The sequence below is a fragment of the Actinoplanes sp. NPDC023801 genome, from assembly GCF_040639655.1.
Classification (GTDB): Bacteria; Actinomycetota; Actinomycetes; order Mycobacteriales; family Micromonosporaceae; genus Actinoplanes.
On sequence record NZ_JBFAAI010000004.1, the window covers coordinates 219116 to 329128 of the forward strand.

Annotated in this window: 120 protein-coding genes, 2 pseudogenes and 1 riboswitch (2 of these 123 only partly in view); of the genes and pseudogenes, 64 read left to right on the top strand and 58 right to left on the bottom strand. The window is 71.3% G+C overall.

The genetic code is table 11. The features are described from left to right. The 3 genes from AB0G04_RS10890 to AB0G04_RS10900 form a co-directional block, all read right to left on the bottom strand. Window positions 1-421, bottom strand: the start of a protein-coding gene (locus AB0G04_RS10890) for a hypothetical protein (RefSeq protein ID WP_360980084.1). 722 nt of this gene lie to the left of the window's left edge; only the first 421 of its 1143 coding nucleotides appear in the window; the start codon lies at window positions 419-421; its stop codon lies beyond the left edge, outside the window. A gap of 119 nt (window positions 422-540) precedes the next feature. After that, on the bottom strand, window positions 541-1257 hold the full coding sequence (locus AB0G04_RS10895) for an NADPH-dependent F420 reductase (protein ID WP_360980087.1): 717 nt from the start codon (window positions 1255-1257) through the stop codon (window positions 541-543). A 154-nt stretch (window positions 1258-1411) separates the two neighbouring features. Next, window positions 1412-1939 (bottom strand): helix-turn-helix domain-containing protein, encoded by a 528-nt coding sequence (locus tag AB0G04_RS10900; protein ID WP_360980090.1) that lies wholly within the window; start codon window positions 1937-1939, stop codon window positions 1412-1414. Window positions 1940-2185: 246 nt separating this feature from the next. Between AB0G04_RS10900 and AB0G04_RS10905 the strand changes: the two genes are divergently transcribed. From AB0G04_RS10905 to AB0G04_RS10915, 3 genes are read left to right on the top strand one after another with little or no spacing between them, the layout of a single operon-like run. Continuing rightward, a complete protein-coding gene (locus AB0G04_RS10905; RefSeq protein WP_360980094.1) occupies window positions 2186-2398 on the top strand; it encodes a hypothetical protein in 213 nt (70 codons plus the stop codon). A gap of 14 nt (window positions 2399-2412) precedes the next feature. Beyond that, window positions 2413-3354, top strand: coding sequence for an MFS transporter (locus AB0G04_RS10910; RefSeq protein WP_360980097.1), 942 nt, complete (start codon window positions 2413-2415; stop codon window positions 3352-3354). Further along, window positions 3309-3980: an MFS transporter gene (locus tag AB0G04_RS10915; protein WP_360980100.1), complete on the top strand. Its 672-nt coding sequence runs from the start codon at window positions 3309-3311 to the stop codon at window positions 3978-3980. The genes AB0G04_RS10910 and AB0G04_RS10915 overlap by 46 nt, the downstream gene beginning before the upstream one ends. A 104-nt stretch (window positions 3981-4084) precedes the next feature. Here AB0G04_RS10915 and AB0G04_RS10920 read toward each other — a convergent pair whose 3' ends face one another. The 3 genes from AB0G04_RS10920 to AB0G04_RS10930 form a co-directional block, all read right to left on the bottom strand. Beyond that, window positions 4085-4939, bottom strand: coding sequence for a hypothetical protein (locus tag AB0G04_RS10920; RefSeq protein ID WP_360980103.1), 855 nt, complete (start codon window positions 4937-4939; stop codon window positions 4085-4087). A gap of 13 nt (window positions 4940-4952) precedes the next feature. Beyond that, complete coding sequence (locus AB0G04_RS10925) at window positions 4953-5441, bottom strand: YfbM family protein (RefSeq protein WP_360980106.1); 489 nt, start codon at window positions 5439-5441, stop codon at window positions 4953-4955. Window positions 5442-5567: 126 nt separating this feature from the next. Next, on the bottom strand, window positions 5568-6107 hold the full coding sequence (locus tag AB0G04_RS10930; protein ID WP_360980109.1) for an RICIN domain-containing protein: 540 nt from the start codon (window positions 6105-6107) through the stop codon (window positions 5568-5570). Window positions 6108-6621: 514 nt separating this feature from the next. Between AB0G04_RS10930 and AB0G04_RS10935 the strand changes: the two genes are divergently transcribed. Continuing rightward, window positions 6622-7722 (top strand): DUF808 domain-containing protein, encoded by a 1101-nt coding sequence (locus tag AB0G04_RS10935; protein WP_360980112.1) that lies wholly within the window; start codon window positions 6622-6624, stop codon window positions 7720-7722. A gap of 161 nt (window positions 7723-7883) precedes the next feature. Further along, window positions 7884-8618 carry a hypothetical protein gene (locus AB0G04_RS10940; protein ID WP_360980115.1) on the top strand — a complete coding sequence of 245 codons (735 nt, stop codon included), beginning with the start codon at window positions 7884-7886 and terminating at the stop codon, window positions 8616-8618. Between the two features lie 60 nt (window positions 8619-8678). Here the strand turns inward: AB0G04_RS10940 and AB0G04_RS10945 are convergent, their stop codons facing one another. The 4 genes from AB0G04_RS10945 to AB0G04_RS10960 form a co-directional block, all read right to left on the bottom strand. Then, entirely contained in the window at window positions 8679-9092 is a 414-nt protein-coding gene (locus tag AB0G04_RS10945; protein WP_360980118.1) for a hypothetical protein, read from the bottom strand. Then, entirely contained in the window at window positions 9089-9268 is a 180-nt protein-coding gene (locus AB0G04_RS10950) for a hypothetical protein (protein ID WP_360980121.1), read from the bottom strand. The genes AB0G04_RS10945 and AB0G04_RS10950 overlap by 4 nt, the downstream gene beginning before the upstream one ends. A gap of 142 nt (window positions 9269-9410) precedes the next feature. Beyond that, entirely contained in the window at window positions 9411-9875 is a 465-nt protein-coding gene (locus AB0G04_RS10955; protein ID WP_360980124.1) for a hypothetical protein, read from the bottom strand. Further along, window positions 9842-10438, bottom strand: coding sequence for a hypothetical protein (locus AB0G04_RS10960; protein ID WP_360980127.1), 597 nt, complete (start codon window positions 10436-10438; stop codon window positions 9842-9844). Before AB0G04_RS10960 ends, AB0G04_RS10955 begins: the two co-directional genes overlap by 34 nt. A gap of 82 nt (window positions 10439-10520) precedes the next feature. On the opposite strand from AB0G04_RS10960, the gene AB0G04_RS10965 reads away from it, so the two are divergent. Further along, window positions 10521-11663, top strand: coding sequence for a hypothetical protein (locus AB0G04_RS10965; RefSeq protein ID WP_360980130.1), 1143 nt, complete (start codon window positions 10521-10523; stop codon window positions 11661-11663). 27 nt (window positions 11664-11690) lie between these two features. Here AB0G04_RS10965 and AB0G04_RS10970 read toward each other — a convergent pair whose 3' ends face one another. After that, entirely contained in the window at window positions 11691-12539 is an 849-nt protein-coding gene (locus AB0G04_RS10970) for an RDD family protein (RefSeq protein WP_360980133.1), read from the bottom strand. A gap of 23 nt (window positions 12540-12562) precedes the next feature. Between AB0G04_RS10970 and AB0G04_RS10975 the strand changes: the two genes are divergently transcribed. Then, on the top strand, window positions 12563-13522 hold the full coding sequence (locus tag AB0G04_RS10975; protein ID WP_360980136.1) for a stage II sporulation protein M: 960 nt from the start codon (window positions 12563-12565) through the stop codon (window positions 13520-13522). Between the two features lie 24 nt (window positions 13523-13546). Continuing rightward, window positions 13547-16525: a hypothetical protein gene (locus AB0G04_RS10980; protein ID WP_360980139.1), complete on the top strand. Its 2979-nt coding sequence runs from the start codon at window positions 13547-13549 to the stop codon at window positions 16523-16525. Window position 16526: 1 nt separating this feature from the next. Here the strand turns inward: AB0G04_RS10980 and AB0G04_RS10985 are convergent, their stop codons facing one another. Genes AB0G04_RS10985 through AB0G04_RS11005 form a run of 5 tightly spaced genes read right to left on the bottom strand, consistent with a single transcriptional unit; the run spans window position 16527 to window position 21553 of the window. Continuing rightward, the gene (locus AB0G04_RS10985) at window positions 16527-17843 is read right to left on the bottom strand and encodes a DUF58 domain-containing protein (RefSeq protein WP_360980142.1); all 1317 of its coding nucleotides are present in this window, start codon (window positions 17841-17843) and stop codon (window positions 16527-16529) included. Next, window positions 17840-18802: a MoxR family ATPase gene (locus AB0G04_RS10990; RefSeq protein ID WP_360980145.1), complete on the bottom strand. Its 963-nt coding sequence runs from the start codon at window positions 18800-18802 to the stop codon at window positions 17840-17842. Before AB0G04_RS10990 ends, AB0G04_RS10985 begins: the two co-directional genes overlap by 4 nt. Beyond that, window positions 18799-20124, bottom strand: coding sequence for a DUF4350 domain-containing protein (locus AB0G04_RS10995; RefSeq protein WP_360980148.1), 1326 nt, complete (start codon window positions 20122-20124; stop codon window positions 18799-18801). Before AB0G04_RS10995 ends, AB0G04_RS10990 begins: the two co-directional genes overlap by 4 nt. After that, window positions 20121-20705, bottom strand: coding sequence for a DUF4129 domain-containing protein (locus tag AB0G04_RS11000; protein WP_360980151.1), 585 nt, complete (start codon window positions 20703-20705; stop codon window positions 20121-20123). Before AB0G04_RS11000 ends, AB0G04_RS10995 begins: the two co-directional genes overlap by 4 nt. Then, window positions 20705-21553, bottom strand: a complete 849-nt coding sequence (locus AB0G04_RS11005; protein ID WP_360980154.1) for a hypothetical protein — start codon at window positions 21551-21553, stop codon at window positions 20705-20707. The genes AB0G04_RS11000 and AB0G04_RS11005 overlap by 1 nt, the downstream gene beginning before the upstream one ends. Window positions 21554-21614: 61 nt before the next feature. On the opposite strand from AB0G04_RS11005, the gene AB0G04_RS11010 reads away from it, so the two are divergent. After that, complete coding sequence (locus AB0G04_RS11010) at window positions 21615-22496, top strand: TIGR03560 family F420-dependent LLM class oxidoreductase (protein ID WP_360980157.1); 882 nt, start codon at window positions 21615-21617, stop codon at window positions 22494-22496. Window positions 22497-22617: 121 nt separating this feature from the next. Here the strand turns inward: AB0G04_RS11010 and AB0G04_RS11015 are convergent, their stop codons facing one another. The 3 genes from AB0G04_RS11015 to AB0G04_RS11025 all read right to left on the bottom strand — a co-directional run bounded on the left by AB0G04_RS11015 (window position 22618) and on the right by AB0G04_RS11025 (window position 27088). Continuing rightward, window positions 22618-23127 (bottom strand): N-acetyltransferase, encoded by a 510-nt coding sequence (locus AB0G04_RS11015; protein ID WP_360980160.1) that lies wholly within the window; start codon window positions 23125-23127, stop codon window positions 22618-22620. A gap of 58 nt (window positions 23128-23185) precedes the next feature. After that, on the bottom strand, window positions 23186-25333 hold the full coding sequence (locus AB0G04_RS11020) for a LuxR C-terminal-related transcriptional regulator (protein ID WP_360980163.1): 2148 nt from the start codon (window positions 25331-25333) through the stop codon (window positions 23186-23188). Between the two features lie 162 nt (window positions 25334-25495). Then, window positions 25496-27088 carry a methyl-accepting chemotaxis protein gene (locus tag AB0G04_RS11025; protein WP_360980166.1) on the bottom strand — a complete coding sequence of 531 codons (1593 nt, stop codon included), beginning with the start codon at window positions 27086-27088 and terminating at the stop codon, window positions 25496-25498. 89 nt (window positions 27089-27177) lie between these two features. Between AB0G04_RS11025 and AB0G04_RS11030 the strand changes: the two genes are divergently transcribed. The 6 genes from AB0G04_RS11030 (at window position 27178) to AB0G04_RS11055 (ending at window position 31378) form a co-directional block, all read left to right on the top strand. Then, on the top strand, window positions 27178-27546 hold the full coding sequence (locus AB0G04_RS11030; protein ID WP_360980169.1) for a GntR family transcriptional regulator: 369 nt from the start codon (window positions 27178-27180) through the stop codon (window positions 27544-27546). Then, the gene (locus tag AB0G04_RS11035; RefSeq protein ID WP_360980172.1) at window positions 27543-28409 is read left to right on the top strand and encodes an ABC transporter ATP-binding protein; all 867 of its coding nucleotides are present in this window, start codon (window positions 27543-27545) and stop codon (window positions 28407-28409) included. The genes AB0G04_RS11030 and AB0G04_RS11035 overlap by 4 nt, the downstream gene beginning before the upstream one ends. Further along, window positions 28406-29101, top strand: a complete 696-nt coding sequence (locus AB0G04_RS11040; protein ID WP_360980175.1) for a hypothetical protein — start codon at window positions 28406-28408, stop codon at window positions 29099-29101. Before AB0G04_RS11035 ends, AB0G04_RS11040 begins: the two co-directional genes overlap by 4 nt. A 23-nt stretch (window positions 29102-29124) precedes the next feature. Next, window positions 29125-29952, top strand: coding sequence for a sugar nucleotide-binding protein (locus AB0G04_RS11045; RefSeq protein WP_360980178.1), 828 nt, complete (start codon window positions 29125-29127; stop codon window positions 29950-29952). Window positions 29953-29968: 16 nt separating this feature from the next. Next, window positions 29969-30322 (top strand): DUF6204 family protein, encoded by a 354-nt coding sequence (locus AB0G04_RS11050; protein WP_360980181.1) that lies wholly within the window; start codon window positions 29969-29971, stop codon window positions 30320-30322. Window positions 30323-30520: 198 nt separating this feature from the next. Continuing rightward, window positions 30521-31378, top strand: coding sequence for a sigma-70 family RNA polymerase sigma factor (locus AB0G04_RS11055; RefSeq protein ID WP_360980184.1), 858 nt, complete (start codon window positions 30521-30523; stop codon window positions 31376-31378). A 103-nt stretch (window positions 31379-31481) separates the two neighbouring features. Here AB0G04_RS11055 and AB0G04_RS11060 read toward each other — a convergent pair whose 3' ends face one another. Then, the gene (locus AB0G04_RS11060) at window positions 31482-31985 is read right to left on the bottom strand and encodes a GNAT family N-acetyltransferase (RefSeq protein WP_360980187.1); all 504 of its coding nucleotides are present in this window, start codon (window positions 31983-31985) and stop codon (window positions 31482-31484) included. 78 nt (window positions 31986-32063) lie between these two features. On the opposite strand from AB0G04_RS11060, the gene AB0G04_RS11065 reads away from it, so the two are divergent. Both AB0G04_RS11065 and AB0G04_RS11070 read left to right on the top strand, forming a co-directional pair. After that, the gene (locus AB0G04_RS11065) at window positions 32064-32492 is read left to right on the top strand and encodes a MarR family transcriptional regulator (protein WP_360980190.1); all 429 of its coding nucleotides are present in this window, start codon (window positions 32064-32066) and stop codon (window positions 32490-32492) included. Then, on the top strand, window positions 32489-32908 hold the full coding sequence (locus AB0G04_RS11070; protein ID WP_360980193.1) for an organic hydroperoxide resistance protein: 420 nt from the start codon (window positions 32489-32491) through the stop codon (window positions 32906-32908). The genes AB0G04_RS11065 and AB0G04_RS11070 overlap by 4 nt, the downstream gene beginning before the upstream one ends. A 118-nt stretch (window positions 32909-33026) precedes the next feature. Here AB0G04_RS11070 and AB0G04_RS11075 read toward each other — a convergent pair whose 3' ends face one another. The 6 genes from AB0G04_RS11075 to AB0G04_RS11100 all read right to left on the bottom strand — a co-directional run bounded on the left by AB0G04_RS11075 (window position 33027) and on the right by AB0G04_RS11100 (window position 38733). Beyond that, window positions 33027-33824: an AAC(3) family N-acetyltransferase gene (locus AB0G04_RS11075; protein ID WP_360980196.1), complete on the bottom strand. Its 798-nt coding sequence runs from the start codon at window positions 33822-33824 to the stop codon at window positions 33027-33029. Between the two features lie 55 nt (window positions 33825-33879). Further along, a complete protein-coding gene (locus AB0G04_RS11080; RefSeq protein WP_360980199.1) occupies window positions 33880-34875 on the bottom strand; it encodes a hypothetical protein in 996 nt (331 codons plus the stop codon). A 135-nt stretch (window positions 34876-35010) separates the two neighbouring features. After that, on the bottom strand, window positions 35011-35166 hold the full coding sequence (locus tag AB0G04_RS11085; RefSeq protein ID WP_360980202.1) for a hypothetical protein: 156 nt from the start codon (window positions 35164-35166) through the stop codon (window positions 35011-35013). Between the two features lie 24 nt (window positions 35167-35190). Continuing rightward, the gene (locus tag AB0G04_RS11090; RefSeq protein WP_360980205.1) at window positions 35191-36138 is read right to left on the bottom strand and encodes a tyrosine-type recombinase/integrase; all 948 of its coding nucleotides are present in this window, start codon (window positions 36136-36138) and stop codon (window positions 35191-35193) included. 1443 nt (window positions 36139-37581) lie between these two features. After that, window positions 37582-38145, bottom strand: coding sequence for a hypothetical protein (locus AB0G04_RS11095; RefSeq protein WP_360980208.1), 564 nt, complete (start codon window positions 38143-38145; stop codon window positions 37582-37584). 141 nt (window positions 38146-38286) lie between these two features. Next, the gene (locus AB0G04_RS11100; RefSeq protein WP_360980211.1) at window positions 38287-38733 is read right to left on the bottom strand and encodes a hypothetical protein; all 447 of its coding nucleotides are present in this window, start codon (window positions 38731-38733) and stop codon (window positions 38287-38289) included. A 250-nt stretch (window positions 38734-38983) separates the two neighbouring features. Between AB0G04_RS11100 and AB0G04_RS11105 the strand changes: the two genes are divergently transcribed. From AB0G04_RS11105 to AB0G04_RS11145, 9 genes are all read left to right on the top strand, one after another. Then, on the top strand, window positions 38984-40507 hold the full coding sequence (locus AB0G04_RS11105) for an MFS transporter (protein ID WP_360980214.1): 1524 nt from the start codon (window positions 38984-38986) through the stop codon (window positions 40505-40507). Window positions 40508-40635: 128 nt separating this feature from the next. Further along, window positions 40636-40818 (top strand): NUDIX domain-containing protein, encoded by a 183-nt coding sequence (locus tag AB0G04_RS11110; protein ID WP_360980217.1) that lies wholly within the window; start codon window positions 40636-40638, stop codon window positions 40816-40818. 9 nt (window positions 40819-40827) lie between these two features. Next, entirely contained in the window at window positions 40828-41400 is a 573-nt protein-coding gene (locus AB0G04_RS11115) for a GrpB family protein (RefSeq protein WP_360980220.1), read from the top strand. Then, entirely contained in the window at window positions 41400-42155 is a 756-nt protein-coding gene (locus tag AB0G04_RS11120) for a metallophosphoesterase (protein WP_360980223.1), read from the top strand. The genes AB0G04_RS11115 and AB0G04_RS11120 overlap by 1 nt, the downstream gene beginning before the upstream one ends. A 120-nt stretch (window positions 42156-42275) precedes the next feature. Continuing rightward, on the top strand, window positions 42276-42899 hold the full coding sequence (locus AB0G04_RS11125; RefSeq protein WP_360980226.1) for a DUF998 domain-containing protein: 624 nt from the start codon (window positions 42276-42278) through the stop codon (window positions 42897-42899). A 54-nt stretch (window positions 42900-42953) separates the two neighbouring features. Next, a complete protein-coding gene (locus tag AB0G04_RS11130; RefSeq protein WP_360980229.1) occupies window positions 42954-43529 on the top strand; it encodes an HD domain-containing protein in 576 nt (191 codons plus the stop codon). 12 nt (window positions 43530-43541) lie between these two features. Next, on the top strand, window positions 43542-44282 hold the full coding sequence (locus AB0G04_RS11135; RefSeq protein ID WP_360980232.1) for a metallophosphoesterase family protein: 741 nt from the start codon (window positions 43542-43544) through the stop codon (window positions 44280-44282). Continuing rightward, a complete protein-coding gene (locus AB0G04_RS11140) occupies window positions 44282-45004 on the top strand; it encodes a VOC family protein (RefSeq protein WP_360980235.1) in 723 nt (240 codons plus the stop codon). The genes AB0G04_RS11135 and AB0G04_RS11140 overlap by 1 nt, the downstream gene beginning before the upstream one ends. Before the next feature lie 87 nt (window positions 45005-45091). Continuing rightward, on the top strand, window positions 45092-45805 hold the full coding sequence (locus AB0G04_RS11145; RefSeq protein ID WP_360980238.1) for a hypothetical protein: 714 nt from the start codon (window positions 45092-45094) through the stop codon (window positions 45803-45805). A gap of 19 nt (window positions 45806-45824) precedes the next feature. Here AB0G04_RS11145 and AB0G04_RS11150 read toward each other — a convergent pair whose 3' ends face one another. Continuing rightward, window positions 45825-46139 (bottom strand): SMR family transporter, encoded by a 315-nt coding sequence (locus tag AB0G04_RS11150; protein ID WP_360980241.1) that lies wholly within the window; start codon window positions 46137-46139, stop codon window positions 45825-45827. Window positions 46140-46152: 13 nt separating this feature from the next. Beyond that, window positions 46153-46221: riboswitch (guanidine-III (ykkC-III) riboswitch) on the bottom strand. 51 nt (window positions 46222-46272) lie between these two features. On the opposite strand from AB0G04_RS11150, the gene AB0G04_RS11155 reads away from it, so the two are divergent. Beyond that, window positions 46273-47019 carry a DinB family protein gene (locus tag AB0G04_RS11155; RefSeq protein WP_360980244.1) on the top strand — a complete coding sequence of 249 codons (747 nt, stop codon included), beginning with the start codon at window positions 46273-46275 and terminating at the stop codon, window positions 47017-47019. Here the strand turns inward: AB0G04_RS11155 and AB0G04_RS11160 are convergent. Next, window positions 47006-47644 carry a hypothetical protein gene (locus AB0G04_RS11160; protein ID WP_360980247.1) on the bottom strand — a complete coding sequence of 213 codons (639 nt, stop codon included), beginning with the start codon at window positions 47642-47644 and terminating at the stop codon, window positions 47006-47008. The genes AB0G04_RS11155 and AB0G04_RS11160 overlap by 14 nt on opposite strands. Window positions 47645-47743: 99 nt before the next feature. Here AB0G04_RS11160 and AB0G04_RS11165 point away from each other — a divergent pair, with 99 nt between their 5' ends. Further along, a complete protein-coding gene (locus AB0G04_RS11165) occupies window positions 47744-48325 on the top strand; it encodes a cadmium resistance transporter (RefSeq protein WP_360980250.1) in 582 nt (193 codons plus the stop codon). A gap of 40 nt (window positions 48326-48365) precedes the next feature. Here AB0G04_RS11165 and AB0G04_RS11170 read toward each other — a convergent pair whose 3' ends face one another. Next, window positions 48366-48992, bottom strand: a complete 627-nt coding sequence (locus AB0G04_RS11170) for a phosphotransferase (protein WP_360980253.1) — start codon at window positions 48990-48992, stop codon at window positions 48366-48368. 40 nt (window positions 48993-49032) lie between these two features. Between AB0G04_RS11170 and AB0G04_RS11175 the strand changes: the two genes are divergently transcribed. Next, a complete protein-coding gene (locus tag AB0G04_RS11175; protein ID WP_360980256.1) occupies window positions 49033-49980 on the top strand; it encodes a GNAT family N-acetyltransferase in 948 nt (315 codons plus the stop codon). Here AB0G04_RS11175 and AB0G04_RS11180 read toward each other — a convergent pair. Continuing rightward, entirely contained in the window at window positions 49874-50644 is a 771-nt protein-coding gene (locus AB0G04_RS11180; RefSeq protein ID WP_360980259.1) for a lysophospholipid acyltransferase family protein, read from the bottom strand. The genes AB0G04_RS11175 and AB0G04_RS11180 overlap by 107 nt on opposite strands. 308 nt (window positions 50645-50952) lie before the next feature. Between AB0G04_RS11180 and AB0G04_RS11185 the strand changes: the two genes are divergently transcribed. Then, window positions 50953-52179 (top strand): MFS transporter, encoded by a 1227-nt coding sequence (locus tag AB0G04_RS11185; RefSeq protein ID WP_360980262.1) that lies wholly within the window; start codon window positions 50953-50955, stop codon window positions 52177-52179. Window positions 52180-52197: 18 nt separating this feature from the next. Here the strand turns inward: AB0G04_RS11185 and AB0G04_RS11190 are convergent, their stop codons facing one another. The 5 genes from AB0G04_RS11190 to AB0G04_RS11210 all read right to left on the bottom strand — a co-directional run bounded on the left by AB0G04_RS11190 (window position 52198) and on the right by AB0G04_RS11210 (window position 57607). Next, window positions 52198-52773: an AAA family ATPase gene (locus AB0G04_RS11190; RefSeq protein WP_360980265.1), complete on the bottom strand. Its 576-nt coding sequence runs from the start codon at window positions 52771-52773 to the stop codon at window positions 52198-52200. 19 nt (window positions 52774-52792) lie between these two features. Beyond that, the gene (locus tag AB0G04_RS11195) at window positions 52793-53476 is read right to left on the bottom strand and encodes a DUF998 domain-containing protein (protein ID WP_360980268.1); all 684 of its coding nucleotides are present in this window, start codon (window positions 53474-53476) and stop codon (window positions 52793-52795) included. Between the two features lie 233 nt (window positions 53477-53709). Then, window positions 53710-54393 carry a HEAT repeat domain-containing protein gene (locus AB0G04_RS11200; protein ID WP_360980271.1) on the bottom strand — a complete coding sequence of 228 codons (684 nt, stop codon included), beginning with the start codon at window positions 54391-54393 and terminating at the stop codon, window positions 53710-53712. 194 nt (window positions 54394-54587) lie between these two features. Further along, window positions 54588-55124: a LuxR family transcriptional regulator gene (locus AB0G04_RS11205; protein WP_360980274.1), complete on the bottom strand. Its 537-nt coding sequence runs from the start codon at window positions 55122-55124 to the stop codon at window positions 54588-54590. Beyond that, complete coding sequence (locus AB0G04_RS11210; protein ID WP_360980277.1) at window positions 55121-57607, bottom strand: LuxR C-terminal-related transcriptional regulator; 2487 nt, start codon at window positions 57605-57607, stop codon at window positions 55121-55123. The genes AB0G04_RS11205 and AB0G04_RS11210 overlap by 4 nt, the downstream gene beginning before the upstream one ends. 284 nt (window positions 57608-57891) lie before the next feature. Between AB0G04_RS11210 and AB0G04_RS11215 the strand changes: the two genes are divergently transcribed. The 7 genes from AB0G04_RS11215 (at window position 57892) to AB0G04_RS11245 (ending at window position 64613) form a co-directional block, all read left to right on the top strand. Continuing rightward, on the top strand, window positions 57892-59244 hold the full coding sequence (locus AB0G04_RS11215; RefSeq protein WP_360980280.1) for a dynamin family protein: 1353 nt from the start codon (window positions 57892-57894) through the stop codon (window positions 59242-59244). Then, window positions 59232-61016: a dynamin family protein gene (locus AB0G04_RS11220; protein ID WP_360980285.1), complete on the top strand. Its 1785-nt coding sequence runs from the start codon at window positions 59232-59234 to the stop codon at window positions 61014-61016. Before AB0G04_RS11215 ends, AB0G04_RS11220 begins: the two co-directional genes overlap by 13 nt. Next, window positions 61013-61453: a hypothetical protein gene (locus AB0G04_RS11225; RefSeq protein ID WP_360980288.1), complete on the top strand. Its 441-nt coding sequence runs from the start codon at window positions 61013-61015 to the stop codon at window positions 61451-61453. Before AB0G04_RS11220 ends, AB0G04_RS11225 begins: the two co-directional genes overlap by 4 nt. 72 nt (window positions 61454-61525) lie before the next feature. Then, window positions 61526-62905, top strand: coding sequence for an MFS transporter (locus tag AB0G04_RS11230; protein ID WP_360980291.1), 1380 nt, complete (start codon window positions 61526-61528; stop codon window positions 62903-62905). Beyond that, window positions 62905-63264 (top strand): GntR family transcriptional regulator, encoded by a 360-nt coding sequence (locus tag AB0G04_RS11235; RefSeq protein ID WP_360980294.1) that lies wholly within the window; start codon window positions 62905-62907, stop codon window positions 63262-63264. The genes AB0G04_RS11230 and AB0G04_RS11235 overlap by 1 nt, the downstream gene beginning before the upstream one ends. Before the next feature lie 182 nt (window positions 63265-63446). Further along, entirely contained in the window at window positions 63447-64028 is a 582-nt protein-coding gene (locus tag AB0G04_RS11240; RefSeq protein WP_360980297.1) for a hypothetical protein, read from the top strand. Window positions 64029-64127: 99 nt separating this feature from the next. Further along, window positions 64128-64613, top strand: coding sequence for a hypothetical protein (locus AB0G04_RS11245; protein ID WP_360980300.1), 486 nt, complete (start codon window positions 64128-64130; stop codon window positions 64611-64613). Between the two features lie 187 nt (window positions 64614-64800). On the opposite strand, the pseudogene AB0G04_RS11250 reads toward AB0G04_RS11245, so the two are convergent. Further along, window positions 64801-65370 (bottom strand): annotated as a pseudogene (locus AB0G04_RS11250) (SGNH/GDSL hydrolase family protein); the annotation flags it as partial. Between the two features lie 58 nt (window positions 65371-65428). After that, complete coding sequence (locus tag AB0G04_RS11255; protein WP_360980303.1) at window positions 65429-66145, bottom strand: methyltransferase domain-containing protein; 717 nt, start codon at window positions 66143-66145, stop codon at window positions 65429-65431. Window positions 66146-66211: 66 nt separating this feature from the next. On the opposite strand from AB0G04_RS11255, the gene AB0G04_RS11260 reads away from it, so the two are divergent. Beyond that, on the top strand, window positions 66212-66709 hold the full coding sequence (locus AB0G04_RS11260; RefSeq protein WP_360980306.1) for an alpha/beta hydrolase: 498 nt from the start codon (window positions 66212-66214) through the stop codon (window positions 66707-66709). Between the two features lie 2 nt (window positions 66710-66711). On the opposite strand, the gene AB0G04_RS11265 is transcribed toward AB0G04_RS11260, so the two are convergent. From AB0G04_RS11265 to AB0G04_RS11280, 4 genes are all read right to left on the bottom strand, one after another. Continuing rightward, a complete protein-coding gene (locus AB0G04_RS11265) occupies window positions 66712-67557 on the bottom strand; it encodes an undecaprenyl-diphosphate phosphatase (protein WP_360980310.1) in 846 nt (281 codons plus the stop codon). Between the two features lie 83 nt (window positions 67558-67640). Further along, window positions 67641-69173 (bottom strand): ABC-F family ATP-binding cassette domain-containing protein, encoded by a 1533-nt coding sequence (locus AB0G04_RS11270; protein ID WP_360980313.1) that lies wholly within the window; start codon window positions 69171-69173, stop codon window positions 67641-67643. 391 nt (window positions 69174-69564) lie between these two features. Then, window positions 69565-70002: a chemotaxis protein CheW gene (locus AB0G04_RS11275; RefSeq protein WP_360980316.1), complete on the bottom strand. Its 438-nt coding sequence runs from the start codon at window positions 70000-70002 to the stop codon at window positions 69565-69567. Between the two features lie 215 nt (window positions 70003-70217). Next, window positions 70218-71447: an MFS transporter gene (locus AB0G04_RS11280; protein ID WP_360980319.1), complete on the bottom strand. Its 1230-nt coding sequence runs from the start codon at window positions 71445-71447 to the stop codon at window positions 70218-70220. 454 nt (window positions 71448-71901) lie between these two features. Between AB0G04_RS11280 and AB0G04_RS11285 the strand changes: the two genes are divergently transcribed. Next, window positions 71902-73167 (top strand): SpoIIE family protein phosphatase, encoded by a 1266-nt coding sequence (locus AB0G04_RS11285; RefSeq protein ID WP_360980323.1) that lies wholly within the window; start codon window positions 71902-71904, stop codon window positions 73165-73167. Continuing rightward, complete coding sequence (locus tag AB0G04_RS11290) at window positions 73164-73550, top strand: STAS domain-containing protein (RefSeq protein ID WP_360980326.1); 387 nt, start codon at window positions 73164-73166, stop codon at window positions 73548-73550. Before AB0G04_RS11285 ends, AB0G04_RS11290 begins: the two co-directional genes overlap by 4 nt. 72 nt (window positions 73551-73622) lie before the next feature. On the opposite strand, the gene AB0G04_RS11295 is transcribed toward AB0G04_RS11290, so the two are convergent. Further along, window positions 73623-74504, bottom strand: coding sequence for a dihydrodipicolinate synthase family protein (locus tag AB0G04_RS11295; protein ID WP_360980329.1), 882 nt, complete (start codon window positions 74502-74504; stop codon window positions 73623-73625). Between the two features lie 25 nt (window positions 74505-74529). After that, a complete protein-coding gene (locus AB0G04_RS11300; RefSeq protein ID WP_360980332.1) occupies window positions 74530-75303 on the bottom strand; it encodes an endonuclease/exonuclease/phosphatase family protein in 774 nt (257 codons plus the stop codon). A gap of 148 nt (window positions 75304-75451) precedes the next feature. Between AB0G04_RS11300 and AB0G04_RS11305 the strand changes: the two genes are divergently transcribed. From AB0G04_RS11305 to AB0G04_RS11315, 3 genes are all read left to right on the top strand, one after another. Then, the gene (locus AB0G04_RS11305) at window positions 75452-76213 is read left to right on the top strand and encodes a TSUP family transporter (protein WP_360980335.1); all 762 of its coding nucleotides are present in this window, start codon (window positions 75452-75454) and stop codon (window positions 76211-76213) included. A gap of 52 nt (window positions 76214-76265) precedes the next feature. Next, complete coding sequence (locus AB0G04_RS11310; protein ID WP_360980338.1) at window positions 76266-76745, top strand: heme-degrading domain-containing protein; 480 nt, start codon at window positions 76266-76268, stop codon at window positions 76743-76745. 74 nt (window positions 76746-76819) lie between these two features. Next, on the top strand, window positions 76820-77800 hold the full coding sequence (locus AB0G04_RS11315) for an NAD-dependent epimerase/dehydratase family protein (RefSeq protein WP_360980341.1): 981 nt from the start codon (window positions 76820-76822) through the stop codon (window positions 77798-77800). Here AB0G04_RS11315 and AB0G04_RS11320 read toward each other — a convergent pair. Beyond that, window positions 77797-79467 carry an FAD-binding dehydrogenase gene (locus AB0G04_RS11320; RefSeq protein WP_360980344.1) on the bottom strand — a complete coding sequence of 557 codons (1671 nt, stop codon included), beginning with the start codon at window positions 79465-79467 and terminating at the stop codon, window positions 77797-77799. The genes AB0G04_RS11315 and AB0G04_RS11320 overlap by 4 nt on opposite strands. Window positions 79468-79643: 176 nt before the next feature. Here AB0G04_RS11320 and AB0G04_RS11325 point away from each other — a divergent pair, with 176 nt between their 5' ends. From AB0G04_RS11325 to AB0G04_RS11335, 3 genes are read left to right on the top strand one after another with little or no spacing between them, the layout of a single operon-like run. Beyond that, complete coding sequence (locus AB0G04_RS11325) at window positions 79644-81098, top strand: IucA/IucC family protein (protein WP_360980347.1); 1455 nt, start codon at window positions 79644-79646, stop codon at window positions 81096-81098. A gap of 22 nt (window positions 81099-81120) precedes the next feature. Next, the gene (locus AB0G04_RS11330) at window positions 81121-82695 is read left to right on the top strand and encodes an IucA/IucC family protein (RefSeq protein WP_360980350.1); all 1575 of its coding nucleotides are present in this window, start codon (window positions 81121-81123) and stop codon (window positions 82693-82695) included. Continuing rightward, window positions 82688-83815 carry an alanine racemase gene (locus AB0G04_RS11335; protein WP_360980353.1) on the top strand — a complete coding sequence of 376 codons (1128 nt, stop codon included), beginning with the start codon at window positions 82688-82690 and terminating at the stop codon, window positions 83813-83815. The genes AB0G04_RS11330 and AB0G04_RS11335 overlap by 8 nt, the downstream gene beginning before the upstream one ends. A gap of 273 nt (window positions 83816-84088) precedes the next feature. On the opposite strand, the gene AB0G04_RS11340 is transcribed toward AB0G04_RS11335, so the two are convergent. After that, entirely contained in the window at window positions 84089-84388 is a 300-nt protein-coding gene (locus AB0G04_RS11340; protein WP_360980356.1) for a hypothetical protein, read from the bottom strand. A 222-nt stretch (window positions 84389-84610) separates the two neighbouring features. After that, window positions 84611-85129 carry a hypothetical protein gene (locus AB0G04_RS11345; RefSeq protein WP_360980359.1) on the bottom strand — a complete coding sequence of 173 codons (519 nt, stop codon included), beginning with the start codon at window positions 85127-85129 and terminating at the stop codon, window positions 84611-84613. 120 nt (window positions 85130-85249) lie between these two features. On the opposite strand from AB0G04_RS11345, the gene AB0G04_RS11350 reads away from it, so the two are divergent. The 3 genes from AB0G04_RS11350 to AB0G04_RS11360 all read left to right on the top strand — a co-directional run bounded on the left by AB0G04_RS11350 (window position 85250) and on the right by AB0G04_RS11360 (window position 87120). Further along, a complete protein-coding gene (locus tag AB0G04_RS11350; RefSeq protein WP_360980362.1) occupies window positions 85250-85924 on the top strand; it encodes a TetR/AcrR family transcriptional regulator C-terminal domain-containing protein in 675 nt (224 codons plus the stop codon). 160 nt (window positions 85925-86084) lie between these two features. Further along, window positions 86085-86597, top strand: a complete 513-nt coding sequence (locus tag AB0G04_RS11355; protein WP_360980365.1) for a hypothetical protein — start codon at window positions 86085-86087, stop codon at window positions 86595-86597. 49 nt (window positions 86598-86646) lie between these two features. Beyond that, entirely contained in the window at window positions 86647-87120 is a 474-nt protein-coding gene (locus AB0G04_RS11360) for a hypothetical protein (RefSeq protein ID WP_360980368.1), read from the top strand. Between the two features lie 141 nt (window positions 87121-87261). On the opposite strand, the gene AB0G04_RS11365 is transcribed toward AB0G04_RS11360, so the two are convergent. After that, window positions 87262-88203 (bottom strand): phosphotransferase, encoded by a 942-nt coding sequence (locus tag AB0G04_RS11365; protein WP_360980371.1) that lies wholly within the window; start codon window positions 88201-88203, stop codon window positions 87262-87264. 233 nt (window positions 88204-88436) lie between these two features. Between AB0G04_RS11365 and AB0G04_RS11370 the strand changes: the two genes are divergently transcribed. Further along, entirely contained in the window at window positions 88437-89765 is a 1329-nt protein-coding gene (locus AB0G04_RS11370; RefSeq protein WP_360980375.1) for an MFS transporter, read from the top strand. Between the two features lie 72 nt (window positions 89766-89837). Here the strand turns inward: AB0G04_RS11370 and AB0G04_RS11375 are convergent, their stop codons facing one another. Continuing rightward, a complete protein-coding gene (locus AB0G04_RS11375; protein WP_360980378.1) occupies window positions 89838-90320 on the bottom strand; it encodes a GNAT family N-acetyltransferase in 483 nt (160 codons plus the stop codon). Between the two features lie 204 nt (window positions 90321-90524). On the opposite strand from AB0G04_RS11375, the gene AB0G04_RS11380 reads away from it, so the two are divergent. Then, a complete protein-coding gene (locus AB0G04_RS11380) occupies window positions 90525-91025 on the top strand; it encodes a hypothetical protein (protein ID WP_360980381.1) in 501 nt (166 codons plus the stop codon). 26 nt (window positions 91026-91051) lie between these two features. Here AB0G04_RS11380 and AB0G04_RS11385 read toward each other — a convergent pair whose 3' ends face one another. After that, a complete protein-coding gene (locus AB0G04_RS11385; RefSeq protein ID WP_360980769.1) occupies window positions 91052-91318 on the bottom strand; it encodes a NucA/NucB deoxyribonuclease domain-containing protein in 267 nt (88 codons plus the stop codon). Window positions 91319-91782: 464 nt separating this feature from the next. Here AB0G04_RS11385 and AB0G04_RS11390 point away from each other — a divergent pair, with 464 nt between their 5' ends. Both AB0G04_RS11390 and AB0G04_RS11395 read left to right on the top strand, forming a co-directional pair. Then, a complete protein-coding gene (locus AB0G04_RS11390; RefSeq protein ID WP_360980384.1) occupies window positions 91783-92793 on the top strand; it encodes a lytic polysaccharide monooxygenase in 1011 nt (336 codons plus the stop codon). Window positions 92794-93150: 357 nt separating this feature from the next. Continuing rightward, window positions 93151-93624, top strand: a complete 474-nt coding sequence (locus AB0G04_RS11395; RefSeq protein WP_360980387.1) for a hypothetical protein — start codon at window positions 93151-93153, stop codon at window positions 93622-93624. Window positions 93625-93779: 155 nt separating this feature from the next. Here AB0G04_RS11395 and AB0G04_RS11400 read toward each other — a convergent pair whose 3' ends face one another. Beyond that, complete coding sequence (locus AB0G04_RS11400) at window positions 93780-94160, bottom strand: hypothetical protein (protein ID WP_360980390.1); 381 nt, start codon at window positions 94158-94160, stop codon at window positions 93780-93782. A 291-nt stretch (window positions 94161-94451) separates the two neighbouring features. Here AB0G04_RS11400 and AB0G04_RS11405 point away from each other — a divergent pair, with 291 nt between their 5' ends. Further along, a complete protein-coding gene (locus AB0G04_RS11405; RefSeq protein ID WP_360980393.1) occupies window positions 94452-95195 on the top strand; it encodes a hypothetical protein in 744 nt (247 codons plus the stop codon). Beyond that, complete coding sequence (locus AB0G04_RS11410) at window positions 95192-95557, top strand: GntR family transcriptional regulator (RefSeq protein ID WP_360980396.1); 366 nt, start codon at window positions 95192-95194, stop codon at window positions 95555-95557. Before AB0G04_RS11405 ends, AB0G04_RS11410 begins: the two co-directional genes overlap by 4 nt. A gap of 447 nt (window positions 95558-96004) precedes the next feature. Here AB0G04_RS11410 and AB0G04_RS11415 read toward each other — a convergent pair whose 3' ends face one another. Continuing rightward, window positions 96005-96622, bottom strand: a complete 618-nt coding sequence (locus AB0G04_RS11415) for a hypothetical protein (protein ID WP_360980399.1) — start codon at window positions 96620-96622, stop codon at window positions 96005-96007. A 420-nt stretch (window positions 96623-97042) separates the two neighbouring features. Here AB0G04_RS11415 and AB0G04_RS11420 point away from each other — a divergent pair, with 420 nt between their 5' ends. Together AB0G04_RS11420 and AB0G04_RS11425 are read left to right on the top strand one after the other, a co-directional pair. Next, a complete protein-coding gene (locus tag AB0G04_RS11420; protein WP_360980402.1) occupies window positions 97043-97933 on the top strand; it encodes a competence protein CoiA family protein in 891 nt (296 codons plus the stop codon). Window positions 97934-98425: 492 nt separating this feature from the next. Beyond that, entirely contained in the window at window positions 98426-99478 is a 1053-nt protein-coding gene (locus AB0G04_RS11425) for a DUF6461 domain-containing protein (RefSeq protein WP_360980405.1), read from the top strand. Window positions 99479-100326: 848 nt separating this feature from the next. On the opposite strand, the gene AB0G04_RS11430 is transcribed toward AB0G04_RS11425, so the two are convergent. Further along, window positions 100327-101913, bottom strand: a complete 1587-nt coding sequence (locus AB0G04_RS11430) for a hypothetical protein (RefSeq protein WP_360980408.1) — start codon at window positions 101911-101913, stop codon at window positions 100327-100329. Window positions 101914-102154: 241 nt separating this feature from the next. Here AB0G04_RS11430 and AB0G04_RS11435 point away from each other — a divergent pair, with 241 nt between their 5' ends. From AB0G04_RS11435 to AB0G04_RS11450, 4 genes and pseudogenes are all read left to right on the top strand, one after another. Next, on the top strand, window positions 102155-102316 hold the full coding sequence (locus AB0G04_RS11435; RefSeq protein ID WP_360980411.1) for a GntR family transcriptional regulator: 162 nt from the start codon (window positions 102155-102157) through the stop codon (window positions 102314-102316). Window positions 102317-102526: 210 nt separating this feature from the next. Then, window positions 102527-102571 (top strand): annotated as a pseudogene (locus tag AB0G04_RS11440) (hypothetical protein); the annotation flags it as partial. 85 nt (window positions 102572-102656) lie between these two features. Then, complete coding sequence (locus AB0G04_RS11445; RefSeq protein ID WP_360980414.1) at window positions 102657-102815, top strand: hypothetical protein; 159 nt, start codon at window positions 102657-102659, stop codon at window positions 102813-102815. A gap of 68 nt (window positions 102816-102883) precedes the next feature. Continuing rightward, a complete protein-coding gene (locus AB0G04_RS11450; protein ID WP_360980417.1) occupies window positions 102884-103621 on the top strand; it encodes a hypothetical protein in 738 nt (245 codons plus the stop codon). Between the two features lie 56 nt (window positions 103622-103677). Here the strand turns inward: AB0G04_RS11450 and AB0G04_RS11455 are convergent, their stop codons facing one another. Then, a complete protein-coding gene (locus AB0G04_RS11455) occupies window positions 103678-104403 on the bottom strand; it encodes an SDR family oxidoreductase (RefSeq protein ID WP_360980420.1) in 726 nt (241 codons plus the stop codon). Between the two features lie 101 nt (window positions 104404-104504). On the opposite strand from AB0G04_RS11455, the gene AB0G04_RS11460 reads away from it, so the two are divergent. Then, on the top strand, window positions 104505-105344 hold the full coding sequence (locus AB0G04_RS11460) for a LysR family transcriptional regulator (protein WP_360980423.1): 840 nt from the start codon (window positions 104505-104507) through the stop codon (window positions 105342-105344). A gap of 91 nt (window positions 105345-105435) precedes the next feature. On the opposite strand, the gene AB0G04_RS11465 is transcribed toward AB0G04_RS11460, so the two are convergent. After that, window positions 105436-105954 carry a helix-turn-helix domain-containing protein gene (locus tag AB0G04_RS11465; protein ID WP_360980426.1) on the bottom strand — a complete coding sequence of 173 codons (519 nt, stop codon included), beginning with the start codon at window positions 105952-105954 and terminating at the stop codon, window positions 105436-105438. A 93-nt stretch (window positions 105955-106047) separates the two neighbouring features. On the opposite strand from AB0G04_RS11465, the gene AB0G04_RS11470 reads away from it, so the two are divergent. Together AB0G04_RS11470 and AB0G04_RS11475 are read left to right on the top strand one after the other, a co-directional pair. After that, on the top strand, window positions 106048-106971 hold the full coding sequence (locus tag AB0G04_RS11470) for a TIGR03564 family F420-dependent LLM class oxidoreductase (protein ID WP_360980429.1): 924 nt from the start codon (window positions 106048-106050) through the stop codon (window positions 106969-106971). A gap of 9 nt (window positions 106972-106980) precedes the next feature. Next, window positions 106981-107607, top strand: coding sequence for an MBL fold metallo-hydrolase (locus AB0G04_RS11475; protein ID WP_360980432.1), 627 nt, complete (start codon window positions 106981-106983; stop codon window positions 107605-107607). 14 nt (window positions 107608-107621) lie between these two features. On the opposite strand, the gene AB0G04_RS11480 is transcribed toward AB0G04_RS11475, so the two are convergent. The 4 genes from AB0G04_RS11480 to AB0G04_RS11495 all read right to left on the bottom strand — a co-directional run. Further along, a complete protein-coding gene (locus tag AB0G04_RS11480) occupies window positions 107622-108344 on the bottom strand; it encodes a class I SAM-dependent methyltransferase (protein ID WP_360980435.1) in 723 nt (240 codons plus the stop codon). Next, window positions 108341-108829, bottom strand: a complete 489-nt coding sequence (locus tag AB0G04_RS11485) for a peptide deformylase (RefSeq protein WP_360980438.1) — start codon at window positions 108827-108829, stop codon at window positions 108341-108343. Before AB0G04_RS11485 ends, AB0G04_RS11480 begins: the two co-directional genes overlap by 4 nt. A 50-nt stretch (window positions 108830-108879) precedes the next feature. Beyond that, window positions 108880-109428, bottom strand: a complete 549-nt coding sequence (locus tag AB0G04_RS11490) for a sigma-70 family RNA polymerase sigma factor (RefSeq protein ID WP_360980441.1) — start codon at window positions 109426-109428, stop codon at window positions 108880-108882. Between the two features lie 177 nt (window positions 109429-109605). Next, a protein-coding gene (locus AB0G04_RS11495; protein WP_360980445.1) for a chorismate-binding protein crosses the window boundary here: on the bottom strand, window positions 109606-110013 show its 3' end. The gene runs 807 nt beyond the window's last position; 408 of the gene's 1215 nt are visible here — the last part of the coding sequence; its start codon lies beyond the right edge, outside the window — the gene reads right to left on this strand; it ends in the stop codon at window positions 109606-109608.

The following is a 110013-nucleotide window of genomic DNA, read 5'->3' on the forward strand; positions in this document are numbered from 1 at the left end:
TTTCGGTGGCCAGGCCTTCCGGGTCGGCGTGACTGCCGTACGGCACCGCTCTGATCGTGGTGCCGAGCAGGTCGGTGAGCCGGTCGTCGTTCATCTCCATCCGCCAGTTGGTGGCGGTCGGCCCGGCGGGGCTGTCGCCGGCGTCGGCCACCCACAGACCGCGCACCACGGCGGTCAGGGTGGTCCGCAGGTCGCGGTGCACCGTCACCCGGATGTCGCCGACGGCGATCAGCCGTTCGTCACCGGTTTTCAGGATCGAGAGCAGCGGTACGGCCCGGACCGCCGCCCCCTCGGGGACGGGCACGTCGAACGAGGCCGGATGAGTGCTCGCCTGCTCCGGTGCGACGATGTCGACCGTCACACTGAACGGGGCGGCCGGCCGCCGGCGGGTATTGATCGTCATCGCGCCGAAGAGTGCCATGACGGCAGGGTAGAGCCCCGTGTCAGCTATGCCGCGCCCGGATTCGTCGTTGCGGGCGGTGTCGTCCTGCGGCGTGTTCTGTTCCGGCGGCCGAGGAGCCGGGCCGTGGTCCGCCGGGGTCAGAAGGCGCGGTCGGCGACGTGGACCCGTTCGGCTGTTTCGAGCGCGCGGCGCAGTTCGGCGGCGGGAACAGGCCTGGCGGGGGCTTGCATCATCTGTTCGCCGGGCGTGGCGGGGTCGGCGAGGTAGAGCCGGGTGTAGGCCGTGGTCTCCGGTTCGATGCGCCAGCTCTGTGCCAGCGTGCCGGCGTCGACGGTGTCGTAGCCGAGCTGGTGGATCAGTGTTGACGCGGCGGTCTTCGCGTCGGCGTCGTCTCCGGCGATCGGCAGAGCGGTGCGGTCGGGGGCACCGGCCGGGCGGGCCAGCTGGGGGATGTGGTGGGCCAGGATGTTGTTGAACGCCTTCACCAGTCGCGCTTGCGGGAAGTGGCGGTGGACCAGCTCACTGGTGGTGATCTTGTCCTGGTCCAGTTCGGCGATCCGGCCGTCGCGGTACGGGTAGTAGTTGCTGGTGTCGAGCACGACCTTGCCGTTGAGCAGGCCGGCGGGGATGGCGGTGTGCGCCGTCAGGGGTACGGACAGCAGGATGAGGTCACCGGCCCGGGCTGCCTGCTCGACGGTGCCCGCGGTGGCCGGCGGACCGAGTTCGGCGATGAGGCCGGTGAGGCTCTGCGGCCCTCGGGAGTTGGCCACCACCACCGGGATGCCGGCCGCTACCGCGAGGCGCGCGACGGCTGCGCCGATGTTTCCGCTTCCGATGATGCCAAGGGCGGACATGTTTGTTCCTGCTCTCGTATCGATGGTGGCGTCCGCTTCGTGAGGCGGTGCGACGTGAATCGTCGGGGGCGGGCCGCCGGTGACGCTCCTCAACGGCATGAGGATGCTGCCTCCGCTTTTCCTTTCGAAGGATACGGAGGCAGTCTCCGCATTGTCAATGCGAAGTGGCCCAGCCGGTACGCATCAAGGCACTCAGCGCCTGGGGTGACGACTCGTCGGCCATGGCGGCGCCGCGTACCCAGCTCATGGCGAGCACGCTCAGGAACAGGTCGCGGCCGCGTATCCCGGGGCGTGCGCCGCCGTCGCGCTGGGCGGCGTGGAGGAACTCGTCGGTCGTGGTGATGTAGCCCTGGCAGGTGAGGGCCAGCGGTGAGCTGTCCTCGGTAGCTGCTGCTCGCAGCGGTTCGGGAAGGCCGTCGAAGGCGGTGGCCCACTCGCTGAGGGCGTCCAGCCAGAGGGCAAGTGCGGCGGTGGTGTCGCGCTCCTGCTGCCGGATGGCGTCGCGACGGACCACCAGGTCGTCCGCGCGCGCTTGCAGCAGGGCGGCGATCAGCGCCTCCCGGCTGGGGAAGTGCCGGTAGAAGGTGCCCGCCCCGACGCCGGCGCGTTTGGCGATGGCCTCCAGTGAGCTGGCGACGCCGTGCTCCGAGAAGTGCTGCTCGGCGACCTGCAGCAGATGCATCCGGTTGCGCTGCTTGTCCGTGCGCGGTCGGCGTCCGCTTGCCTCTGTGCTCCCGGTCACGTCTCCACGTCCTTCTCTTGGAAAACGGAGCCACCCTCCGTATGTTGGTGCAGACTAAACGGAGCCTACCTCCTCATTGCCGCGATGACGAGTTCCGCCCGCCGCGCAAGCAGCCTCCGGACCCGCACCCCGTCGAAGGACATGTCGTGACCACACCGCAGATGCTTCTGGCTGTTCGCCGGCTTCATGCCCACCGTCGCCCCCACCAAGCGAGCCGCCCTCGACTGGCGGCGCCGGCTGGACGAATCCATCGACCTGCACCAGCGGGTGAGTTACCTCGGAGCCATGTTCGGCCTGCGACTCGGTCCCGGCCAGCTCGACGAACCGCTCACCGCCCAGCAGCCGGAACGACGGCCACAGCCGGCTGACGGCTGCCGCCCACAACGATTCGGCCCTTGAACAGGAAGACGCACATGACAACCCCGAATACGACGGCACCAGGCGTCGCGGCCCCAGCATCCGAGACCGAGCGCAGCGACCGGCTCGCTCCGGGCAACGGCCTGGTCATCGGACTGCTGATGATCTCGTCGTTCGTCGTTCTGCTCAACGAGATGATGCTGGGGGTGGCGCTGCCCACCCTGATCGCCGACTTCGATATCACCCCGAGCACCGGGCAGTGGGTCACTACCGGCTACCTGCTGACCCTGGCGGTGCTGATCCCGGCCACGGGCTTCATCATGCGCCGCTACCACCTGCGCACCATTTTTCTGGGCGCGCTGTCGCTGTTCACCGTCGGCACCGCGATCGCCGCCCTCGCACCCGGTATCGAGATCCTGCTCGCCGGCCGCATCATCCAGGCCGCCGGCACCGCCGTCTTCGTCCCCCTGTTGATGACCACCACCATGCGCCTGGCCCCCGCCGCCCGCCGCGGCCAGCTGATGGCGCTGGCCACCGCTGTGCCCGCCGTCGCGCCGGCGGTCGGCCCCGCCCTGTCCGGGGTGGTGCTGTCCGGGATGAGCTGGCGCTGGCTGTTCATCATGATGCTGCCCATCGCCGCAGCCGCCCTCGCGCTGGGAGCGGTGAAACTGCGCAACATCACCACACCGGAGCCGGTGGCCCTCGACGTACCGTCGCTGCTGCTGTCCGCTGCCGGGTTCGGCGCCCTGGTCTACGGCCTGGCCTCGATCGGCGAGGCGGCAGCCGGTCACGCCCCGGTCCCGCCCTATCTGCCGATCGCGATCGGGCTGGCCGGCGTCGCGGCGTTCGTCTGGCGCCAGATCGTGCTGCAGCGCTGCGCGGGCGCGCTCCTCGAGCGGCGTTCGTCTGGCGCCAGATCGTGCTGCAGCGCTGCGCGGGCGCGCTCCTCGACATGCGGATCTTCCGCACCAGGGGGTTCACGGCGCCCCTGCTGGTGATGCTCGTCATCGCGCTCAACGGGTTCGGCACACTCATCGTCCTGCCCCTGGTGCTGACCGACGTGACCGGTCTGAGCACCTTCACGCTCGGCCTGTTCCTGGTGCCCGGCGGGGCGGTCATCTCGATCGTCTCCGCCCTCGGCGGCCGGGTCTACGACCGTTTCGGGCCACGGCCCCTGGTGATCCCGGGCGCGATCATCTGGACGGCGACCTTCTGGCTGCTCGCCCAGGCGGACGAGGGCACCAGCGGGTGGACCATCCTGGCGATCTACCTTGTCATGACCGGTGCGCAGGCACTGATGTGGGGACCCATGACCACCGCCGCCCTGGCGGCGCTGCCCGACCACCTCCACCCGCACGGCAGCGCCGCCTTCGGCACCGTCCAGCAACTGGCCGGCGCCGCCGGCGGAGCGGTCCTCATCTCGGCCTACACGATCGGGGCGAACGCGCCGGACGCCGGTGCGCTCAACGTCGCCGCATCCGTCTCCGCGTCGCAGACCGCCTTCGCCACCGCCGGAGTCCTCGCTATCGGCGCCATCCTCGGCACCCTCTTCGTCGGCAAGGCACCCGCCCCTCACCGAGCATCCCCGTCGCCCATGCCGGGCACCGACAGCATCCAGCCGTGACGACAACTGCACCAGCCGCCATCCCTGACGCGCAGAGGAGTGACATGGCGGCCCGGCCGAAGCGAGCGAGGTGGCTGAAAGGTCCGGACGGGCCGGACGGCTGGTCAGGGCCGCGTTGCGAGGTACTGTTCCGCGCGCCGGCGGGTGGTGTCGTCATCGGACTCGCGGGCCACGGCCAGCAGCCGGGCCCGCACCTCGGCCGGTAGCCGGGCGATGTCGCGGGTGAGGTGGGTGCGGCTGCGCCAGCCGCACAGGTGCCGCACCGCGCCGGCGGCGACCCGGACGTCGCCGGGGAAGCGCTGCAGTGCGTCGATGAGGTCGGCGATCGGGGTCGCGGCGAGCGCCGGTGCCGGCAGCGACTCGTGCACCGGGAAGCCGGAGTAGCGGCCGGTTCCCGAGCCGTACCAGGTCAGCAGGGCGGCAGCACGTTCGGCCCGGTCCGGGACGGCCTCGGCGAGGCGGGTGGCGACCAGGGCCGGCACGCTGGGCGGAAGGACGCCGGTGGTGTGCGCGGCGGCGATCGCCAGATCGAGGAGATCTCGTACGGCAGCGGGAGCCGCGGCCTTCCAGTGCTCCTCGGCGAGTCGTTCCCGCTGTCGTACGGCCTGCCGTTGCCCTTCCTGCGCCAGTGGCCCGTCGACGCCGTGCCGGGCCAGCCAGCGCAGCACCCGGCCGCCGTCGAGTAGCGGGGCGTCACCGTCGCAGCCCGGCCAGCGCAGCGCCACCCCGTGGTGGAACCCGACGTCGACGATCCGCCGGTCGCCGCCGTCGAGGAACGTGAACGTGAGGTCGCCGAGGCACATGCAGTAGCCGCCGGTCGCCCGTCCGACCGCCAGGGCCTCGCGCAGCAGCTCCAGTTCCGCCGGATCGGTGAGGTCCAGCAGGTCGTCGCCGGGTGCGCCGACCGTGGTCACGCGGACCCGGGCTGCGCCGGAAAGCATCTCGTCGAGCGTCCTCACCGGTTCCTCGTCCCTACATGGCGGTGAAGAGCACGGACCGCCCGGCGGTGGCGGCCCGCCGGTAGAAGTCGCGAACATCGGCGAAGTTGTCCCACGTGTAGTCGAAATCATCGTCGTCACCGGCACCGTCGTAGTCGGGATCGTCGATGGCGTCGAAACGGTGGCGCAGCCATGTCCGGTCGACGGCCTGCAGGGCGTCGGACACCGCGCGGGTCTCGGCGGCGCTGACGTGGACGACGTAGTACTCGTCGTGCAGGTGCCGCCCGCCGACCACGGCATGCGAGAGGGGGAACTCGCCACCGTCGGGGTCGAGCGTGCCGTCGGTGAGGCAGCGGTGGATGGCGTCCCAGGCCTTGTCGGTGTCGGCTTTCAGTTCGCCGGCGTCCCACGACTCCTCGATCTCGTCCAGGATCGCGGCGACCGTGTCGCTGTCACCGTCGTCGTCGGCGGCCAGCAGTCTGCGTTCCTGCTCCGGCGTGATCGCGAAGTACACCCCCAGCACGGAAGTGATCCTACGGGCGGGGGTGCTGCTTCGTCCGTACCCGATCAAGGTTTTGACCGAGGGGCGCCCGGCCACCGGGACCGCCGCCCGGGTGGAGTCCGGTGCCGGACGGTGGGGCCTCGATGTTCAGGAGGACGCGATGAACCGGAACCGCTGCTCCCCGCCGGGCGCCTGCTGACGGAAGTCCACCCCGTTGGCTGAGCCCACGGTCACCGTCAGGCGCAGGCCGCTGTTGCGGTTGATGAGGATCACGTCGCCGCTGCTCTCCTTGGAGAGCCTCCACTCCTGGCTGGCTGTGCCGTCGAAGGGCCTCGTGAGGATGGCGGCACCCGGGAGGGTCGAATCCCCGGAGACGTCCAGCGCCATCGAACGCCCGCCCTGAGCGACGGAGTTGTTGATGAACACATAACCCTGCGCGGCGCGCGTGGGGTCGAAGACGGGGTTGACGCCCCATTCCTTGAGGCCGCTGTTCTGGGTGGCCGGCTGCAGGGCGACCACCGCGAACGCTCCCTGCGCGAACATCGCCTGCGCCGGGCGGGCCGACGGCTGGATCACCGTCAGCCCGGGGGCTGCGGACGCGGCTGTCGGAACGGCCAGAGCCGCCCCGACGGCGGACAGCGTGGCGATCGAGACACCGAAGCCTCGTAGAACTGATGTGACAGACATGTGATCTCCCTGTGGCGGCCGGGCTCTCGCCCGTCCGGATGAGCTGACACCGAGCAGTACGCACCTGGCCGCCGCTCCGGTTCTCGCCTGTTTTCCGCTCGCTCGGGAGGACCGCCGGTCCGCACGGCCAGCCGGCGGCGCTGGCCCGCGACGGGTGGGACCGGGACGCGCGGTGGGTGCCGGTCGATGGGCTGGGCCGGGGCGCTGTGGGGTGCGATACAGGACACCGGGGGCCGGTTTCGGATATCGGCCCGGCCGGGCACTGGTCCGGTGGCGGCCGTGGGGCGGCCGTGACCGGATGGTGCCGTTGCTGGACGCGGGGGCAGGACATGGTGGTCGCGTTGATAGTCATGGCGGGCGGCTGGGTACTGGCCACCACGGTGATCGCCGGAGCGGGCGGACCCGGGCCGGGGCGGTCAGCGAGTGTGATCACCGGGGTGGGTCGTGCGACGCGGGCCCCACTGGACGAGAATGAGCCTGCACGAATGGTTATCGACTTGAAGGGACCTGTTCCTTGAGCGCTGGACTCGCAGCCTTGCTGGATGACGTGGCGGTTCTGGCGCGTGCGGCGGCCGCGTCCGTCGATGACGTGGGGGTGGCCGCCGCGAAGGCCGGCGCCAAGGCCGCCGGCGTGGTCATCGATGATGCCGCCGTCACCCCGCAGTACGTGCGGGGCCTCGCCGCCGAGCGGGAGATCCCGATCGTCAAGCGCATCGCCCTCGGGTCGCTGCGCAACAAGTTCCTGATCATCCTGCCGGTGATCCTGCTGCTCAGCGAGTTCCTGCCGATGCTGCTGACGCCGTTGCTGATGATCGGTGGCGCCTACCTGTGCTACGAGGGCGCCGAGAAGATCTGGGAGCGGATAGCCCACCACGGCGAGCACGGCGGCGCCGAGCAGCAGCCCGACGAGAAGACGCTGGTCGCGGGTGCGATCCGGACCGACCTGATCCTGTCGGCCGAGATCATGGTGATCTCGCTGAACGAGGTCGCGAGCGAGACGTTCTGGGCACGGCTGGCCATCCTGTCGGTCGTGGCGGTGATCATGACGGTGCTGGTGTACGGCGCGGTCGGCCTGATCGTGAAGATGGACGACGTCGGCCTGCGGCTGGCCGAGAAGGACAGCAAGGGTGCGGCCAAGTTCGGCCGCGGCCTGGTCAAGGCGATGCCGAAGGTGCTGACCGCGCTCAGTGTGATCGGCACGGCCGCGATGCTGTGGGTCGGCGGTCACATCCTGCTGGTCGGGGCCAACGATCTGGGCTGGCATTTCCCGTACTCGGTGGTGCACCACGCCGAGGAGGCCGCGCACCACGCGACCGGCGCGCTCGGCGGTGTGGTCGGCTGGACCGTGAACACGATCCTCAGCGCGATCGTCGGCCTGATCATCGGCGGCCTGATCGTGGCGTTCATGGCGGTGACCTTCCACCGCAAGAAGTCCCACGGTGAGACCAAGTCGCATGGTGAGACCGGGAAGCCGCAGCACGGGGAGGCCGGCGCGCCCCTCGGTGGAGCCGAGAAGCCGCACGGTGAGACGGGGACCACGGCCGCCGCGCCGCCGGCCGGTGAGGTTGCCGCGCCTGCCACGGGGACCGCGGAGCCGGAGGCCCCGCAGAAGTAGCGATCCGCTTGCACGGCTGCCCGGGTTCCACGACGGTGGAACCCGGGCAGCCGTGTCTGTGGCCAGCTCACCGGGGCCGGCGTCAGGTGCCGGGCGAAGAAGCGGACCGAGCTGTCGAGCTCGGAGTCCGGCAGTCCGTCGCTGTGCAGGCCCGCGTTGGCGTGCAGGGCCTTCTCCGCCGAGCCGAACGCCTCGTACAGGGCGAGACTGTCGGCGCGGGGAACACGTTTGTCGTCCCAGGCGATGACGAACTCGATCGGAATCGTGATGCCGGCGGCGATCCCGGCCGACGCCGTGCCGCCGCCGAGCCCCAGCACGGCGGCGCGGACCCGTGGCTCGGCGGCCACGAACGGGACGCCGAGGCCACAGCCCAGCGAGACACCCCAGTAGCCGACCGGGCCGCGACCGACGTGCTCGAGCTGCTCGACGGCGTCCATGACCGCCTGCCATTCGGGCACGGTGTACTCGGCGGCCAGCAGCTGGAAAGCAGCGAGCAGCGGTGCCACGTCGGCGCCGGCATCGACGCGGGCCTGGTTCTCGCTGGCGATCCGGTTCAGTACGGGATGGAGTGGCCGGTCCCCGTGGCTCGGGACGTCCACGCACACGACCGCGGCACCCAGGCCGGTGACGAACCGGTGAGCGCCGTGCAGGACGGCGGGTGCCTTCTTGTGCTGGCCGCCGCCGTGACCGATGACGATCAGCGGGCGGGTGCCGGCGGCGCCGGCCGGGGTCCACAGGACACCGGGAACCTCACCGAGGGTGAAAAGCTGCTCGCGGACGCCGTCAGACGAGCTGGTGGAGTGAATGTGCACAGGAGAGCGAGCCCTTTCGGAATGCCTGGACGGGCACTCCCCGGGCCATGCGAGGCAGGGAGTCCCGATCGGTTGCAGCGTTGATGGGTCTCACCTCCTCGGGTCGTCGTTCGCGCACGGCGCCGCAGAACTCAGCACAGCCGGTCAGATGTCGTAGATGGCGACCTCGTGCCCGCCGTACGCCTCCGGGACGCGGGTGACGATCGCGGCGCTCACGGTCGTGGCCTCGTAGAGGACCTGGGCGATCATCAGCGGGCCGATCAGGGCCGTGTGCACCGGATGGTTACGTACCCGCGGTGCGGCGAGGCGCCCGACCTCGACGGCGACGTGCTGGCTCAGGTCCAGGGTCCGGATGCCGGGGAACGCCAGAATGTGGTCCCACAGGGACGCGGCGACCCCGAGCACGGCCTGTGCCTCGGCGATCGCCAGCGTCGGCACGATCAGCAGGACGTCGCCTGCCGCGGCGGTGTCGAGCAGGGCCATCATCTCGGGATGTCCGGAGAAGATCTCGACCAGCGCGGATGCGTCCAGCACCCGCGGGCGGCTCAGTGCCGTCACGCGGCCCGGCGCTTACGGCGGGCGATGATCGCGGCGACCTCGTCGTCGGTGCGCCGCATCTTCTCCCGGAAGGCGCGTTCCTGCTCCTCGGTCAACGGCGCCGGCTCGGGCAGGCCGAGGATCGCGGCCAGCCGCTGGCTCGGAAGCAGCTCGGAATCATCAGGCCGGGCGGTCATGGGGCAAGCCTAGCGAGATCCGCGTCGCCGCGACACGCCGGAACCACCCGGCCGGGTGACAGCCCGGGCGATGATCGACTCGGCTCGGGCGTCACTGCCACGGCGGTCGCTCCAGCGTTTCCGGTCACGGCAGACCGGCCTCTCACGGCAGATCGGCCTCGCACAACGCGCAGCTGAAGTCGCCGTCCTTGATCAGGCTGAGGTTCCCGCAGCCGGGACAATGCCGGAACGTGAACGCGCTGGTGAACCGGCCCGGATGCGTGATTCCGGCGGCGTCGAGGGCGGCGGCCGCGTCGGGCCAGCACGACGGGTCGGGGCCGTACCCGGTCGACTGGTTGGTGATGTCGGTGACGTGACCGCCCGTACCGAAGGTGATCTCCCCGGCGGCCAGGACGTCACCACCACCCGCGCAGGCGACGTGTTCGCTGCGTCGCGGTGCCAGGCGCAGCACACCGTCGGCGGTCACCACGTAGGTGAACGGTTCGTTTCGGTCCCTCGGGTCGCTGCCGGCCAGAAAGGCGTGCAGTTCGGCGGCCGACCGGACCGGCCGGCCGGGCTGCGCGTCGCGGGCCGCTATGCCGGGCGGGCCGAGGTACCGGTATCGCATGGGAGCTCCAGGGGCGCGGTCATCGCGAAGCTGCTGTCCAGAACGGCTGTGAGCGCGTCGCCGTGGGCGGCGGCCCAGCGGCTGGTGAGCGCCAGGAACGCGGTCAGGTCGTGGCGTACGTGCTCCAGCAGTCCCGGCAGGACGGCCGGCGCGACGTCGACGAACGGTCCTCGACGCTGTTCGTCCTGCCACAGTCGTACGAGGTCGCCGCGGTGTTCGACGGTGGGGGTCGGGTCGTGGCCGAGCCACCGGCCGGTGCCGCCGGTGCACAGGTCCTGCCAGGTACGCCAGTCCTCCAGGCCGCAGCAGCAGCCGGGAGAGACGGTCGCGCCGGTGACCGTGTCGTGGATCTGCAGGCCACCCACGACGATCCGGTCCCCGTCCGACGCGAGCAGTTCGTCGAGCGTGTCACTGGCGGCGACGGCCGCGACGAAGAAGGCGACCTCACCCTCGGTGCGGGCGCCGTCCAGCGGCAGCCAGGACCAGGCCGGCAGGTCGGCGACGGGCCACGGCGCGGTGCCGGGGAACGCTGTCACTTCGATGACCGGCCGGATCTGCAGCATGGGCGTATTGAAGCCGCCGTGGCCGGCGTGGGGAACCGATTATCGGCGCCTACGCTGTCGGGGCATGGGCGGGGAGAGCACGATGTCGATGTTCGCGGGGCTGATCGACAGCTCGGTGCAGCGGATCCGGGAGATCGCCGCCGATCCGCGGCGCTTCGATCGGCAGGAGGTCGTGCGGTCTGCGGACGTCTGGGACAACAACGCCAAGCATTTCTTCGGGATCCTTCAGGTACGCCCGGATCTGCTGCGGGAGCGTCTGGCGTGGCAGGGGCTGCGGTGGATGGCGGGGCTCGGTGCGGCGCGGCGGGCCTGGATGGCCGAGCACGGCGGTCCGGCGGTCACCCGGTTGCTCGGCCCGGCCGCGCCGGAGACGCTGTTCTACCGCGACAGCTACGGGCACGTCCGTGCCGGCCGGTTGCCGGCCGCGGCCGCCGGGCTCGACGCTGACTACGACCTGCCGCGGGGCCGGGCTGCCGGGTTTCGTATCGAGCGGGCCGGGACGGGTTTCCGGGCTGCGGTGACCGTGCGCGCGCCGCAGCGGTTCGGGGATCGGGAGGGCGACATCCTTGTGCACCTCACGGGGGTACGCCTGGCGCGTTTCGACAGTGCGGACACGGTGGGTGCGGTCGTCTCCGACGGTGGTGAGCTGCGGGTCGGTGCCGGTGGGGTGGTGCTGGCCGACGAGGTGGCGGTGCAGGTCGACGACCCGTTCTGGTATCGGTCGCGGACGGCGCGGGCCGTGGACCCGGACACGCCGCCGTGGCGGGAACCGGGTGATCGGCGGCCGCTGACCCTGCCGTGGGCGGCCGCGTGGGAGCCGGGGCACCGGTTCCGGGAGGCGATGGGGCGGATCCGGCAGGTGCGGTCACCGACCGGGGTGTCGTGGGTGCCGCTGCTCGAGCTGGCTGATCTGCTGGCCGGAGCTGGTAGCCGGGCGCTGGCCGCCGGGAACCGGCACGGGCGGGCCCGGCGTGCCGCCCTGCACGAACTGGCCGTGCGGTGGGGAGCGGAGCTGCCGGACGCCGGCGGCCCGGCGCAGCGGGTGCCGCACGCGGCGGTGCTGACCATGGCAGCCTGGAACGGGCAGCCGGCGGAGATGCTGGCGAACTTCGCGCAGCCGTCCCCGGGTGTCATCGGCTGGTCGCTGGGCGCGGCGCGGATCTCCCGCCCGGCCGGGGTGCGGCTCACCTGCGAGGCCGGCACCCTGTCCGCGGCGGTGTGGTGACCCCTGCCCGGAGCACCGCAAGCGGGGTCAGCGGCGGGTGCCGGCCGGGATCACGCCGAAGCCGGGCAGAACACGCTGGGTGACGGCGCGGGTGGCGGCCAGCTGGACGCCCGCGCGGCGTCGGCGTTCGGCGAGGACGGCGACCAGGAACAGCCAGGGTGGGGTGCCGGGCGGTGGTGCCGGGGAGACCTTGGCGGTGACCTCGGCGTGCAGGCTCTGGCCGAGGATCGAGCGGTACGGTTCGGCGAAGTGGAACGAGCGGGCCGCGAACTGGCGGATCGCCTCGGCGAGTTCGTCGTCGACGGCGGACAGGTCGGCCTCGGCGGCCCACGGGGCGAGACCGGCGGGCATGCCGGGTACCAGGTTCCACGGCACCGGCCGGCGTTCGTGCACCACGAGGGTGCCGGCGGCCAGGTCGCCGAGGCGCCGGCCGCGGCGGGAGGCGAGCATGGTGGTGAGGCTGCCGGCCCAGGTCACCATGGGCAGCAGCATGCCGGGCCATTCGACGGCGAGGCCGATGAGGGCGCGGGTGAAGGCGTGCCGGGCGCGGATCGGGCCGCCGTCCTCACGGATGACGCGCAGCCCCATGACGATCTTGCCGAAGCTGCGGCCGTTGCTGACGGTCTCGACGATCGTCGGGTAGCCGACCGCGACCAGGGCCAGACCGATCAGGTAGGCGGTGTCGGGGCGCAGCAGGTCGCCGTACGGTTCGGGCAGCAGATCGGTGATGATCAGGTACGTGCCGGACAGGAAGCCGAGGACGACCAGCTGCATCAGGATGTCGAACCCCAGGGCGATGGCGCGTGAACCCAGCCGGGCGGGGCGTACATCGATCTCGACGGCTTCGGCGGTGGTGAGCACCCGCACAGTCAACACGATGGGCCCTCTACGCTGCGAGGGTGGATCTCGACGCGTACGTGGCCGAGCACGGCGGTGAGTGGCGCCGGCTCGAGGCGCTGGTCACCCGGCGCCGGCTGAAACCGGTGGAAGTGGACGAAATGGTCCTGCTGTATCAGCGGGCGGCCACCCATCTGTCGATCGTGCGCAGCCGTACCCCGGACGCCGTGGTCCTGGCCGACCTGTCGCGGCTGGTGCTGGCCGGCCGGGCGGCCATCAACCGCAGCGAGCGTGTCTCGTGGCGCCCGGCCGCCGACTTCGTGATGTTCAAGCTGCCGGCGGCGCTGTACCGGACCCGCTGGTGGTGGCTGACGGTGACGGTGCTGATGGTTGCCGCGGCCTGGGGCCTGATCGACTATGTGCTGGGCCATCCGACGGTGCTGCAGGAGTGGTTCGGGGCGCACCCGGACGAGGCTCAGCTGGTCGACGACTTCGTCAACTACTACAGCGAGTACCGGGCGGAGACGTTCTTCAGCGCGGTGTGGGTCAACAACGCGATGCTTGCCGCCCAGTGCCTGGCGTCCGGGGTGCTGATCCTGCCGGTGTTCTACCTGCTCGGCACCAACCTGATCAACATCGGGATGATGGGTGCGGCGATGTTCGACGCCGGTGCCGGTGACGTCTACCTGACCTACATCGCCCCGCACGGCTTCCTGGAACTGACGGCCCTGTTCATCGGTGCCGGGGTGGGCTTGCGCATCGGCTGGTCGTGGATCGCGCCGGGCCCGCTGATGACCCGCCGGCAGTCGCTGGTGCACTGGGCCAAGCAGGGCATGGTCGTCGCGGTCGGCCTGGTGTTCGTGCTGCTGGTCTCCGGCATCCTGGAGGCCTACGTCACCCCGTCGCCGCTGCCCGCGCCGGTGCGCATCGGTATCGGCGGCGTGCTGTGGGTGTTGTTCCTGGCGTACGCCCTGGTGTGGGGCCGCGAGGCGCAACGCAGGGTGCGCGAACCTCTCGACTGATCCGGCGGCGGCTACGTTGGACGGATGGCCCGATCGCTGTTCACCCTCGAAACGGCGCGCGAGATCCTGCTCGGGGAGCGCCCGGGGCTGGTCACCTCCCTCGACCGGCTGCTCGGGCTGGGCATCCTCGCCGCCGGGCCGGTCGGTCTGGCGACCGGACAGCCGTGGCTGCTGGCCGTGTGGGGCTGGGTCGACCAGAAGAACGAGCTGATGGCGCGGCTGGCCGAGGCCGTGACGGCGGGCCGCCGGCGGCTGGGTGCCGAGTCCGGCCGGCGGCAGCGACACGAGGTTCTCGCCGCCACGCACACGGTGCTGGTGGTTGCCGCGTTCCTCGACGCGCTGCAGCGCATCGGCGGCGAGGCGTACCGGTCGGTCGAGTTCCCCGAGTCGGAGCTGGACGCACTGGTCATGACCCAGATGTCGACCGATGCCCAGTCCATGGTGGAGTGCGTCGCCCGGATGGACGTCCCGATGCCCTGGGACGGCGGCGGCTTCCAGGCGAACCTCGACAGCGGTATCCGGGCCTACTACCAGGTGCTGGCCCAGCAGATCCTGGCAGTGTTCGACAACTTCGCCCCCTGGGTGGAGAAGTTCGGCTCCTACACCGGTCCGCGACCGCTCAACGGGCAGATCGTCGAGCTGGCCCTCGACCGGTACCGGGCCGAGTATGTGGCGTTGGTGGCCGAGGTGCCGGAGTTCGCCATCTGGAGCTCGCTCGGTGAGCACCATGCCACCCACCGGGCCCTGTCCCGGCTGGAGGCGCTGGTGGCTTCTCTCGCACCGGCCCCGCAGGCCGATGTGGCCCGCGAACGGCTCGCCCGGCTCAATCGCGACGTCCTGAACCGGCCGATCCTGGATCTTCAGGAGATCACCCGGGTCAGCGAGGTGCGCGCGCCGACGGTCGCCGAGGGATATCTGGAGCCCCGGTTCCGGTGGGCCGTCATGACCCGCGCCTCGCGTCCCGCCCACGAGGGATGGTGGTCTCATCAGCAGGCCGGAACCGATCTGGCCGGTTTCCTGGCGACCCACTTCACCTCGCCGCAGGCAGCGGTGTCACCGCTGATCGTGCTGGGCCATCCGGGGGCCGGCAAGAGCCTGTTCACCAAGGTGTGCGCGGCACGGCTGTCGGCGACCGCGGCGTTCATGGCGGTGCGGATCGCGCTGCGCGACGCGCCCGAGCCCTCGGCCGGGGTGTACCAGCACATCGAGGACGTGCTGCGGGAGTCCACCCACGGCAGGATCGCCTGGCGCGAGCTCGGCGAATCCGGCGACGACGTCATCCGTGTCGTGCTCATCGACGGGCTCGACGAACTGATGCAGGCGACCGGGGCGACCGAGTCCCGCTATCTGCGGGCCGTTACGGACTTCCAGCGCACCGAGTTGGCCACGGGCGGTCCGGTGGCGGTCGTGGTGACCTCCCGTACGGTCGTCGCCGACCTCGCGGCCATCCCGGACGGGTGCATGGTCGTCAAGCTGGAGGAGTTCGACGACGACCAGATCGGCACGTGGGCTGAGCGCTGGAACGACGCGAACGCGGGCCGGGTCCAGGCGGGTTCGCTGCTCAGCATCGACGCGGTACGTCTGCGTGAGTACGGGCCCCTGGCCCGCCAGCCCCTGCTTCTCGCGCTGCTGGCGATCATCCTGACCGAACGGGACCTGCCGTCGCACGAACGTTCCGCCGACCTGTACCGCACGCTGCTGGACGATTTCATCCGCCGCGAGCTGGACCGGCCGGACCGGTTCTCCGACCGGCTGTCCGACGACGAGCGTTACGAGGTGGAGCTGTGGAAACTCGGCATCGTCGCCTTCGGCATGCTCAACCGCAGCCAGCAGTACCTGCACGAGGACAGCCTGACCGAGGATCTGCGCGCGCTGCCGGCCCGGCACGAACCAGCCGCCGCGCCGCAGCGCCGGGAGATCAGCCGCCAGATGGATCCGGCGTCCCGGCTGATCGGCCGGTTCTTCTTCGTGCACACCGACGAGGCCGCCGCGGGCGCGGGCGGCCGTAGTTACGAGTTCCTGCACGCCACCTTCGCCGACTATCTGGTCGCCTTCCACACCCGCCAGCTGCTGCGGGAGGCCGCCGGTGCCCGCAAGTACCGGTCGTCGTCGCAGCCGTGGGACGACGACCTGCTGTTCGCCCTCATCTCGCACATCGCCATCGGTGCCAGCGGCTCCCTGACTTTGGAGTTCTTCGCCCAGCTGGCCACCGCCGACAGCGACGTGGCGTCGGTCCTGGAGCATCTGGCGGTCGTCGCGCACCACCGCTGGGGCCCCGGCCGTCACCACGACTACGACCCGTCCGGGCGTACTCCGGTCCAGCGCGTCGCCGCGTACTCGGCGAACATCGTGGTGCTGCGCCTGGCCATCGCGCAGGAGCCGGTGCCGATCGCACGTCTGTGCCCGCCCGGCGCCGACGTGCAGTCGTGGTGGCCGTCCCAGGTCCGGCTCTGGGACGCCGTCCTGACCCGGCCGGAGATGATGTCGCTGCTGACCTCGACGTGCATCGTGGACGACGCCGGGCCGGCACTGATCCGCGGGCGGCACGACACCGCCTTCTACGAGGATCTGCGGGAGTACCTGGCGCTGGACCGGGAGGCGGCGTTCCGCGTCGCGGCGGGCCGTGCGCTGCAGTGGGATCCCCGCGACACCGGCGACTACCACCTGCGCATCGAGCCGGCGTACGCGGCGGCGGTGCACTCGCTGACTCGTGCCCTGCGCACCGGGGTGGGTGGCGAGGAGGCGCTGCGCCGGTTCCGGGAGGTCGACGATCCCACCGCGTCGCTGCACCTGCTGCGGATCGCGGTGATGGCGCAGTGCGTGGCGGAGCTGGACTATCCGTTCGTCGCGGCGGTTCTCGACGACGCGATCCGCGCCCGTGTTCCCGTGCCGCAGACCGACCTCGGCCTGATCTACGGCATCCATCCGCAGGTCAGGGAGTACTTCGGAAAGGTCAACCGGGACTTGTCGGAGCCGCCTGCGCAGCCGGACACCCGGCGCTGAGTCACAGCCGGCCGGAGGCCTTGAGCAGCAGGTAGACGTCGGCGACCCGGGCGGCGAACGTGTCGGCGTCGGCGTCGACGACGGTCGCCCCGGAGTGGGCCAGCACGTCGCGGACCCGGTCGCGTTCGGCGAGCACCCGCTGCGCGGCCGCGGCGCGGTGCACGTCGGCGGCGGAGGCGCCGTCGGGCAGGTCGGCGAGGCGGCTGACCAGCGGGTCGCGGACGCCGGCGACGATCACCTTGTGCCGGGCGGTCAGTTTCGGCAGCAGCGGCAGCAGCCCCGCGATCATCGGTGCGGTGTCCAGTGCGGTGAAGACGACCAGCAGCGCCCGTTTGCGGTCGCGGCGCAGCATCTCCTGGCCGAGCAGGGTGAAGTCGGTCTCGGCGAGTTCCGGGTGCAGTGAGGCCATGGCGTCGATGAGCCGGCCGAGTTTGGCGCGCTGGCCGCCGCCTTCGACGCGGGTACGTACCTTCGCGTCCATGGCGAGCAGGTCGACGCGGTCGTCGGCGCGGGTGGCCAGCACCGACAGCAGCAGGGCGGCGTCGATGGACGCGTCCAGGCGGGGTGCGTCGCCGACGCGTACGGCCGAGGTCCGCCCGGTGTCGATGATGCAGAAGACCCGCCGGTCGCGTTCCGGGCGCCAGGTGCGCACGACCACGTCGTGGGCGCGGGCGCTGGCCCGCCAGTCGATCGACCGGACGTCGTCGCCGATCACATACTCGCGCAGCGCGTCGAACTCGGTGCCCTGGCCGCGGCCGCGGGTGACGACGGTGCCGTCGACGATGCGCAGGCGGGCCAGTTTCTCCGGCAGGATGCGCCGGGACGGGAACCGGGGCAGTACCCGCAGCGACCAGGGCGGGGTGTTCTGCTCGTTCCAGGCCTGCCGGCGCTGGCGGTAGGCCAGTCCGAGGGGCCCGGCCGAACGCAGCGTGACGCGTACGGCGGGCCGGTCGCCGTGCCGGGTGGGGGTGAGGGTGGTGGTGAACGACTGCTGATCGCCGTCGGCCAGCACCGCGGTGTGGAACAGCGGCCCGGCGCCGGCCGACGGCACCCAGCTGTCGCGCAGGTGCAGCCGGACGGTGCGCCGGCCGGTGTTGGCGACGGTGAGCACGACCCGGGCGGTGTTGCCGAGCCAGACGGTACGGTCGCCGTCGCGGTGCAGGCGCAGCCCGGTCAGCGGCCCGGCGATCGCCAGGTCGAGGCCGGCCAGCAGCACGGCCGCGCCGACCACCATCGCCAGTGCCGGCCAGGGTGCCGGCCCGAGCACGACGATCGGCAGGCCGAGGGCGAGCAGCAGCGCGAAACGCCGCGTGATCATCGCGGCGCCGGTACGGCGGCCAGGACGGTGGCGAGCACGCCTTCGACGGTGGCGCCGTCGAGTTCGGCGTCGGCGCGCAGCCGCACCCGGTGCCGCAGGGTGGGCACGGTGAACGCTTTCACGTCGTCGGGGACGACGTAGTCGCGGCCGTGCAGCCAGGCATTGGCCTTGGAGACGGCGAGCAGGGCGGTGGCACCGCGGGGGGAGGCGCCCAGTTCGAGGGCGGGTGCGGTGCGGGTGGCCCGGCACAGGTCGACGATGTAGGCGAGCACGGTGTCGGCGACGGCGACGTGCTGGACCGCGTACCGGCCGGCGAGCAGGTCGGCGGGCCCGGCGACGGGCTGCACGCCGGCGGCTTTGAGGTCGCGCGGGTCGAAGCCGCGGTGGTGGGCGCGCAGGATGTTGAGTTCCTCGTCGCGCTGCGGCAGCGGCACCGACAGTTTCAGCAGGAACCGGTCGAGCTGGGCCTCGGGCAGCGGGTAGGTGCCCTCGTACTCGATCGGGTTCTGGGTGGCGGCGACCAGGAACGGCTGCGGCAGCGGGCGGGGGATGCCGTCGATGGTGACCTGGCGTTCCTCCATGGCTTCCAGCAGGGCGGCCTGGGTCTTCGGCGGGGTCCGGTTGATCTCGTCGGCGAGCAGCAGGTTGGTGAAGACCGGCCCGGCCCGGAAGTTGAACGCGGCGCTGTGCGCGTCGTAGATCAGCGAGCCGGTGACGTCGCCGGGCATCAGGTCGGGGGTGAACTGGACGCGTTTGGTGTCCAGGTCCAGCGCGGTCGACAGGGCCCGGACCAGCAGGGTCTTGGCGACGCCGGGGACACCTTCGAGCAGTACGTGGCCGCCGCAGAGCAGCGCGACCAGCACCCCGCCGACGACTGCGTCCTGACCGACGACGGCTTTGCCGACCTCGGTGCGCAGCCGGCCCAGCGCTTCCCGGGCCTGGTGGGAATCGGTTGTCACGACTGCTCTCCTTCATGCGGTGGCGGTGGTGTGCTGGTGACGTCGCGGACCAGGCGTTGCAGCAGGGTGGCGGCCTCGACGAGGTCGCTGTCGCTGTCCGGCTGGTCCCGGTCGAGGATGTCGCGGACGTAGCGGACCGGCAGGCCGGCCTGCTGGGCGATCTGTTCGCTGTCGGCGTGCGGCGCCAGCCCGAGGTGGGTGGTGAGTGTGCGGCGGGCGGCGGTGCGCAGGATGTCCAGCGACGCGTCGCGGGCGCGGGCCCGCTGGTAGAGGCGGGCGTGGCCGAGCATCGTCTCGTTGGCCGGCACTCGTGACGGCAGCGGTTCGGCGACCGGGGCGCCGAGCCGTCGGGCCGCGGCGATCGCCAGGGCCAGCAGGATCAGCACCAGCAGGATCAGTGAGGTGATCAGCGCGGGCGGCAGGTCCTTGATCAGCGGGTCGGGCTGGAAGCCACCGCCGGCCTCGCTGTCGCCCTCTCCCTCGGCCTCGCCGTCCCCGTCGCCGGGACGGCCGTCGCCCGGTATGCCGTCCTCGTCGTAGTAGCCGTCGTACGGGTAGCTGCCGTCGGGTGCGGGTGTCCACCGTTCGGTGCCGTCGGGGTCGTAGGTGGGCCGGGTCGTCGGCGGTGTGGTGGGCGGGGTCGTCGGGACGGCCCGGTCACGTTCGTGCACGTCGAGCCAGAGCACCCGGTTGTGCTGGGCGAGCAGGCCGACGGCCAGGGCGGCGTTGCCGTGCTCGCCGATGCGGTCGTCGCGGAACGGGTCGGGTGAGCCGACGAGGGTGACGTTGTACCAGCTGTGCTTGAAGGTGGCCAGGGCGCCGTTGTAGCAGACGGTGCCGCGCTCGGTGCGGTACTCGGTCTTGCGGACGGCGGCCGGCCCGGCCGCGCCGGCGATCCGGTCGCCGCAGGCGGGGCTGGCGACCGTGGTGTTCCAGTAGGTGCGCCCGACCGTGGCGGGCCAGCCGCTGCGGCGCAGTGCGGACGCCGACGGATTCACCGCGACGATCATGCTGCCGGTCGGGAGGCGGTAGATGCTCTCCAGGTCGGCCAGGTCGGGGGTGGTCAGGAACAGGGTGACGGCTTCGGTGCCGGAGTTGGCGGCCCGGACGGCCTGTTCGGTGGTGGTGAACCGGTCGACGGTGATGCCGCGTTCGCGCAGCCGTTCGGCGAGTGTGCCGCCGCTGATCTGCTGCACCTGCTGCGGGGTCAGGTATTCCGGGTCGTCGTCGTCGGGTTGTTCGACGGCGTGCACGATGAGGGTGCCGGTGATCAGGGCGGTCAGGGCGGCGAACGGGATCGCGGCCCGTAGCCAGCGCTTCATCGGGTGGCTCCGTCGTCGAGGGCGGCGCGGACCTCGGCGGTCAGGTCGCGCATCCGGTCGTCCTCGGGCTGTCCGGCGGGGCGGTGGCCGTACCACACCTCGGAGAACAGTCCGGTGGCGCCGGTCAGGGCGGGGGCCACGACCGGGCGGCCGGTGCCGGCCGCGGTGGCCAGTTCATGGGCGGTGGTGCCGGGTTCGGGGGTGACGACGCCGGCGCGGGTGAGGGCGGTGACGGTGTCGCGCAGCCGTTCGCGGATCGCCTCGGCGTAGCGGCCCTCGGCGGCGAGCCGGTCGGCCAGCGACAGTGCCGTACCCGCCGGGGTCTTGCTGCCGGGTTTGGCGCTGCCGGTGCCGGCCGGGGTGGCGCGCTGCTTGCTGTGCCGGGTCTTGCGCTGCCGGCGCCGGAACCGGGGCAGTCGCAGGCGGGGCAGTCGCAGGCGGGGCCAGCTGCGCGGCACCCAGGCCGGCCACCAGTACCAGAGGGCGGCGGTCAGCGCGGTGATCGCGAGCAGGATCAGCAGCAGCACCCCGGGCGAGACGATCTCGAAGATCCGCCCGACGAACTCGTCGTAGCCTCTCATCAGCGCACCACCAGCGCGGCGGCGGTGTCGAGGCCGAGGCTGCGGGCCCGGTTCACCGAGATGTCCAGGCCCTCGGTGCGGATCCGGATCTCCAGCAGCAGCACCGCGTCGAGGCAGCCCAGTGCCGCGTAGGCGACGGTGTTGGCCAGGGTCCAGGCGATCGGCACGGCCCAGGCCAGCCACCAGTCCCAGCCGGCGACCGAGGTGAACATGCCGGCCGCGAGGATCCAGCCGCTGCCGAGGGCGAGCCGGATGGCCAGCCACACCAGGTAGCCGAGGATCCGCAGGAAGACCCCGCGCATGCCGCCGCGGGTGGAACGCGCGACGGCCCGGGCGATCGCGGTGAACGGGTTGGCGGTGCGGTCGACGGTCAGCACGGCGGTGGCCATCCCGGCCAGCCCGTAGACGAGGATCACACCGATGAATCCGGCCATCGCGGCACCGAAGGTGAGTACCGCGAGCAGGCCGGCGATCAGCAGGGCGGGCAGTGGCCGGGCCCGCCGGAACAGGTCGCGCCGGCGTATCCGGCTGCCGAGCAGGGCCGGTCCGGCGGCGGCGCCGGCGACCGCGCCGAGCACGGCGATGATGAACGCCTCGGTGGCCAGGCCGGTCGCCACGACCGGCACCCAGTCGATGCCTTCGCTGACGCGCCAGTAGTAGAGCGGCGGGGTCAGGGCGGCGGTCTCGCGCAGGCCCGACAGCAGGATCTGTTCGGTGGTGGCCAGCAGCAGCGACAGCGACAGCAGGGGCAGGGCTCGTTGCCGCAGCAGCGCCACCGCCGCGTCCAGGATCTCGCCCGCGGTCATCGCCCGCAGGGGGATGATCCCCGCCTCCCCGTCCACCCGCATGGCGGGGATCCTAGGTCACCGGGGGATCGGCCGGTGCGCCTGGTCTGGCAGGCTGGGGCGTATGCGACTCTCGATCTGGCCCAGTGCCGCCCAGCCGTACGCCGGCATGCTCGAAGTGGCCCGGCACGCGGCCGAAACGGGGTGGGACGGTGTGTGGGTGGCCGACCATTTCATGCCGAACCTGCCGGCCGGGGTGCGGCCGGAGAAGCCGATGTTGGAGGCCGGTTCGCTGGTGGCGGCGCTGGGTGCGGCGGTGCCGCGGGTGGCGGTGGGCACACTGGTGTACGGCAACACCTACCGGCATCCGGCGGTGGTGGCCAACATGGCCGCGACCGTCGATCACATCACCGGTGGCCGCTTCGTGCTCGGTGTCGGTGCGGGCTGGCAGGTCAACGAGCATCATCAGTACGGCATCGAGCTGCCGCCGGTGAAGCAGCTGCTGGACCGGTTCGTCGAGGCGCTGCAGGTGCTGCACGGGTTGCTGCGGACCCCGGAGACCACGTTCCACGGCGAGTACTACCGGCTCACCGACGCGGTGTGCGAGCCGAAGCCGGTACAGGACCCGCTGCCGATCATGATCGGGGCCAAGGGTGAGAAGCGGATGCTGCGGGTGGTGGCCGAGTATGCGGATCTGTGGAACACGTGGGGCCTGCCGGAGCTGATCGCGCACAAGTCGCGGGTGCTCGACGAGCACTGCGCGGCGGTCGGCCGTGATCCGCGGGCGATCGGCCGGACGGCGCAGGCGCTGGTCGTGGTGGACGGTCCGCTGCCGGGTGATCTGCCGGTCCCGGTCTACGGCGGCACGCCGGCGTCGGTGGCCGCGACGATCGAGGCGTACCGGGAGCTGGGTCTCGACGAGCTGATCATCCCGGACGGGCTGCTGGGTACCGGCGCGGCCCGCCTGAACAGCATGGACACCATCCTCAAGATCACCAAAGGCTAGATGTCGTACGGGCTGCGCGTACCGTCCGTGGCGGCCGCGCGGGCGCTGCGGTGCGGTGCGGCCGCGCCGCACGGGCTGAGGGCGGCCCGTCACCGCCCACCCCACCGGCCCGGGTGGGGTTTCAGACGCCGAAGGCGGTGGCGTAGCGGATCTGTCCGGCCGGGACCGGCTGGGCCGGGTCGAGTGCCAGCGCCATCAGCGCCTCGCCGGGCACGTCGAACGGTGCGGTGACGCCGAAGCCGGAGGCGCGGGTGAACCCGAACCGCGGGTAGTAGCCGGCGTGCCCGAGCACGACGACCAGGTTCTCACCACGGGCGCGGGCCGCGTCGAGCACCGCGACGATGGCCGCCGACCCGGCGCCGGTGCGCTGCACGGCCGGCAGTACCGCGCAGGGGGCCAGCGCCAGAGCCGGTGTGCCGCCGACGTGGCAGCGGGTGAGCAGGGCGTGCCCGGCCGGGGTGCCGGTGGCGTCGATCGCGAGCATGGACAGCCCGTCGATCCAGGCCTGCGGGTCGCTGCGCAGGGCGTCGACGAGGTCGGCCTCGGCCTCGGTGGGGAACGCGGCGGCGACGATGGCGTGCACGGTGGTGATGTCGGCGGGCGTCTCGGGTCGGGTGCTCCAGCTACTCATCGGCGCTGACGTTAACAGGCCGCCCTCAGCCCGTGCGTCACGGACGGTACGCGGGAAGTCACCGCTGCCGGATGGCCCAGGCGGCGATGGCGGCGCGGTTGGGCAGGCCGAGTTTGCCGCCGATGTTGCGGATGTGGGTGTCGGCGGTGCGGGCGCTGATGCGCAGCCGGGTCGCGATCTGAGGGCTGGTGAGGCCGTCGGCGACGAGCCCGGCGATCTCTCGTTCCCGGGTGGTGAGGCCGCCGCCGGGTGCGGAGACGCGGCGTGGGGTGGGTTCGTCGAGGGCGATGCGCAGGGCGTGGGTGTGGCCGTGCCGGCCGGCGGTGAACTCGTCGGCGGTGGCGCCGGCGCCCAGCAGGCTGTCCAGGTGGGTGCGGGCCTGGGTGTGGCCGTCGGCGAGCAGGCGCATGCCGTGCAGGTCGACGCCGAGGTGCTGCTGGCGGGCGTGGGCGGCGCCGAGCAGCCAGGCGGCGCGGCGGGCGGCCCGCTCGTCGGTGCCGTCGCAGGTGCCGGCGAGGATCCAGGCGCTCAGTTCGATGCTCCAGAGCTGGCCCCACTGGTCGTCCATGGGACGTTGCAGGCGCAGGCAGCGGCTGATCAGTTCGGTGGCGCGGGTGGGGTCGCCGGCGCGGTGGGCGGCCAGGGCGCAGGTCCACAGGGCCCAGGACACGGCCCAGGGCGCGCCGGCGGTCTCGGCTTCGGCCAGGTAGAGCGCCGGGGCGGTGGTGTCACCGGTGGAGGCGGCGCCGATGGCCCACATCATGGTGGCCATGTGCCGGTCGGCGCCGGTGAGCCGGTCGCGGAGCCGGGCGAGCTGGTCGACGGCGGTGACGTCGGCGTCGAGCAGCAGCCGCCCGGCGGCGGTGGCGAACAGCACCGGCGGCAGGGGGCTGTCGCGGATCGGGTCGAGCAGTTCCCGGGCGGGACCGGACCGGCCCTGGGTGGCGGCTATCCAGCCGGCGGCCGCAGCGGTGGCGGCGTGGTCGCCGGGGTTGCCGTCGCCGGGCAGGGCGCGCATCAGTTGCGTACGGGCCAGGTCGAGGAAGCCCCAGAAGTAGGGGGCGCGGGTGCGGGCCAGGTCGCGGCAGAGGGCGCGGGCCTCGGCGAGGGCGCCGGTGGCGAGGCTGTGGTCGACGGCGGTGACGATGTCCGGCAGTTCGTGGCGTACGTCGTTCATGACCTGCAGTTCGGCGGGGCCGAACCAGGCGCCGGCGGCGTGGTCGAGGTAGTCGCGGTAGTGGTCGCGGTGCCGGTCGCGGGCCTTGCTCTCGTCGGGCAGCCGCCGCAGCCCGTACTCGCGCAGGGTGTCGAGCATGCTGAAGCGGGCCGGGTGGGTGTCGGTGGCGGCGGTGAGCACGGATTTGTCGACGAGGCCCTCGATGGCGGCGGCGACGTCCCCGGGCCCGGCGACGGCGGCTGCCGAGGCCATGGTGAACGCGCCGGCGAAGACCGAGGTGGCCGCCCACAGTGCCTGTTCGTCGGGAGTGCAGCGGTCGTAGCTGAGGTCGACGACGCGTTCCAGGGCGCTGAGCAGGCCGAACCGGTCGCCGATGCGGTCGATCAGTTCGGGCAGGCTCATGGTGCGGGCGCGGCCGGCGGCGAGCTTGACGGCCAGGGGCAGGCCGTCGAGGTGGCGGCAGAGCCGGTCGACGGCGTGCCGGTTGCTCAGGGCGGCCGGCAGTACACCGCCGGCTTCGGCCAGGGCGGTGAACAGCCGGGCGGTGTCGGTGCGGGTCAGCGGCGGCACGGACAGGGTGTGTTCGCCGTCGACGCCGAGGCGCTGGCGGGAGGTGGCCAGGATCCGCAGCCGGGGTGCGTCGCGCAGCAGGCGGGTGGCCACGGCGGCGGCCTGCGGGACGAGCCGGTCGCAGGCGTCGAGGATCAGCACGGTGGGCCGGTCGGCGAGGTGGGCGAGCACGACGTCGGGCCCGGCGGTGCCGTGGTGGTGGATGCCGAGGGCGAGGGCCAGGTGGGCCCAGAGGTGGTGCGGGCCGGGGTCGTGCAGGGCGGCAAGATCGGCCAGGCAGGTGTGGTCGAGGCCGGCGGCCACGCGCAGCGCGAGGCGGGTCTTGCCGACGCCGCCGGTTCCGGTGAGAGTGAGCAGCCGGGTCCGGCGGATCAGGCCGGCGGCGGTGCCGAGCAGGTCGTCGCGGCCGACGAACGGGCCGAGGTCCAGCGGCAGGTTGCCGATCCGGTCCGTGATCATCGGCGCACGATACCGTCATCTGCGTAGACGTGGTGACGGCCCCTACGTCATTGCTCAGACGCGACAGTCGGCGCGTTCAGGCAACAATGCGGACGCGTTCGCGGCCGGTGCCGCCTGGCTGCCCCCCAGAGCTGGGCCAGGCGGCACCGGCCGCGGCGTCGTTCAGTACCGGAACCGGGAGACCAGGCTCTTGAGTTCCCCGGTGACCTGGCCGAGTTCGCCGACGGCCTGTTCGGACTGGTGGACCAGTTCGGTGGTGTCGCGGGCGACCTCGGCGACGGTGCCGATGTTGGCGGCGATGGTGCTGGAGCCGCCGGCCGCCTCGGAGACGCTGCGGTTGATCTCGCCGGTGGTCACGTTCTGCTCCTCCACGGCCGAGGCGATGGTCGTCTGGTACGCGTTGATCTGTTCGATGACCTCGGCGACCTCGCTGATGGCCTGGACCGCGCCGGCGGTGTCGGCCTGGATGGTCTGGACCCGCCGGGCGATGTCCTCGGTGGCGCGGGCGGTCTCCTGGGCCAGGTCCTTGACCTCGCCGGCCACGACGGCGAAGCCCTTGCCCATCTCGCCGGCGCGGGCGGCCTCGATGGTGGCGTTGAGCGCCAGCAGGTTGGTCTGCTCGGCGATGCTGGTGATCGTCTTGACGACGGCGCCGATCTCGCGGCTGGAGTCGCCGAGCCGCGACACGCTGCCGGTGGTCGTCTGGACCGCGGTGACGGCGCGTGACGCGACGGTGGCGGCCTCGTTGGCGCTGGTGGCGATCGCGCGGATGGAGGCACCCATCTCGGCGCTGCCGGCCGCGACGGTGTGCACGTTGCGCGACACCTCGTCGGCGGAGGCGGCGACCACGTCGGCCTGTGCCGAGGACCGCCGGGCGCCGTCGGCGAGCCGGGCGGTCAGCCGGCCCATGTGTTCGCTGGCTTCGGCGAGGGTGCCGGCGCCGGTGGCGATGCCGCGCATGGCGGTGCCGATCGATTCCAGGGCCGCGTTCATCGAGCGGCTCATCCGGCCGACCTCGTCGTCCTGGTGCACGTCGAGGCGCCGGGTGAGGTCACCGCCCTCGACGGCGGCGAGCACCTCGACGGCCTGACCGAGCGGGCGGGTGATGCTGCGGGTGACCCACCAGGCGACGACTGCGGCGATCGCGACGGCGGCGGCCAGCAGCAGGATCATCAGCAGCCGGAAGTTGTCGGCGATGTCGCGGGTGGTGGCGGTCTCGGCCTGGTTCATCGATTCTTCGAGGTCGATGAAGACGTTGATGACCCGCAGCCATTCGATGAAGGCCGGTTTGGCCTCTTCGTTGAGCAGCGTGACGGCCTGGTTCGTGCGGCCGGCCTCGCGCAGCGCGGTGACCTCCTCGACGAGCGGGTTGGTCTTGGCCTGGATCTCGTTGATGCCGTCGAGGGCGTCTTTCTCCGCGTCGCTGACGAGGCTGTCGTCGGCGAAGATGTCGTTCATCTTCGTCTCGGACTCGGCGTACTTGTCGGCGAGCTTCTCTATCAGTGCCTTCTCGGTGGCCACGTCGGCGCCGGTGGTGGCGTGGACCAGGTCGCGCAGGGCGATGGCCCGGTCGTGGACGCTGCCGCGGAAGTTGATGGCGTAGCGCTGTTTGACGGCGTTCTGGTCGTTGATGACGGTGAGCTTGTCGTTGATCCGATTGACCTGGACGACACCGGTCACCACCAGCGCGACCATGGCGAGCACGACGACGAGGAACCCGGCCCCGAGCCGCTTCCCGATGGTCAGTTTGTTCATACCCCTCCATCGGCGGCGGCCGGTACGACTTTACGGTTGCGCCATGCTCTATGGTTAGTTGGTGAAGTAACGAACCAAGGGAGTGGCGGATGTTCGACGACCGCAGCCCGATCTACCGGCAGATCGCCGACCAGATCAAGGACGACGTGCTGCGCGGTGTGCTGGACGCCGACGAGCAGGTGATGTCGACGAATCAGTACGCCGCCTACTACCGCATCAACCCGGCCACCGCCGCCAAGGCCTTCCAGCAGCTTGTCGACGAGGGCGTCATCTACAAGCGGCGCGGGGTCGGCATGTTCGTCGCCGCCGGCGCCCAGGCCCGGTTGCGTGCTCAGCGGCGCGAGCGGTTCTTCGCCGAGGTGCTCGAGCCGATGGCGGCCGAGGCGCGGGCCCTGGGCATCCCGGCCGCCGACATCGTGGCCCGTATTCATCAGCTCATCCCGGGAGACAGCCGATGATCACCACAAGTGCCCTGCAGGTCCGGTTCGACGGCACGCCGGCCCTGCATCCCCTCGACCTGGAGTTGCCGGCCGGCCGGATCTACGGCCTGCTGGGCCGCAACGGCGCCGGCAAGACCACCCTGCTGTCGGCGCTGGCCGGCTTCCGCAAGCCCAGCGCCGGCACCGTGCTGCTCGACGGTGAGCCGGTCTTCGAGAACCTGCGCAACACCACCCGGATCTGCCTGATCCGCGACGACGGCATGGTCGGTGACGGCACCGACAACCTGCGCGACATCCTGGCGATGGCCGCCATGCTGCGGCCGACCTTCGACGCCGGATACGCCGCCGAACTGCTGGACCGGTTCGGCCTGTCACGCCGGCAGCGCCTCGGCGCACTGTCGCGCGGCCAGCGCTCGGCGTTCGCGATCGTGGTCGGCCTGGCCTCACGGGCGCCGCTGACCATGTTCGACGAGGCACACCTGGGCATGGACGCCGCCAACCGGCAGCTGTTCCACGACGAGCTGCTGCGCGACTACCTGGCCCATCCGCGCACGTTCGTGCTGTCCACCCATCTGATCGAGGAGCAGAGCCCGCTGTTCGAGCAGGTGCTGATCCTGCACGAGGGCCGGCTGCTGCTGCACTGCGACATCGACGACCTGCGCGAACGCGGGGTGTCAGTGACCGGCCCCGCGCAGATCGTGGACGACTTCGTGTACGGGCTGACCGTGCTGTCGCAGCGCACGCTCGGCCCGACCAAACAGGTCACCGTGTTCGGCGGCCTCGACGACGAGCGCCGCGCCCTGGCCGGCACCTACCACCTGGAGCTGGGCCCGGTGACCGTGCAGGACCTGTTCATCCACCTGACCGGAGGTGTGCCGTGAGACGTTTCCCGATCGCCCGGTTCCTGCTCTCCACCCATCTGCCGTTCCTGGCCATCGTGCTGCCCGCGATGTACCTGCTGGTCGGCGTGATCGTCGCGGTGGCCGTGCTGATGCGCGGCCCGGCCACGGTCAGCGGCGTCGACCTGTCCGGTCAGGTGCTGCACTGGCTGGCCGTCGGGTACGGCTACAGCGCCCCCGGACTGCTGGGCACCATGCTGGTGCACGGCCGGACCCGCCGGGAGTTCGCCACGCAGCATCCGGCGTTCCAGCTGGTCACCGCCGTGGTGCTGGCCGCTCTGATCACCGGCGTGTACGCCGTCGAGGCGGTGCTCTACCGGGCGGCCGGCTGGACGCAGGCGATGCAACCGGACCGGCCGTTCGAGGCCGGCGACTATCCGATGATCTTCGTGGCGAACCTGAGCATGCTGGCCATCGCCCTGCTGACCGGCGCGTTCGTGGGCGTCGCGCTCTATCGCCGCACTGCCACCGGCGCCCTGGCACTGCTGCCGGCCGCGGCACTGCTGACCTACGGCGGCGCGGCGCACGGGTACTTCAGCCTGCCGTTCGCTCAGGGGGCCATGCAGAGCGGGCCGGCGCTGCTGGCGGTGACGGCCGCGGCGGTGGTGATCGGCTGGGCGCTGCTGTGGGCGTACGCCCGGGACGTGCCCCTGGGTAATAAAGTGCCCGCGTGAAACTCCGACAAGAGAGTTCCCGCGTGAACCGGCGTCTGCTCGTCACCGGGGGCAACGGCAGTCTGGGCCGCCGCGTCATGCTGCGCGCGGCGGCCCAGGGCTGGGACGCGACCGGCACCTACGTGTCGGCTCCCGCCCCGACCGCGACCGTGCACCTGGACATCCGCGACCCGGCGCAGGTCCGCCGGGTGGTGGCCGGGCTGCGCCCGGACGCGATCGTGCACACCGCCGCCGGCCGCGACCGCAACGACTGGCCGGCGACCGCCGACGGGGCCGCGCACGTGGTACTGGCGGCGGCCGGGATCCGCCTGGTGCACGTGTCCAGTGACGCGATCTTCTCCGGCCGGCTGGGGGAGTACGACGAGGACGCGCTGCCCGATCCGGTGTACGCCTACGGGGCGGCGAAGGCCGCCGCCGAGACCGCGGTCCGCGCGATCGACCCGGGCGCGGCCGTCGTGCGGACCTCCCTGATCATGGGTGACGGGCGGGGCGCGCACGAGATCCTCACCCACGACCTGATCGCGGGCCGGGTGAAGGGGGCCCTGTTCACCGACGAGATCCGCAAGCCGGTGCACGTCGACGACCTGGCCGACGCGCTGCTCGAACTCGCCGCCGGCGATCATGCCGGGGTGCTCAACGTGGCCGGCGCGGACGCGGTCAGCCGGTACGAGCTGGGGGTGCTGGTGGCCCGCCGCGACGGTCTGGACCCGGCGGCGATCCCGGCGGCGTCGCTGGCCGCGCTGGGGCTGCACCGGCCGGCGGACCTGCGGCTGGTCACCGCCCGGGCACAACGACTGCTGCGGGTACGGCTGCGCGGGGCCACGGAATTCGTTGGAAGCGTCCCGGCGTAGTCACGATACTGACGCGATGAGCACCAGCCGCACCATCCGCGTCACCGTCCGCGGGTCCTTCGACAATCTGTCCGACGCCCAGAAGGCGCAGCTGACCGCCGCCGGGGACCGGCACGCCGACATCCTCGCCGTCGAGTACACCGCCGACGGTCACCTCACCTACGACCTCGCGGCCCGGCCGTTCTTCGCGTTCCGGTTCGCCGAGCAGGTCGACGACGAGCGGGACATCCCGAAGGTGACGGCCCGGGCGGAGGCCAAGGCGGCCGCCTGGATGACCGAGCGGGGCTACGGCTTCAAGCGCATCACCTCGCAGACGGTGGACCTGTCGGAGGTTCCGCTGGGCAAACGGGGCCGCAAACTGCAGGCATGACCAGGTGACGTGACCCCGGGCTGACCGGTCGCCGGCCCGGGGTTTCTGCTGCTCCCACGGCCGGCGCAAGGCTTGATCCGTACTTGAGGAGAAATTCTCGGTGCAACCAAGCGGCAACCAAGAGTGCCCATAGGTTGCACCCGTAGCCGCGAAAAGTTCCCCCTGTCAGCCGGTCAGCCGACACAGGGGGAATCGAAAATGACCGCATCCGTCCAGCTCAAGTCCGTCACCCGCGTTCAGGAAGATCTCATCCGCGAAAACATGGCGCTGGTCGGTCACATGGTCCGCGAGATGCTGTTCAAGGTGCCGCCGCACGTGCACCGCGACGATCTCGCCTCGGCCGGCTACGCCGCGCTGGTGACCGCCGCGCAGGCCTACGACGCCGAGCGCGGCATCCCGTTCGGCCGGTTCGCGGCCGTCCGGGTACGCGGCGCCCTGCTCGACGAGCTGCGCAGCATGGACTGGGCGAGCCGTTCGGTGCGGGCCCGGGCCCGGCGCGCCGACGTGGCTCGCGAGGAACTGACCCGCCAGCTCGGGCGTACCCCGACCGGTGAGGAACTGGCCGAGCTGCTCGGTGTCGCGGTCGGCGAACTGTCCAGCGTCAACGACGACGTGCAGCGCGCCGCGGTGCTGTCACTGCAGGGGTTCGCGGCCGGCACGGCCGAGGACATGGTCACCGACTCCTCGATGAATCCCGAGGAGATGCTGCTGCACCGGGAGCGGCTCGGTTACCTGCACGACGCGGTCAACGTGCTGCCCGAGCGGCTGCGTTACGTCGTGGAGGCCTCGTTCCTGCAGGAGCGTCCGCTGTCGGAGGTCGCCACCGAGCTGGGTGTTACCGAGTCACGGGTGTCGCAGCTGCGTACCGAGGCACTGGCCCTGCTGCGCGACGGCCTCAACACCCACATGGAGCAGAAGCGGTCGCCGGCGGCCAAGGACGGTTGCGTGGCCCGGCGCCGGGCCGCCTACGCCGCGCAGATCGCGGCCCGCTCCACGATGAGCACCCGGCTGTCGGCCACCGACGTGCACGGTCAAAGCCTGGCCGCCGCCGCCTGATGCGCGGCCGGTCCTGGTCCCCGGCGGGGCTGCCGCGCCTTGTGCGCTGCGGCCCCGCCTGCTTTTGCTTCCGCCGCGGTACGGGCTTCCGCTGTGGTACGGGTCAGACAGCCCCGCGCAGGTAGACGTCCTCCAGGCCGTCCTCCGGGTCCCACTGCTCGCCGATCTTGCGGAAGCCGAAGCCCGCGATCACCTTCTTCGAGCCGATGTTGTCCGGCCGGATGCTCGCGCGTACCGCCGTGACCCGCGCATCGGCGTCGGCGCGTTCCAGCAGCAGCGCCAGCATCGCCCGGGCGTAGCCGCGCCGCCGGTACTCCGGTGCGACCGTGTAGGCGACCTCGACCACCCCACCGGCATCGGGCGGCCCGTGGAAGCCGCCATGGCCCACGATCACGCCTTCGGGTTCGGCTATCACCGCACGCGCGATCCACTCCGCGGCCTCCGGATCACGTCGGATGTCGTCGAGGCGGATCTCCCACAGCCAGTTCTCCTCGACCAGGAACGGTGTCAGCGGATGGCCGGCCGCCCTGCTCGCGGCGTCGAGGTCACCGGCGACGAGCGCGGCCAGGACGGTGGGGGAGAGCTTGAGGAAGCGGATGGACGCCATGGCCGCATGATCACACACGGTGGTGACCTCCGGCACCGATCGGTTGTGCACAACTAAATTGGGCACTACTGTTTCGGCATGCGAGAGAGCACCGCCCTCGACCGGATGATCTGCTTCCAGCTCTACGCGGCCAGCCGGGCGATGACCGCGCTCTACCGGCCCCACCTCGAACCCCACGGCCTCACCTACCCCCAATACCTCGTCATGCGCGTCCTCTGGCACGACGGACCCACCACGATCCGTGACCTCGGCCGCACCCTCAAACTCGACAGCGGCACCCTCAGCCCCCTGCTCAAACGCCTCGAAACCCAGGGCCACCTACGCCGCGAACGCGCCACCCACGACGAACGCACCGTCTGGATCCACCCCACCGACACCGGCACCCGGCTCCAGACCGACATCGGCGACCTCACCCAGACCCTCGCCTGCGCCACCGGCCTCACCACCGACGAACTCACCCAACTGCACACCCTGCTGCACCGCGCCCTGCGAAAGGACCCCTCATGAGCACCCTCTACACCGCATCCGCCACCGCCACCGGCGACGGCCGCAGCGGCCACGTCCGCTCCAGCGACGGCGTCCTCGACCTCGACCTCGCCGTCCCCAAGGACCTCGGCGGCCCCGGCGGCGCCCTCACCAACCCCGAACAACTCTTCGCCGCCGGCTACGCCGCCTGCTTCCACAGCGCCGTCAAGCGCGTCGCCGCCCACCAGAAGATCACCCTCACCGACACCGCCATCACCGTCGACATCGGCATCGGCCCCCTGCCCACCGGCGGCTTCGGCCTCTCCGCCACCATCGAAGCCGAACTCCCCGGCCTCGACCAGACCACCGCCAAAGCCGTCCTCGACGCCGCCCACCAGCTCTGCCCCTACAGCAACGCCACCCGCGGCAACATCGACGTCAAGCTCCACCTCGCCTGACCCGCACACCACGAATGGCCGGGCCCCGCGCACCCACGCGGCGACCCGGCCATTCGCACACCCACCGGCCCCGGCTACGACCGCGGCGAACGCCGCCCGGCAATCCCACCGGCCCCGGCTACAGCCGCGGCGAACGCCGCTCGGCAATCCACGCCGTACCGAAATCAACAAGAGCCCGCTGCGACATCAACCGCGACTCCGCATCACCGACCCGGCCCACCACCACCGGCCCGGCCGCCTCGAACGCCGCACCCACCTCATCGAAATCGCAGATGTCGGTCTCCGGCGCCGACCACGTCACCCACCGCACCGAACCATCCGCGTCCCGCACCGCCGCCGCACTGTCACACATCGACGGCTGATCCTGCCGCACCTCCGCCAGATGCAACGACGTGTTGTTCGCATGCCCGCACCCGATCAGCAACACCTTGCCGTCCAACCGGTACACCGCACCCAGCGGCGACCCGTCACCCAGCTCGTCAGCCAGCGGATGCTCCGCCACGATCTCCGCCGCCCGCGCACCCACCGCCGCCACCGACACCTGCGGATGCCCACTACGCACCGCCCCCGGCCACGTCCGCACCGACTCCGCCAGAGCACCCATCCACCGGCTCGGCGACAACACCCGGTCGTACCCCGGATTCTCAGCCCTGATCACCGGCCACCACGACTCCGGCACCGGCGGATTACGCCACCCCGCCGGATCCGAGTTGTACGACGTGTGCGCCGGCACCACCAACGTCCCCTCCGGCCCCAGCACCTCCAGCAGCGCATGAACCACCGCCTGCACATGACCGGCCACGAACCCGATCGACCGCAAGGACGAATGCACCATCACGACGTCCCCGACCACCAACCCCAGCGTCCGCAGATCAGCAGCCAGCGACGTGACCGTGTGCGGCGATTCCTGATTCACCGCGCCAGTATCCCGACACCCCCGCCCACTGTCGCCGCAATAATCGACCGGCCCATCACCCAACGCCACCAGCAGCGACCGACGGCGACAACCGGCCGGCCCCCAGCCGCCGGTACGCCAGAACCAGCACCGACACCACGACCAGCGCACCGATCACATCACTGACCAGCATCAGCCACCCCGGCGCCGCCTCATACGGCGGAGCCAGGAACGCCGCACCCGCCGCCGACACCAGACACGCACCCCACACCGCCAGCACATGCCGCTCCGACACCGACCACCGCACCACCAGCACGACAACCGCGACCAGCACCGCCACCCGCAGACCCGTACCCCACCAATCCGTACCGAAAAACCACGTCGCCAACTGAACCCCCAGCACCCCGGCACCCAGAACCAACGGACCCGGACCACCCTCCCGCCGCCGCCGCGCACCACCACGCCACCACAGCGCCGCCCCCACCAGCACCACCACCGCCGACACCACAAAACCCACCTGCACCGCCGACGGGTCATAACCGGTGTCCGACCGGATCAGCAGACTCGCCACCACATACAGCACCGCCAGCCCCGCCACCCCCCACCGGCCGAGCCACGGCTCACGACGCCGCCGCGGACTCGAACACGCCTCCACCACCGCGATCGGCGCACAAATGCTCAACCACACGTGATTGCCGACGAAATCGAACAACTGCTCCGCACTGAACCCCAGCACCGGAACCAGCGTCCGCGCCGCCGACTCGTTCCACCCGGCGAACTGCGTACCGGCCAGCGCCCCACGGTCGAACAACGACACATCGACCAGCCCCGCCTGCACCAGCCCGAACGCCGCCGCCAGCAACGCCATCGACGGCCACCCACCACCACGGCGCCGCACCACCTCACGGATCAGCACCGCCGCACTGCCGTACAACGGACCCAGGAACAGCAGCACCACCGGATAGTCGACGACCGTGAACCCACCCCACACGCACTCGGCACACCACGTCGCCAGCACCCACAACGCCAATACCCGCATGCCGACCACCGTGCCGCCACCCGGCCGCCACATCCAGTCACCGAAAGTCGACGATCTCCGTCATCGGTATCGACCCGCCGACAGACGAAAGTCAGCCACAACGACAACCGCCGCACCCCGGACAGGGGAGCGGCGGCCATCAGCAACGGGCATCACACCCGTACCAGCTCAATCGTCGTCGTCCTCACCGCCACCATCGTCATCGTCGTCGTCACCCTGATCGCCACCCGGGCAACCGGTCAGCGTCAGCAACGTCGCCGCACCACCGGCCACCAGCAGCACCCGCCCGAACAGCGACCGCCGGTTGAACTTCTCCTCGCTCATGCCCGGGATTCTGACAGACCGATGTCAACCCAACTCGCTCAACACCCGATTCGTCCGATTCGCCTGAACCGCCGCACGCTGCTGCTCCGCCGTCACCTCGATGTACGACTGCGACGTCGCCAACGACGCATGCCCCAGCAACCGCATGATCTCCGACGCGTTCGCCCCGTCCTCCGCCAGCCGCGTCGCGAACGTATGCCGCAACGCATGCAACTGCGCACCCCGCGGCACCCGGTCACCGATCCCCGCCCGCCGGTAACACGAACGCACCAGATACTGCAGACCACCCCGCTGCAACGCCACCCCACGCCGATCCACCAGCAGGGGAGCGGTCGCCCCCACCCGCCCGAACCGCACCCGCCGGCTCTCCAGATACCGCACCACCGCGGCATCCAGCCCGTCCTCGATCGGCACCGTCCGCGGACGCCCGCCCTTACCGGCCACCTCCACCCGCCGCTCACCGGCACGCCCGCTCACCGAACCCACCCGCAGCGCCAGCATCTCCGACAGCCGCAGACCGGCACACAACGCCAACGCCAGCACCACCACATCCCGCTCCGGCCACGGATCACGCTGCGTATCGTCCTTACGGCTCACCGCCCGCAACAGCACCTCCGGCGTGTCCTCACCCCGCAACGGCTTCGGAATCAGTGCCGTCTGCCTCGGCTTGTCCACCGCCGACATCGGGTTCCCCGGGATCACCTGCTCCGTGACCAGAAACGAGAAGAACGCATTCCACGACGACCAGGCCCGCGATACCGACGCGGGGGAGCGGGTCGCCGCGAACCGGGCGAACGCCCCCCGGAGCACGCGAGGGGAGAGGTCACTCACCGTGAGCGGGGCAGGCTCCGCCAGCCGGACCACCGAACCCAGATCCCTGCGGTACGCGTCCAGCGTGTGCACGGAAGGCTTACGCGTGGCCCGCGCCGCCAGGAACTCGCCGATCAACTCAGTGATTGACATCTGCTGCATAAGGGATATTATGCAGCATTTTCTACAGTTCGTGCACTTCAAGGCCAAGACCAAACCTGCTCGCGCAGTAAGTCACGTTGCACGCAGTTCGCCCGTTTTGCTCTCTGAAGGCAGCCGTGCTGGCACGTCAAACCCCGCGCAAGGCCAGGCCTGGCCGGCTGGGGAGCGGAGGATCAACCCGCGCACCAGCCCTGGAGATATGCCTTCTCCTGCACCGCGACGAGCCGGTTCGCGCATTTCACAAAGTAGAGCCGTCGCCCTTGGCAAGCTTCTGGGCCGTTCCGGCGGCCTGCACGAGGCCCGTGCATTCCCAAGCTCCTTGGCGAGCGGGTCCAGCCATCGGCAGTGGCAGACGGTTCGCGACTGCAATCGCCGACGGCGCCTGGCGGCGATCCACGGCGGTGCTTCGGGGTGCCGGTCATATCCGCAAAGCCCCAGGTGCGCTGCGATCGCGTGCTGTGCCCGGCTGAACGATGGGGCTTCGTGTGTTCAGCACCGTGTGGCGTCTTCAGTGGCGCTGGGGAGGGTGCGGTGCCACCCCTTCCGGCGCTTGGTTGACATAATATTGATTATCGACCTGAGAAATATCGTGGTACCGACCCCACCTGGACGCCCTGCTGGGTTGGGCGCCTTCCGCGCCGAAAGGCGACCTGACAGGGCTCGTTCTCCGCATCTGATGACCATCGAGTGTTCTCGTGTGCCGAGGGGCCTGACGAGACCTTGACGATCGATTCGGCGGTTGCACACCTCCACAACCGCTCGGCACCGACAAGCTCACCGGACACCGTGAAGTCTGCGGTCGGCGCGCACCAGCCCTGGAGATGCGCCGCCTCCTGCGTCGCGACGCGATGTCCGCGTGTTTTGCCTTCCCCGCTCACGCGTCTCCCTTCCGCGCACCGCCGCCGCATGGCGCGCGGTTCACCCGGCGGAGGTGTCCACCTCTCCCCCGGCTCGCAAGTAACGACGACGCTGGAGTGTCACTTTGGGTAATCGCCGTGCGGTGCAGTGCTGGCCGCTGCGGCGCCTTGATCATCGGAATACAGGACCGGTCCGGATGGTGACGTCTCCTGCGATTTACACCGGGATCTGCGCAGGAGGCCTGGTAGTTGCGCTTGCGAACGGGTCGTCTACTCGCGGTGGGCGACACCGCGACGGAGGCGCGACGCTCCAGACGTCGACTTTACTCAGGGTGACTTCATCGTGTCGTAGCCCGGTGCGATGTTGCCGAGTGCGCCCGGTGGCCGAAGCGTGGCGGCGGTCGTTCGACCCACACGGCTTCGGGTCAGTCCGCCACCTGCAACCCGAAGCCGATCGGGTTCTCATCCCGCCGGCGCTCGGCGATCAGATCCCGGTCGAAGTCGTTCAGGAAGTACAGCCCGTCCAGCTCTGTAGGCGTCAGCCCGGCGAGGAACCGGCCGCCTGCTCATCAACCGCGCCGTGGCCTCATCCAGCGGGGTAGACCTCGAACGTGATACCGAACCGCTCGCCGAACGCGTGCAGAGCGGCCGGTTCGCCGAAGACGTACCGCCCGGGCAGGGGCTCGCCGTCGATGTCGATCAGAGCCCACCGCTTCGGTACGGCCGGTGCAGTGAACGCGTCCATGTTCTCGAAGAAGGGCATCTGGTCGAGGTAGTCGCCGCCGCGGTGCTCGACCGTCCACTCGACCAGCTCGCCGTTGAGGCGGAACCGCAGCACGTCGTAACCCTTCGCGGCCTCGACGATTTCGACGTCGGCGACCGTGACCAGGCCGTCGGTGCACGCGGTCAGTTCCTCGAACGCCCCCTTGTAGCCGGAGACCAGGTCGTCGACGTCGTCACTGTGCACCTCGAAGCCGACCTGCAGGCCGATCAGCACACCGACCGCCACCTCGGCCTCGGTGTCACCGCCGCCGTACTCCGACAGCGGACGATCCGACCAGTCCGACAGGACCGCGGCCTTCTCGGCGGTCACCAGCCGCAGTGTGATCGCGCTGTCGACGACATCGCGCACGGTAGGTTCGGTGGCCACGGCACCTCCGGGTCGGGCCGGCAAGACGATCACCGCACCCTACAACCGCAGGCCGTACGCCGCTGTCCCGCCGGACGGCGCGTCCTGCGGGTCGACGCCCTCGTATGCGATGGTGCGCGTTCGCCGGACGGCGCCGGTGGGTCAGGCGTATCCGTAGGAATAGACGCCGCCGTTCGCTTCGGTGGCTGTCCGGCACAGGCGGTGCAGGTCGGTGGCGAAGGTGCGGAGGCGGTCCGGGTTGCGCTCGGCGAAGTACGGGAACTGCGCCCAGGCCGGGACCAGGCTGTGCAGGTGCTCGATGTCGGTGTCTGCGATGGCCCGGACCAGGATCGGCGGCACCCGGAGAATGACCCTCCGCTCGTCCGGGGTGGCGTCGATGCGATGCTCCCAGTCTTCGAGGTCGATGTCGGTGTCGCTACCCAGGATGAGACGGGCGTAGTAGCCGAGCTCCTGGGAGAACCCCACCCCGTCGTCGACCAGCTCGGAGAGTAGGCCGGCGTCCGCCGGCGACTGACCCGGATTCCCGGGCCGGTCCAGGATCGCCATGGCGGCCGCGTCGGAAGGGGCGGCGAAGTAGTCGTAGTTCATGGCGCACAAGGTAGCGGTCGCCGCGTGCCGACGGGGCGGTCGAGTACGTGGCCGGTCGGGTCGGAGTGGTTGATCCTCGGTGGCGAAGGAGCATCTGGGGCGGGAGAGGACCCGGTTCGAACATCAGCGGGAGTTTGTCCGGGCCAGGAAGCGACCTCACGGAAATATCCGCACTGGCTGGCCTGTTGCCACGACTATACCCCCAGGGGGTATATGCCGAGGACCGCCGATCGAACAAGAGGACGCAGCCATGTCACGTACCGCACCGGCAACCGCTCCAGAGGCCGGCGCACGAGCCGGTGGCCGCCTGGGCCGGGCCCTGCTCGTGATTGCGACGGCGCAGCTGATGATGGTGCTGGACGACACCGTCGCCAACGTGGCGCTGCCGAGCATCCAGGCGCAGTTCGACATGTCGGAGTCGGCGCTGCCGTGGGTGATCAACGCCTACGTCCTGGCGTTCGGCGGTCTGCTGCTGTTCGGCGGGCGGGCCGGTGACCTCTACGGCCGGCTGCGGGTGCTGCGCCTCGGCCTGATCGTCTTCACCGCCGCGTCGCTGGCCGGCGGGCTCGCGCCCACCGGTGAGCTGCTGATCGCCGCCCGCGGCATCCAGGGCGTCGGCGCTGCGCTGGTCGCCCCGAACGCGCTCGCCCTGATCGCCACCACGTTCCCGGCGGGCACACCACGCAACAAGGCCATGGCCGTCTACGGCGCGATGTCCGCCCTCGGCATCACCGGCGGCGTCCTGCTCGGCGGGCTGCTGACCGGTGCGCTGAGCTGGCGGTGGGTCCTGCTGATCAACATCCCGATCGGCATTGCCGTCCTCGCCGGCACCCGCATCCTCGTCGCCGGCGAGCGGCACACCGGCCGTCTCGACACCCTCGGCGCCGTTACGGGTACCGCCGGGTTCACCGCCCTGGCCTACGGCTTCACCCGCGCCGGCGAGTACGGCTGTACCGACCCGATCACGCTGACGGTCTTCACCTTCGCCCTCGCTGCCCTGGTCCTGTTCGTGGCGCGGCAGGCACGCAGCCGCAACCCGCTGCTGCCGCTACGGCTGCTGGCCGACCGCAACCGTTCCGGCGCCTACCTCACCGTGCTGTTCATCGGCGCCGGCCTGATGGGCACCTTCTATCTCGCCACCCTGTTCATGCAACAGGTCCTGCAGTTCGGCCCGCTGCAGGCCGGGGCCGCCGCGCTGCCGTTCGGCGCCGGCATCATCCTGGCCTCCGGCGTGGCATCCAAGCTCGTCGAAAAGCTGCCGACGCGGGCGATCACCATCCCCGGCCTGCTGATCGCGGCCGCCGGCATGTTCTGGCTGTCCGCGCTGCAGGCGAACGCCGGCTACTGGACCGACCTGATGGCGCCGCTGTTCCTCACGTCCGCCGGCTTGGGCCTGGCGTTCGTACCGATGACCCTCACCGTCGTGCACGATGTCGACCCGCGGGAGACCGGCGTGGCCTCCGCGCTGATGAACACCGCCCAGCAGATCGGCGCGGCCATCGGCTTGGCCGTCCTGACCACCGTCTCGGCCACGGCCGCCGCCACCCGGCTGCCCGACGCCGCCACAGCACTGCACACCGGACTCGCCGACGGCGACGCAGACCTGGTCGCCCACGCGGAGCAGGCGTTGAGCCACGGCTACGCCACCGCCTACCTCGCTGCCGCCGTCCTGCTGGTCGCCGCCGCCGTGCTCGTGGCCGTCACCGTCACCACCGGCACCGGCACCGGCACCCAGCAGAGATCCCCGGCCGCAGCCGATACCCACGCCGGGTGAACACCCCTTGTTGAATCACGACCGGGTAGGCGACGGGCAGGCTGAATAGCTACTCGCCGTGCTCGCACGAGTAGCGCGACGCTCAAACCCTCAGACCAAGATCACCGCTAGCGCCAGCTGCCGTTCCCATGTTTCTCGAGCGCCGGATCAGTGCCTGGCTTGTCGGCGAGTGGGAGGGGACGCCGGCGAATGTCGCTCCCGATGAGCATGACGAGATCCGCTGGTTCCGGTCCGAGGAGGTGCCGCCGCTCGCTCATGAGCTGGTGGGTTCGATGGTGGTGGAGGCGATACGTCGGCCGGTGGGTGGTTAGGGTCGGCGGATGACTGGGGCTTTCGTCGTTGAGCATGACCGGCGCTGGTTGGAGCAGGGCGCGGGGCTCGCGGGGCGGTTGCGGGAGGTGCTGGGGCCGGCTGCGGTGCGGGTGGAGCACATCGGGAGTACGTCGGTGCCGGGTATGGCGGCCAAGCCGGTGTTCGATCTGCAGGTGAGTGTGGCTGACCTGGAGGTGGCGGTCGCGGCGTTCGATGCTCCGCTGGCGGAGCTCGGGTTCCGGCGGTTGCCGTACGAGCGTGATCATGTGCCGGCGGGTTGTGGTGACGTGCCGGAGCGGTGGGTGAAGCGGTTCTGGGCTCGGCGTGCGGGTTCCGGTGTGGTGCCGGTGAATGTGCATTGCCGGGTGGTGGGGTCGCCGAACGAGCGGCTGGCGTTGTTGTTCCGGGATTGGTTCCGGGCGCATCCGGAGGCGGTTCCGGCGTATGCGGCGTTCAAGGTGGTGCTGGCGGCGGCGGTGGGTGAGGATTTGGAGCTTTACACGGATGTGAAGGATCCGGTGGTGGATCTGGTGGTGACGGTGGCTGAGGAGTGGGCGGCGGCGTCGGGGTGGGTGCCGTAGTGGGTGCGGTGGTGATTGTCGGGGATGTCGGTGGTTGTGCGCGGCAGCTGGCCGAGGCGTTGGAGCCGTGGGTGGGTGTGCCGGATGCGGTGGTGATCCAGGTGGGTGATCTGGTGGATCGTGGTCCGGACAGTGCGGGTGTGTTGCGTCTGGTCGAGGAGCGGCTGGGTGGTTCGGCGCCGCGGTGGGTGCAGTTGGTCGGCAATCATGAGTCGCCGTATCTGGGTGCGGAGCCGTTCTGGCCGGTGCCGTTGGCTGATGGGGATGCCGGTGTGTTGCGGCGGTGGTGGCTGACGGAGCGGATGCGGGTGGCGGCGGCGGTGCGGGCGGCCGATGGCGAGGAGTTTCTGTTGACCCATGCCGGGTTGTCGGTGGCGGCGTGGCGGGAGTTGGGTGGGCCGGTGACGGCGTCGACGGCGGCGGAGTTGTTGAACACGCGGCCGGAGGCGTTGTTGTGCAGTGACGGCGGGCCGTTGTGGGCGGAGGCTCCTGCGGTGTACGGGTCGTGGCTCGATGAGCGGTTGCCGTTGCCGTTCTCGCAGGTGCATGGGCATTCGGCAATTGTGGATTATGGGCGGCGGGTGTGGTTGTGCCCGGAGCGGGTGCGGCAGCGGTCGGTGGTGGACTGGGAGGCGCGGCGGACGGTGACGCGGTTGACCGGTGGCGGGTTCGTGGCAGTGGATCCGAAGCATGGCCGTTCGGGTGCGGATCGGTGGGCTCCGCTGGTGTTGCCGGGGGCGCGGCTGCTGGTGTGAGGGGTATGGCTACCTGTACCCCGGGTTGGGGCGCTGGTCGTAGTGTCTGCGGGCGCCGGCGCCGGTGTACTCGGTGGCATGAGATTCGGGTGGGGTGTTCTGGTCGCGGCGGTGTGCTGGGTGCTGGCGGCGCCGGTGCTGGTGGTGGCCGAGGTGGTGGTGGGGCTGAGCTGGGCTGCGCCGGGTTACAGCTGGGCGGGCGGCAACATCAGTGATCTGGGCAATGTGGGTTGCGGGATGTGGGATTCGTCGCGGCCGCGGTATGTGTGTTCGCCCTGGCATGCGGTGATGAATGTGGCTCTGGTCGTGGCGGCGGCTCTGGTGGCGGCAGGTCTGGTGCTGACGAGCCGGTTGTGCATGGTCGGCCGGGTGGCACGGTGGTTGATGGGTTGCGGTGCGGCGGGTCTGGGCCTGGCCGGCTGGTATCCGGCGGATGTGAACGAGAACGTGCATGTTCTCGGGGCGTTTCTGGTGTTCGTGTGCGGCAATGCGGGCCTGGTGCTGGCGGGTCGGCGGGTGGGCGGCCGGTGGGGTGCGGTCACGGTGGTGCTGGGTGCGGCCGGTCTGGTGGCGACGGTTTTGTTCGTGGCGCGGCCGGGGCTGGGTGTGGGTCCGGGTGTGATGGAGCGGCTGGCGGTCTATCCGTTGTGGGTGTGGGCCTGTGTCGCGGGTGTGCGGCTGCTGGTGCTGGGTGCGCAGTCATCGGGTGCGGTGCCGCGGGATGTTGTCGCGGCGGGCCGGTGATCGCCGGCGGGTACAGGCGCCGGCTCGTACAGTTGCCGGCCGGAGGTGGTCGGGGTGTCGTTGCGGCGGGCGGTGTGCGGGCCGGGTGGGCCGGATCGGGTGTTGCCGCCGGAGGTGGTGGATCTGCTGGTGGCGGTGCAGGCGCCGGCGCGGCTGGGGGCGCATCTGCGGTTGGTGTACGACGTGGCCTGTGAGGTGACGGGCTGGTTGTCGTCGGCGCATCCGGAGCTGGTCGTGGATGTGGGGGCGGTGTTGTTCGGGGCGGCGACTCACGACGTCGGCAAGGTGGTGTTCCGGCAGGAGTTGTCGGTGCCGGGTTCGCGGCATGAGGCGGCCGGTCGGCAGTTGTTGCTGGCGAGGGGTTTCCCGGAGCGGCTGGCGCGGTTCGCCGGGTCGCACGGTTCCTGGCGTGCCGACGGTGTCGGGGTGGAGGATCTGCTGGTCAGCGTGGCCGACAAGGTGTGGAAGGGTGCGCGGGTCGAAGATCTGGAGCAGTTGCTGGTGGAGCGGATCGCGGCGGCGTCGGGGGTGCCGGTGTGGGAGGCGTTCGTGTCGCTGGACGACTGCCTGCAGGGTTTGGCGGAGGCCGCGGATCGGCGATTGGCATTTCAGAACGGGTTCGCGGTCTAGCAGGATGGCCGGATGCGTATCGCGGTGATCTCCGACGTGCACGGCAATCTGCCGGCATTGGATGCTGTTGTGGCGGCGATCGGATCGGCGGGGGTGGACCTGGTCGTCAATTGCGGGGACCTGCTGTCGGGTTATGTGGATCCGGTGGGTACGGCGGACCGGTTGATGGCGCTGGGGTTCGCGACGGTGGCGGGCAATCATGAGCGGCAGGTGCTGACGTTCGGGCCGGAACGGATCGGGATGGCGGATCGGCTGACCCGGCAGGCTCTCTCGGAAGATCATCTGCAGTGGTTGCGATCGCTGCCGGCGGTCCTCTCCCCCGCTGCGGGGGTGCTGGCCTTTCACGGCGCGCCCGGCGACGACCTGCGGTATCTGTTGCACACGGTGGAGCCGTCGGGGGTGCGTGACGCCGGCGTCGACGAGGTGGTGGAACGTCTCGGTGACGTGGACGGCTACGGGTTGCTGTTGTGCGGGCACACGCATCTGCGGGGGTCGTTGCGTCTGCCGGGTGGGGCGCTGGTGGTGAATCCGGGCAGTGTGGGGTGGCCGGCGTATGAGGATGACGCGCCGTTCCCGCATCGGATGGAGTCGGGGTCGCCGCATGCGTGGTTCGCGATCGCCGATGACGTGTCGGGGCGGTGGGAGGCGTCGTTCCATGCGGTGCCGTACGACTGGGAGTCGGCGGCGGTGCTGGCGGAGGGTTTCGGGCGTCCGGATGTCGCCGGGGCGTTGCGGACGGGCCGGGTGGCGTGATGGCGGTGCGGTGGGTGACCGGCTTTCTGGACACGCCGTCGCGGGTCGCGGAGCCGTTCTGGGCGGCGGTGACGGGCTGGTCGTTGTCGCCGCGGCGTGGTGGCGGGGCGTTCGCGACGCTGGTGCCGGGGTCGGGGGACGCGTGCCTGCGGGTACAGGTGGTCGGCGGCGGGCGGGCGGGGGCGCATGTGGACCTGCATGTCGACGACGTCGGCGAGGCGGCGGCCGGGGCGGTGGCGGCGGGGGCGGTGGTGACGTTCGCCGAGCCGGGTCTGGTGGTGCTGCGCTCCCCTGCCGGGATCGGGTTCTGTCTGGTGTCGTGGCGTGGCGAGAGTGTGCGGCCGGTGCCGGTGCGGTGGCCGGGCGGGCAGTGCAGCGTCGTCGATCAGGTGTGCCTGGACGTGCCGGACGCGGCGTACGAACGGGAGGCACGGTTCTGGGCGGCGGTCACCGGGTGGCAGTTGCGGGCGTCGGACCTGCCGGAGTTCTCGTATCTGCAGCGGCCGGCGGGGATGGCGGTGCGGTTGCTGTTGCAGCGTGTCGGGGCCGGTCCGGCGGGGGCGCATGTGGATCTGGCGTGTGATGACGTGGAGGCCGAGGTGGCGCGGCACGTGGGGTGCGGTGCTGTGGTGGTGCGGCGGGTGCCGGGTGATTGGACGACGCTTGCCGATCCGGTGGGGCGCGAGTATTGCGTGACGGGGCGGTCGCCGTTCCCTGCATGATCACTTCGGTGTGGCGGGGGCGTTGTTGTCGGTGGGTGCTGGTAGAAAGAAGCCGCTCTCATACAAACGTACGAAGGTGGTGGGGTGATGACGGCGGCAGGCGTGGATACCGGTGGGCTGTCCGAGCAGGAGCTGCAGCAGTTCCGGGAGGCGCTGGCGGCCGGGCGTAAGCCGCGGGTGCAGTTCACCGAGTCGGCGGGGCAGATCTCCGGGCAGATCGGTCAGGTGATCGGCTTCGAGGATCCGGCGGTGTCGGACGAGTGGGTGGTGGTCAAGTTCGGGCGTGACGAGCTGCCGTTCTCCCCCGGTGATCTGCGGGTCGCGCCGAAGGGTCCGGTGCCCAAGAAGGTGGTGGCGCCCGCGCCGGAGCCGGTCGAGCCGGTGCTGTCCGGGCCGGAGTTCCTGATCGACAAGCCGTTGCCGCCGAAACCGCCCGCCCCGCGCAGGAGTGAGGAAGCTGTGGTGAAGGAGAAGGAGGGCGGCGAGGTGGCGGCTCCGCGTAAGGCGGCCCGGCCGGTGAAGGCGAAACCGTCGCCGGGTCTGACGGTGACGCTGGCCTACGGTGAGGGTGAGTGGACGGTGGCGGCCAACCAGGGTGCCAAGGCGCTGGCGCGGCCCTACGTGATCCGTCCGGCCGAGGCGTTGCGGATGGTGTCGCTGATCGACGTGCCCGGGGTGCAGGAGGCGGTCGAGCAGATCGTGGCCTCCGAGCGGGCCGAGGCCGAGCAGCAGGCGCAGCGGCTGCGGGAGCAGTTGGCCGAGGTGGAGGCCCGCCTGGCCGAGTTGGGCGAGGCGGGCTGATCGACGTGTCGCCGGGTTCTCAGTGGAAGTATTTGAGCCCGGCGACGCCGCAGAGCACCAGCAGCAGGCAGACGATGCGCGGCAGGCTGGCCGGCTCGTTGAGGGCGATCATGCCGACCAGGGCGGTGCCGACCGCGCCGATGCCGACCCACACGGCGTAACCGGTGCCGACGGGGATGGTCCGCAGCGCGTATCCGAGTCCGGCCATGCTCAGGACCAGGGCGGTGCCGAACACGACGGTCGGTGCGGGGCGGGTGAAGCCGGCGCTGCGGTCCAGGGCGATCGCCCAGACGGTCTCCAGCAGGCCGGAGATGATGAGAACGAGCCAGGCCACGACAGATCACCTCGTCGCGGTCGTCTTGTCAGGGCCGGGTACGACACGCACTCGTCCGGGGCGACCCCGGTGCGGGTGCCGTCTTCGACGGTAGCCACTCGACGGCGGCGGCGGGGGCGGGCAGGCTGTCGTGGTGACCGAACACACTTTCGAAAATCAGGATCTCAGTGGTGCGCAGTTGCGGATGGTGTCGCTGCGCGGGGCGCGGATGCATGCCGTCGACCTGTCCGGCGTGAAGATCACCGACGCGTGGGCGGTCGATGTCGACATCAGCGGTGAGCTGCGTGACGTGCGGCTCAACGGCGTCGACGTGATGCCGCTGGTGGAGGCCGAGCTCGACCGGATCCATCCGCAGCGGCCGAAGATGCGCCCGGTCGACGCGGCCGGCTATCGCGAGGCGTGGCGGATCCTGGAGGAGCTGTGGGCGGCCACGATCACGCGGGCGTCGGCGCTGGACGAGGAGTTGCTGCACGAGCGGGTCGACGGTGAGTGGTCGTTCATCGAGACGTTGCGGCACCTGAACTTCGGTACCGCCGCGTGGGCGTTGCGGGCGGTGCTGGGTGAGCCCGCGCCGTGGCATCGCACCGATCTGCCGCACGACGAGATGCCGGAGCTGCCGGGTCTGCCGCGTGACCGGTCGATGCGGCCGTCGCTGGCGGAGGTTCTGGCGGTGCGGGCCGGGCGGGTGGCCCGGTTCCGGGAGCTGCTCGCCGGGCTCACCGACGAGCAGCTGCAGTCCACGACGACGCCGGTGACCGAGCCGGGTTATCCGGAGCCGGACAGCTACGCGGTGACCCGCTGTCTGGGTGCGGTGATCAACGAGCATTGGGGGCACCGGCTGTACGCCGAACGTGACCTGGATGTGCTCACGGGCAGATGATCTGCGGGTTCTCCGACGCCAGCTGCCCGGCCGGGTTCGTCAGGTAGAGCCACACGTGCAGGTCGTAGTGCATCGGCATGGGCGGTGCGCCGGGCGGCGTCTGGTGCCCGGCCATCGGCCCGTCGAACGGGTTGCCGAACAGGGTGGGCCGGTCGGGGTCGGTCTTGGCGTCCTGGTCGGCGTCGGCTTTGAAGTATTCGACGCCGACCAGGCGTGGTCTGCCGTCGCGGCCGGGGACGTACAGCAGCACCTCCGGCCATACCGGGTCGATCGTGCTGTCGGCGGACAGGCCGGGGTGCGCGTAGTGCCAGCCCATGCCGGGCACGCACTGGTCGGTCGGCAGGTAGCCGGCGGCCAGGGCCTCGTCGGCGTCGCGGAACCGGCGGGTGGCGTCGGTGAGGACCTTGCGCTGGGCGGCGCTGAGTTTCGCCGGCGGCCGAGCCTGCGCGATGGCGTGCGCGGTGGCGTGCATGGTGGCGTGCACGGTTGTGGTGCCGGCCTGGCGGGCCGGTGGTGGCGGCTGCGGGGCGGCGTGCGCGGCGGTCGCGCTGCCGGTGATCAGGCAGGTCACGGCCATCGTGCAGTGGCGCAGGAACCGGGCTGCGGGAACGTGCGGGTTCGTCATGGGGTCAGCGTCGGGCACGGGCCTGGCCGATGGGGCGGGTTTCGGGCCCGGTACACCCTTCGGACCGCGGCTGATCACGGCGTGGCAGGCTGCTGACCCATGAGCGTGGGTGTCGCCGGGCAGGCGATCGTGCTGTTCGCGGTCACGAACATCGACGACATCATGATTCTGGCGCTGTTCTTCGCTCACGGTGCGGGACGGCGGCACCACACCCGTACCATCGCCGCCGGGCAGTATCTGGGGTTCGCCGGCATTCTCGTCGTCGCCGTGGCGGCCGCGTCCGGGGCGGCGCTGCTGCCGGAGAGGATGTTGCCCTACCTGGGGCTGCTCCCCCTGGCGCTGGGCGTCAAGGCCGGTGTCCAGGCGTGGCGCAGCCGCGGTCGGGCCGGTGAGGACGAACAGGCCCGGCCCGCGACCGGGATCCTGGACGTGGCGGCGGTGACGTTCGCCAACGGCGGCGACAACATCGGCGTGTACGTGCCGGTGTTCGCGACCGCCGGCGCGGCCGCCGTGACCGTGTACGTGCTGGTGTTCCTGGTGCTGGTCGGGGTGTGGGTCGCGGCGGGCCGGTTCTTCGCCGGTCGCGCGCCGGTCGCGCGGACGCTGAGCCGCTGGGGGCATGTGGTGCTCCCGGTCGTGCTGATCGCGCTGGGCCTGCTGATCCTCTCCGGGGCGTGGTAGCCCGGCCCCGCCGGGTGGCGGGGGCGTGCCGTCCGTACGGTCAAGGGGTCCAGGAGGTGGTCAGGGTGATGGTGCGCTGCCAGTGCGCCGCGTCGCCGGGGTCGTTGCCGGGCCGGTCACGCATCCGGCGGCAGATGGCGAGCATCGCGGCCTTCCGTGCCGACCAGGCGGGTTCGCTGCCGTAGGCGTCGAACAGCTGTGCCAGGGCGCCGACGTCGCCGGGGTGGTGGCGCCGGACGATCCATTCGGTCCAGGCGAGGTCCTCGATCGCCTCGCCGGGGTGGGCCCATTCCCAGTCGCAGATCGCGGTGACCTCGAACGTGTCCGGGTCCAGCAGCAGGTTGTTGGGGCCGAAATCGCCGTGCACGAGGGTCCCGCCGGGCCAGTCGACGGCCTGCACCCGGCGCAGCATCGTCGCGCACGACCGCAACACCTCAACGGCATGTCCGTTCTCCATCAGTTCTTGGCCGTGCACGCCGGGCACGTGCACGGTCTGCAGGACACCGTCGCCGGCCGACACGATCTGCGGCACCGGCAGCAGCCCGGCCAGCGCCTCCAAGGCGGACACCTCGGTGGTGAAGCGTTGCGCGGCCTGCGGGCCGGTGAACCGCTTGCGGACCACCGCCCCGTCGGTGCGGGTCTCGTGGCTGTAACCGCGCAAGTGCATATGTCTGACTCCGATCGGGGCTGGAATCTAGCATCGGCTGGTGGAGGTCGAGCAGATCGAACGGGTTCGTGACTTCAACCGGTACTACACGCAGCGCCTGGGCATGCTCACCGACCGGTTCCTCGGCCAGGACCGGCCGTTCGGGCAGGCGCGGCTGCTGTTCGAGATCGGTGACGGCAGCAGCGTCGAGGCGCTGCGGGCTCGGCTGGGCCTCGACGAGGATTATCTGCGCGGACAGCTCGACGCGCTCGCCGGGCACGGTCTGGTACGCCGCGACGGGCCGGCCGTGACACTGACCGAAGCGGGCCGCATCGAACGCACCGATCTGGAGGCACGCTCGCATGCCGGGATCGCCGCGCTGCTCGGCGAGCTGACCGGCGGGCAGCGTGACCGGCTGATCGCCGCGCAGGAGGAGATCCGGCGGGTGCTGCGGGCCGCCGCGGTCGTGGTGGAGGCGGTGCCGCCGGACTCGCCGGCGGCGCGGGAATGCCTGGCCCGGTACGCCGCCGAACTCGACGCCACGTTCCCGGAGGGGTTCGCGGCGTCGACGCTGACCCGGCCCGAGGACGTCACCGGCACCCAGCTGCTGGCCGTCGAGGACGGTGCGCCGGTCGGCTGCGGCCTGTGGATCCGGCTCGGCCCGGGTGTCGCCGAGATCCGGCACCTGTGGGTGGCGCCGGAGGCCCGCGGGCTGGGGCTGGGCCGTAAACTTCTGAGCCGGCTGGAGGTGGATGCCGCCAATCACGGCATCACCACGGTACGGCTGGGCACGCACCCGCTGCTGATCGAGGCGCTCGCGTTGTACCGGGGCAGCGGCTACGACGACATCGGCGGGTACAGCGACGTCCCGTACAACCAGCTGGCTTTTGAGAAAGGGCTGGTCAGCGCCGAGGCCGGACCCGGGACAGGTCGTGCGGCCGGGTCGAGTCGATCACTTTCGGCGTCTGCATTTCGTCGCGGCGCAACGGCGTCAGGGTCTCGTCGATAGCGTCCATGATCAGCCGGGTGGCCTGCATCGTCTGCGCGCCGGGCGTGCCGATCTGCGCCGACGACAGGTCGACCGGCCGGTCACCGAAGCGGACCTGCACCACCGGGCGGGTGAACAGCGCTTTGAGCAGGGCCCGGCCGAGGTGACGCGGGGCCGCGTACGGCACGACGGCGTGCGTGCCCCACTGCGCGACCGGCAGCACCGGCGAACCGGACAGCTGCGCCATCCGCGCGGTGCCGGTCTTGCCGCGTTCCGGCCACATCCACGGGTCCAGCCCGATGCGCCCTTCCGGGTAGACCAGCACCGCCGAGTTCTCGGCGAGGGCTTTCGCGGCGGCCGGCAACGCGTCGGCGACGTGCGCGGTGTTGCGGTCGACCCGGATGTGCCCGCAGTGGCGCATGACCGCCCCGACCAGCGGCGCCCGGAACACCCCGCCGGTGGCCATGAACCGCGGGGCGATGCCTGCCCGGTGACAGGCGGCCATCATCACCACCGGGTCGAACGGGCTCACATGGTTGGTCGCCAGGATCACCGGGCCGCCGCGCAACTCGGCGGGCAGGCTGCCCGACACCCGGAGCCGGGCCAGCGGGAACACCACGATGCGGGCGGCGACGAGCAGCCACAGCCACAGCCGCGGCGCCCGCCAGACAGGTGAGGTCTCCATGAGGATTCGAATGATCGCACGCCCCGCGCCTCGTTCTTCAACCCCCGGTCAGCCTCGCGCCGGCCGGGCGACATCCGCACCTCACCGTCCGTTTCCCTTTCCGGTACGCGGGGCGCGTGACGATCCGCGCCGGCTCACGATCCGCACCGGGTGACGGGTGCCGCGGAGCTCCGGTACCGTCGCAGGTCCGTCCCCCGTCACGGAAAGGTGGGACATGCCCGGTCGCCCCGGCACGCCCTGAGCGTGCCGCCTTCGAACTGTGCGGCACCACGAGCTTCGTCGTGTCCGCAACTGTTCGAGGAGTCCGTGTGCCGGGTTGGTCGCGCCGTACCGATTTTCGTCTTCGCCGTACCGATTTTCGTCTTCTCCGGGCCGGTCAGACCGTCTCGCAACTGGGTGAGCAGACCACGCTGGTGATGCTGCCGCTGCTGGCGGTGCTGACCCTGGACGCCGGCGCCGATCAGCTGGGGCTGCTGCGCGCGGCCGGGCAGGCGCCGCAGCTGCTGCTCGCCCTGTTCGCCGGGGTGTGGGTGGACCGGTGGCGGACCCGTACCGTCATGGTCTGCTCCGATCTGGGCCGGGCCGTGGCCCTGACGGTGACCGCCGTCGCCGCCGTGTCCGGCACGCTGACCCTGCCGGCGCTGCTGGCCGTCACCGTCGTGGTGGGCGCGTCGTCGGTGTTGTTCGACATCGCCTATCAGGCGTCGCTGAGCCGGCTGGTCGACCGTGACCTGCTGCTGCCGGCCGGCAGCGCGATCGAGGCGAGCCGGTCGGCGGCCCAGATCGCCGGTCCGGCCGCCGGCGGGGTGGCAGCGTCGTGGCCGTTCGCGCCGGCCGGTGTGGCGGTCCTGTTCGTGGCGTCGCTGCTGTCGATGGCCGCGATCCGCGAACCCGCGCCGCCGGTGCCGGCGCACCCGCCGCGGATCGGGGCGGGGCTACGGTTCGTGGCCGGCGACGCCACGCTGCGGGCGGTGTGCCTGGCGTCCGCGGCGTTCCAGTTCTTCCTGGCCGCGACGATGACCGGCTACCTGCTGTTCCTGCCGCGCGAGCTGGGCCTGTCCGCGACGGCGATCGGGGTGACCCTGGCCGCGGTGGGTCCGGGCGCGCTGGCCGGTTCCCTGCTGGCGGCCCGGCTGCCGGGACGTCTCGGGCACGGCCCGGTGCTGGTCGGTGCGGCGGTCCTCGGCAACGGTGCGCTGCTGGCGGTGCCCGCCCTGTCCGGGGCGTCGGCGGGCACGCTGGCCGCCCTGGTGGTGGTGAATCTAGTGTTCGGCACGTTCGGGCAGCTGGTCAACGTGACGGTCACCGCGGTGCGTCAGGCGCTGACGCCGCCGGGGATGCAGGGCCGGGTCGCCGCCACGATAACGTTCGCCGGGATGGGCCTGACCCCGTTCGGTTCCCTGCTCGGCGGCCAGCTCGCCGACCAGTGGACGGTACGGGCGGCGCTGCTGGTCACCGCCGCCGGCATGATGCTCTCCCCCGCGATCATGCTGGTGTCCCCGCTGGCGCGGCTGGGCCGGACCCTTCCCGGCTGAGACGCGGCGCGGCGCGTCTCAGGCCGCCGCGCCGAAATGGGCGAGGACCCGGGCGGCGGCGGTGGCCGCGCTGGTGGCGGTGGTGTCGACGCACACGTCGTAGGTCATGCCGTCGTGGGCGTGCCGCGCCGACCAGCGGGCCAGGCCCGGCCGGTTGCCGCGGGCCTGTTCGCGGCGCGTCAGTTCGTCGTCGGCGCAGAAGACACCGACGTACAGGGGCCGCCACGGGCGCAGCACCTCGAGCCAGTCGTCGCGGACGTCGGCGCCGAGCAGCATCTCGTCGACGATGACCCGGTTACCGGCGGTGAGCAGCGCGGCCACCGCCCGGTGCAAGCCGGCCATCATCCGCAGCCCGTCACGGCCGTAGGTGATGCGCAGCATCGGCCGGCCGTCGTCGTCGGGCAGCCGGTCGTAGGCGAACCCGAGGTGCCGGAACTCCCCCGGCGGGCCACCGGCCCACCGGTCGGGCACCATGCCGAAGCAGGTGTCCAGGCCGAGCAGCAGATACGGTTCGGCGGTCAGGTCCTGCAGGGCACGGCCGAGCGTGGTCTTACCCGCGCAGGACGCACCGTTGACGAACACCACCTGTGTCATGCGCCCATCCTGGCAGCCGTCACCGGGTGACCCGCTCGTCACGCCGGCCGGCCGCAGCGGGCCGGGCGGTGAGCCGGCGCAGCCCCCACGCGGCGACGGCCAGCCAGGCGACGTAACTCCACAGGGCCAGGCGCTCGGCCAGGCCGACCAGGCTCTCCCAGGGCCCGGCCGTCAGCGACGGGCCGTCCGTGACGTCGGCGAACAGGACCGCCAGCGCCGCGCAGGTGACGGTGCACAGCGCGGCGGTGACGGTCAGCGGCCGGGCGACCGGCTGCCACCGCCGGTCACGCCGCCAGGTACGGGTGAGCACGATCGCGGCGGCCGGCAAGGCGGAGAACGCGATCAGCGCGGCGGTGCCGTGCACGATCCCGGAGACGGTCGGTGGCTGGTCCCAGCGGCCGGGCGGGTCGGCCGGGAACAGCGCACCGGTCAGCACCGCGGCGGTGAAGGCGGCGAGCAGCCGGCGCCCGGCGCGGCTGCTCCCCGACGCGGTCAGCGGTTTGCGCAGCAGTGCGGCGGCGGTGCCGAGGCTGAACAGGGCGGCGGGGATGAGCCAGCCGGCTGGTGCGTGCACGTAGTGGCTGACCATGGTCTCGACCGGGCTCCAGCCCGGATTGATCAGGTCGGCGGTGCCGGCGAGCAGCACGTAGGCGGCGAGGGCGGCGAGTACGGCGGTGCCGCGTCGGGTGGTCGGGCCGGGCATCGGGCCTCCTGGCGTCGGGGTGTCGGCTCGACGCTAGGAGAGTGCGGGTGCCGGCCGCGTCGTCGCGGCGGTGTCACCGCGGTCTGCGCTGTCGGAGTACGGCCCTGCACCGACCGGTGTACACCGCGGCGTCACAGGGTGCGGCGTACACCATGTGGTCGAAGTGCGGTGCGACAGCTCCGAAGTAGTCCGTTGGTTGCTTCAGCGGGAAGGCCACCGGCGGACCGGCTGCGTCACCGGCGGCCGGCGGAGGGGGCGGGCGGGCGGGTGGCCGCGGCACGAACCGCCGGGTCCTCGTCCCGGGCGAGCCGGTCACGCAGCGCCGGCGGACATGCCGGATTGCGGGCCGCGCCGCAACGCAGTCCCCGATCCGGGCTCGCCGCCGCCGCGGCGATCACCTCCGGGCTGCGGGTACGGAAAGCGGCCAGCGCACGCACCGAGCCGTCGGGGTCACCCACTGCGGCGTCCACCACCCATGCCGGTGTCGACGGATGCCCGACCACGCGGTCGCGCAGGATGTGGTACGGGTCGCTGCCCCAGCGTTCCAGCAGGGCGGCGGGACACCGGTCGTTGGAGGCCACCGCGACGCGGTCCCCGTCGTCCCGGGCGGCGCGCAGCAGTGCGAGCGACGACGTACGCCGCAGGCCCTCCCACCGCACCTGCGGCCACGGGTCCTGCGCCAGCCGGTCGATCAGGCCCGGCCCGGTGACCGGATGGTTGGCCACCAGGAACCGGACCCGCCAGTCGGCGTCGGCGGCCAGCTGACGCAGCAGATGCTCCGGCGGATTGTGGTGCAGATACGGGCCGTGCGGCCGATCGTAGCCGCGGGTCCATTCACTGTCGTCGTGCAGCCACCGTCCGGGGCCGACCGGATGGTCGCAGCCGCCCATGAAAACCTCGTCACACCGCATCGGCATCAAGGTAGTCAACCCGTTGCGCCGCACCGCGGCGGGACCGGCGGGTCCGGTACGTGGCCGCTGCCGGCCGGCTGCGGCGCACATCCCCGTAAGACCGGCTGCGGAGCACGTCCCAAAAGTTCGGCGGAGGCCGGTCGAGCGGTGCCGGCAACGGCGCAGAGGGCGGCCGGGCGACGGCGGTGGGTTGTGGACCGTTACTCGGGGGAACGCTGCCGCTGACGCAGATAGGCCAGGACGGCTTCGCGTGTGGTCCGGACCCCGAACAGGGATCGTGCCTCGGCGATGCGGCGGTTGGCGGTGCGCAGCGACAGGAATTCGGCGGCCGCGGCGGCGGCGATGGTGTCGCCGGCGGCGAGCCGGTCGAGCAGGGCGCGTTGTTCGGGGATGAGGTTGGCGATCAGGTCGGAGCCGTCGATGCCGCGGTGCACCGGGCCGAGCCGGGACAGGTCGTCGATCAGGGCGCGGCCGGCGGTCGATTCGGGGTCGCAGACGGCGACGACGCCGGCGCCGCGGGCGGCGGCGAGCACGGCCAGCTGCGCCGCTTCGAGGTCGTCGTCGCTGACGCGCCCGTGCAGCACCAGGTGGGCGGCGCCGACGTCCCACGACGGGTCGGGCAGGGCGAATCCGGCCCGGGCGGTCCAGCCGTCGCGGGCCAGGCGCCGCAGGACGGTCTCGGCCTCGGACGCGGTGGCTACTACGTGGCGTGGAGCGTCGTCGGGCTGTCGTATCACCGGCCATCCTCGTTGGTGTCGAAGGGTTCGCTCCTCGCCGCGGTGACGGCGAAGGCCAGTGCGGCGGCCTCGGTCCGGGTACGTGCCCCGAGTTTGCGCATGCTCGCGCGGATGTGGGTGTCGACGGTTTCGGCGGAGATGCCGAGCTGCCCGGCGATGCGGCGGGTCGGTTCCCCGGCGGCGACCAGTTGCAGCACGTCGAGTTCACGGCGGGTGAGCCGGCCGTCGGAGCGGGGGCTGCGGGTGTCGCGCTGGATCTGGTGGCGGCGCAGCCCGCGCCGGGCCCGGCCGGCCAGGACGGTGAGCCCGGCGGTGTCGGCGAGTTGTTCGGCGCGCAGCAGCGCGGCCACGGCGGCGTCGCGGTCGGTGCCGGTCAGGCCGGCGGCGATCAGGCAGCGGACCTGTTCGCGCAGGGCGACCGGCTGCCAGCTGTCGGCGGCGGTGTCCAGCCCCGAGCCGACCGCCCAGGCGGTGAGGGTGCGCCGGGCGGCGACGGGCAGGTCGACGGGGATGGCGTTGTTGCCGGGCAGGCCCAGGTCGTAGGCGGCCCAGCGGGCGGTGATGGCGTGCAGCCCGGCGAGCAGGCCGGCGCCGGTGTCGGTGGGCTGGTGGGTGGCACGGTCGGGTTGCCCGTCGAGCCAGGCCGCCTCCCGGGCGACCCAGGCGGCGGCCGGGTGGGCGGGTGCCGTCTGCAGCCGGGCGCGGGCGGCGGCCAGCAGCCCGGTGTCGGCCTCGATCAGCGCGGTCGCGGCGGTGGCGTAGGCGCGGGCCTGGTCGGGCAGGGCCCGGTCGGTGAGGTTCGCGGCGCGCCGCAGCACACCTTCGGTGCCGTCCCAGGACAGTTCGGCGGGGAAGTCGGGGCCGTGCAGTGCCAGCGCCCAGTCGGCGACGGCCAGGAACCGGGTCTGCCAGCCGTAGGCGAGCGCCTCACCGGCGGCCGCGGCGGCGTGCAGGGCGGCCCGGGCTGCTTCGACGAGCCGGCCCTCGGCGCCGAGGTGTTCCACGAGCAGCCACGCCGACCAGCGGGCGATCAGCGGGTCGCCGCTGCCGGCGGCGTGCTGCAGGGCGGTGTCCCAGCCGGGCAGCCGGTGGGTGGCGCGGACCGCGGCGAGGGCGGCGACGATGCCCGGTGACGGCCGCGGATGCCGGACGGCGATCTTCTCGGCGAGTTCGAGGGCGCTCATCGGTTCGCTGGCCAGCGCGCACAGCAGCACGACCCGGTCGCGGGCGGCCACCACCGTCGCGGCGGCCGTGTCGGGGACCGGGCGCACGGTGTCGCGGGCGGTGGCCGGGTCACCGGCCTGCAGCAGGGCCTCGCCGCGCAGCACGGCCGCTTCCAGGGCGAGCGGGTCGGCGGCCGCGCCGGGTGCCACGGCGGCGGACGCGGCCAGCGGGCGCAGCACGTCGGCGGCGTCGGCGGCCCGGCCGGTGGCCAGGGCGGCGTCGGCGGCGGCCAGCCGCACCCGCGGGTCGACGCCGGTCGGCAGCGCGCAGGCGAACAGCAGCAGCGCGGCGCGTTCGGCGCCGGCGGCCCGGTCGGCGGCGGCCAGTGCCTTGCGGTACGCGCCGGCGGTGTCCCCGGCGGCGGCCAGGTGCCGGGCCGCCTCCGCCGGTGGGGTGAGGTCGGCGAGCCGGGCGTGCAGGTCGGCGCGGGCGCCGGCGTCGAGCAGCCCGGCCGCGGTCTCGGCGACGTAGGCCGACACCGGCAGCAGCGAGCCGCCGGGTTCGGCGGTGACCAGGCCGGCGGCCAGCAGTTCGGCGGCGCCGGTGCCGAGCAGCGCCGGCGCGGCGGGCCGGCCCAGCAGGCCGAGCGCGGCCAGGGCGGTACGGGCCGGGCGCGACAGGTCGGCCAGGGCGGCGGCGATGGCGTAGGCGACCTGGTCGATGTCCTCGCCGATGGGGGCGCGGCCGGACGCGGCCTGCCGGGCCAGGGCGATGACCGCCAGGGGATTGCCGCCGGCGCGGGCGACGACCGTGGTGGCGGCCTGTTCGCTGAGGCCGCCGGCGGTCTGCCGGGCCAGCATGAACGCCTGCTCACCGGTCAGTGGCGGCACCGGCAGCCAGGCGGTGGCCGCGGCCCGCAACGCGGCCGCCGCTGCTTCGCTGAGCCGGTGCGGGGTGCGTAACGCGACCAGGACCCGGCAGGAGCGGGCCAGGTGCGTCACGGCGGCGATGGTGGCCGGGTCGGCGTGCTGCAGGTCGTCGAGCACGAGCAGCCCGCCGCGGACCCGGGAACGCACGGCCTCGGCCAGCAGCGGCACGTCGTCGGCGGGCAGCCGGGCGCGCACCGCCCGCGACAGGGCCAGGGCGGGCACGGACGACAACATGGCCAGGCCACCGCCGAGGTGGGCGGGCCCGGGTACGGCGGCGGCGATGCGGCGCAGCAGGGTGGTACGGCCGCAGCCGGGCGGGCCGGTCAGCACGACCAGGGCGGGTCCCTGGCGCAACGCGGTGCGGGCGGCCTGTTCTGGCTCGTCCGTCACCTGCGTTCCCCCTTCACTGGCACGATCTCGGGATCCCGGCCGCGGCGTACGCGTCCGTAGGCTTTACTGCGAAACTGCGGAGACCAACAGGAGGGCCTTTCCGTGACACCGACTGCCGCGATACGCACATTGTCGCCGACGGTGTGCTGCGCTGACGAGTCGATGTGACCGGCCCACTCACCTCCGGCATCGCGACTCTGTGTCACGAGATCGTCACCCGGGTTTCCTCCGATGCAGGTCAACAGGTCCGGCAGATCAGTAATCGCCTTCACGATCCGTTACGAGTGGCGATCGCGGGCCGTCTGAAAGCCGGAAAGTCGACACTAGTCAACGCGCTGATCGGCCGCCGCGTCGCCCCCACGGCGGCCGGCGAATGCACCCGGGTGGTCACCCGGTTCCGGTACGGGCCCGCCGACCGCATCGACGTCGTCACCCGCGACGGTGAACGGCACAGCCTGCCGCTGGACGACGACGGCATGGTCCCGGCCCGCCTCGGCGTGCCGGCGGCCCGGATCGCGTACGTCGACGTCGCCCTGACCAGCGACCGGCTGCGGGACCTGACCGTCGTCGACACCCCCGGCCTGGCCTCGACCGACACGGCCGGCAGCGCCCGCGCCGAACAGGCCGTCGGCATCGACGACGACTCGGCCGGCGAGATCACCGCGGCGGAGGCGGTCGTCTACGTGTTCACCCAGGCGGTCCGCGCCGACGACGTGCGGGCACTGGAGGCCTTCCACACGGCGTCGGCGCGGCTGGCGACCAGCCCGATCAACGCGATCGGGGTACTGGGGCGCATCGACACGCTGGCCGGTGGCGCCGCCGACCCGTGGCCGGTCGCCGAACCCCTGGCCCGGCAGCAGGCGCAGCTGCTGGCCCGTACCGTCGGCGATGTGGTGCCGGTGGCCGGGCTGCTGGCCGAGACCGCCGCGGCCGGCCGGCTGACCGGCGCCGACCGCGACGCGCTGGCCCGGCTGGCCGCGCTGCCCGCCGCCGACCTGCAGATGATGCTGCTGTCGGCCGACCTGTTCCGGTCCCGGCCCGCCCCGGTCGGCGCGGAACAGCGCGAACGGCTGCTGACCCGCCTCGACCTGTACGGCATCGGTTTCGCCTGCGCACAGCTGCACGCCGAACCGCGGCTGGGTACCGGCGAACTGGTGCGCCGGCTGTCGGCGGCGTCCGGGCTGGCCCGGCTGACCACCACCGTCGACCAGACGTTCCGCTGGCGCTCCGACGCCATCAAGGCCGGATGGGCGCTGACCCGCCTGGAACGTCTCGCCTCACTCGACCAGCGGTCCCGCGCGGTGGTCCGCGACGCCATCGAACGGGCGCTGCGGGATCCGGCCTACCATCGGCTGCGGCTGCTGGACGCCGCGCAGCGGGCCGCGACCGGCACGGTGCCGTTGCCGGCCGACTGGGAACAGGAGCTGATCCGGCTGGCCACCTCCGACGACCCGCGCTGGATCCTGCGGCTGCCGCAGGCCGGCACGGCGGCACTCGCGTCCGCGGCCGTCGCGGCGGCCGGACGCTGGCGGGCGTACGCCGTCGACGGCGCCGGCCCGGCGCAGGCCCGGATCGCGCACGTCGCGCACCGCGGTTTCCAGTTGCTCGCCCAGGAGGTGCGCCAGTGCAGGACCTGACCGCCGTACTGGACGCCGCGGTACGCGACACCATGTCGTATCTGCGGACCGCCGACCCGGACGCCGCCGCCGACCTGGCCGAGCTGCGCCGCGCCCACCTGACCCGGCCCGGGGTGGTCGTCGTCGGGGAAACCAAACGCGGCAAAAGTTCCCTGGTCAACGCGCTGCTGGGGGTGCCCGGCCTGTCGCCGGTCGACGCGGCCGTCACCACCGCCGCGTACCTGCATTTCGTGCCCGGCACCGCGTTCGCGGCGACCGCCTGGCTGCCCGGCGGGCAGGAGGTGAGCATCGACGACCTGCAGCAGTGGGCCCGCGGCCGGCAGAAGGCCCGCCGGATCGAGGTCACCCACCCGGCTCCGCTGCTGCAGTACCTGACCCTGCTGGACACCCCCGGCGCGGGCGGCCTGGACCCGGTGCACGCCACGATCGCCCTGGACGCGGTACGCCGCGGCACGGCGCTGCTGTTCGTCGCCGACGCGTCCGCGCCGCTGTCGCAGCCGGAACTGGACTTCCTGGCCGCGGCCACCGAACGCGTCGACGCCGTCGTCTTCGCCCTCACCAAGATCGACGCGTTCGGGCAGTGGCGCACCATCGCCGAGGACAACCGGGCCCTGCTGCAGGCCCACGCCCCCCGGTTCGCGGCCGCCCCCTGGTTCCCGGTGTCGTCGCGGCTGGCCGAACTGGCCCTGACCGCCGACCCGGCCACCCGCGACGCCCTCGCCGGCGAGTCGCGGGTGCCGGCGCTGCAGCACGCCCTGGTCGAACTGGCCGGCCGCGGCCACCAGCTGCGCCTGGCCAACGTGCTGCGCGCCGCCCACCGCGACCTGACCCGGCTGCGCGACGCCGGCGAGCAACGGATCAAAGCCGCGGCCGCCGACGCGGCGTCACAGGCCGCGACCCGCGCCGAACGGGCCGCGCTGGCCGCCCGCAAACGCACCGAGTCCCGGCAGTGGACGCTGCGGCTCAACACCGAGATCCAGCACGCCCGGGTCACAGTCGTCGGCCAGCTGCGGACCCGCATCACCGAAGTCCAGCACGACGTCGCCCGGCGCATCGACGCGGCCCGCGGGGACGCCCTCGCCGCGCTGCCCGACGAACTCGACACCCGGCTGCAGGCCGTCGCCGCGCAACTGTCGCAGGTACTCGAGGACACCTACCGCGACGTGGCGGAGAAAGTTCTGGCCGACACGTTCGACCCGGCGCTGGTGTCGGCCACCCTGCGCCACCATCTGACGGCCGGCCCGCCCCGCGACGGCTCCGGCGACAACATGCTGATCGCCCTGTCCGCCGGCGGTGTCGCACTGATCGCCGGCCGCGGCGCGATGCTGGGCATCTCCGCGCTGGGCCTGGCCGGCGCCGGGCTGCTGATCCCGGTCGCCGGTATCGGGCTGGGCCTGGCCGCCGGCGGCTACGTCATCTACCGCCGGCGGGTGCACACCGACCGCCGGCACGCCCACACGTGGCTGCGTGACGTGCTCGGCGAGGCACGGGCCGCGCTCACCGACGAGATCAGCACCCGGTTCACCGACCTGCAGTACGCGCTGGCGGTGGCCCTCGACGACGCGATCGAACGGCGGCTGCGTGAACTCGACGCCCTGATCGCCGAGATCGACGCGGCCGCCGCCGAGGACGCCGCCGGCCGCGCGAAACGCCGGGCCGCCGCCACCGCCGACCGCGACGCCGCCGCGGCCCGCCTGCGGCAGGCCGACGAGGCGCTGCTGCGAGCCCGCTCCCTGACCCCCGCGCCCACCGACGAAGGACTGCTGACATGACCGACCACTGGGACCACGACGACTTCGACTTCGACCTGCCCGACGACGTCGACGTCCCGCAGCTGCCGCTGGCCGACCACGTCGACGTGGACCCGCCGGATCTGCCGGACCTGCCCGATCTGCCGGACCCCGACACCGCCGACGTGCCCGCCCTGGCCGACATCTCCGCGGTGGCCGACGACCCGGCGTTCCCGCCGGCGCTCGACGTCGACCTGCCCGAACCCGTCGACGGGTTCCCGTGGATCGACCCGGCCACCCTCGGCGCCGCCGACCCGGCCGGGTTCCTGCCGCCGGTGGAGAACGTCACCGCCGAGGAACTGGCCGCCTACGCCGGTGTCGACATCCCCGACGGCGCCGACGCGTGGTCGGTGCTGGCGTCCTCCGACGACCCGGCCACCGCCGCGCTCGCCAAGTGGTGGACGCAAGGTGAACAGTGATCCACGTCTCCCCTTCCGGGTCCGCAGGTGACATCATGTCCGCGCACCGACCCACATCCAGGAGCGCGTCTGATGGCCGTCACCGGCACCCCCCCTCTCGCCGCCAAGCGGGAACGCACCGGCTGGTATATCTACGACTGGGCCAACTCGGCCTTCTCCACCACCGTCATCACGGTGTTCCTCGGCCCGTTCCTGACCACGATCACCGAGCAGGCGGCCGGCTGCGCCATCGACGCCGACACCTGCGACGGCACCGTGCGACCGCTGGGCATCCCGGTCGCGGCCGGCTCCTACTACGCCTACCTGGTGTCGCTGTCGGTGCTGCTGACCGTGTTCGTGCTGCCGGTGATGGGCGCCATCGCCGACCGGGCACCCCGTAAGAAACCGCTGCTGGCCGGAGCCGCGTTCCTCGGCGCCACCGCCACCGTCGCGATGGCGTTCGTGACCGGCGACCGATACCTGCTCGGCGGTCTGCTGTTCATCATCGCGAACATCTCCTTCGGTGCCGCGATCGTGGTGTACAACTCGTTCCTGCCGCACCTGGGCGGCCCCGACGAACGCGACCGGATCTCCAGCCGCGGCTGGGCGATCGGCTACCTCGGCGGCGGTGTCCTGCTGCTGCTGAACCTGGTCGCGGTGATGAGCCTGTCGCAGGACGGCAACCCGCAACGCACCCTGGACCTGGCCCGCTGGTCGATCGTGTCGGCCGGCATCTGGTGGGCGGCGTTCACGATCGTGCCGCTGCTGTGGCTGCGCGAGCACCCCGGCGCCGCGTCGGCCGAACCCGCCGACGACGGCGGCAACGTGTTCACCGACGGATTCAAACAGCTCGGCCACACCATCAAAGGCATGCGCGCCTACCCGCTGACACTCGCGTTCCTCGGCGCCTACCTCATCTACAACGACGGCATCCAGACCGTCATCGCCCTGGCCAGCCAGTTCGGCGACAAAGAACTCGGCCTCCAGCAATCCGACATGATCATGACGATTCTGATCGTCCAGTTCCTGGCGTTCGGCGGCGCCCTGCTGCTCGGCGCGCTCGCCACCCGCATCGGCGCCCGCAAGACCATCCTCATCGCACTGGGCGGCTGGCTGGCCGTCGTGATCGCCGCCTACTTCCTGCCCGAAGGCAAACCGATCCCGTTCATGCTGCTCGGCGCCGGCATCGGCATCGTGATGGGCGGCAGCCAAGCCCTGTCGCGCAGCCTGTTCTCCCAGCTCATCCCGGCCGGCAAGGAAGGCGAGTACTACGGCTTCTACGAGATCAGCGACAAGGGCACCAGCTGGCTCGGCCCGCTGTTCTTCGGCCTGATCTTCCAGCTCACCAACAGCTACCGCGCCGGCATCGTGTCCCTGGTGGTGTTCTTCCTGCTCGGCGGTGTCCTGCTGGCGTTCGTGCCGATCCGGCGCGCCATCATCGCCGCCGGCAACACCCCACCCAAGCTGGTCTGATGAACATCACCATCGACCCCGCCTCGGCGACCCCGCCGTACGAACAGGTCCGGCTGCGCATCGCCGCGCTGGCCGCCGACGGGGAACTCGCCGCCGGCACCCGCCTGCCGCCGGTACGCCAGCTCGCCGGCGACCTGCGCCTCGCGGTGAACACGGTGGCCCGCGCCTACCGCGAACTCGAGCAGGCCGGACTCGTCGAAACCCGCGGCCGGCACGGCACCGTCGTCACCGCCAAAGCCACCGGCACGTCCGGGCAGGCCCAGCGCGCCGCCGCCGCCTACGCCGAACGCACCCGGGCTCTCGGTGTCCCCCCGGAGACAGCATTGGCGCTGGTCAAGGCCGCCCTCGAAGACCACTGAGGAGTACGGACCGGCCAGCACCCGACCACACCACGACCACCGCCGTCGCGGGGGACGCGACGCACCCGCGGCGGCACGCCCGCCGGCGCGCCTCACGGGCTGCAGCGGCCGGTCACCGTCACCCCCAGGGCCGGCCCTGATCACCGGGGCGACGGTTGCGTGGCCGGGGCACGATGTGCGGCGTGCCCCGCAACCGCCTGATCCGGCGACAGCTCACCCTGTCCCTGGCGACCCTGCTCGTCTGCCTGCTCACCTTCGGCACCACGGGCCTGCTCGCCACCTCGGGTTCGGCTGTACTCACCGCGGCCGCCGGCCTGCCGATGCTCATCGGCGTACCGGCACCGATCCTGCTGTGGTTCCGCGGCGAGGACGAACTCGACGTCACCGCCCGCTGGATCACCCCGGTCACCGCCGCGACCGCCCTGCTGGCCGTGGCCGCCGCCATCGGCATCCCGGCCGCCCAGCAGCTCGGCACCGCAGGCGACCCGCTCGGCTGGTTCCCGCCCGGCACACCCCCGCCCGCACCACGCCTGCAGCGCCTCGCCCTGCTCACCGGCGCGGCCGGCCTGACCATACTGGCCGCGGCCACCGCGTCACGCGTACGCCGGGATCTGCGCCGTTATGACCTCACCGGAAGCCGCCGCCCACCGCAACGGGTCCGCGACGCCGCCGAACGCCGCCGCCACGAACGCGAGCAACGCATCGAACGGCTCCGGGCCCACCGCCGCGGCGACGCGGCACCGCCGGCCACCTCCGCCGGCTGACCGGCGGCCCTCAGGCGCCCCCGGCAAGCGTCCGCCAGAACGTCGCCTGCCGTACCGGCGGCCATCGCCTGCCGGAGCGGCCACCGTAGGGTGACCGGCATGGGTGCGGATCTGCGGGCGCTGCTGTGGAAATCAGCCGAACACGGCGACACCCCGCACCTTCCCGTCGTGGCCCTGACATCGGGGCTGGTGCTGCTGCCCCTCACCGGGAAGATCACCACAACCGTCCTGGGCGCCGGCGACAACGACCCCGTCGTCGACGGCTTCTACGAACTCACCGAACCGGTCGCCGACTGGGCCCGCCGCCGCTCCCACCACGGTGTCGTCGCCTACCTGCACAGCGAATTCTTCGGCGGCGGCGGCTTCCACGCGGCGGTGGCCTGGCACCACGGCGACACCGTGTGGGGCCCCCGGTTCACCGCCACATCCCGCGGCGAGGCCGAGGACCACTACACCGTGCCCGACGACCACCGCGACATGGCCGCCAACATGCTGCTGCGCCACCTCGGCGTCGACCGCGGCCAGCACCTCGACGAGTTCGCCGCCGCCGGCCTGGACCAGCAACGCTGGACCACCGACTGGTAGCCGACCCCGGCCGGTACAGCCCCGGCCCGGTGCCGCACAATCGCCAGCCGTGCATCCCCGACCGCTGACCGGCCTGTAGCACATCCCACCAGACGGTACGGATCGCATGCGCACCCCATGCGTTCGGCTCGATCACCCCGCAGAACCACAGGTCCCGCCCCGCCGGCCGGGCATCACGCGAAGCCGGATCACCGGCCGTCACACCATGACCCCGGAACACCGCGTGCACATCGGCCAGCAACGCCCCGTACCTGCCGGCCAGCCCCGCCAGCGCCGTGTTGAGTTCACCGACCCAGTACGGCCCGCGCGGCCACGGCGCCAGCCCCGAACCGGGCACCACACCGGTACCGTCGCTCGGGTCGTAGACGGTCGTCACCACGATCCGGCACGACGGCGCCGATCTGCGCAGCGCCGACAACACCCCTTCACCCTGCGCCGCGACCCGCCCGACCGCGGCCGCCGCGGCCACGTCATCGCCGTAGCCGCCCATCACATCGTTACCGCCCATCGTGATCGTCACCAGATCCGGGACACCGGCCAGCCGCGGCAACTGCCGCTCCAGCACGTCAGCCGTCACCGCACCGTCGCGGGCCAGCACCTGCACACTCCACCCGGCGCCGGCCAGATCACGGCACGCCCACCCCGGGAAATCGGCGTCATGGTTGCGATGCAGCAGACTCGCCGCACCCCGGCCCGGACCACCCGCGTACTCGTCGATCGACATGGAGTCGCCGAGGGCGACATACCGGCTGCTCATGTCACCGATCCTCACCGCGCGCCAGCGGCACGGCCAGCCATTTACCGGCCCGCACCGCTCACCGGGGCTTCTCACACAACAGAACCCGCTCCTGCGCCGGCCGGTCCGGGGCCTGCCGCACCTCCACCACCCGGAACCCGGCAGCCGTCAGACCGGCGTGCAGATCGATGCGGTCCCGGAACCGCAACGTCGAATCCGACGTCAGGACCTCACCATCGGCGAACGTGTACGTGTACCGCAACGACACCAGCGGCAGCCGCACCGACGTCAACGCGAACCGCTGCTCCACCCGCCCGACACCCGGCACCTCCCGCACCACCGGCCCCGTCCGTGCCGCCCACTCGTCCCACGCCCGATACTCCGGCCGGCGCGTCTCGAACACCAGCAACCCACCCGGCCGCAACACCCCGTGCACCGCACGCAACACCGCCGCCCAGTCGTCGTCGGTCAGGAACACCTGCGCCACGTTGCCCGTCATCACCGCCACGTCGAACACCTCACCGGCCGGGATCTCCGCACACCAGCGCACCCGCCCGGCACCCGGCTTACCGCGCGCCACCTCCAGCGACGCCTCAGCCGGATCCACCCCGGTCACCCGCAACCCCCGCCCGGCCAGCCGCAACGCCAGACAACCGGTACCGCAACCCACGTCCAGCACACTGCCGGCACCCAGCTCCGCAACGATCTCCTCGTACGCCTCCAGGTCGTCACGGTCACCGTCGAACGTGTCATAGACGGCCGCCAGCCGCGGATGAGCAAAGATCGGGTCAGGCACGCTGAAGACCATATTCGATCCCCGCACCGGCGACAGGCATCCACGTTTACCGCTACCCTCGCCCGGGTGACCCGATTCCTGCTCGTACCCGGCCGCGGAATCCCGTTCCCCAACCACTGGTCGCGGCAATGGGCCCGCGCCCACCGCAACTACGTGTGGGCACCCGAACCGCCCGGCCCCCCGTACATCGCCGAAGACCGCGTCGACGCACTGCACACCGCCATCAGCGCCTCCGACGAACCCGCCGTCCTCATCGCCCACAGCGCCGGCTGCATGACCACCGGCTTCTGGGCCGCCGAACACACCGGACCCGTCGCCGCCGCACTCCTGGTCACCCCACCCGCCCACGACCGGGCACCCCGCAGCCGGCTGCCGTTCCCGGCGATCGCCGTGATCAGCCGCAACGACCCGCACTGCCCCTACGACGACGGAGTCCAGCTGGCCCGCGACTGGGGCGCCGAACTGTACGACGCCGGCCCCGTCGGCCACCTGGACTCCAAATCCGGTTTCGGCCCCTGGCCCGAAGGCGAGAAACTCGTCGCCCGGCTCGCCGGGCACGCCTGAAGTCAGACGCCACCCTTCGCGTCGATCGTCCCCGTCGACAGCAGCACCAACAACAACGAACCCAACGCGAGCCGGTAGAAGATGAAAATGCTGTACGAATGCTTCGCCACGAACTTCAGCAGCCACGTCACCGACGCATAGGCGACCACGAAACTCACCACCGTCGCCACGATCGTGTTCGTCCACCCCACACCGTTGGAGATGTTGTCGAACTCCTCGACACCCTGCAGCAGCGACGCACCCGTCAGCGCCGGAATCGACAGGAAGAACGACAACTTCGTCACCGTCACCCGGTCGAAGTCACGCAGCAGACCCGCCGACATCGTCGCCCCCGACCGGGAGATACCCGGAATCAGCGCCATGCACTGCACCACACCGATGATCAGCGTGTCCTTCCACGTCACGTCCTCCTCATGACGAACCTGCGTGGCAGCGTGATCAGCGAACGCCATCACCCCCGACCACACGATCAACGCACCCGCCACGAACCACAGGCTCCGCAGCGTCGTCTCGATGTCATCCTTGAAGATCAACGCCACGATCACGATCGGGATCGAACCCAGCAGCACCGCCCACCCGAAGCGGAAATCCGGATGAGCACGCAACTCCGCGTTGAACAACCCCCGCAGGAACGCCGGCACCACCCGGGCGATGTCCTTACGCAGGAACAGAATCGTCGCCAGCACCGCACCCGACTGAATGATCACCGTGAACGCGGTGATGGCCGGATCATCGACCCGATGACCGAAAAGGTTCTCCAAAATCGTCAGGTGACCGGTGCTCGACACCGGGAGAAACTCGGTCACACCCTCGACCGCGCCGAGGATCACGGCCTCGACGATACTCATGTCCGAACTCAAAACCCCGCCCGCTTTCGGTAGCCGGGTTCAGAGCATAGGAGACCAGTTCACCCACCCGGACGCCGGGCGACTCACCACTCCAGCACCCCGCCGTCAGCCACATGCCAACGCCGCGTACACCCGATCGCCTCCGCGAAATACCGGTCGTGACTCACCACCAGCAGCGTCCCCCGGTACCGCCGCAACGCCTCCTCCACCACATCCAGCGCCGCGAAATCCAGAAAATTCGTCGGCTCGTCGAGCAACAGCACCCGCGACGCACTGTTCACCAGCACCGCCGGCAGCAACCGCCGCAACTCCCCCGCCGACAGATCCCGCACCGGCGCCGACCACTGCTCCGCCTCGAACTGATGCCCCGCCAGCAACCGCTCCGCATCCTCGGCGTACACCGGCACCCGCGCCCGGAAGAAATCAAGCACCGTCGTGGCGTCCCGCAACCCGTCATCGGTCTGCGGCAACACCGCCACCTCCGGATGACGCTCCGCGATCGCCCGCAACAACGTCGTCTTGCCCGACCCGTTCCGTCCCGTGATCAACACCCGGTCCCCGCGCCGGACCTCCACCGCCACATCGCGCAGCAGATCCCGCACCGTCAACCCACGCACCTTCAGCAGCACCTCACCGGGATCACCGTCGTCACCGGGAAACGCCAGCGTCAACGGCGGCCGCGTCCGCGGCCGGGCGATCCACCGCACCGACGCCATCTCCCGCCGCAACCGCCGCTCCCGCACCTTCGCCTTACGCGCCACCAACCGCGCCACCCGCCGCAGATGCGGGGCCTGCACCCCCGACCGGACCGTGTTCTCCACCCCACGAGCAAACCCCTTGGTCCGCTCGATGTCGGCCTCCCACCGCGCCCGATCCTTCTCCTGCGCCTCGAAATCAAGCAGCAGCTTCTCCCACCGCCGCTGCTTCTCCGCCCGGTACGCCGTATAACCGCAACCCGGATAGTCCTGCGGCCGCTCGTCGATACCGTCCAGCTCGACGATCCGATCCACCACCTCGTCCAGGAACGCCCGATCATGACTGACCGCCAGCACCCCACCCGCGAACCCACCCAGCCACTGCCGCAACCACGCCGCACCCTCGGCATCCAGATGATTCGTCGGCTCATCGAGCAACAACAGATCCGGCTCGTCGAGCAACGCCCGCGCCAGCATCAGCCGCGCCTGCTCACCACCACTGACCGACCGCAACGACAACCCGTCGTCCAGATGATCGATGTCCAGCCGCTGCCGCACCTCCGTCAGCCGCGACTCCGCATTCCAGCCCTCCAGCACCGTCCAGCGCTCCTGCACGGCCGCGAACTGCGCCAGCACATCCTCACCGCCGGCCAGACACCGCTCGAGCTCCCGCATCCGCGTGATCACCTCAGCCAGCTCACCGAGCCCACCGGCCAGGAACTCCCCCACCGCGCCGTCCGGATCCGGCATCCGCTGCGGCACATACCCGATCCGCGTGCCCGGCGCGACACTCAGATGGCCCTCACCGGGCGTCAGCTCCCCGGCCAGCACCCGCAGCAACGTGGTCTTGCCCGCCCCGTTGGGACCGACCACACCGATCCGGTCACCCGGACGCAACACCAGGTCCAGACCCGAGAACAACAGATCACCGTCATGAGAATGACCGAGACGGACGGCTTTGACATGCACAGACAAGATCAACTCCAGGTGGGGTGACACCGACAAGGACACGAAGTCGGGTCTCTCACAGCACCGGAGCGCACTCCCAAGATCTCGGCAACACAATCGCGACCCACTCTGCCCCCACCCCGGCCCGACCCGCAACCGCAATTCACCCCACCGGCGGCAGACCTTCACCACCCGCGGCCTGCTGGCGACCACCACACCCGGTCCCGCTCCGTGCAGGTGTGCCCGGTCCACCTCCAGGACCGAGCACCACCAGCTGCGAAAAGGGCTGACCGCGGTGGGTTCCGGAACCCACCGCGGTCAGCCCCCGCGCACCCCGCACCGACGGCGGACGCCGTCCGTCGTCTCAAGCCGTGACGCGGGCGGTGTTCACGCACTCGGCGACGTCCAGCACCAGCATCAGCCGCCCTTCGGTCTTGTACGCACCGGTGACCAGCGCCCGCGACGGGCCGGTCAGGGTGGCCGGCGGCTCCTCGAACAGATCCGCGTCCAGGTCGGCGACCTGCCCGATACGGTCCACCAGCAGGCTCACCGGCTCACCGGCGTACCGCACGATCACGTTCATCACCAGGCCGGACATGTCCCGGCGCGGCAGCCCGAACTGCACCCGCAGGTCCACCGCGGCGATCACCTGACCGCGCAGGTTGAACAGTCCACCGACCGCGTTCGGCGCCATCGGCACGGGCGTGTACTCGCTGTACGACAGCACCTCCTGCACCGCGTCGACGTCCACGCCGAAGAACTGGCCGGCGACCTCGAAGGTGACGAACTGGCGACTGGTCATGCACAACTCCCGGGGTAGCGGCCGTCGGCGAGGACGTGCCGCGACGGGTCGCCAGGCATATCGGACGTTCAGGGCCCGACCCAAGGAATCCGGCGCCCGCAACCGGTCCCGTACCGCAAATCAGATCTTGGTTGTCGGCGAAGCCGTCGTTTTGGAGGATGGTAGTGCGGCTTGCCGCACTACCTCTAAGCCGTCCTAGGATGTTGATGGCCGGGTCAGACCGCCACCGGGACCGGGGCCGCCTCGGTGACCCTCGGCCAGGACGCCACCACCACGCCGACCGCGACGGTGGCCACCAGTGCCGCCCCGCCGACCACCAGCGTCGGCCGCAGCAGTTCGGCGGAGGCGCCGGCCGCGAACATCGCCAGGCCCTGCACCGCGCACAGCCCGGACATCGCCACCCCGAACGCGCGGGCCCGGTAGGCGGCCGGCACGGCCCGGCCGAACAGGGCGTTCAACGGAATGCTGAACGACCCGGCCAGCCCGCTGACGAAGAACAACGCGAGCACCACCGGCAGCGGTGGCCGGGTGGCGACCGGCAGGAGCACAGCGCACGACAGCACGGCCAGCGGCAGCATGATCCGCCGGCGCAGCGCGGGCGGGCAGGCCCGGGTCAGCAGCACCCCGCCGACGGCGACACCCGCCGGCATGGCGGCCAGCAGCAGACCGCCGGTCCAGGCCCCTCCCCCGTACTCGGCGGCCAGCGGCGCGGCGACGCCTTCGGCGGCGTAGACGAGGCAGGACAACCAGAAGAGCAACAGATACGAGCGCAGCGTACGGTCGGCGAACACCACCCGTATCCCGGCGGTCGTGTCGGCCCACCAGGAGCCGGACGGTTCCGCGGTGGCCCGGGTCGCGGCGCCGCTGCCGCGCAGCCCGGTGGCGATCAACGCGGCCGACAGCAGGAACGTGGCCGCGTCGACGGCCAGTACGGTCTGCGCGGACCCGGCGGACACCAGCAGACCACCGAGGGCGAACCCGGCGACCTGGGTGAACTCGGCGACGATGTTGTCCAGGCCGTTGGCGACGGCGTAGCGGTCGCCGTGCAGGATGTCGGGCATCAGTGACGCCCGCGCGGACTGGAACGGCGGCCGGAACAGGTTGGCGACGAACGCCATCGCCACCAGGGCCGCGACCGGGATGCCGGGCACGAGCATGAGCAGCACGATCGCGGCACGGGCCAGGTCGCAGACGAGCAGGACGCGCCATCGCGGCATCCGGTCGGCGAAGACCGACAGCAGGGGCCCGCCGATCACCCAGGTCGCATACGAGCCGGCGAACGTGAGCGCGGCCAGCAGCGGCGAACCGGACCGGGCGTAGACCACGAAGGCCAGCGCGACGGCCGTCAACTGATCGCCGATCAGCGACAGCACGTTGGCCGCGAAGAGGTGACGGTACTCGCGGACCGCGAAGATGTCGCGGTACGAGGCCGGCTGTTCGGACATGCGGTTCCCCGGGGATAGGGCGGACACGAACGACGGCGAGCCGCACGAGCGGCCCGCCGTCGCGAGCGGTTACTGCCGGTACTTCAGGCCTCTGCGGCCCGGGCCGGATTCACGACCAGGTACGTCCACGCATCGGGCACCTCCTTCGCGGGGGTCGGAGCGGTCTGGCAGTGGGGGCTGTCAGGCCCAGCTACGTCCACGCATCGGGCGTACCTCCTTCGGCGGGGGCGGGCTCCGGGCTGCCCGCCCGGTCGCTTACCGGAACAACGTTAGGTATCCCCGGATCCCGGGCATATCGGTCACCGATCCAGCCGTAACCGGCCGGGGGTCTCGATTGGGACGTTCTCCCCGCACACTGTCGAAGCCGGCCGGAAAGATCCGCGACAGGGCGGTTGCCGGTATGACCAATCGGATAACGCAGCGGCTGCGGCTCACGAGAACGTATGTTGCGGCAATGGACCACCGGGTGGATCTGCGGCTGCTGCAGGTACTGGGCGAGATGACCGCGTCGTCGCATCTGATGCAGGCCGACGAGGTGGCACCGAAGGTGGATCGGGCGCTGTCGCGGCTCGGCATGGACGCCATGATCTACCTGATCGATCACGAACAGATGGTGCTGAACGTACTGCCGGTAGCGGGCCGGCAAGCGCCGTCGCCGATTCCGGTCGACAAATCCGTTCCCGGGCGCGCGTACATGCTGGTCCAGCCGGAGCCGGACCCGGAGCAGCCGGGCCAGTTGTGGGTGCCGCTGCTCGACGGCACCGAACGCCTCGGCGTGATCCGATTCGCTCTGCCCAGCAACGTCGACCCGCACGACCCCCGCTGGCAGCAGCGGTGTGAGCTGGTCGCCGGGCTGGCGGCGCACCTCGTGCAATCCAAGCTGTGCGCCGGCGACATCCTGCCGGGCACCCGGCGGACCCGGCCGATGACGGTCGCCGCCGAGCTGATGTGGCGGATGCTGCCACCGCTGACCTCCAGCCACGAACGGCTGGCCCTGACCGCGATCGTGGAACCGTGTTACGACATCGGCGGCGACGGCTACGACTACGCCGTCGACGGCAACACCGCCTGGCTGGTGCTGCTCGACGCGATGGGGCGCGGCCTGACCGCCGCGGTCGCCTGCGCGGTGGCCCTGTCCGCGATCCGCGCCACCCGCCGCGCCGGCGGCGGGCTGCTCGAGCAGGTACGCGCCGCCGACGAAAGCCTCGTCGAGCAGTTCGGGCCCACCGGCCGCGCCCGGTTCGTCACCGGCCTGCTGGCCCAGGTCGACCTGGAAACCGGCCTGCTGCGCTACATCAACGCCGGCATCCCGCTGCCCATCATCCTGCGCGACGCCGACCTGCTCGGCGTCGTGACCGGCGGCGCACGCGTCCCGTTGGGCCTGCGAACCCCCGTCGACATGCGCGTCGGTGAGCAGCAACTGCAACGCGGCGACCGGATGCTGCTGCACACCGACGGCGTCGTCGGAGCCCGCGCCGCCGACGGCAGCGCGTTGGGCGCCGCGCGGCTGACCCAGCTCGCCACCGACTGCGAAAAAGCGCGGCTGCCAGCACCGGAAACCCTGCGCCGGCTGTCTCTCGCCGTGGCCGGGCACCGCGGCGGCCCGCCCAGCGACGACGCGGCGATGGTCCTGGTCGAATGGTCACCCGCCGCCGCGAAACGCACCCTTGCAGGGCCACCGTTCCCCGCAGTCCCCGGCGAAGGCGAGGACCGGTCATGAAGCGGCCAGAACTGACGGTCACCAGCACCGACGCCACCGGCAACACCACAGTGATCAGCATGGCCGGGGAACTCGACCTGCGTACCGAACACCTCATCCGCGACGAAGTCAGCGCGCTGCTGGACCGCGGCCGCGTCCACCTCGTTTTCGACCTGGCGGGCCTGACGTTCTGCGACTCCACCGGCATGGGCACCTTCATCGACCTGGCCCGCGATGCACGGGCACGCCACGGCTGGATCCGCCTGGCCGCCCTCAGTCCCTCCCTCCGCAAGTCCTTCCAGCTGCTCCACCTCGACCAGCTGCTCGACCTCTACGCCACCACCGACAACGCCCTCACCGATCACGGACCTGCCACCGATGTGACCCTCGGATCAGCCCACTGACAGGACGGGCACTTCTGCGCCGCGACGATGTCGCGGCGCACGAGCCGCCGGCGGAACGGTTCGCCGGCCGCTTCAGAGGATCTCGACCTCCTCCAGGGCCCGGCGGACGGCGGCGCGGCCGGTCTCGTCGAGGCCCCGCAGCGGACGCGGCAGACAGTTGACGGAGGTCAGCCCGAGCAGGGCGGCCACCGCCGCGACGACCCGCAGGCTGCCGTACGCGGCGAACAGCTCCCAGAACGGCCGCAGCCGGTCGGAGGCCGCCCGGGACTGCGCCGCCGAGCCCGCACGGGTGATCGCCAGTGCCGCCTCCGGCAGGATGCCGCCGATCACCGAGTACCAGGCGTCGCAGCCGGCCCGCAGCGACACCGCCGCCACCGGGTCGCCGGACACGCCGATGCCGACATGGTCCGGCAGCCGGCCGCGCAGCTCGGTGACCCGGTCGTGCGCGATGGCCGGGTCGGCCGGCAGCGGCGGCACCTTGATCGACGTGACGTGCGGGAGTTTCGCGACCGCCGCGTACAGGTCGTCGGTGAACGTGAACCCGGTCGTACGCGGGTTGTCGTAGACCACCAACGGCACCGACAGCGTCGCGGTGACCTGCTCGTACAGGTGATACACCTCGTCGGGCAGCAGCGGCTGGTACGACACCGGCGCCAGCAGCACCGCGGCCGCCCCGGCCCGCTGGGCGTCCTCGGCGTGTTCCAGCACGTGCCGCAGCCGCACCGCCCCGACGCCCACGATCACCGGGACACCGCCGGCCGTCTGCACGGCCAGGGTGGCGGCGCGGGCCCGTTCGGCGCGGGTGAAATAGGCGTACGACCCGGTCGAGCCGAGCGCGCCGATGCTGTCGACGCCGGCCGCGGCCAGCCGGGCTATCAGCGTCGCGTAAGCGCTCTCGTCGAGCCGGTCGTTGTCGAGCGGGGTGAGCGGGAAGGCACTCAGGCCGGTGAACACGGTGAATCTCCTTGTCTGCAGGTGATCAGCGGTCCAGGCGTACCACCAGCGGACGGTGGTCGGACACCGCGCCGGACGGGGTGCGCACCTGGACGACACGGCCCAGCGCGGCGACGCCACGCGGGTCCGCGAGAACATGGTCGAGCTGGGTCTTCGGGGACGGGCTGGGGAAGGTCGCGGCCCGGGCCAGCGGCTGCCAGCCGGTGAACGCGCGGACCGGCCCGGCCGGCATGTTGAGATCGCCGAGCAGCACCCGCGGCGCCGGCAGGGCACGCAGTGCCCGCACGGCGGCGCGCAGCTGGCGCACGTTCCAGCCGGGCACGAACGACAGGTGTGTCGTGGCGACGGTCAGCGGCCCGCCCGGGGTGTCCAGGACGGCGGCGAGCAGCACCCGCGGCTCGTCACGCAGCAGCAGCAGGCCGCCGTTGGGCACGTAGACCGGCGAACGCACCGGCGCCGCGGGCAGCTCGGTGATCTGCCACCGCAGCACCGGGTAGCGGCTGACCAGGGCGATGCCGTACTGCGGGTGGCCGATGTCGGCGCCGGAGTGCCACGGCTCCCACGTCTGCCCGGGTGTGCCCACGACCGCGGCGGCGAACCGGTGGGTCGTGGCGCCGAGCGCGTCGGCGGCCAGGGCGGTCAGGTCGAGCAGCCCGCTGCGGGGCTGCGCCCGGTCCACCTCCTGCAGCCCCAGCACGTCGGCGTCGAGGTCGGCGACGGCCGCGTGGATCCGGTCGGCGTGTACGGTGCCGTCGGACAGGGAACGGCCGTGCAGCAGGTTGAAGGTCGCCAGTCGCACGTGCCGACCCTAGCCCTGCCCCCTCACCGGGGCAGAACCGGACCAACGGGATGAGTGCGATGATGTTCAAGGCGTTGTTGTGCCTGGCGATGCTCTTCGTCGCCGGAGCACTGTTCGGGATGTGGCTGACCAAACACCGGCGCGGCCGATGATCGCGACACTGCTGCTGGCCGCGCTCGCGGCCGGCTGGGTGGACGCGGTCGTCGGCGGTGGCGGTCTGCTGCTGCTGCCGGCCCTGCTGGTGGTGGCACCGCAGCTGGGCACGGCCACCGCCCTGGGCACCAACAAGCTCGCGGCGATCTGCGGCACGTCGACGGCGGCGGTCACCTACGCACGCCGCACCAAGATCGACTGGGGGGTGGCCGGCCCGTCGGCGGCACTGGCGCTGCTCTGCTCCGGCTGCGGCGCGGCACTGGCCGGGGCGATCCCCGCGTCGGCGTACCGGCCGGTGATCATCGGTGTGCTGGTGGCGGTGGCGGTGTTCGTCACCGTACGCCCGCAGATGGGCCTGGCCGAGCACCTGGAGAAACGCACACCGTGGCGGCGCGGCACCGCGGTGGCCGTCGCCGGTGGCCTGATCGCCCTCTACGACGGCCTGATCGGCCCGGGCACCGGCACGTTCCTGGTGCTGGCGTTCACCGCGATCATCGGCGCGGACTTCGTGCACGGCTCGGCCATGGCGAAGATCGTCAACACGGCCACCAACCTCGGCGCGCTGGTGGTGTTCGCCGCCACCGGCCACGTGGCGTGGAAACTGGGCGCCGCCATGGCGGTTTGCAACATCGTCGGCGCCGTCATCGGCGCGCGGATGGCGTTGCGCCGCGGCGCCGGGTTCGTCCGCGTCGTGCTGCTGGTCGTCGTGCTCGCGTTGATCGCCCGGCTCGGCTACCTGCACTGGTCCGAATCGTGAGCCGGCGCCGGTCCCCGCAGGTGACCGGATCGTGAATTGCCACAATGACGCCATGAGTTCCGAGGACCCGCAGAAGCTGATCGCCGCCATCGAGGAGCAGGAGAACCGCCTGGTCTTCCCGAGTTTCACCGAGACCGACGCGTGGGAGCTGGGCAGCCTGCTGGTACGGATGGCCGCCGAGCGGCAACTGCCGGTGGCCCTGGACATCCGGCGCGGGCAGCAGCAGCTGTTCCACGCGGCGCTGCCCGGCTCGACGGCCGACAACGACGCCTGGATCGCCCGCAAGGTGCGCGTGGTGTACCGGTACGGGGCGTCGTCGTACCTGGTGGGGCGGCGGCTGGCGGCCAAGGGCCGGGAACTGGACGCCTCCCAGGGCGTCGACCCGGCGCGCTACGCCGCGCACGGCGGCGCGTTCCCGGTACGGCTGCCCGGTGCCGGGTTGATCGGGGTGGTGACCGTCTCCGGCCTGCCGCAGGCCGACGACCACGCCCTGGTCGTCGAGGCGATCGAGACGTTCCTGGCGGCGCGTTGAGCTGACAGCGCACGGCCTCTGCTGTCGGCAGACTTCCGTGGGCGTGTCGCGGCCCGGTCCGGCAGGCTCGCCGCATGCGGATTCTGGTGCTGGGCGGTAGTGGTTTCGTCGGCCGGGCGGTGGCCGAACTGGCGGTGTCGCGCGGCGACGACGTGACGGTGTTCAACCGGGGCCTGCGGTTTCCGGTCGCCGGGGTGCGGGTACTGACCGGCGACCGGCTCACCGACGGCGGGCTCGCGGCGCTGCGGGACGGCACCTGGGACGCGGTCGTGGACACCTGGTCGGCCGACGCGTCCGCGGTGGCTGCGGCCGCCGCTGCGCTCAACGGCAGAGCAGGGCATTTCTCGTACGTGTCCAGCCGCTCCGTCTACCACTACGACGAGTCGGCGGCGGCCGTGCCGCAACTCGACGAGAACGCACCGCTCGTCGCCGGCGACGAGCCGGGCTACGCCGGTGACAAGCTGCGCGGCGAACGGGCGGCCGAGGCGTTCGGTGGCCCGTTGCTGCTGGCCCGGGCCGGTCTGATCCTCGGCCCGCACGAGGACATCGGCCGGCTGCCGTGGTGGCTGACCCGGCTGCACCGCGGCGGGCCCACCCTGGCGCCCGGCCCGCGCGACCTGCCGCTGCAGTACGTCGACGCCCGTGACCTGGCCGCGTTCCTGCTCGACGCGGCCGCCGCCGGCGCGAGCGGCCCGTTCAACGTGGTCAGCGAACCCGGCCACACCACGATGGCGCAACTGCTGGAGACCGCCGCCGAGGTCACCGGCTCCCGGGCGGACCTGCGCTGGATCGCCCCGGAGAAGATCCTGGCCGCCGGGATCGCGCCGTGGATCCAACTGCCGTGCTGGCTGCCGCCCGGCCCGCTGCACACGTTCCTGCACGACGGTGACGTGAGCCGGGCGGTAGCGGCCGGTCTGCGGTGCCGGCCGGTCCGCGAGACGGTCGCCGACACGTGGGCGTGGCTGTCGTCGCTGCCCGGCAGCGCCCCGCAGCGCGACGACCGGCCCGTCGTCGGCCTCGACCCGAAAATCGAGGCCGACCTGCTGGGAAGCTAGAGCGAGCGGGTTGCGTGCCGGCCGGCGGCGCGGCCACTGAACAGGCAGCCGCCCAGGAAGGTCCCTTCCAGGGCGTTGTAGCCGTGCACACCGCCGCCGCCGAAGCCGGCCACCTCACCGGCCGCGTACAGGCCGCTGATCGGGCTGCCGTCGGCGCCCAGCGCCCGCGAGTCCAGGTCGGTCTGGATACCACCGAGGGTCTTGCGGGTGAGGATGTGCAACTTGACGGCGATCAGCGGCCCGGCCGCCGGGTCGAGCAGCCGGTGCGGGGCCGACGTACGCCCGATCCGGTCGCCGATGTAGCGGCGCGAGTTGTGGATGCCCTGCACCTGCGCGTCCTTGGTGACCTTGTTGGCGATCTGCGAGTCACGGGCCTCGACCTGCGCACGGACCGTCGCCGCATCGAGCAGCGGCTGCCCGGTCAGCTTGTTCATGCCGGCCACCAGCTCGTCGAGACCACCCGCGACCACGAAGTCCGCGCCGTGCCGTTTGAACGCCTCGACCGGCCCGGGTGCCCCCTTGCCGAACAGCCGCTGCTTGATGAACCCGCGCCGGTCACCGGCGGTGATGTCGGGGTTCTGCTCCGAACCGGACAGCGCGAACTCCTTCTCGATGATCCGCTGGGTGAGCAGGAACCACGAGTGGTCGTGTTCGGCGATCCCCGGCGTGGTACGCAGATACTTCAGCGTGCCGAGGGTGTCGTAACTGGGAAAGTACGGTGCCGGCAGCCGCTGCCCGAGAGCGTCGAGCCACAGCGGTGACGGCGCCGACAGGATGCGGATACCGTGGCCCGGCCAGATCGGATCCCAGTTCTGCACGCCTTCGGTGTAGTGCCACATCCGGTCACGGTTGACCAGCCGCACCCCGGCGTCCTCGGCGATCTGCAGCATCCGGCCGTCCACGTAGGCCGGCACACCGGTGACCATGAACTTCGGCGCGCTGCCCAGACGCGCCGGCCAGTACCGGCGGACCAGGTCATGGTTGGCGCCGATACCGCCGGTGGTCACGACGACCGCCTGCGCGCGCAGTTCGAAGTCGCCGGCGGCGTCGCGGTTGGAGGTGACACCGCGGGCCGCGTCGTCGGGGGCGAGCAACGTCCCGCGTACGCCGGTGACCGCCCCGTTCTCGACGATCAGCTCGTCGACGCGGTGCCGGTGGTGGAAACGCAGCAGCCCGCTGTCGGCGGCACGGTGCGCCGCCGCGACGAACGGGGCGACCACGCCGGTGCCGGTGCCCCAGGTGATGTGGAAACGGGGCACCGAGTTGCCGTGCCCGGCGGCGCGCAGGTCACCGCGTTCGGCCCAGCCCGCGAACGGCAGCCAGGTCATCCCCATCGACGCGAGCCAGGACCGCTTCTCGCCGGCGGCGAACTCCACGTACGCGCGCGCCCACTTGACCGCCTGCACATCCTCGTCGCCGAGGCGGTCGAAGCCGGCACTGTTGCTCCAGTCCGCCCAGGCCAGCTCCACACTGTCGCGGATGCGAGCGCGGCGCTGCTCGGGGCTGCCGACGAAGAACAGGCCACCGAACGACCAGAACGCCTGCCCGCCGAGGTTCGCGGCGTTCTCCTGATCGAGCAGGGCGACCGTCTTACCGGCGCTGGTTATCTCGTGGGCGGCGGCCAGCCCGGCCAGGCCCGCTCCCACCACGATGACGTCGACGTCCACGGCACTCCCCCTCGATCGAATACGAAAATTTATCGGATTCCTGGCCCGGGGGAAATACGCTGCCCCGCGACGACACCTGGGCATGGAGTCGCCCACCCATGCCGACCGCGGTGTGACCCCGGCCGCTCACACGCTCCCCCACGACCGCCCCACCCGGCGACGGCAACAATGGTGGGGTGCCGCAACCCACCGCCGATCCCGCCGGCACCCGCTCGCAACTCGCGCAGCTACGCCCCGACCTGCTCAAGCCCTACGACGCCGCCCTGCCCGGCGCCCGCGCAGCCGTCATGGGCCGCCTGCTGACCGCCTGCCACACCGAAACCCTGCCCCGATCGGCACACACCCGGCTCACCTATCCGGCCGCAGCCGCCACACCGTTCACCGAACCACCCGCCGGCCTGACCGTGACCGTCGACGGCATCCCCACCGACGACCCGGCCCACCTCGCCGCCCTGCTCTGGCCCGGAGCACCGCTGGCCGCCGAACTCGCCGGCAGCGTCGCCAACCTCGCCCTGGCCCGCGCCGCCAACCCGCACCCACCGCGCATACCCGACGACCCGCAACCCGGCGAGATCGAACAACTCCTCGTCGACGGGCACCCCCTGCACCCCTGCTGCCGCACCCGCGCCGGCATGACCACCGCCGACATCCTCGCCTACGCCCCCGAACACCGGCCGGTGTTCCGGCTGCACCGCCTCCGGGTACCCGCCGCCCGCTGGCACGGCGACGGCGCACCCGTCCTGCTCGCCCACCCCTGGCAGGCCATCCGGCTGCGCGAACAGTACCGATGGCTCACCGACGACGGACAAACCGGCCCGGTACGCCCCCTCATGTCACTGCGCACCGTCGCGCCCCTCGACGGCGGCCCGCACATCAAGACCGCCGTGGACGTACAGATGACCTCCGCCGTCCGCACCGTCTCCCCCGCCGCCGTCCGCAACGGACCCCTGCTGTCCGCCCTGCTGACCACCCTCACCGCCGACCTGCCACTGGACGTGCTCACCGAAACCTCCGCGGGCGCCGTCATCACCGACCACGGACCCGACCGGCGCCTCGCCCACCTGATCCGGCAGGCACCCCCCGCCGGCGCCGTCCCGCTCGGCGTCCTCGCCACCACACCGTCGCTGCTGACCGCACTCGGCGACCCGTACCAGATCATGAAAGACCTGGGCCTGGTCTTCTTCCGCCCCCTGACCCGCCTCCTCGAACGCGGCGTCGCCCTGGAGGCCCACGGCCAGAACACCCTCGTCCTCATCCGCAACCGGCGCATCGTCCGGACCCTCTACCGCGACCTCGGCGGCGTCCGCGTCCACGCCGGCCGCCTCACCGCCGCCGGCCACCCGATGCCACCACTGATCGGCGACCTGCCCACCAGCGACGACACCGAACTCCGCACCAAACTCGCCGCCGCCGCCCTCGCCGGCGTAGCCCGCCAGATGATCACCGCCCTCCAGGCCGACCCCGACCGCCTGTGGCAGATCATCGCCACCTCCCTGCACGGCACCGCCGACACGAAAGCGCTGCTCACCGACCCCCTGCCGGTCAAAGCGACCACCGCCATGCGACTGGCCGCCAACCCCCTGCACGACCGCTGGACCCACCTGCCCAACCCGATGGCGGCGCACGCATGAGCCTGTCGCGGAAGGACCCCCGATGATCCGCATCGTCAGCACCGGCCGACTCGCCGCGGCCGCCGCCCACACCGAAGCCGCGCTCGCCGTCCACGAACCCCGCCTCGTCGACAACTTCGTGCGCAACCTGCCCTACGCCGCCGACACCGTCGGCCGCCGCCTGCGCGCCGCCCTGGTCCGCGAAAACCTCACCCCGGCCACCGCCGGCGGCACCCGGCACGCCTTCAACCGCGTCGAATACCCCAACGCCGGCGTCGCCGACCCCGTCGACCTGCTCGCCGGCATCGACCCGAACGGCAGCATGTCCGCCGAGATCCGCAACGCCGTCATCAACCTGGCACTGGCACTCGCCCGCCGCGGCGACCACCTCCCCACCGGCGACGACCCCGACAGCACCGCCATCCGCCACGAACGCCTCGCCGTCGCCGGCCACAACCTGCACCCCTGCGGCCGCACCCGCCTCGGCTGGGACACCGGCGACGTCCTCGCCCACGACCTCGAAGCCGGCCACACCCCCATCGGCTTCGTCGCCGTCCGCGACGACTCACACCTCGGCGACGACCTCGGCGACTGGCTGCGCACCCGCATCGACGGCATCCCCGACGCACCGCCCGGCCACCGCGTCCAACCCGTACACGCCTGGCAACTCGGCACCGTCACCCACCGCTACCGCGACCTGTTCACCGACGGCACCCTGTGCCGCCTCGACGGCCAGATCGACGCCATCCCCACCGCCGCCCTGCGGACCCTGCTCCTGCCCGGCGGCCACTACCTCAAACTCAGCCTCGACATCCAGGTCACCTCCACCCGCCGCAGCATCAGCGTCGCCAGCACCCGCAACGGCCCCGCCCTGTCAGCCCTGCTCACCCGCATGCTCGACAACGACCCCGACGGCCACCGGCTGCTACTCATGACCGAACCCGCCGGCGCCGCCGTCCCCGCCGGCAGCGGCCGCGACCTCTCCGCCATCGCCCGCACCGGCCTCACCGGCCGCCTCCAGCCCGGCGAGCAGGCCATCCCCGGCAACGCCCTGCCGCTGCTGGCCGGCACCCTGGTCGACACCGCCGGCGGCGATCCGGCCTCCTGGCTCACCGCCTACACCCGCCTCCTGCTGCCCCCACTACTGCGGCTGCTCGCCGACGGCGTCGCCCTCGAAGCCCACCTGCAGAACTGCCTGCCCACCTTCACCGGCGGCCACCCCCACCGCCTCGCCCTGCGCGACCTCGCGGGCCTGCGCCTGCACCCCGGCCGGCTCGCCGACGCCGGCCACCACCTCGACCTGTGGCCCGGCTCCGTCGTCGCCACCGGCGACACCGAGATCCTGCGCGCCAAACTCGGCTACACCGCCCTGCAGGCCCACCTCGGCGAAATCGTCATCCGGCTCGGCGAATCGCACCACCTCGACGAGACCCACGCCTGGCGCCTCATCCGCGACATCGTCGACGACACCTACGACCACCTCGGCACCCACCGGCACGCCGCCGCCGACCACAGCTGGCTCATCGCCGCCACCGTCCCGCACAAGGCCCTCGTCCGGATGCGCCTGGCCGGCACCGGCGACATCCACATCCCGGTCGGCAACCCCCTGCATGACTGACCACATCACCGCGGCCCTGCGCCGCCTGCCCGCACCCCGCTGCGCCTACGTCTACGACACCGCCGCACTCCGCTCCCGCGCCGCGACCCTGCGCGCCGCACTCCCGGCCGGCACCACCCTGCTGTACGCGGTGAAAGCCAACGGCCACCCCGACGTCATCCGCACCCTCGCCGACGTCTGCGACGGCCTCGAAGTCGCATCCGGCGGCGAACTGTCCCTGGCCGTACAAGCCGGCGCCCGCCGCATCGTCTTCGGCGGCCCCGCCAAGACCGACGCCGAACTCGCCGCCGCCGTCCACGCCGGCGCCCTGCTCAACGTGGAGAGCCCGCACGAACTACGCCGCCTGGCCGCCCTCGGCATCCACGCCGACGTGTGCCTGCGCGTCAACCGGGCCACCACCGCACTCACCGGCAGCCACAGCATGACCGGCACACCCACCCCGTTCGGCATCGACGAGACCCAGCTCCCCCAGGTCCTCGCCGACACACCACCCGGCCTGCGCGTCATCGGCTTCCACCTGCACGCCGTCTCCAACAACCTCGACGGCCCCGCCCACGCCGCCTTCCTCACCGACTGCCTGACCTGGGCCGGGAGGACCGCACAGCGGCACGACCTGAGCCTGCGGATCGTCAACGCCGGTGGAGGTCTCGGCGTCGACTACCTCAGCGACGCCTCGATCGACCCCGCCCCACTGTCCTCCGTGACCGTGCCCGGCAACGTCGAGCTCATCCTCGAACCCGGCCGCTACCTGGCCGCCGACGCCGGCTGGTACGCCGCCGAGGTCCTCGACCTCAAGACCACCCACGGCCGCACCTTCGCCGTACTCCGCGGCGGCACCCACCACTTCCGGCTCCCCGCCGCCTGGGGCTACTCCCACCCGTTCACCGTCGTCCCGATCGACGACTGGCCCCACCCCTACCCGCGCCCCGAGGTCCACGACACCGAGATCGACGCCGTCGGCGAACTCTGCACCCCCCGCGACGTCCTCACCCGCGGCCAGTACGTCCCCCACCTGCGCGCCGGCGACCTGCTGCTGTTCGGCCGGGCCGGCGCCTACGGCTGGGACATCTCCCACCACGAGTTCCTGCGCCACGACCCACCCACCTTCGTGGTGCTCTGACACTGTGCGGGTCCCGGCCCCGCCGACCGGTTCCGAGACGGTGCTCCGACGGCATGCCGTTTCCGCCGGGCCGACCGGTTGCGGCGGGGCGCTCCGACGCCGCTCCGTCGAGGCCCGTCCGACTGGCCGAGTCGTGTGAGGATCTATCGCGTATTCGCTTCTGAGGAGCAGCTTCTGAAGATCAGCGGAGATCACCGTCAGTGATGCGCCGGGATGTCGATTGCCCGGTCCCGGCTGAGGGCGTCATGATCGCTTCGCGGGCCGGGTCCGGCCTCAGTCACCGCAGATCCAGAGATATCCGCGCGCCCGGGTCGCCTCCTCGATGAGCGCCCCCAGCGCCTGCACGTCGACCCGGAGCTCCGGTTTGCGGCTCGCGATATCGTCCAGCTCCGCGGTCAGCTGCGGCAGCTGGATCAGGTTGATCATGGTGTCGCCGTAGGAGTCGATCCTCGACACCAGGTGATGCCGCTCCCGGTCGCTCGCCGCCACCAGGCGTTGCAGCGAGGAGCTCGCCTGCCCGCCGGCATAGCGTCGCTCGTGCACCTGGTTCTCGACATACACCCCGAGCCCCACCGCCACGCCTCCTTCACGAAATGGCCGGCCCGGGCACCGCACACCCCGGCCGGACAACCTAACGGTCGTCGATGCTCAATCCTTGCAGCGAATCGGGTACCTCGTTCGCACGCCGCCCCACCCGTCCGGTGATCGGGGATCGCCGGCCGGACCGGTGCGCAGCAACGTGTAGCCGTTCTCGCCGGTGGGCGGCGGCCCGCCATGGTCCGGGTTCGTGGCTCCCTAGACGAGGGAGACGGCGACCAGGGCGACAGCGGAGCCGGCGAACACCACTGTGTTGCGCAGGTATGCCTGGGCGCGGACCCAGTGAGGGAAGGCGTCCTCGGCGGCGCGGAGGAAGGCCGCGACCTCGACGCGGGCCAGCTCCGGGTCGCCTTTGCGGCGGAAGGCCGCCTCTACGGACTTCACCGCCGTGAGGTTGCTGTGGACGATCGCCGCGTTCATCAGCACGACCAGCGAGGAGAAGATCCACGTCAGTAGCTGGGCCGGGTCGGCGCCGGCGAAGTTCAGGGCGGCGGTGACGGTCATCACGGCAGCGACGGCCATCGGCGCCGCGGTTTCGTGCCCACCGGCGTCGAACCGGAGCTTGTTCTCCTCCAGCACCTCGGGGCGGACGTTCTGGCGGCGGAGCTCGGCCACCGCGGCGGCCTTCGCGGCCGGACCGAAGCGATGGCGTACGACCGGGATGCTGAGAAACGCGACGGCGACGAGCAACTGCATGACGGCGGCGATGGTGTGCATCGGAACCCCTCAACTTGTACTTAGTTCAAGTAACTGGTGACGAGGACCGTATCCCCCGACTTGAACAATGTGCAAGAGAGTTCTTGAACATTGTGCAAGTGGCCCCGTAGCGTACGAGGCATGCCACGCGACACCCTGACCCAAGACCAGATCGTCCGTACCGCCGTCGAACTGCTCGACGCCGAGGGCCTCGAAGGCCTGAACATGCGCGCCCTGGGCCAACGACTCGGCTCCGCGGCCACCGCCGTGTACTGGCACGTCCAGAACAAGGACAACCTCGTCCTGCTCGCCACCGACCAGGTGTGGGGCGAACTCGCCCTGCCCGACCTGGAGGCGGTCGGCTGGCGCACCGCGGCCACCGCCATGGCCACCGACCTGTACGCGATGTTCAGCCGGCATCCGTGGCTGGTGCAGGCTCTCGCCGCACATGTCCTCTACGGCGACGGCAAAGCCCGCCACGACGACCACAGCCTCGCCGTCTACGAGGCCGCCGGCTTCACCGGCGCCCGGGCCGACCAGGCCGCCGCCGCCGTGTTCACCTACGTACTGGGCAACGCGGCCGGCGCCGCAGCGACCGCCTCACTCACCCGCAAACTGAACCGGGACGACGCCACCGCCGAAGAACAACTCCAAGCCGCAATGGCCAAGGCCCAGCAGATCGCCATGGGCTACCCGCGCCTGCGAGCCCGCCTGGAAACCCCGGCCGCGACCGACTACGCCGCCGCTCCCGACAAGGCCTTCGAGTTCGGCCTCCACGCCCTTCTCGACGGCCTCGAACAGCAGATCGCCACATAGCCCCGGAACCGCGGCCCCATACGACCCGTTTCCGCCGGGCTGACCGTTTCCGGCAGGGCGCTTCGACACCGTGCCGATTCCGCACCGGCTGACCGGATCCGATCACGGGCACCCTGCGGAACCCTGGCGGAACCGCCCGCCACCGGCGATTATCGAAGATGTGGCAATCGATCTTGAGTTGGCCGACTGCGCCGCCGCCCGCAGCCGCCTGACCGCATGCCAGCAGGCCGGTCCCCTCTGCGCGCACGAACCCGACTGCGAGGCCGCCCTCTACCGGCTGCTCGCCCGCGCCGCCGCCGACCGCCCCGGCGAGGACAACCCGTGGGAGTTCCGCTACCGCAAGTTCGCCGACATCAACGAGAAGATGGAACGCGCCGGGATGGGCTACCCCGCCCAGCCACGGACCTGGGATTCCGGTGACGAGAACGACCGCCCCGGCAACGACGACGACTGGCGTGCCCAGACCGTCCCCGGACGCCTCGGCATCCCCGCCTTCAAACTCCTCAGCAACGACCGCTGGCTGATCACCGCCAAGGAGATCGACGAGGCCCTCGACGCCTACACCCGCACCCCGGACGGCCTGCGCACCGAACTCGAGACCGACCAGAAATGGCAGGACTGGCTGCGCTGGCTCGCCGTCGCCCGCGACCACGGCGGCTTCGAAGCCGAATGACGACCCACCGCACCACGCCGCCCGCGTACGGCGGACACGGAAGGCCGGCGTGAACCTGCGCCCCGAACTGCTGCCACCGCCGGTCGCCCCCGTGCGGATCGCCGAACTCGCCGCCGCCGTCACTCGCATCGCCGGCCTCATGGACGACGGCTCGCCCTACGCCGACGAGATCGCCGCCTTCAACGCCGGCACCGGCGGCGACTGGACCGCACACGACTTCCACGTGTACGGCGAGTGGGGTTCCGCCGAGACCTTCGCCCACCTCGTGGCCCGCCCGGCCTTTCCGCGGGTACCGGACATCACCCGCGCCGAACTGATCGAGATCGCCCGCCGCATCATGGCCGGCCCCGGACCACAGGCCGACGACCCGGACGCCGACTGGTACACCCTGCTCTTCGACACCAACCTCACCCGGCCCGACGCGTCGGCGCTGATCTTCCACCCGCCCGCGGAACTCGGCCCGGATCCCACGCCGGAGCAGATGGTCGACGCGGCTCTGGAGTATCGCCCGATCGCCCTCTGACCTTGCCGAGGAAGCGTGCGCGGTGATTCGGGCACCGCATCGGCAGGGAACCCGGCTTCCGTACCAAATCCTGGGTTGTCGGCGAAGCCGTCGTTTTTGATCAGGTGCGGCTTGCCGCACCGCCTAAGGCATCCTAGGATTCTAGGTTGTAAGGATGTTCTCGAGGCGGGCGCGGCACTCGGCGACGAAGGCCGGGAACGTGTGCCAGTAGTAGGCGACACCACTCGCGGCCACCGCGACGGCCCAGGCCCGCGCCCGCGCCCAGGTCGCGTCGTCCACCTGCAGGGCGTTCCGGTAGGCGGTGCGGGCGGGCTCCGGCAGGTCCCAGACGGTCGAGTACTCGGCGTCGGGATGTCCCACCGAGAGCGCGCCGAAATCGATCACCGCATCCAGGCGGCCCGCTTTCACCAGCAGGTTCGTGGGTTTGAGGTCACCGTGCAGCCAGACGTGCGGATGCGGGGAGCCGGGGAGGGCGAGGCCGGCGCGCCAGTACCCCTCGAGGGTGTCGACGGCGAGCTCCGCGCCGAGCAGTTCACGGCAGCGATCGAGGCTCTCGGTCACCCAGCCGTCGCATGACTGCAGATCGCCACCGCGATACCAGCTCAGGACACCGGTCCGGCTCGCGCCCATCAGGCCGATGCCGTGCAACTCACCGACGAACTCCGCGAGGTCGGCACCGAAGGCGGCCCAGTCGCTGACGAACCCGGCGCCGTTCTCCTCGGCTGCGGGTGCCGGCACTCCGGATGCCGGCAGCAGCGGCTCCGCCCCGTCGATCCATCCGAACACCGACCAGTCGGCCGGGAACGCGGGCGAGGGGACTCCCGCGAAGACGGGGGCGGGGATCCGCAGACCCAGGTGCGGGGCCAGGCGCGGGAGCCACTCCCGCTCCTTGCGCAACGAGGCAGCCTTCCCGACCGTACGGGGAAAGCGCACCAGCAGATCCTCGCCGAGCCGGAACATGGTGTTCTCGGTACCCGCTCCGGCGGGGGCGAGCGGCAGGGCGGCCCATTGCGGGCACTGCTCCGTGAGCACGTGCCGGACCAGTGCCTCGTCGACGGTGATCTCGTCCTGATGCAGTGTCACAGCGGGGATCCTGCCGCCGTCGACTCGCGGCGGCCACTGATTTCCGCACCCTGTCCACGCGGGCGCCGTCACCGGGGATCTTCCGGCGGACGTGATGGCCGTCGCGAATCCGGTGCGCGTCGTCCGTACGATCACAGAGCCGTGAGCGCCGCCATCGCGGACCCGGAACCGGCCGTCACCCCGCCCATGGGCGCTTCTCGCGGCGTGCCGCGATCCCCTCGACCGGAGGCCCCATGTCCACTGCGACCACCGCCGCGGCACCCACGCGGCAGGCCCGCCGAGCGCGCGCCGCCATCGCGACGCTCTTCCTGACAAACGGCGCCATCTACTTCAACATCGTCCCGCGATACCCGGAGATCAAAACCGAACTCGGGCTCAGCAACGCCGCCCTCGGCGCGGCGATCGCCGCGTTCCCGGTCGGCGCTCTCCTCGCCGGCCTGGCTGCCGGTGTCGTGATCCGCCGGTTCCGGTCGTCACGGACCGGTGCGTTCGGCATCATCCTGACCACCGCCGCCACCCTCGCCGTGGCGGTGGCACCCAACGCCTGGACCCTCGCCGCCGCACTGTTCGTCGTCGGTTGCCTCGACTCGATCGTCGACGTCGCCCAGAATGCGCACGGGCTGCGGGTACAACGTCTCTACAGCCGGTCCATCGTCAACTCGCTGCACGGCGTGTGGAGCATCGGCGCCGTGCTGGGCGGGCTGATGGGCTCGGCCGCGGCGGGCCTCTCGCTGCCGCTTCACCTGCACCTGACCATCTCGGCCGTCCTGTCCTCCGTCGTCGCCGTCGCCGCCTACCGCTATCTGCTGCCCGGCGCCGACGACACCGAACGCGTCGCCGCCACGTCCGCTCCCGAGGTCGCCGCCTCCGGCAGCGTCCCGCCGGACGGCACGGATCACCCGTCCTCCGCGGGCAGCTCCCCGGCCGGTGACACCACAGGCCGGGCCTCCAGCGGTCCGTCGCCGGTCACACCCGCGGCGGGCGCTCGCCGATCTCCGGTCTCCGGTGGCAACGCCGCCCGGATGCTCGCCGTACTCGGCGTCCTGGCCGCCTGCGGCGCGCTCGTCGAGGACGCCGGCGCCTCCTGGGGTGCGGTCTACATGACCGGTGACCTGAGTACCAGCGCCGCTCTCGGCGGCCTGGCCGTCGTCGCCATGCAGACCGCGATGACGATCGGGCGGCTCACCGGCGACCGGGTCGTCGACCGTTTCGGCCAGCGAACCGTCGTCCGGGCCGGCGGCGCCCTCGCGGCGATCGGGATGGCGGCCGTCTTGGCCGTGCCCTCGGTACCGGGCACGCTGGCCGGGTTCGCACTCGCCGGGCTGGGTGTGGCGACCCTGGTACCGGCCGCCATGCACACCGCCGACGAGTTGCCCGGCCTGTCCCCCGGAACCGGCCTGACCGTCGTCAGCTGGCTCCTGCGCGGCGGGTTCTTGCTCTCGCCGCCACTCATCGGGTTGCTCGCCGACCGGACCAGTCTGCGGGTGGGGCTGCTCAGCGTGGTCGCCGCCGGCCTGATCACGGTCCTGCTCTCGCGGGTGCTGGTCCAGCGAACCCGGTAGCCGGCCACTTCACCCGCAGATCACCACGGTGGCCGGGCGGCGTGGTGATCTGCGCACACCGCCTCGAGCGTCCTAGGAGGATGGGTGGCTGGGTAATGGCTTGGTGCAGAGGATGTCCGGGCAGGGCAGGTATCCGCGGTGCTGCCAGAAACGCAGCCCTGCCTCGTTGTCCGGCATTACCAGCAGGTTGACCCGCGGACAGCCGAGATCCGCGAGCCGGCGTTCGAGTTCCGCGACGAGGCTGGAGGCCAGCCCGTGACGGCGGTGTCCGGGATGGACCGCGAGCCGGAAGATCCACCCTCGCCGTCCGTCGTAGGTTCCCATCACCACCCCGGCGATCGAGGTCACCCCTTCCGGCTCGCCGGGGTACCGCGGACCGAGGGCCCGAGCAGACGCCCGCGGTGGCGTGAGCGGTTCGGCGACCAGGAACAACTCGGGATCGCGGGTGAGTTTCGCTTCGAGTTCGGCGCGGCCGACGACGTCGATGCCGGCCGCCCGCCACACCTCGGCGACCGCCTCGTAGTCGTCCCACCGGAACTGCCGGACACCACTCACGCGAATCCCCTCCCGATCATCGAACCGCAGCATTCGATCACATCGCCGCGCGCCGATGACACCGTGGAATCCCATCCCGACCGTACCGGCGGAGGTGTCCTCGTCCGGGCCGACGTGCAAGGCACACCCCGGCCGCGGCCACGCCCGTCGGCCGAACGTCTCCGGTGACCGCGAGGGACAACGAGGCCCTCTAGGTTGGGCGGCATGACGGTCGTGTTCGAGTATTCGTTCACCGTGAACCCGCAGTATCGGCTCTTCACCATCTTCGATCCGACGTGCGACGAGGGTGAGAACTTCGAAGCCGCCCGCCGGACACTCGGGCACGGGTTCTTCGCGTGGGGCCCCAACGCCGTCGTCGCCCGCGCGATCGACACCGGCACGGCGTCCGTCGCGGTCGAGGTCTGGGACGACCCGCCCGGTACCCCCGGGGGAACGCCGGACGAGGTCGCGGTGGCCGAGCTGGCCCTGCCCGGCGGACGGATCAGCTCGATCCAGGCCCTGGAGCCGGCCGTCCACGTCGGGGTGCGACTGCCGACCGGCGCCGGCACGTATGGCGCCCGGATCGCGGCATACAACCGCGGCGTCTCCGGCGGTTTCGCGCCGGAGGACCCCGGGCCCTTCCCCGGCCGCTTCGAGGCGTACCGGCTGCAGTTGTGGAAGATCGCGGACGAGCCGTCCTGGCCGGACGACGACGAGGATGCGTGACTGCGCGCCACGCATCCTCGTCGCGCTCAGTTGATGCCGTCGACCACCACGTCGAACTGCTCGCCATCCAGCACGCGCCACTGCCGGAAGCAGTTGATCTGAAGCATGGTGTGACCCACGTACTGATTGTCGCCGGCGTCGATGATCCGGACAGAGAAGAGCTCGAGGCCGCCGTTGCGCTGATTCCCGGTCAGCGACCCCTCGTAGGTCGCGGAGAACGGATACTCGTCGCAGTTCTGGAGCTGCCCGGGCCACTCTCCGTAGAATTCCCTGCACCTCCCCCGCGAGTACACGCGGGTCAACCGGGATGGCACCGATTTCCGTTCCAGTTCGGTATGGTCCTCGACGGCCGGTGGATGACGTCGAAGATGTGCCGGGCGCTCTGGTCCTGCTGAGGATCGCGCCCGTCGACCCGGAACACCAAGGGAGCGGCCGGGAAGACTGCACCCCGGGCCCGGCCGGAGTACGTTGCGGAGTCGTAGCGCTCCGGCGTGCCCGCTACCGCCGCCCCCTCTTGCCATGCCCACTCGCGGTATCGAAGGCGAGGCGCGCCGTGGTGAGGTGTCCCTCCATCTGGTCGCCACCACCCGGAATCTCCGATGAGGTGAAGGTGACCGCATAGGCGTTGACGAAACGCCAGTCCGCCGGGCTCAGTGCACGCGAGAACGGTGCGCCCTGCGGATGACGCATCCCGCACTGCCAAGACATCGACAATCTGCAATGATGGGAGCGCTCCCATACTCCTCAGGAGGTTTCAGTGAGATTGCGGACCCTTCGCGTCGTTACGGCCACGCTGGCCGCCGGCCTGTTGACCGCCGCCGGCAGCGCCATCCTGGCGGGCTCGGCGACCGCGCACGGCGCGGTGTCGGACCCCGTCACTCGCGCGTACGACTGCAACCAGCGTTGGCAGAGTCCCGGCAGCCCGGGGATGCAGGCCCAGGATCCGATGTGTTACCAGGCGTATCAGGCCGATCCGAACGCCATGTACAACTGGAACGGTCTGTTCCGTGAGGGCGTCGCCGGCCAGCACCAGGCCGCCGTTCCCGACGGCACCCTGTGCAGTGGCGGCCTGACTCAGGGGGGCCGGTATGCCGCACTGGATGTGCCGGGCCGGTGGAATGCGGTCAACAAGCCGAACAGCTTCACGCTCAAGCTGAACGACCCGTCCAGCCACGGAGCCGACTACCTGCGGATCTACATCACCAGGCAAGGCTTCGACCCGCTCACCCAGCGCCTGACCTGGGGAGACCTCGAACTGGTGACCGAGACCGGGCGACAGGCCCCCACTCAGACTTACACCGCCCAGGTCAACGCCGGCAGCCGCACCGGCCGGCACATCGTTTACACGATCTGGCAGGCCAGTCACCTCGACCAGTCCTACTACGCGTGCAGCGACGTCGTCTTCGGCGGGGGAACAGACCCGGGCCCCAGCAGCCCCACACCGAGCAACCCGACCCCCAGCGACCCGGTACCGAGCAACCCTGTCCCCGGCGGCTGCACCGCGACCATCCGGGTCGCCGGCCAGTGGCAGGGTGGCTATCAGGCCGAAGTGCAGGTCCGGGCCGGTAACGGCGGCACCCGCGGGTGGGCGGTGTCCTTCACCGGCACGGTGCAGCAGGGCTGGAACGCGACCTTCGGCACCAGCGGTTCGTCCACGGTCGCGACCAACGTCGCCTACAACGGCTCGCTGGCGGCCAACGGCAGTGCGACCTTTGGCTTCATCGGCACCGGAACCCCGCCCACGGCGTCCACCTGCACCGCGACCTGACGGTCCGCTTCACCGGTAGCACTGCGGCCCCCTCCGATCTAATCGCGGAGGGGGCCTTCCGTGGGCGGCGCTACTACTTCGATACAGGCCCTAGCCAGCCGCGGCGGCTCTACCGATGACGACGGCCTGCCGGCAACGGCACAGCCCACATCACCGCGGTCGGCCACCAGGCCCATGCGCCATTCACTTGCAGCGCGGGCATTTCACCGACATGCCTCGCAGGACGTGTCAACGTGGATGGCGCTGGGTTCGTGTCCAAGCTCGCACCAGTCCTAAGTCTTACCCGCTTCCCCGTCACGGATTGCATCAGCGGCATCCGCTCTTCTGCGCGAGCGGGCACCGGCCGCCGTCCTAGCTATGGCGCTGGGTGAGGCGCGGATCGCGGCAGATCCGGACGTCGGGAAGGCTCGAACACGGCCGATGGGATGGGCAAGCAAGAATGCCCGGATGGACGAGCTCAGGCATTGCCGCCTTTCGGTCGACAACGGGGAACTCGAGCTTGCAGGTCCCCCGTCTGCTCTCCGCGCCCTCAGCCAGTATCTTCGCCGGCCCGCGGAGGCCTGGAACGTTGCGATCACGGACGGATCAGTGTCTCAGGAGGTCTCCAGCGGTCCGCTGCTCGTGAGCCTACGAGGCGCGACGACGCTGCACTTCTCTGGCGGCCGCCAATTTCTAGACATCGTCTGGGACGCGTTGGACGGCGTAGCCGAACAGGCTATGACCGCCGATGACCGGAGTATCAACCGCCATCAGCACGAGTACTTCCCTGGAGACGAGTACCGATCACCGAACTCGGTTCCCTTGGTCGTCGTCGCCGATTGGCCCGAGTAGCCAGAGCGGACAACACACTGAATTCGGCATGACTGGATGATGTCGGGCGTTGGACGCAGTGACGTTCCCTAGCGCAAGGGCGGGTGTTCAACCGAACCGGTTTGCGGTGACCCAGAGTAGCTCCCAGATCAGCGCGCTCAGCACCGCAGCCGATATCATTGCGAGGAGCAGTGTGGGCCAGGCACGCCACAGGCGTTGGACGTGGGCCAGGCGAGGGTGGCGAGCGGCAGAATCACTTGGATCAGCTTCGCTGTGAGGAAGCCGGGTTCGACTTCGCCGTCGATGGCTGCCATCAGCAGAACCCAAGGCGGGGCCGCGCCGATCTCCTGCCAGCCTTGACCAGACAGCAGCCCGTAGGCGCGGCACTCGGCAGCCGCGCGGTGCGCGTCATCTAGCCAAACAGGGCCAGCGACGGTCCCGTGACCATCGACACCAGCAGCCAAGCCGGCCACGCTTTCCTCTTTCCAGCCGGCCACAGCGCCAAGGCTAGCCATTACTGCCGGCCGAGAACGAGACCGATCATCGATGCCGTTCACGCACAAACGGTGACCGGCCGAACGCTTCCGTCGCGGCCGTCCGCCGACCAGCAAGGAGCGGCACCGCCTCCGCATGGGCACTCAGCGGCATAGAGCAATTGCGTCTCGCCGCAGGACAGAGAATCAACCGAAAATTCAGCTGGTCAGGCCAGCTTCGGCGGTACGACCGAGCATGCACCGCCGCGGCAGATCCGGCAGAGCATGAAGATGTCCTCTCGCCTCTCGCACGACTTGATATGTCCCATAGTATGTCTCATAGTGTTGAGACATACCTAGAGACAGGGGATCCAGATGCTCGACGCTTTGGGAGAGCAAACTCGAACCTGGCTTCAACGTCACGGATTCACCGCCACTGGCATGACGCCGCTGCTCATACACCGCCTTGAGGCTCGCCATCAGGCCCAGAAACACCTCGGTTTCGCCGTGATGGCAGGCGCGGTTGGCGGCGGGTTCATCCTGCAGACCGGCTCTACGCTGGTGCGCGTGGCCGGTCTCGGCGCGGTCATCATCTCAATTCTTGCCATCCGACTGCTGGTTCGCCGGCGGCGTCGGGCTGTTGAACGACAGGTCGCAGTGCTGCTGACCCGTCGTGTCGCTCACACCGTGCCATTGAGAACCCGCGAGGTGATCGGTTCTGGCTTCATCTCAGCGGTTGTCCTCATGTATCTCGGCGCTGGGCTGCTGGTCCTCATCGCCGGCAGCCCGCAGCACGAGGCTCGGATCAAGTTCGCAGTCGTCGCCCTCATGGCAACGCTTGGCGTCTTGGACGTCATTGAGGTTTCCCTCATCATGCGGCGACCCGCCTTAGCTGACGACGCTAGGTCTTTGGCTATCGATGACGTGCTGCGCGCCGAAGACGCGCGCACGGTGCTGGCCTCACTGCTGCCTGTGGTGTTGAGCTGGACCGTTCTCGACCTTCGCCTCGAGCCGTCTATGCCAGCCCTGGCCTCACTGGCACTGCTCGCGCTGCTGTTCTGGTTGGGATGGGCCGCCGAACATGTCCGTGCCCCACGAGCACAGGGTGTTTTCTCGTGATCACCATTGACGAGGAATCGCCCGTTCCTCCCTATGAACAGATTCGCGTCCAATTCGCTCGCCAGATCACGAATCGCGGTTTGCCGGTCGGGACGCGGCTGCCCACCGTCCGACGGCTCGCCGCAGACCTGAGCCTTGCCGTCAACACGGTTGGCCGCGCCTACCGCGAACTGGAAAGTGCCGGCTTAGTCGAGACTCGGGGTCGCGCTGGCACGTTCGTCGCAGCCGCGGGCGACCACACACGCGAGCAAGCTCACGCGGCCGCCGCCGCCTACGCCGCCACCGTGACCAAGCTAGGTCTCAATCCCACCGAAGCCCTACGCATCGTGCGCGCTGCTGTCATGAACTCGGCGACACCATGATCTCCGGACGGATGTATCGGCTTCTCGACCGACCGGACACCGGCCGCCCTGCCCGAAGTAGGCGCTTCGGTGGGAACCGGTTCTGCGCGCCCGAGCCGGACGGGACGTAGCGCGGTGACGCCCGGGCCGATGGGTGCGTATGACCCCCGGTGACGCATGGCTTCCGCCGGCGCCGTGGAGTTGATGGGTGCCCACGAGATCCGGGTCCGGCGCAGAGGCATCAGCCGGCAGCGTGTTTACCAGCTCTCACCCAGCGCACCGACTTCCCCGCCCTCGTCGCGGCCCTCCAGCGGGCAAGGTGTGGCTGGCCGGTGATGTCGAGGCCTGGATCCGCGACCGGCGCCCGCATCAGGACGCTAGGAACTGCGCCCTGCGGCTCCCCCTGCAGGCGCGCGTTCGGTGACCGAGCCCGTTCTCAGCTCCATCCCGGCTGCCGTGAGGCCCGGACTACTCCAGGACGACGGCGGCCGGGAAGACCGCCGGGTCACAGTGGCGATACGCGGTGGTCAGCGCCTGCGGCGCAAGGCCGAGTGCATCGATGATCGCCCAGTGCTGCTGTTCGGCTCTCCAACGCAAGTCGTTACCTTCGTCGTCCTCGCCGCGCAGGGCAGCACCGACGGCGCCCAGGTCGAGCGGGCCGGCCGCGAACGGGGCGAAGACTGCCGGGTCGTCGCCGATGGGGCCCGTGGGGAACTCGAAGCCGACCGGGTAGACGACGTCACCGATCCTCTGGCGGAACTGGCCGTCGTCGTCCTCGAACGTCTCCACCAGCATCTCCACGTCGGAGACGTACGTGTGGACAGTCTCGCCGTCGTGGATCACGTAACAGTGGATGAGGTGCGAGTCGAAGACGTACATCGCCAATGCCGGACGACCCAGGCGCAGACTCAGGTCCTCGCCGATGGACTGCACTGGTGCGCTGTCCCGGTCACCCTCATCAGGTATCACCGCCACCCGCTCGGCGGCCAATGGCACCACCACCGCGGTGACCCCGGCGTCGCGCAGCGCGTTCACGGTCGCGTCAAGGGCGGCGGCGACCAGTAGCGTCTCGTATGTTGATCCCATCAGCAGCGAACCTTAGCCGGGCATCGCTCTTCAGCTTTTGGCCGGTCGACGGCAGCGGCAGCGCTATGGCTTCGCCGCCAGGGGCACCCGCCCACATCACCGCGGTCGGCCACCACGCCCGCTCACCATTCACCCGCAGCGCGGGAACCTCGCGGGATATGCCCTGCAGGACGTCCACCAGCACACCCGATATCAGCAACCCGCACGGCCTGCCCGTTGACCTCGACAGTCCACCCGAACCGGCCGTCTTCGTCCAGTCCGGCCGGCCTTGATCCAGCAAGAATCAGTAATCATGTACGCATGGCGGATCAGTGCATCAATGAACGGCGGTGGCCGTGGCTGCAGGTCTACGAGTTCCACGCCAGGCCGGTAATCCGGTCGGGCGAGGGCCACCCGGTAGTCCGGCAGAGGTAGCCGGTGGTGTTCGTCGCGATCCATCCCGACCGAGGCCGGGTGGACGCCACGCTTGATGACCTTGGTTGCGGGTGGGCATGGCCGCAGATCCACCGGCGGCGTCCGCGCGTCCCGCTGCGTTGCCAGCAGTGCCAGCACCCGGTGCACGCCAAGCTGTCGGCGGGCGGGTTGAGGTTCTTCGCGCATGATGCCGAGCGTCGGCCGGACTGCCCGGCGGCGCGCGAGACGATGGAGCATCATCTGCTCAAGCTGGAGTTGGCCACCGCGGTGCGCTCAGCGGGATGGCAGGCCGAACTAGAGGCCACCGGGCCGTACGGGGATTGGCGTGCCGATGTCTTGGCGGTGTCACCCGACGGGGCCAGGACAATGGCATGGGAGGCACAACTCAGCTCAATCACCGCCGAGCAGGCCGTCGAGCGCACAGACCGGTTCACCGCCGCCGGCATTCCCGTCTGCTGGGTCACCGTGGGGCAGCACCCGTGGTCTTCGGCGGTGCCGGCCATCGTCGTTCGGCCGCCCATCGACCGTGGTCACGTGTGGCAGGTGACCCAGGGGCTGTTCCGTTTCGACGACACGTGGCTGCTGGCCGAGACCGACCTCGTGTCTTTCGTCAGCTGGGTCCTGACCGGCCGAGTCGTCTACTACGACGATGTGCTGCGCCGTGTGTGGACCGCTCCTCACTATGCGCACCTGGCCGCACAGACCCAGGATGAGCGAGTCAGGCAGTGGCGGATCGAAGCGCGGCGGGCCGCTGAGCATGCGGCCTGGGTCGAAGGAGCGAGGCAACGCGCCGCCGCCGCCCAGCGCGAGGCGGAAGCAGCCGACACATCAGGGTTGCAAGGAAGTCAGGTATCGCACGCTCGAGCCATGCAGATCAGGAACACTCTCGACCGCTGAGGTGTCCCGGAGACGTCATGGCTCTCAGTACAGCGATCTGCCTACGGGTTGTCGGCCGGAGCGGGATGGTGGAGGTCCGGGACGCCCGGCCGGCGGAAGCAATGGATCCCTGAAGGTCACATCCACCCACCGCTGGGCGCCGCCGCGTCAGCGGGCCTGTTTACCCGGGTCGATCGGGCTCACCATGGCGGTGGCATCGCGCCACCGCCAGTACCTCTCCCCCATCCGGTGGCACGTTCTCCGGGTGTGAGACGGCTCTGGCGGCACCTTCTTCCAGCTCAGGCACTGCCGTCGATGACGGCGGCGATCGCTACACGTGTGGTGCAAGGGGTGCTGTGGTGTGGGGGTTCGGATGGCAGGCGAGTCGGCCTGCCGGGCGTCGTAGGACCCGCGTGTTGCGTCGACCTCATGAGCGACCTCGTTCGTAAGACCGCGGTCTTAAGACGTGCCGTTCGGCTCCGCTGATGCCTCTGAGCGGCGGAGAATGATGCGGTGGGGGACGACATCGCGGAGCGATACGCTCGGGTTCTGGGGCACGGCGGGCTGGACCAGGCGGCGTGTTACACCGTGATCCAGCCGGTCACCAAGCCGTTCGGGGTCGAAGAGGTGGCCCGCCGGCTCGGGGCTGACCCGGCGACGCTGCGCCGTGGAGTGCCCGAGGAACGTGACTTCGACTCCGATGAGTGCCATTACGTCATCGGCCAGATCGGCTCCGACGTCGTGATGATCGAGGACAACGGCTTCCAGGGTTCGCGCTCCGAAGTGCTGAGGTGGCTCAGCGAGGGTGCCCGGGTGCACAGTGCGTTCTGGAACGTGAACGAAGTCAACGACCTCACCTACGCAATTTATGGCAGGGTCCAGACACGGTGGAGCGTCGACTTCCCCGACGAATGCGAGGGCAGTGATCCGACGGCGTTCGACGGCGACCTGGACGAGCTGGTCGCCATGGCGGGCACGGATGATGACGGCGGTTACGCGGGGTACTGGCAGGCGGGGATGATGGCCTTCATCGAGCGGCGCACCGGTGTCGTGCTGACCGAAGAGTGGTTCGACAGCCCGCAGTACCTGCTTGTCGCGCCGCCGATACCCAGTGATCCCTCCTCGCCGTCCCGGCTTGTGGACGCGGACACCGACTCCGCTTTGCGGCTGGCGCCCGAGCCGGTACGCCGGGCGGCGTTGGGCTGGCTGTTGGAGGAACTGGCCCGGGCCGCCGAACTCGACAATGAGCCCGCCGTGCGCGACGGCATCGCCGCGCTGCGCGCTGGCCGGTTGCTGGACAGCGAGGCGGAGCATGCGGTCTACGACGTCCGCAACCGGATGTCGGCAGCCGCAGACGGATTCTGGGCGTCGGCCGCCGGGGCCCCGGCGACGGCGCAGCCGGATGCGCGAGTGGTGCGGGAGCAGGCCGGGTGGGCGTTCACCAAATTGTTGTGCCACGCCCACGGCGCCGATGTGCTGGACGGGTTGGACCACGTGTACAACGCCTTCGGTGAACGCTGGGACGCGATCCGCAAGGAACTACGCGGTCGACTCACGAACTCTTAGGCAGCACATCGACCGCACGACTACCCGCTACGACACGTCCTTGGCCGCCGGGGCCGCTCGTGATGGGCCATGACTCGCGGGTATCGCTCTGCAGCGAGCGGCAGACCTCGATTCACCGAGGTCGTTCCACGGGCAGCGAAGGCCGTGGCATGAAAGGGGACCTCGCCGACCTGGTGACTACCTCGGATATCGCCGGATTGTGCGGCGCAAGCAACCCGGCAGCCAGCAACTGGATCGCCCGTAACCCGGACTTCCCGCGCTCCTGGCGGTCGTGGCCCGTGGTAGCACCCCGCGCTACAACCGTCGGCCAGTACTCGACTGGTACGACCGCCGGGACTGACAGCACGACGGCTCGGGAAGCAAAACCAGGACGGCAACGGCGGCCGCAACACTGCGGCACTGGCCAGCGGGAACGTTGAAGACGCCCGCGGAACCAACACTCCGGTTGTACGAAGTGATCTTGCCAGTCACGACCGTGCTGCCGTAGGTGATGGCACCCGTCGTGGTGGGGCACAAGCACCTGGTGGCCACCGCAGCGGTGACCAATGCGCCTGTTCGCCGACGGCCGACGAGCTACACGCCGCGGCCGCCGCCATCGCTCAGGCCCTCACCGTCACTCGGACCAGCCGGCCGGTCCCCCGCCGCTCCGGCAACGGCGTCTCGCTGTAGCTCGACGCCCAGCTGGCCGACGGGCCGGACGTCTCGAAGTAGACCGGCCCCAGTTGATTCGGTCGCGACAGTGAGAGCCAAGGGCCGGATGTTGCTGAATGTCCAGCGTCACTCGAATCGGCCCATGCTGAACACGTAGTGCCCTGCGCTGGTGTACATGCGCACAGGTCCCAAACGGTTCAGTCGCAGCCTGGAACATCCGAGTCGTATCCGTCCGGGGCAGCACTGGTGCTCAGGCTGGACAACCGAAACACGGTGCCGTCCCAGGTCGCCGACCGCACGCCCAGGAGGCTGGGCACACCGGCCGGGTCGTCGCCTTTCAGGACGTACCCCCGGGTCAGGACGGTCTTGCCCTCGAACGTGAGGCACTTCAGGTGGAAGTTGGCGCTCACACCGTCGGTGAGCACGCCAAGCAGGGCCGGGGCGGCCGGGTCAGAGCTGCCGTCGTACACCTGGATCTCGTCCGGGGCGATCTGATTGCTGGTGTAGCAGTCGAGCGTCACGAACGTGTCCGGCACCCCGTCACCGGTGATGTCGTGCTGGACCAGTCGCTGGAGCATCTCGGGCTCGCTGTCGCAGCCGAGGTTCGACCCGGCTGTGGCCAGCCAATCGACGTTGCCCAGCCGGCTCTCCCGCAGCGGCGCCCGCACCTCGATCACGGCCGGGGTGATCGCGTGCCGGAGGAAGTCACGAACCTCGTTGAACACCTTCAGGTTCTTGAGCAGGTCGGCGCCGAGCGCCACGACCTCCTTGCCGAACGGCTGCGCGACCAGCCCGACGCAGTACCGGATCGCCTCGTACCCGTCCTTGACCGACACGTCCATCACCGCGGCTTTTGACTTGACCAGGCACGACCACAGGTCCACCAGCGCCTGCACCTGTTCCGCCTGCTCGCCCATATCCCGCAGCGTCGGGTCGTTCTTGATTTGGTTGACCACCGTTTCCTTACTCGCGCGCATGCTGGCCGCAGGCCCGCCCATGGCCTTGATGGTGGCTCGTTCGGCACTGCTCAGGAGCGCTTTCGCCCGGGGTACGCCGGGGAGGACGATCGACAGCAATGCGGTGCCGACGTCCCAGGCGATCGGTAGCGGCGACGCCGTTACGTTGACCAGGAACGAGTTGTCCGTGGTGATCTCGAGTTCGGCGCTCTTCAGCCCGCCGGCCAGCCGGTGTCCGGCCACCGCTTCCAGCTGCAGCCCGAACAGCAGGAATAGGTCGTCCTGGAGCATCCGTACGTCGTAATCGGTAGGCGTCGCGTCGGTGGCGCCCCGGGCCGGCATCAGTACGATCGGGTAGCCGTTCCGGTTCGTCACCCGCAGCCACTGAGCTCCGTCCTTGGCGGCAACGCAGACGTCGAGCTCCTTGGCGTGCCCCTTACGCACACTCGCGGCCCACCCCTTGGCCAACTGACCCGCGCTGCAGTCGGCCACGTCCTCGGGGCGAATCTTGCCGGTCACATCGTCGCTCATGGTCTTCAGCAGGATGACGGCCTTGTCGGCGAGCTTCTGCTGAAAGGGGACGTTCGGCACGCCGGTCAGGATCTTCGGGACAACTGGCGGCGGGTCGTCCTTCGGCGCGAACTTCACTGCTATCCCGTCCACGACGGCGCGGGGGAGCCGGACGCCCGTCTCGTCGTCGTGGACGGCGCCGTTCATGAGCTCGGCGGCGCGGTCATCATGGCCGCCGAACAGGCCGCAGCCCGAGGTCAGCACCAACACGGCAAGACCAGTGACGGCAGCGCGGCGCAGGGTGGGCAGAGCGGGCATCATAGGCTCCTTGGGGCGGTCCGTCATCGTTACGGCGCGCTCAGCCGACCTGCTGACGAGTTCGGTGGCCACAAGGCAGGCAGCCGCCGTCAGCTCGGGTGGCCACCCACTGCATACAGGCATGGGTGGCCACGTCACGGGCGTGCCGCCCGCGCCGGAGTGGGGCAGCAGAACCTAATGTAACGAGGACAATCGGCGCACATCGGCCATCAGTCCAGCCAGTCGCCCCTGCCAGCTGTATGTGCACGTCGCCCCCCTGCTGCGCGCCCGAATCCGGACCGGCCGGCTATGCCCCGGCCAGCGCCTCCCCTCCGAGGTCATCCTCCAGCAGGAATACGGCATCGGCCACGACCGCCCGACGAGCCATCGCACTCCTCTGAAGCGAAGGACTCGCCGTCGGTGACCCGCAAGGACGGGCCTCTGCTGTTCGACACTCGGCTGCAGGCGAAGTCCGCGTACGGGCGTCGTCGACCCGTCGAGAATCGGGACGAGCCCGTCGCCGGGCAGCCCGTCCCCGGGCGCCTCGGTCGGCACGCCGCCGGACGACACGGCGTGTGCCGCTACCTACCGGGCCATCGGCTCGCGGCAGGGCGGCTTCCAGGGCGAGGTCAAGATCGTCAACACCGGGCGTACGGCCCTCACGTCCTGGAACGTGGCCTGGCAATTCACCGGCGGTCAGCGGATCAGTCAGCTCTGGGGTGCCATCCACGCCCAGGCCGGCGCAGGCGGTGACGATCAGCAACGTGCCCTGGAAAGCCGCGGTCGCCCCCGGCGGTTCGGCATCGTTCGGATTCCTGGGCAGCTGGACCGGCAGCACCCCCGGCGTCGGCCGCGTTCACCGTCAACGGCACCGCCTGCACCGTGCTCTGACCGGAGAACCGGAGCACGCCCCGCCGCCGTGACCACGGGCGCATCCCGCAGGTCACCCCTGGTGGCCCCCGGGATGCGCTGATTTGGCACGATCGCCCTTGTGCACTTCGTAACGGCGACAGCCATCGATCTGACCGGCCACTACCCCGTGATGGTCGAGGTGCACCTGTCGGAGTCGGACGGCAGGTCGGCCGTCATCCTCGGCAACGCGCCGCTGCTCGACATCGGCGACATCCACGGCTCACGGCTGCCCACCCCGCTCGACCTGCGCTGTGAGGTCGTCGGCCGCGACGACGAGCAGACCGTCCTGATCCGGCTGCGCCACGGCGTCACCGACCGGGAGGGGCGTGACACGTTCCGGGTCGCGGCGGAGGCCGTACGGTCGGAGAACGCGGGTGAGGTTCTGGAGCGCCTCCTGCTGGCCCATCACGTGGATCCGGACAGCGTCACCGATGTGGAATCCGCCTGGCTGGCCTTCACCGAGTTCGCCCAGACCCCGATCGACGGGCCGGCCCGGGACGCCGGAGTGGACGGTGTGATCGTCCGGTGGGGGCGGTACTCCTGGACCGACCGGGCGGCCACGCTGAGCTTCACCCGGCAGCTGGCGATGCCCGGCGACGACGGTCCGGTGCGGTGGCGGGCGAGCCTCGTGGTCCAGTTCCGCGGGTTCCCGACTGTGCCCACCGCCGACACCGGCTGGGACTTCTCCCCCATCGGGCCGGCCCGCGCGGCTGCCCTGACCCGGATGCGGGCCGGCGTCGACGATCATCCCGCCCTGTCCGTCCTGTGGCACGCCCGGCCGGCCGGCAGCTCGGTCACGTTCGACCGGACCGGCTGAGGCCGGCGCGTCCCGTGTCCGGCCCGGACCCGGTCAGGCCCGGACGGTTCCGGCTGTCACCAGGGCACCACACCGGCGTCCTCGAAGAAGCCGCCGGTCGGGCCGTCGGCGGGCACGGTGGCGAGCCGGACGGCGATCGCCGCGCCCTGCTCGGCGGTCCGTACGCCGCGGAAACCGTTGAGGTCGGTCGCCGTGAAACCCGGGCAGCCGGCGTTGACGAGAATGCCGCTGTCGCGCAGCGCTTTGGCGTACTGGACGGTGATGGCGTTGAGGAAGGTCTTCGACGGTGCGTACGCCATCGACAGCGGCCCGGTCTCGCCCGCCGGATCGCTCTGCCGGGTGAGGGACCCGACGCTGCTGGACATGTTCACGATCCGTGGTGACGTGGCGCGGCGCAGCAACGGGAGCATGGCGTCGGTGACCCGGATGACGCCGATCACGTTGGTCTCCATCACGGTCCGCACGATCGCGACATCGGTACGGGTCGGCGCCTGCTCCCAGCCGCCGGTGATCGCGGCGTTGTTGACGAGTACGTCGAGGCGTCCGGCACGCTCGCCGATCAACGCGGCGGCGGCGGTCACGCTGGCGTCGTCGGTCACGTCGAGCGGCACGCCGAACGCGTCGGCACCACCCGCCCGCAGTTTCTCCACCGCGGCCTCGCGCCGCTGCTCGTCGCGGGCGCCGATGCCGACGCTCCAGCCGAGCGCGCCCAGCCCCGCCGCGATCTCGTATCCGATTCCCTTGTTCGCGCCGGTGACCAGCGCGATGGTGCGTTCACTCATGCCGTTGATCCTGTTCGGACCGGGCCCATGGCACCAGCACCGTCTGGGTCACCGTCGATACCCGCCGGGTATCGAGCCGGCCGGGCGCTACCGTGGGCGGCATGGAGACGCGGGAACTGCGGTACTTCGTCGCCGTGGCCGAGCAGCTGCACTTCGGCCGGGCCGCCGAGCGTCTGCAGATGGCGCAGCCGCCACTGTCTCGGGCCATCCGGCAACTCGAGCGCCGGCTGGGTGTCACCCTTTTCGAGCGCAGCAGCCGGGCGGTCACGCTGACCGAGGCCGGTGCTGTGCTGCTGCGGGAGGGCCGCGCGGCACTCGACGCGGTGGACGCCGCCGAACGGCGCACCCGCCGCGCCGCTCACGGCCCGGCGGGCCTGGTCCTGGTCACCAAGGCCGGAGCATCGAGCGAGCTGCTGCCGAAGCTGCTCGACGCGTACGCCGCCGAGCCGGGCGCCGTGCCGGTCGACGTCCTGCTGTGCGGCGTCGGCCAGCAGGAGCGCCTGCTGCGTGACGGGCAGGCCGACGTCGCCCTGCTGCACCTGCCCTTCGACTCGGCGGCGGGTCTCGACATCGAGGAGCTCACCACGGAGGGGCAGGTGGCGATCCTGCCGGCCGGGCATCCGTTGGCCGGGCGCCGCACGCTGAGCATGGCGGACGTCGCCGCGATCCCCGGACTGCCGTTACCGCGCTGGCCGGGCCGGGACGGCCGCTATCCGGACGGTCCGGGCCCGGAGGTTCGCGACCACGCCCAGCTGCTCCAGCTGATCGCGCTGAGCCGGGCCGCGGCGGTCCTGCCGGAGTCGTGCCGGTCGCTGCTCGGCGCCGACGTGGCGACCGTGCCGGTGCCCGACGCACCACGGGTGACGACGGTGATCGCCTGGCCACCGCACAGCCGCTCACTTGCCCTGGCCGGCCTCATCCGTACCGCGATCCGCCTCTGACGGGCCATCCGGCCGTGGCCATGCCATGGCTCCGGGCCATCCGGGCAGGCCGCGGGTCACCAGGCCGTGGACCGGCTACGGATCCGGGTCGTCAGGGCAGGCCGCGGGTCACCAGGCCGAGGAGGCGGTCGAGGAGGCCCGGGGAGGCCGGGAGACGTTCGCTGGCCCAGGCCACCGCGTTGACGACGGCCAGCACGTCGTCGATGTCGTCACGGGCACCGGCCCGGGCCAGCAGCGCCGCTCCCACCTGCCGGATCTGGTCATGACAGGCGGACAGGGCCGAACCGGCGGCGTCGAGTGACTCGGTGGCGACCAGGCCGCGCATCGCGGTGGCGTGCACTGCTACGGCGCGCAGCCACTCGCGCAGCGCCCGGCCCGCGTCCTGGTGTCCGAGCAGGTCACGGCCGGTGGTGCAGAGCGCCGCGACATCCTCGGCGATGATCGCGACGAGCAGCGCCTGCGCGGTGGGGAAATGCCGGTACAGGGTACCCGGCCCGACGCCGGCCCGCTGGGCGATCTTGTTGAGCGAGGCGGCGGAGCCGTACGTGGTGAACTCGGCGCGCGCGGCGGCGAGCACCCGGTCACGGTTCTGCTGAGCGTCACTGCGCACGCGACCTCCCGTTGCCGAATCGGAGAACCTCTCCGTATGCTACCGGCATACAACCGGAGACCCTCTCCGGCTGACGGACGGCAGGAGCACGGCATGCGCATCAGCGTCATGATCGGAGAGGTCCGCGGCCCAGCGGATCGCGACGATCTGCTCTCCCAGGCCACCGCCGCCCGCGGCCTGGACGGCATCTGGTCGGCCCAGGCGCTCGGCTGGGACGCCCTGACCACACTGGTCCTGGCCGGTGGGCACGCGCCGGGCGTACCGCTGGGCACCGCCGTCGTCCCGGTCCGGCAGCGACATCCGCTCACCCTTGCCGGCCAAGCTCTCAGTATCCAGGCGGCCACCGGCGGCCGTCTCACCCTCGGCATCGGCGCGGGCATCGGCGCGATGACCGGCGCCATGTTCGGCCTGCCTGCCGACCGCCCGGCCCGCTACCTGCGGGAATACCTTCAGATCCTGCGCCCGCTCCTGCGGGGCGAGCCGGTCGCCCACTCCGGGGAATTCCTGACGGCGATGGGTACGGTCGACGTACCCGCCCCCGCACCGCAGGTCCTGCTGGCCGCTCTCGGCCCGGCGATGCTGCGCCTGGCCGGCGAGGCCGCCGACGGCACCGTCACGTGGATGACCGGCCCGCACACCCTGGAATCACACATCGTCCCGCGGATCACCGCCGCGGCGAGCGCCGCGGGCCGTCCCGCACCGAGGGTCGTCGCCGCGCTGCCCGTCTGCGTGACCGCCGACCCGGACGCCGCCCGGGCGCGCATCGCCGAACGGTTCGCGATGGCCGCCCGGGTGCCCGAGTACCGCGCCGCGCTGGACCGGGAGAACGCCGCCGGCCCGCAGGACGTCGCCGTCGTCGGCGACGAGGAGACGGTCGCCCGGGCTCTGCGCCGCCTGGCCGGCACCGGCGTCACCGAGTTCGTAGCGGCCCCGCTCGGCGATCCCGCCGAACAGCAACGGGCCGTCGAACTGCTGACCGGGCTCGCCGGGGCGGCCGGGGACCGGCGATCTTCGTAGGGTGGGCCGATGCGACTGGTCAAGTTCACCCACGCGTGTGTCCGGCTCGACGACGGCGACCGGCGGCTGCTGATCGATCCGGGCGTCTGGACCGAGCCCGAGGCGTTCGACGGGGTGACCGACATCCTGGTCACCCATGAGCACGACGACCACGTGGACCTCGGCCGGCTGGCCGGGCTGGCGGCCGGGATCCGCGTCTTCGCGCCGGCATCGGTGGCCGCGGAGGCCGCGGAGGCGGCGATCCCGCAGGCGGTGCACGTGGTGGAGGCCGGCGACGAGTTCACCGCCGCCGGGTTCGGGGTGACCGCGGTCGGCGGACAGCACGCCGAGATCTACGACGGCCTGCCCGGCTGCGCCAACCTCGGGTACGTGGTGGAGGGCGTCTACCACCCCGGTGACTCGTACTTCGTACCCGAGGTGCTGGTGACGACGCTGCTCGTGCCGGCCGCCGCCCCGTGGGGAAGACATCGCGACGCCCTCGACATGACCAGGGCGATCGCGCCGCGCCGGGCGTTCCCGATCCACGACCGGATGCTGTCGTCCGACGTCGGGTACGCCAACTTCGACGGCTGGATGGAGTTCAAGGCCGGCACCGGGTACGCCCGCATCCCGCTCGGCGAGTCTGTCGCCCTCTGACGGCCGGACCGCGGTTACCGGTCGGCGGGCCGGCTCGTGAAGACGGCCTGCCAGCGGGTCGGCAGGGTGGTGCCGGCAGCGGCCACCTGACTGATCGAGATCGGCCACAGCCCGCCGGTGGCGAAGGCCTCGACCTCGGCGCGGGTCAGCGGCCACGGCGGGCCCGCACCGTCACTGTCCAGCCGGGTGGTCGCGGCGGCCAGGACGATCAAGATGCCGCCCGGTGCGACGAACGTGCCGATCGTCGCGATGGCGGCCGCCCGGATGTCCACCGGCAGGGCCTGCACGTTGTTGCTCTCCAGGACCAGGTCGTACGCCTGCCGCCACGCCGCCGGCGGATCCAGCAGGTCGGCCACCACGTAGTCGACGGCGGTGCCGGGGTGCCGTTCCCGGGCTAGGGCGATAGCGGTGGCCGAGATGTCGAACGCGGTGACCCGGTAGCCGAGCGCGGCCACGTACTCGGCGTCCCGGCCCGGACCGCAGCCGACGATCAGCGCAATGCGACCCTCGCCGGGCGGCAGGCCGAGAGCACGCAGGTGAGCGCTCGGTTCGGGCACGTCCCAGGGCACCGATGCGGTACCGGCACGCGCCCCCGCGTAGAGGGTCTCGAACCAGCCGGTGGGGTCACCGGCGGCGAGGGCGGCCGCCGCGATCCGGCGCGCGTCATCCGCCGGGGCCGGGGTTGCCGGGGACGGCGAAGCCGGCGACGACGAGGACGGAGTCGGCGGGGAGGTCATCGGGGCATCACCCGGCGCATCTCGCGCAGGGCCTGCCGGCGTACGTCACCGGTCAGCGTGTCGACGTAGAGCCGCCCGTCGAGGTGGTCGGTCTCGTGCTGGAGCGCGCGGGCCAGGAAGCCGGTGCCCTCGATGACGAGCGGTTCGCCGTGCTGGTCGAAGCCGCGGGCCACCACCGAGGCGTAGCGGGTGGTGGCGTAGCCGAGGCCGGGCAGCGACAGGCAGCCCTCCTCGTCGGTCTGTTCGCCCGCGAAGCCGCTGAGTACCGGGTTCACCAGATGACCGACGACACCGCCGACGTTGTACGAGAACACGCGCAGACCGACGCCGATCTGCGGTCCGGCGACCCCGGCACGTCCGGGTTCCCGGACGGTGTCCTCCAGATCGCGGACCACCTCCCGCAGCTGCGCGTCGAAGTCGGTGACCTCGTCGGCGGGCGTGCGCAGGACCGGGTCACCGTAGAGCCGAATGGGCCGAACTGTCATGCCTCAAAGGTTATCCGGTCGTTACGCCGCACCGGACGGCGGTGAGCGGGTCAGGAGGCGAACAGGGCGGGCCGTTCGGTGTTCAGCATCTGCCGCAGCTTGATCAGCGACCGCCGGGTCTGGCTCTTGACCACGGTGATCGGCACGTCCAGTTCCTGGGCGACCTGTTCGACGCTGTGGTCGGCGAAGTACCGGAGCATGACGATCGCCCGGTCCCGGACGGGGAGACTGGCAAGCGCTTCGAACAGGGTGACCCGCAGCTCCGGGCTGACCGAGTAGGCGGGTTCCCGCAGTTCTCCGGGGACGGTCTCGGTGGAGCTGCGCCGCCGCCGATGGTCGAGGTAGACGCGCAGAAGGATCTTCTGGGCGTACGCCACGAGGTTGTCACTGTCCACGGCGCGTTCCCAGCTGAGGAACAGTTTGGCCAGTGTGGCCTGGGTGAGGTCCTGAGCCAGGTGCCAGTCCCGGCAGAGCTGGAAGGCACTGCTGTGCAGCCGGGCGGTGGCAGAGTGAGCGAACCCGTCGAAATCCCGCCACGCCAGTGTGGAAGGTCGACGGGTCCGGACCGGTACGGCCGGTTTGTCGAGAAGTTCAAGCATGTCCGCGATCTCGCCTTTCGTGCGTCCACCGCGCACGCGGATGCCACTGTGGACGTTCCCCCGTGCTGCGCGAGCGTCAAAGTACGCGCTCGCCCGCCGTTCGTGGGGGCGGTCACCGACAGTGGCACGCAATCGGGAGAGACGTCCGCCGGATCGCTGTGGCGGGCTGCGGGACGGTCAGCGCCCCCGCAACGCGGCACGCAGCGGCCCGGCCTTGGCGGCGGCCTCGTCGACCTCGGCGTCGGGGTCGCTGTCGGCCGTGATGCCGCCGCCGGCCCAGGCATGCACGCGGTGGCCGTCGACGGCGACGGTCCGGATGGTGAGACCGAGGTCCAGGTGGCCGGGTCCGATCCAGCCGAGCCCGCCCATGCTGACGCCGCGGCCGACCGGCTCGAGGGCGGCGATCTGGGCGAGGGCGGCCAGTTTCGGGGCGCCGGTGACGCTGCCACCGGGGCAGACAGCGCGCAGCAGGTCCGCCAGACCGACGTCGCCGTCCAGGTCGGCGGAGACCACCGACTCGGCCTGCCAGAGGCCACTCCATTCGCGTACGGCGAAGAGCTCGTCCACCCGCACCGGACCGGTGCC

What these genes read in the sequence shown, in the direction of transcription:
- AB0G04_RS11180 (WP_360980259.1), bottom strand. Translation starts at nt 50,644, where the DNA reads ATGGAGACCTCACCTGTCTGGCGGGCGCCGCGGCTGTGGCTGTGGCTG.
- AB0G04_RS10915 (WP_360980100.1), top strand. Translation starts at nt 3,309, where the DNA reads ATGCGGATCTTCCGCACCAGGGGGTTCACGGCGCCCCTGCTGGTGATG.
- AB0G04_RS11245 (WP_360980300.1), top strand. Translation starts at nt 64,128, where the DNA reads ATGGGTGCGGATCTGCGGGCGCTGCTGTGGAAATCAGCCGAACACGGC.
- AB0G04_RS11280 (WP_360980319.1), bottom strand. Translation starts at nt 71,447, where the DNA reads ATGTCCGAACAGCCGGCCTCGTACCGCGACATCTTCGCGGTCCGCGAG.
- AB0G04_RS11230 (WP_360980291.1), top strand. Translation starts at nt 61,526, where the DNA reads ATGGCCGTCACCGGCACCCCCCCTCTCGCCGCCAAGCGGGAACGCACC.
- AB0G04_RS11315 (WP_360980341.1), top strand. Translation starts at nt 76,820, where the DNA reads ATGCGGATTCTGGTGCTGGGCGGTAGTGGTTTCGTCGGCCGGGCGGTG.
- AB0G04_RS11395 (WP_360980387.1), top strand. Translation starts at nt 93,151, where the DNA reads ATGGCGCTGGGTGAGGCGCGGATCGCGGCAGATCCGGACGTCGGGAAG.
- AB0G04_RS11025 (WP_360980166.1), bottom strand. Translation starts at nt 27,088, where the DNA reads ATGAACAAACTGACCATCGGGAAGCGGCTCGGGGCCGGGTTCCTCGTC.
- AB0G04_RS11110 (WP_360980217.1), top strand. Translation starts at nt 40,636, where the DNA reads ATGTTTCTCGAGCGCCGGATCAGTGCCTGGCTTGTCGGCGAGTGGGAG.
- AB0G04_RS11430 (WP_360980408.1), bottom strand. Translation starts at nt 101,913, where the DNA reads ATGCCCGCTCTGCCCACCCTGCGCCGCGCTGCCGTCACTGGTCTTGCC.
- AB0G04_RS11050 (WP_360980181.1), top strand. Translation starts at nt 29,969, where the DNA reads ATGAGCACCAGCCGCACCATCCGCGTCACCGTCCGCGGGTCCTTCGAC.
- AB0G04_RS11030 (WP_360980169.1), top strand. Translation starts at nt 27,178, where the DNA reads ATGTTCGACGACCGCAGCCCGATCTACCGGCAGATCGCCGACCAGATC.
- AB0G04_RS11080 (WP_360980199.1), bottom strand. Translation starts at nt 34,875, where the DNA reads ATGTGGCGGCCGGGTGGCGGCACGGTGGTCGGCATGCGGGTATTGGCG.
- AB0G04_RS11005 (WP_360980154.1), bottom strand. Translation starts at nt 21,553, where the DNA reads ATGCGGGTGGACGGGGAGGCGGGGATCATCCCCCTGCGGGCGATGACC.
- AB0G04_RS11035 (WP_360980172.1), top strand. Translation starts at nt 27,543, where the DNA reads ATGATCACCACAAGTGCCCTGCAGGTCCGGTTCGACGGCACGCCGGCC.
- AB0G04_RS11235 (WP_360980294.1), top strand. Translation starts at nt 62,905, where the DNA reads ATGAACATCACCATCGACCCCGCCTCGGCGACCCCGCCGTACGAACAG.
- AB0G04_RS11475 (WP_360980432.1), top strand. Translation starts at nt 106,981, where the DNA reads ATGCGACTGGTCAAGTTCACCCACGCGTGTGTCCGGCTCGACGACGGC.
- AB0G04_RS11290 (WP_360980326.1), top strand. Translation starts at nt 73,164, where the DNA reads ATGAAGCGGCCAGAACTGACGGTCACCAGCACCGACGCCACCGGCAAC.
- AB0G04_RS11285 (WP_360980323.1), top strand. Translation starts at nt 71,902, where the DNA reads ATGGACCACCGGGTGGATCTGCGGCTGCTGCAGGTACTGGGCGAGATG.
- AB0G04_RS11145 (WP_360980238.1), top strand. Translation starts at nt 45,092, where the DNA reads ATGACGGCGGCAGGCGTGGATACCGGTGGGCTGTCCGAGCAGGAGCTG.
- AB0G04_RS11010 (WP_360980157.1), top strand. Translation starts at nt 21,615, where the DNA reads ATGCGACTCTCGATCTGGCCCAGTGCCGCCCAGCCGTACGCCGGCATG.
- AB0G04_RS10995 (WP_360980148.1), bottom strand. Translation starts at nt 20,124, where the DNA reads ATGAAGCGCTGGCTACGGGCCGCGATCCCGTTCGCCGCCCTGACCGCC.
- AB0G04_RS11015 (WP_360980160.1), bottom strand. Translation starts at nt 23,127, where the DNA reads ATGAGTAGCTGGAGCACCCGACCCGAGACGCCCGCCGACATCACCACC.
- AB0G04_RS11310 (WP_360980338.1), top strand. Translation starts at nt 76,266, where the DNA reads ATGAGTTCCGAGGACCCGCAGAAGCTGATCGCCGCCATCGAGGAGCAG.
- AB0G04_RS11330 (WP_360980350.1), top strand. Translation starts at nt 81,121, where the DNA reads ATGATCCGCATCGTCAGCACCGGCCGACTCGCCGCGGCCGCCGCCCAC.
- AB0G04_RS11405 (WP_360980393.1), top strand. Translation starts at nt 94,452, where the DNA reads ATGCTCGACGCTTTGGGAGAGCAAACTCGAACCTGGCTTCAACGTCAC.
- AB0G04_RS11195 (WP_360980268.1), bottom strand. Translation starts at nt 53,476, where the DNA reads ATGCCCGGCCCGACCACCCGACGCGGCACCGCCGTACTCGCCGCCCTC.
- AB0G04_RS11140 (WP_360980235.1), top strand. Translation starts at nt 44,282, where the DNA reads ATGGCGGTGCGGTGGGTGACCGGCTTTCTGGACACGCCGTCGCGGGTC.
- AB0G04_RS11115 (WP_360980220.1), top strand. Translation starts at nt 40,828, where the DNA reads ATGACTGGGGCTTTCGTCGTTGAGCATGACCGGCGCTGGTTGGAGCAG.
- AB0G04_RS11455 (WP_360980420.1), bottom strand. Translation starts at nt 104,403, where the DNA reads ATGAGTGAACGCACCATCGCGCTGGTCACCGGCGCGAACAAGGGAATC.
- AB0G04_RS10955 (WP_360980124.1), bottom strand. Translation starts at nt 9,875, where the DNA reads ATGCGATACCGGTACCTCGGCCCGCCCGGCATAGCGGCCCGCGACGCG.
- AB0G04_RS11200 (WP_360980271.1), bottom strand. Translation starts at nt 54,393, where the DNA reads ATGCCGATGCGGTGTGACGAGGTTTTCATGGGCGGCTGCGACCATCCG.
- AB0G04_RS11170 (WP_360980253.1), bottom strand. Translation starts at nt 48,992, where the DNA reads ATGCACTTGCGCGGTTACAGCCACGAGACCCGCACCGACGGGGCGGTG.
- AB0G04_RS11470 (WP_360980429.1), top strand. Translation starts at nt 106,048, where the DNA reads ATGCGCATCAGCGTCATGATCGGAGAGGTCCGCGGCCCAGCGGATCGC.
- AB0G04_RS11085 (WP_360980202.1), bottom strand. Translation starts at nt 35,166, where the DNA reads ATGAGCGAGGAGAAGTTCAACCGGCGGTCGCTGTTCGGGCGGGTGCTG.
- AB0G04_RS10905 (WP_360980094.1), top strand. Translation starts at nt 2,186, where the DNA reads ATGCCCACCGTCGCCCCCACCAAGCGAGCCGCCCTCGACTGGCGGCGC.
- AB0G04_RS11165 (WP_360980250.1), top strand. Translation starts at nt 47,744, where the DNA reads ATGAGCGTGGGTGTCGCCGGGCAGGCGATCGTGCTGTTCGCGGTCACG.
- AB0G04_RS10985 (WP_360980142.1), bottom strand. Translation starts at nt 17,843, where the DNA reads ATGATCACGCGGCGTTTCGCGCTGCTGCTCGCCCTCGGCCTGCCGATC.
- AB0G04_RS11380 (WP_360980381.1), top strand. Translation starts at nt 90,525, where the DNA reads ATGACGGTCGTGTTCGAGTATTCGTTCACCGTGAACCCGCAGTATCGG.
- AB0G04_RS11065 (WP_360980190.1), top strand. Translation starts at nt 32,064, where the DNA reads ATGCGAGAGAGCACCGCCCTCGACCGGATGATCTGCTTCCAGCTCTAC.
- AB0G04_RS11135 (WP_360980232.1), top strand. Translation starts at nt 43,542, where the DNA reads ATGCGTATCGCGGTGATCTCCGACGTGCACGGCAATCTGCCGGCATTG.
- AB0G04_RS11070 (WP_360980193.1), top strand. Translation starts at nt 32,489, where the DNA reads ATGAGCACCCTCTACACCGCATCCGCCACCGCCACCGGCGACGGCCGC.
- AB0G04_RS11100 (WP_360980211.1), bottom strand. Translation starts at nt 38,733, where the DNA reads ATGAACTACGACTACTTCGCCGCCCCTTCCGACGCGGCCGCCATGGCG.
- AB0G04_RS10900 (WP_360980090.1), bottom strand. Translation starts at nt 1,939, where the DNA reads ATGCATCTGCTGCAGGTCGCCGAGCAGCACTTCTCGGAGCACGGCGTC.
- AB0G04_RS10960 (WP_360980127.1), bottom strand. Translation starts at nt 10,438, where the DNA reads ATGCTGCAGATCCGGCCGGTCATCGAAGTGACAGCGTTCCCCGGCACC.
- AB0G04_RS11305 (WP_360980335.1), top strand. Translation starts at nt 75,452, where the DNA reads ATGATCGCGACACTGCTGCTGGCCGCGCTCGCGGCCGGCTGGGTGGAC.
- AB0G04_RS11415 (WP_360980399.1), bottom strand. Translation starts at nt 96,622, where the DNA reads ATGGGATCAACATACGAGACGCTACTGGTCGCCGCCGCCCTTGACGCG.
- AB0G04_RS11090 (WP_360980205.1), bottom strand. Translation starts at nt 36,138, where the DNA reads ATGCAGCAGATGTCAATCACTGAGTTGATCGGCGAGTTCCTGGCGGCG.
- AB0G04_RS11000 (WP_360980151.1), bottom strand. Translation starts at nt 20,705, where the DNA reads ATGAGAGGCTACGACGAGTTCGTCGGGCGGATCTTCGAGATCGTCTCG.
- AB0G04_RS10965 (WP_360980130.1), top strand. Translation starts at nt 10,521, where the DNA reads ATGTCGATGTTCGCGGGGCTGATCGACAGCTCGGTGCAGCGGATCCGG.
- AB0G04_RS11345 (WP_360980359.1), bottom strand. Translation starts at nt 85,129, where the DNA reads ATGCACACCATCGCCGCCGTCATGCAGTTGCTCGTCGCCGTCGCGTTT.
- AB0G04_RS11485 (WP_360980438.1), bottom strand. Translation starts at nt 108,829, where the DNA reads ATGACAGTTCGGCCCATTCGGCTCTACGGTGACCCGGTCCTGCGCACG.
- AB0G04_RS11020 (WP_360980163.1), bottom strand. Translation starts at nt 25,333, where the DNA reads ATGATCACGGACCGGATCGGCAACCTGCCGCTGGACCTCGGCCCGTTC.
- AB0G04_RS11055 (WP_360980184.1), top strand. Translation starts at nt 30,521, where the DNA reads ATGACCGCATCCGTCCAGCTCAAGTCCGTCACCCGCGTTCAGGAAGAT.
- AB0G04_RS10930 (WP_360980109.1), bottom strand. Translation starts at nt 6,107, where the DNA reads ATGTCTGTCACATCAGTTCTACGAGGCTTCGGTGTCTCGATCGCCACG.
- AB0G04_RS11460 (WP_360980423.1), top strand. Translation starts at nt 104,505, where the DNA reads ATGGAGACGCGGGAACTGCGGTACTTCGTCGCCGTGGCCGAGCAGCTG.
- AB0G04_RS10980 (WP_360980139.1), top strand. Translation starts at nt 13,547, where the DNA reads ATGGCCCGATCGCTGTTCACCCTCGAAACGGCGCGCGAGATCCTGCTC.
- AB0G04_RS10950 (WP_360980121.1), bottom strand. Translation starts at nt 9,268, where the DNA reads ATGACCGCCCGGCCTGATGATTCCGAGCTGCTTCCGAGCCAGCGGCTG.
- AB0G04_RS11105 (WP_360980214.1), top strand. Translation starts at nt 38,984, where the DNA reads ATGTCACGTACCGCACCGGCAACCGCTCCAGAGGCCGGCGCACGAGCC.
- AB0G04_RS11350 (WP_360980362.1), top strand. Translation starts at nt 85,250, where the DNA reads ATGCCACGCGACACCCTGACCCAAGACCAGATCGTCCGTACCGCCGTC.
- AB0G04_RS11275 (WP_360980316.1), bottom strand. Translation starts at nt 70,002, where the DNA reads ATGACCAGTCGCCAGTTCGTCACCTTCGAGGTCGCCGGCCAGTTCTTC.
- AB0G04_RS11225 (WP_360980288.1), top strand. Translation starts at nt 61,013, where the DNA reads ATGACCGACCACTGGGACCACGACGACTTCGACTTCGACCTGCCCGAC.
- AB0G04_RS10910 (WP_360980097.1), top strand. Translation starts at nt 2,413, where the DNA reads ATGACAACCCCGAATACGACGGCACCAGGCGTCGCGGCCCCAGCATCC.
- AB0G04_RS11190 (WP_360980265.1), bottom strand. Translation starts at nt 52,773, where the DNA reads ATGACACAGGTGGTGTTCGTCAACGGTGCGTCCTGCGCGGGTAAGACC.
- AB0G04_RS11370 (WP_360980375.1), top strand. Translation starts at nt 88,437, where the DNA reads ATGTCCACTGCGACCACCGCCGCGGCACCCACGCGGCAGGCCCGCCGA.
- AB0G04_RS11335 (WP_360980353.1), top strand. Translation starts at nt 82,688, where the DNA reads ATGACTGACCACATCACCGCGGCCCTGCGCCGCCTGCCCGCACCCCGC.
- AB0G04_RS11060 (WP_360980187.1), bottom strand. Translation starts at nt 31,985, where the DNA reads ATGGCGTCCATCCGCTTCCTCAAGCTCTCCCCCACCGTCCTGGCCGCG.
- AB0G04_RS11160 (WP_360980247.1), bottom strand. Translation starts at nt 47,644, where the DNA reads ATGACGAACCCGCACGTTCCCGCAGCCCGGTTCCTGCGCCACTGCACG.
- AB0G04_RS11265 (WP_360980310.1), bottom strand. Translation starts at nt 67,557, where the DNA reads ATGAGTATCGTCGAGGCCGTGATCCTCGGCGCGGTCGAGGGTGTGACC.
- AB0G04_RS11480 (WP_360980435.1), bottom strand. Translation starts at nt 108,344, where the DNA reads ATGACCTCCCCGCCGACTCCGTCCTCGTCGTCGCCGGCTTCGCCGTCC.
- AB0G04_RS10895 (WP_360980087.1), bottom strand. Translation starts at nt 1,257, where the DNA reads ATGTCCGCCCTTGGCATCATCGGAAGCGGAAACATCGGCGCAGCCGTC.
- AB0G04_RS11490 (WP_360980441.1), bottom strand. Translation starts at nt 109,428, where the DNA reads ATGCTTGAACTTCTCGACAAACCGGCCGTACCGGTCCGGACCCGTCGA.